Genomic DNA, 115,343 nt, shown 5'->3' with positions numbered 1-115,343 from the left:
CGCAACTGGCCAACCAGGAGACGCTGCGGCAGCTCTTCGCCCCGCTCAACGAACGGTCGGCCACGCCGCGTGCCTGGCGGATCGCCCGTGTCGCCGCCGGCCTGAGGCTGCTGCGCGACCTGCGGGACGCCGACGTCGCCGCCGGGCTGAGGCGGCTGCCCGACGCCTCCTCGCTCTCGCCGGCCGACCGCCACTGGTCCCTCCAGCCGCCGCTGCTGGAGGGCCCGGGGGCGGAGGAGGCGGGCGTCGCGCACTTCGCCCAGCGGTTCGCCCTGAGCGATGTGACCTCGGTGCAGCAGGTTCTGTGGGAGACGGCCGGACTGCTCGGCGCGCAGACGCCGCAGGACCGCGCATGGCTGTACCGGGCTCTGGCGGACCCCGCGTTCGTCGGGCCGGGGAATCTGTCCGAACGGGTGTGGACCGGCGAGTGGCTCGCCCCGTCACACGTCGCGGAGCTGATGCGGCGCTCCGCCGAGGTCCGCGACAGCGGCCTCGCCTCACCTGCCGGCTTCTCGACACTGTGGCGCGGGCAGAGTTTCGACGCCGTGGTGCAGTTCATCCACGGCACCGGAACCGACATGGAAGCATCGGGGCACTTCCCGTTGCAGCAGGACGACCTGGTCCCTCCGGGGGGTGAGGGCGCCCTGCAGGCGCTCGGACGGTGGGCTCAGGAAGAGCTGTCACGCCGCGCGGTGCTGCGCGAAGAAGCCGAGATCGCCGATCTGCGCCGCGACCTGGAAGAGGCGGGATCCTCCTACGAGGAGGTCTCGGTCTACGCCGAGGAGATCGGCATGGACGTCCTCACCGAGCCGCTCGTCGAGTTCGTCCTGCGGCACGGGCGGGTACCGCGGGCGGAGGTGAGCGCCCTCTCCGAGGTCATGGACCTGCTCGAAGGGGACTGCCTCGCCCTCCCCGCCATCGCGCACGCCCTCGGCCTGGGCCCCGACCGGCTCCACCTGCTTCGGGGATTGCGCCGGAGCCTCACCGCCCGCATGGACGCCGGTGGTTCCGACCACGACTGGTCGCAGCAAGTCTGCGACCTCTTCCGGAACGAACTCGGCGGTACCGGCTCCCGCCCCCTGCGGGACGAACACCCGGAGACACTGGAGTCGCTCCTCACCCTGATCGACGCCCACCACCTCGAAGTCCTCGCCCTGCCGGAGCTGGGCGACTTCGTCGGCAGACGGCTGGGACTCGACCGAGACCTGGACACCCACGGATACGAGACCGGCGGGCCGGCGCACCGGCGCAGGCGCTGGGAGCGCCTGCGCACCCGGTCCGGGGAAGACATCGCCGACGTGATCGCGGAGTGGCGTACCCACTTCCTGAACGACGCGGGCCGAGAGGCGATGCGTACCCTTGTCGACGGCCTGCGCGAAACCCTGCGCGAGACCCCGGGTTCCGTCGACCCCGGAGTGGAGGGTCTCAGCAAGGCGGTCCGCAGGGCACTGCTCGCGCTGACGGACACGCTGGGCGAGGTACCCAAGGGGCTCCCCGACATCGTGGAACAGTACGGATGGACCCCGCAGCAGCTGCTGGACAACATCGAGGGTTGGCTGCGGTCCCCCAGCGGGCTTCTGCCGCTGGCCGACCCCCTCCTGAGGTGGCCGGCGCCGATCGGCTTCTCCGACGAGGCGCAGATCCGGCGCGTGGCCCTGCAGAGCGCACGGGACCAGGTGTCGGACCGCCTGCTCAGGCGCGGCCGGGAAGCGGCGCGGATCCTCGCCGACGAACTGTCGCAGCGGGAACGCACCGCCGCGCTGGCGCGCCTCTCCCGCGAGGAGCGGGAGGAGCGCGCTGTTCGTCGGGGCGGTGAGACGGACGAGGAATGGCAGCGTCGGCAGGACGCGACCTGGATCGGTTCGGACGCGGAGCGTGCGAGCCGTGTGCTGGGCGGCGCCATGCCCCCGGGGCGACGCCGGCAGCCCGCTGTGCACGCCCCGTTCCAGGCATCCGGATCGGGAACCTCCGGAGAGAACCGGGAAATCCGTGCGGAACGCCGTCCGACGCGCGATGAGACGGCCGTGTACCGGCAGCCGGCGGAGTTCTCCGGGGAGGCGGGCCCGTCGGGGTCCTCGTCGGGGGGTGGCGCGGTGGGCCACGGCCCGGTCCCCGGCACTCCGCTGCCGTCCTCGCATGACGAGGCGCGGCTGATCGGTGATCTGCTGGAGAACCTGGCCGACGACGTGGAACGCGCCTGGGTGGGCGGTTTCCTGGAAAACGCCGGCTCCGCCGGCATGGCCGGCAATTACGCCGCCATCATCACCGCCTGGCACGAAGAGCTCACGACCTCATGGGGACAGAGCCTGCTCCATCCGTCCGAGGCGGCGGAGTACGCGGTCATGTTGCGGATGCTGTCGGGTCCGGAGCCGGCGGGCGGATTCTCCGCCTTCCCGGCCCTGTCCGTTCTCCGTGACCTCTACGCGGTCGCGCCGGGGGAATGGGAGCGTGCTCGCCCCTTCACGGAACCCGTGCTCGACGAGAGGACATCCGGCGGCGGACCGGTGCGGAGACCGCGGACCGGGGCACGTGGTGGCTTCGTCTTCGCGCATCCGGAGACCTTCCGCCTGGGCAGGGCACCGCGCCTTCTCCTCGCCGAACTGGAAGGCGCCCTCGGGAAGGGATGCGACGAAGCACATCTCGTCGCCCGGGTGTTGAGGGAGATCCCCGAAAACCGCGAACGGGCGCGTGCCGCGTCCACGCTGCGGGCGTGGTGCGAATTCCTCCACGGGGGCCGGCTGATGGGCCCGGCGATGGGGGCCGGCCGGGAATCCCTTCTGGCCTCGCTGATGAACCCGCGGTCCGAGGATGTCCAGAAATACCGCGAGCAGCTCCGCAGGCGGGTCACGCCCACGGGCGAGGGCAGCGGTGCGGAGCGCAGGAACAGGGCGACGAACCGGCTGGACAAAGCCCTGATGGGTCCTCGGAGGTTCTACGACCTCCTGGAGCGCAGTGGGCTCAGTGGTCCCAATCCCTTCCGGAGGAGGAGCGGCCCGGCCCACGGCGCCGGACGCGTGGTGGTGGCTCCGGAGAACCCCACGACCCACCTGCATCCCGGCGCGCAGCGGCCGGAGGCGGCACCCGACCTGGCCGAGGAGGTCCGCGACCAGCTGCTGGAGGAATTGTCCAGCTTCGAGGAGAGGGCCTGGGTGAGCGGGTTCCTGGCGACGGCCCGGTCCACCGCCGAGGGGCTCGGGTACGTGGCGGCCGTCGGGGCCTGGCTGGACTTCCTCGGCGCACGGGACGAGGACCTGGCCGGCCCGTCCCCGGACGCGGTGGATGACTTCACAGAAGGTCTGCTGTCGAGCCAGGACGCGGGTGCGGACGGCTTCCTCACCCCGCAGCTGACCCTCACCGTTCTCCAGCAGCTGTACGCGCACGCGCCGGAGGAAAGGGCATGGCCCCACGGGCGGCCCTTCAACGACCCCATGTCGGTGCCCGGCGGCTCCTCGTCGGCCCACCGGACGGCAGCGCCCCACGGGACCGGGGACGCGGAGCCGGCACAGGACACGGCACCGCACCCGGTCGGCGCCGCCTCGGCCATACCGGTCCTCACATCGGAACAGTTGATCGCCCACCTGGAGAAAAGCGGTGCGCAGGACGAGCGCGACCGGGTGCTCGCCCGTGCGCTGGCACACTGGCTCGACGCGGCGGAAGAGACGCTGACGGGCCGGATCGCGAGCGGCGAGAAGACGGTCAGGGCGAACGCGCTGTGGTCCTGGTACAGGTACCTGAAGTCGCGGAGCGGCGTTTCCGGCGCTCCGCATCCGCTCGCCACGGTCGACCGACCGACACTCGACCCGGAATTCTTCGAATTTCTCAGCGGTGCTTCCGGGGACGGGCTGACGCCTGCCCAGCGGAGCATCTACGAGGTCACGCGCTCCCAGGCCACCGATTTCTACGTTCACCTGCTCAAACACCCGGAGCTGCTGGACACTCTGCCCCCGGTGCCGCAGCCGGTCCCCTCCGCCGCAGCGCACGGGCCGTCCGTGTTCGACGATCCGGCGACGTTCCGGCTGTCCAGGTCGTTGCGTGTCCTCCTGCACGATCTGGAGTACGTCCTCGGGAAGGGGTGTGACGAGGCGAAGGCCGCTGCTGTCGCCTTGGCCGCGATCTCGAACAAGAACAGGCGGACACGGGCCGTGACCGCCCTGCGGAAGTGGTGGCAGCATCTCGACCGGGGCGCCCTGACGAACCCGGACCGGGGGCGGGCCCTGGCCTACCGCGAGGAGAGCCGGTACCTGACGGGCCTCGGGAAGTTCTACGACGCGTTGGTGGGCAGGAACGGGCTCCGGACCAACCCCTTCAAGGTCCAGCGCAATCGCGGCACCGGCGACGGGCAGGACCTCCCCGCCAGTCTGACCGAAGCCATGAGCGGCGGCGTACGGACCGACCTGACCAGCACGGATCCCGGCATGCAGAAGCCGCTGCCGGGCGGTTTCGACTCGGACCCGGACACTGCTGCGCGCGTCGGCGGTGATCAGCCCACGCCGATGGAGATCGACGCGGATTCCGCGGGGACGCTCCCGGCCGAGGAGGTGCCGCAGTGGCCGGAGGCATCGTCCCACCTGGCCGCGGAGGCCGGCGGCACGTTGCTGGAGAAGCTCTCCAGTGATGAGGAGAGGGCCTGGGTGAGCGGGTTCCTGGCGACGGCCCGGTCCACCGCCGAGGGGCTCGGGTACGTGGCGGTCATCGGGGCCTGGCTGGACTTCCTCGGCGCACGGGACGAGGACCTGGCCGACCCGTCCCCGGACGCGGTACGTGGCTACGTGGCGGAACAGCTGACGCACCAGCACGCGGACACGGAGGACCCCCTCGGCCGCCAGCTGACCCTTTCCATCCTCCGGGACCTGTATGCCGCCGTGCCGGGAGACCGGCCCGGGGGCCGCCCCTTCGCGGAGCCCGTCCCGGAGTGGGAGGACATCAACGGTTCCGGCCTGCTGACGGGCACCGATGTGCTGGCCGATCCTCTCTTCACCGGGGGCGGGCACAGCGAGGAGATGACGGACTTCTCATGGCTGGACGGACTCGGGACGCGGCAGCCGGGCGAGGACGCCTTCGGCTCCCTGCCGACGGGCGGCCCGGTCCAGGACCTCGGCACGCAGGTTTCCGTACCGTTCCCGTACGGCCCTGTCGCCGGCACCGACCGGACCACGGAGACCGACGCTCGGTACGACGCCGGCGAGTCCGGCACCGATGATCCCGCCGCCGATGTCCCCGGGGGCGACTGGGCCGATGTCATCACCGACGTGCTGAGCGGGCAGATGAGCATCCTTTCCCCGGAGCTGTCGGCGGTCTCCTCGGACCGGGCAGGGGAGGACAGTGGCGGCTCCTCGCCGCACGGGACGGGCTCCGAAGCCGGCGTGGACCACGGGAGCCCGGCTCCGAAGGTGACGGAGGCCTTCCTGCAACTCCTCCACCACGGCAAGGACTCCGTCCTTCCCGCGCGTCGTCTGCGGGACCTCGAAGTCCGCAGTGCCGGCGGCTTCGAGTACCGGCCGCGCGTGAAGGTGACGCCCACACCGGAAGGAGGGGTCGAGAACCGGCCCTGGGAGGAGAGCGGTCCGCTGATGGTGCGCGTACGCACGCTGTCGCCGTCCGGTACGGCCACGGGCAAGGGCACGTGGTACACGTTCTTCCCGCTGGAGTGGACGGACGAGGAGCTGGCCGCGGCCCTGACACAGGGGCACGCGAACGGGCTGGCCACCGGCGACATCATGCTGCACGACGGCGGCTACCTGGTGCGCGGCAAGGCCGAGGTCAAGGGCAGGGAGGTACAGATCGACATATTCGTCCGCGACGGGGAGTGCGTCTGGGCCCGGCCCTCGGGTCCCGCCGAGACCCCGCCGCCGCGCCGGAGCGCGCCCAACGCCCTGGTCGGCGAGTGGACCGAGGTGGCGTTCGGCGTGTACGACGAGACGCCCGGCAAGGCCCGGTACGTGCTGTCGCAGGACGGCACACTCGGCGTGGAGCTGACCGCAACGGTGCCTCGCCCCGCGCAGGGCAGCGGGATCGAAGAGAAGCGGTACATGGCAGCCGTGACGCGGTTGCAGAAGCATCTCGACGACGTCCACAACACGGTGACGGGCGCCGGGATCCCGGTGACGTTCACCGTGGAGGCGGCGCCGCCGGGCGGGGTGACCGACCCTCACCTCGATGCCTTCTTCCGGGAGGACGACGACCAGAGCCTCGCGGGCGTGGCATACCACCTGTTCCGCATGGAGCCGACAGCCGTGGAGATCGACGAGAACATCACGCGGCTGCGGCGGTACACCCCGGCTCCGACGCGTCAGGAGGAGTGGCGGGCGCTTCCGACGGGCCACCGGGACACGGCGCTCCAGGGCTGGGCGAAGACCCGCATCGGCGCGCTCGCCGACGATGGTGAGTTCCTCGCGTTCACCGGGCCCGCAGGCACGTCGGGCGGTCACGCCGGCGCCGCGGCGCTGGCGGCCCAGCTCCGTGACCGGTTCTCGGACACGGCGTGGGCGCGGTCGTACGACCCCGGGGCGCTGCCGGAAGGCTGGAACGCCGACCGGCTGCGGCTCGCGGCCTATCTGACCGCCCGGCACGCGCCCCGCCCGTGGGAAACGCGCCATGCCGGCACATATGTCGTCGAGGCCGGCCCACCGGACGTGCCGTCCCGGATGCTGGTGACCGTCGATGCCGTACGCGGCACCGTCCTGGACTACGAGCTGCCGGACCTGCCCTCGCCCGCCGGTTTGGAGGGCGGCCTCCAGAACCCCGGTGCGCCGGAGGGCGGCGGGGGTCACGGGCCCGGGAGGGGCGGTGACGACGGCGGATCGCCGCCCACCCGGACGCAGCACCCGATGGCGGCGTTCGACCCGGGCGGCGGGGGAGCGCCGCTCCTCGACGCGTCGGTGCTCGCGGAGCCCACCGGCGGGCCGGCGATGTTCCACGGGCCGGCGGAGCCCTTTCCGCTGCGGCCGGAGTTGGACCCGCGGCCGACTCAGGACGAGTTGGCGAGCGGTGACCTCACCCGTTCCCGGGAGGCGCTGCGCCGGCTCCGTACCCACATGACGACCTGGCGGCAGTCGCAGGAGCCGGAGTCCACCCGGACGCCGCTGCGGCTCCCCCACGGGAAGGCCGCGACCTACTGGCAGCGCAAGCAGGACCTGGACGCGTTCCTCCGGAGGCACTCGGCGCAGATCGAGGCCCAGGGCCGTGGTTCGTCCCACGACGAAGCCGTTGCCCGCTTCATGACGGAACAGGTCAAGCCGTGGACGGCCGAGGCACCCACGCCCGCGCCGCTCGCGGAGCTGTACGGCTCCGGTGCCACCGCCGAGGAGATGCTCGTCCACCTCGGGCACCTCGCCGAGCAGCATCTCGCCCGGACCGTCCCCGGCGCCGGGCCACACCCGCTGCTGCGGTTCGACGTACCGCGCGCCACGATGCGCGCCGGCCGGCTCCTGGGCCTCGTCGGACCGGCCCACGAGAACGCGGCACGCGACCTGCCTGTAGAGGCCCTGCTCACCGCGGCGCTGCTGGGGGGCACCGTGTTCTCCACCCGCGACGGCGGCCTTCCGCTGCTGTCGGCCGGCAGCCTCATCCCTCAGCTGAGCGACCTCTTCGGCAACGGGCAGATCGCTCGGGCGGCCATCCAGGCAACCGCGGGCATCGAGGTGTTCGCCGCGTTCTTCCGGGGGGACACCGGCCCCGAGCAGGTCTTCCGGCACGTCGTCGCGGTCGCCGCACCGCTCGCCGGGTGGGACGTCCACCTCCCCGCGGAGATCCCGGTCTCCCTGGCAGCCCGTCTGCAGGACCTCTTCCACGAACTCCACCAGTTCTTCCAGGCGGACGCCTCCCTTCCGCACGAGGACGGCCGGCAGTTCGCCTTCGAATGGCACACCGCCGCCGACGGTGTCTGGCAGCCGGTCCGCACGGACGGCTCGCCGCGGGGATACCGCTACGAGCCCTCCCACCAGGACCGGTACGAAATGCTGGCGAGTTGGTTCGCGACGGCCGAGGAGGTGTGTGAGAAGTACCGGGCCGTTATGGCGGAGCAGGTCGAAGAGCAACGGTGGTACGACCGCTGGGCGCTCGCCGACGACCCGCTGGCCCACATCACCGACATCGGGCATCACCCGCTCGAAACGTACGACTACAACCGGATCTACCGGCGGCTGTCCGAGTCCCAGCGTCAGCAGGCGGACCGGATCAGGGATGAGCTCATGAGGCGGGGGGACCACGACCTCCTGTCGGCCGCCACCGGCTCGGTCGCCCTGCTCGCCCTCGCCCAGTTCGCCGACGGCTCCGTCGTGTCCGATTTCTGGAAGCAGCTCGCCGCCCGTCAGCTGGACGCCGTGGCGCTCGCCGCCGTCGCCGCGGCCGGCTTGCGGACGCTGGAGCCCCACCCGCACACCGGGCCTTTCCGGAAGACGATGTCCGCGGTGGCGTTGCCGTTCCACGTCGGCGAGGACATCGACATGAGCTTCTGGACCGCCGAGCCGCTGACAGCGGCCGAGCCGGGCCCGGCCGGTCCGCCGCAGGGCCCGCCCGAGAACGTGGAAATCGTCTTCGAGGGCTTCGAGGCCGTGGACACGACCAAGGTGTTCCACGGCCGGGGCCCGGCACCGGCGATGTTCCGCCCCGGCCCCCGAGCGGTGATCGTCTCCGTCGAACGGGCGCCGGAGCTCGACCGTACCGTCACACCCCCAGGGGGCCTGCCGGTCTTCCACCGCGGCCTCCGGTACCGGGCGGTGCCGCTCCTGAAGGAACACCAGCGCTTCGACGTGTACCCCCCGTCGAGGGAGTTCTTCATGCGGCTGTTCCCGCTCGGCCCCGTGCTGGGCCAGCGCTTCGAGGTACGGCGTTACGAATTGGGTGACCACTCCTGGCTCATGCGCCTGATCGTCCGGATCCACCTCGTGCCCGCGGCGGGCGTCACACCGGAGCAGGTGGCCAGGAAGCAGGCCGAGACCGACGCGGCTCTGAAGCAGTACCACAACGTCGGGCACCGCTTCCCCAACGGCGACCTCGTCCAGATCGTCGTGGAGTTCGTCACCGACGAGGCGCTGGCCCACCACCGCGTGGATCTGCGTCCGGGAAGCGGCCGTGAGAACTCCAAGACGTGGTTCGTGGACACCCCGGTGGTGATCATCGGGCATGAACTCGGCCACAACGTCGGTGCCCCGGACCGGTACCGGGAAGGACCGCCCCGTCTCGTCGACGACGACGGCTCCCTCATGGCGGGCCACCTCGTCGACAGGCGCGGCCGGGTTCCGACCATGGGCATGATGGCCAGGAACGTCTCCCCGATGCCGAACCTGCGGTGGGCGCCCTACGACCTGGCGATCATCTTGGCGTCGATCGAGCGGGCATGGCCCGCGGACCAGCAGGAGCACACCGGACCGGCCGAGGACACCCCGATGGCCGGTGCGGGCCCGACGGCCTCCGGGAGGCCGAAGGGTGCCCTCTTCTCGCCGGAGGAGGTGCGGGCCGCGGCCGGAGAGGGGCCCAAGCCGCTGCCGGCCAGCCCCGACACGATCTCCATCCCTCCGGAGGTGCTGCACGAGGCGCTGTGGGGCGGCACCAACCGGCCGGCCCGGACTGCGCCGCGCGACCGCTCCCTGCTCCGTGAACGTCCGGTGCCCGTCCCCGGCTCGATGCGGCCCAACCAGACGTACCTGGCGAGGTTCCCCGGCCGGCCGACGCCCGGGAGGGACGGCATCCGCCACAGCGGCACGGCCGGTGATCTCGCCGGGCCTCCGGTCGGGCCCGACCAGCCGGTGACGATGTGGCCCGACACCATGACGGTGGACGAGATCATCCAGACGGTCCGTCAGGTCTGTCTCAGGTCGCTCGCCCGGTCGAGGCGGGACGGCACCCTGGACGAGGTCACCGGCCCGGTCGAGATCGACGGGGCCTATCAGGGCGTACGCGTGAGGGTCCTCATCGATCCCGCCACCAACACCGTCCTCGACTTCGTCCCGCACGAGGATCAGACCGACCCCTCGACGGGCAAGCCCCTCCAGGCACCGCTCTTCCGCGCCGAACTGCCCCGCCCCCACCACGAGGGCGGACCGCACGTCACCCGCACCGCGGAGCTGTTCGTCCTCACCGGCAACCGTGCCGCGCGCGTGGGCGGCCACCACCTCGTCGGTGACGGCCGCAGGCAGTGCCTCAACGGGACGTGGTACATGACCCCGCAGCCACGGAACGTCCACGAGAACGGCACCGTCTCCACCCGGGTGCGGTTCCTCGACGCGAAGATCCGCCTCAACGACAGGGAGGCGTTCAACGCGGCCGGAGCGGATTCGTGGAAGAACGCCGTCGACGGGGTCGACGGCGAGCACGTTCTCTTCCCGCCGGGCTGGAACGTGGACGATGTATGGGAGGTCGCCCAGGAGGTACACGCCCAGGGCATCCAGCACGGTCATTTCGCCTTGCTCTCCGACCTGAACAATTCGGATGAGGCGGGCTATGTGGTCGTGGATGTGAGCCGTGGCGTAGGTGTCCAGCTCTGCGTGGTCGGCGGCAATTACCTCTGGTTGCAGCCCAACCCGTTCCAGCCGCGGCTGTGCTGGGACGGCCCGGAGGAACCCGTCGCCCGGTCCCGGCCGCAGATCTGCCGGCTGCCGGTCGGTGAGTACGACGAGGAAAGGGAATTCAGCATTTCCTACGTCGTGCTGAAGGACGAGAATTTCGCCCTGCGCATGGGTGTCGAACTGGCGGTGCCGGAGGGGATGAGCCCTGATGAGCAGCGTGAAGTCGACGAGCGGCTGCGGAAGATCCAGAAGGAGATCGACGCGAACTACAACGCGCTGCGACGGCTCGACGGGGCGATGCCTGCCCGTTTCGAAATCCTGAAGTCCCCCCGCGCCGAGGGGCTGACGCCCGAGCAGATGGCGGTATTCCGGGTTTTCTCCACGCACCCGGACGCGGCCGAAGTGGCCGAGGAACTGCTGGGATTCGGACCGACGGACGACGCCATCGAAGCCGTCCTGGACGCCGCTCGCGAGGAGTTGGTGATGCCGGACCCCGATGAGCCGGATGAGTGGGAGCCCGGATCGGACCTGGAGCTGGCCTCCGACGCGGTGAGCCACCAACGTGCGGAGGGCATCGGCACCGCGGAGACGAATCCCGTGCTGGCCGCCTACCGGCCCCGTGACCTGGCGCCCCACCTCACCCGCGAGGACACCGTGCGGGATCTGCTCGCCCAGTGCCGGAAGGCGTTCACCGAGTCCGCCTGGGCGAAGGAGGCTCCCCACGAGGGCGGCCCGAGCCAGGGGCCCACCACTGTGAACCTGCCCGACGGCCTCTCCCTCGACGAAGCCCGTCTCCAGGCCTTCCGCACCATGGCTCTGGGCAAGGAACGGAGCCTGGCTTCGACGCTCTTCACGGGCTCGGTGTGGGGCTACGCCGACCACTGGATCCATGTTCACGTGGATGACTACGGAGACATCGACGACTTCTGGTTCACGGTGAAGGACACCCCCGTCTCCCCCGCACCGACGCCCGCGGACGCCGACGGTGACATCCCCATGTCCGGGGCCGGCCCCCATCGGCCGACCGGCGGCCACGGCGACCGCCCCCAGGGCAGCGCCGGGATCTACGGGGTGTTGAGCGGCGGATCGCAGGCATCCGCCGGCATGGACCTCGACGCCCCCGAGCGGCGTGAGCACGGAGAGGAGGCGTGACACTCATCGTGAGCCGTACGGGGCGGCCGGCCCGCTCCATGCGCCGCCCAGCCACCGGCCGCGAGCGGCGGGGACGTTCGCGGTGGGGGCGGTGTCCCCGTGCGGGCGGGATCCGTACCGTTCGCCGGGCGGGTCCGGATATGATCCTCCGCAAGTCGGACGTTGTCGGCGCCCCAGTGCGGCGCTCCCCTCGGTATGCGGCGCGGAGGGGCGGGCGTCCCGGCACCGCGGACCACGCGGCCGGACAGCGGCGCTTCGTGACCCGCCCGCCCGGTGAACGGTTCCCTTCCCGGGGAGCCGCACACCCCTTCCCGGGCCGCGCCCCGCAGCGGGCGGCCGCCCGGCCGTACCGTCCCACACCCACCCACAGCACCAGCAGAAGAGGAGATGATGGCGCCCATGGAGCCGGAAGAGTCCCGTAAGGGGGGCGGCGCACGGCGGAGTTCGGCCGATGTGCCGTCGGTGGACGGCGAAGCCACCGCCGTCGAAGCGGCTGCGGCACAGGCGTCCGCCGCGCCGTCGTCCGGGGTGGTCGGTGCGACCGAGCACCTCGACTCCGGGGACATCGCCTCCGCCCTGCGTGGCACCCCGGACACCACACCGCGCGGTGCCGCGGAGGGGAAGGCGGCCGCGGCGGCGGACACCGGGAAGGCGGCGGCCGCCAAGGGCGCGCCGGCGGCGGCCGCTTCGTCCTCCGCTTCAGCTTCCGCTGCGTCCTCCGGGGCCACCGCCGCCTCCGCGGACTCCGACACCTCGACGGGGCTGGTGGCCCCGGGCGGCCGGCTGTCGAAGCCGATGGTGGCCGCCGCGGGTATCGCGGGGGTGCTGCTGCTGTGCTCGCCGTTCCTCATCTCGCAGTTGACGTCCGGTGGGGGGCACGAGAAGGCGGCGCCGCCCGCCGCGTCCGACTACGACGGGCAGGGGCGCGGCGCCGGGGTGGTGCCCGGTGCCGAGCAGCCGCAGGGGCAGCAGGCGCCCGACGGCGGGGCGGCGTCGGGCGGTTCCGGTGACGGCGGGCAGGGCGGGGCCCCGGCGGGTGGCGCCACCTACACCGCGATGGCCGGGCCGGGCTGCACCGACAAGTCCACCGGGTACAAGGAGCACGGCACCTACGCCGACGGTGACGCGGGCTGGACGACGCACAAGAGCGGCGGCTGGACGAAGGACGGCTGCAACGGCTCCTTCGTCTCCGTCCCGATGGCGGGCGACAAGGGCGACGACGGCAACTACGTGCTGTGGACCTTCGCCACGGACGCGGTGAAGTCCGGTAGTTGCCAGGTCCGTGTCCAGGTGCCGAAGGACGACGACATCAAGCACGTCGGCGGCCACCCCACCCGGTACTCCGTGTTCGGGGCGGCGTCCGCGACGGGCAAGGCGCTCGGCGACTTCACGGTCGACCAGACCAAGAAGCGCGGGGACTGGGCCGACGGCGGCACCTACCCGATCAGCGGCGGTCACCTCACCGTCAAACTCCACACCCAGGGCATCGACTTCGGCACCGGGTTCGAGGGCGCGCACCACGCCGCGTCCGCCGTCGCCGTGAAGTGCACCGCCTGACCCGCGCCCGCAGGCCCAGACCACTGTCCCCGTCGCCCCGTGCAGGGCGGCGGGGACAGCTGTTCGAGGGGCCCGGCGCCATGCCCGTCCAGGCCCGGTGGCATGCGTCGTACCCGGAGCACACTTCGGGGGATACGCCCCCTGTGGACAGACGATTAATAGGGGGCGATAGGGGTTGGGGTGCGCTGCGCGGGGCGTACGCCGGTTGGAGAATGGAGGCATCGACCGGGGCCGCGCGGTGGCCGGCGGCCGGGGCGGACGGGGCGCAGGCCCGCGTCCCGTCCGGCACCGCGGGACCGGGAAGCGGAAATTCTGCCCGGAGACCGGGGGCGGGACGCTTTTGGTGTCACAGGGCGTACGGACGTGACGGAGGCGGTGAACCGTCTTCGTCCGGCGCCGCTTCCGCACCACGCGGAAGGTGACCGGAGCGGGCCGGCCGCGGTCATGACCACCGGGTCGGGCGGGCCGGGGCGTGAGACGTCCCGGTACACGGACACACATGGCGTGCCGGCACAAGCGGAGTGGCGGCGGTGCGGCTGCCGGGTATCCGGCCGGCCGCGGCGCGCGGCGTGCGAGAGGACATGAGATGGGTATCGCTTCCGAGGCGGACACGGGCGCGGGGCGGATCGCGCCGGCAGAGAACGACGCCATCGCGGTGGTCGGACTGTCCTGCCGGTTCCCAGGGGCGGACGGCCCCGACGCCTTCTGGCGGCTGGTCCAGGACGGCCCGGTGCCGTCGGACGCGCCGGGAGACGTGCGGGTGCGCGACGGGGCCGGCGGCGCGGCGCGCTGGTTCGGCCCGGAGGCGTTCGGGCTCTCCGTCGAGGACACCGCGCTTCCCGATCCGTGCCGGCGGCTCGCCGTCGACCTCGCCCGCGAGGCCCTGGAGAGCGCCGGGATCCTCCCCGAGGGGCTGGCGGGAAGCGGTACGGGCGTCTTCATCGGCGCGGGTGAGCAGGGTGCCGGACGCCCGGCGGACGGTGCGGGCAGCGGCACCCTCGCGGGCCGGCTCTCGGCCGCCCTCGGCCTGCGCGGCCCGAGCCTGGTGCTGGACACCGGCCGCTCCTCGGCGCTGACCGCCGTCCACCTCGCCTGCCTGGCGCTGCGCGGCGGTGAGTGCGACGAAGCTCTGGCCGGCGGGGTGTCCGTGCCCGGTGACGCCGCCGGGACGGTGCGCGCCGACGGCGCTCTCCTCGTCCTCAAGACGCTGCGCCGGGCACTCGCCGACGGTGACCGGGTGCACTGCCTGATCCGCGGCGGCGCGGTCAGCCACGACGGAGGCGCGACGGCCGGGCCGCGCGCCGCCGAGGAGGAAGCGGCGCGCCGGGCCTGCGTCCACGCCCGCGTCGACCCCGCCGCGGTCCGGTTCGTCGAACTGGCCACCACCGCGGGCCCGGTGCGGACCGCGGTGGCCGCCGGTACGGGGAGTCGCCCGGTGCGGGAGCCGCTGCCCGCGGGCACCGGTTCCGGTGCCGGCCGTCCGGAGGGCGCCGCCGCCGCGCTCGTGAAGACGGTGCTGTACCTGCGTGCCTCGGAGGGGGCGGGCCGCCTCCGGGCGTCGCAGCGGCGGGGGAGCGAGCCGGTGCTGACCGGTGTCGGCGCGTACGGTGACGGCGCCGCCTGCCATCTGGTGCTGTCCGACGGGGCGGTGCGCCGCCCGGCAGCCGCCGGGGGCCCGGCCTGCGAGTCCCGGTCGGGCAACCACGGCGTCCCGCGGCCCGGCAGCGGTCCGGCCGTGGACCCGGCGGACGCCGCCGCGGCGATGCGGGCCCGCGCCGCGCGGATGAGTGTGCGGCTCGCGACCCGTCCCGGCTTCCGGCCCGTGGACATCGCGGACGCCCTGACCGCCCCCGCGGCCCGGCCCGCCGCCCGGCAGCCCCTGCCGCCGGCCGCGCCCGCCGAGCCCGCGGGCCCGCTGCCGCAGGAGGCCCCGGTCGCGGCGTCGGACCCGGCACCGGTCGCGGCGGAACCCGCGGCCGTCTCCCGCCCGCAGGAGGAGCCCCCGGTCGACCTGGCCGCCGGGCTGGACGACGAGCAGGTGCTGGAGATACTCGGCGAACTGCCCCTCCAGCGGCTGCGCGAGGCCGGTCTCCTCTCCCGCCTGCTGGAGCTGGCCGGCCACCGCTGAGACGACGGTCATCACCGCGTCGGCTTTCCGCCGATGCGTGCGGCGCTCGTGCCGCCTCGCCTGTTCACCACGCCGCGTCGGGTTCGCCCGGCGCGGCGTGCTGTCGTTTCCGGAGGCGGAGCGCCCCGGCCCCGCGGCGGCTCCCGGATCTTCCGCGCCCCGGCGGCCGCCCCCTGTCACGGACATTCTGGGGTCCGCACGCGAGGGAATTCCCGCGCACATGTACGGGTGTGAAGTGTCGGCCCCTTCTTCTGCGCGGGCCGGACTGTAGGGGGGCATAGGGGCTTGAGGCTTCCGCTCGGCCCTGCTTAATGTGCCTGTTCGACAGGGCCCCTGTCGGGCCGTGTGCGCCCGGCGAGGAATGCAGGGCCCGCTGCCGCATCCGACGGTGAATTCGACAGCCGCATTTCTGGGATCTTCGGACCGTGCGGCCGGTACGTCGGAATGCGCATCACTTCACGGGAGAAAGGGAAATCCATGGATTCCTTGTCCGCCGCGCTGCTCGAGGGAGCCACGCCGGAAGAGATCGAACGTCATGAGCTGCCGGATACCTACCTCGCCGCCCACCTCCGGGCGGAGGATGTCGGGATGTTCGGCGGCGCGGCGGACAAGGACGTCCGGAAATCCCTGCGGGTGGGCCAGGTGCCGATGCCGGAGATCGCGCCGGACGAGGTCGTGGTCGCCGTCATGGCCAGCTCCATCAACTACAACACCGTGTGGTCGGCGATGTTCGAGCCGCTGCCGACCTTCAACTTCCTGAAGAAGTTCGCCCGGGAAGGGGGCTTCGCCGCCCGCCACGACCGGCCGTACCAGGTCATCGGCTCCGACGCCGCCGGAGTGGTCGTCAAAACCGGTGCGGGGGTGCGGCGTTGGCGCGCCGGCGACCATGTGGTCGTCAGCTGCGTGCAGGTGGACGACCAGGAGCCCGCCACCCACAACGACGGCATGCTCGGCGCCGGTCAGCGGGCCTGGGGCTTCGAGACCAACTTCGGCGGCCTCGCCCACTACGCCGTCGTCCGCGCCAGTCAACTCCTCGACAAACCCGCACATCTGACGTGGGAAGAGGCGGCGAGCATCAACCTGACCGCGGTGACCAGCTACCGCATGCTGGTCAGCGACAAGGGGGCCCGGATCAAGCAGGGCGACATCGTGCTCATCTGGGGCGCGACCGGCGGGCTCGGCTCCTTCGCCGTGCAGATGGTGAAGAACGCCGGCGGTATCCCCATCGGCGTGGTCGGCTCCGACCGCAAGGCCGGGATGTTGCGGAAACTGGGCTGCGACGTGGTCATCGACCGCCGGGAGATCGGCATCGGCGACGAGGCCCCGACACCGGAGGAGACCCTCGAACGCGGCAAACGCCTGGGCCGGGCCATCCGGGCGGCCGTCGGCGAGGACCCGCACGTCGTCTTCGACTACGTCGGCCGTGCCACCTTCGGCATCTCGGTGTTCGTGGTCCGCCGCGGCGGCACCGTGATCACCTGCGGCTCCAGCACGGGCTACCAGCACTCCTACGACAACCGCTATCTGTGGATGAACCTCAAGCGGATCCTCGGCAGCCACGCCGCCAACCTCCAGGAGCAGTGGGAGTGCAACCGGCTGTTCCGGCTGGGCCTCCTGACGCCCGTCCTGTCGGCGGTCCACCCCCTGACCGATGTTGGCGAGGCGGCGCGATCGGTGCAGCTCAACGCACATGTCGGCAAGGTCGGCGTGCTCTGCATGGCCCCGGAGGAAGGGCTGGGCGTCACCGATCCGGAGCTGCGCGCCCGTATCGGACCGCAGCGCCTCAACCCCCTGCGGGAGCTGTCCGGCGGGGCCGCCGCCTGACCGGGCCCATGCCACCTTCCCGCCCGTCCGGGCACTCCACACCCACCGAAGAAACGAGGAGCGACATGCCGGACAACCCCTGTACGCCGACCGCACCGGTTCACCGCGTCGGCATCGTCGGCAGCGGCACCATGGGCTCGGGCATCGCCGAACTCTGCGCCCGGACCGGACTGGACGTGACCGTCGCCGTCTCCGGACCGGCAGCCGTGGACCGCGGCCGCGACCGCCTCACCGCCCTCCTCGACCGGCAGGTGGCGAAGGCGCGGCTCACCGGGGCCGAACGGGACGACGCGCTGGCGCGCACCGTCTTCACCGCCGGGCTGGGCGACCTCGCCGACCGGCAGTTCGTCATCGAGGCGGTGCCCGAGGACGAGGCGTTGAAGACGGAGGTGTTCCGCACCCTGGACGCCGTGGTCACCGACCCGGACGCGGTGCTCGCCACCAACACCTCCTCGCTGTCGATCGCCCGCCTGGCCGCCGCGACCCGCCGCCCCGAACGCGTCATCGGCACCCACTTCTTCACCCCGGTCGCCGCGATGCCCCTCGTCGAACTGGTCGGCTCCCTCCGCACCGCCCCCGCCACCCGCGCGCGGGCCGAACACGTCGTCCGTGACCTTCTCGGCAAGCGGGTCATCGCCGTGCCCGACCGGGCCGGATTTCTGGTCAACTCCCTGCTCGTGCCGTACCTGCTGGCCGCCGTGCGGATGGTCGAGAGCCGGGTCGCCACCGCGGAGGCCATCGACCAGGGCATGACCGGGGGGTGTGCGCACCCCATGGGCCCGCTCCGGCTCGTGGACCTGATCGGCCTCGACGTGGTCGCTTCGACGGCGTCGGCGATGTACGACGAGTTCAAGGAGGCGTTGTACGCGCCGCCCGCCCTTCTGCTGCGGATGGTCGAGAGCGGACTGCTCGGCAAGAAGGCCGGCCGCGGCTTCTACACCTACGGCTGACCTCGCGGGGCGTCGCCCGCCTTCCGCGCCGCGCCCCGTGAACCCGGGCCCGGAGTAAGGTACTTGGATTTCTCCGGGCGGAACGTCGACGCGGCTCCGGTACACCGCGCCGGAATTTCCGCACAACAACCCCTGTTCATCGAGGGTCCCTTAAGGGGGGTGCGCGGAGAGAGTGGGGTTCACGCCGAGGACGACGCACCGATACATTGACAGCACGCTCCGGCGGCGCCGCGGTGCACGGAGCGAGAAGGGGGCACGGCCGGGACGTCCGATGCGACGGAAGACCCGAGGACCCCACCACATTTCCCGTGAAAAATCCCGGACCGGATTCCGGGACATCAACCTCCGTGTGCCGGAGCAGTGCAGACGGCGGCGACCGAGGGAATTCCGCGCCACGGTCGCCGGGATACGGGAATGGCGGACTGAATTTGCAGAGCGAGGAGCCATTCGTGCGGTACGAGATTCTGGGTTCGCTTCGGGTGACCGATGACCGGTCCGTCGTGGCGGTCAGCGCACCGAAGATGCAGATCCTGTTGGCGGCGCTGCTCATCAGGGCCAACCGCGTCGTCTCCCGGGACGAGCTGAGCAACGAGATCTGGGGGAGTGCCCCGCCCCGCCGCGCCACCGCCTCCCTCCACGTCCACGTCTCGCAGCTGCGCAAGCTCCTCACCCGCCCCGGACGGCCCGACAACCCGATCGTGACCACGGCACCCGGCTACGTACTGCGGCTCGCCCCCGGCGAGTTGGACCTGCACCGTTTCCAGTCCCTGCTGCGGGACGGCCGCCGCGCCGCCCGTGCGGGCACCCACGAACGGGCCGTGGAGCTGCTCGGCGCCGCGCTGACGCTGCACCGCGGCACGGTGCTGGACGGCGCCGCCGCGGGGCCGATCGCCGGCGGATGCGCGAGATGGGTGGCGGAGGCGCGCATCGAATGCGCCGAACTCTTCGTGGCGTCCGGCATCGCCCTGGGCCGGTACCAGGAGATGACGGGTGCCCTGCGCGCACTGCTCGCCGAGCACCCGCTGCACGAGGTGTTCTACCGGCAGCTGATCCTGTGCATGTCCCGCTCGGGCCGGCGCGCCGAGGCGCTGCGGACCTACCAGTGCGCCCGCGACACACTCCGCCGGGAGCTGGGGCTCGAACCCTCCCGGGAACTGCGGGAGTTGCAGCGCACGATCCTGCTCGCCGACGGCGCCGTGCGGGACATGCAGCTGGCGGGCTGAGACACCTGCCGCGACGCCGGAACGGAGCAGGGCGACAAGGAAGAGCCGGGCGGGGCGGCGGGCGGTCCGGCCGCCCCGCCGGTGTGCCCGCACCACCCCGCCCGGCGGCTCAATCGGTCCGCTCCCGGCCCGCAAGCACGAGACCGCACTCGTACGCGAAGATCACCGCTTGGACGCGGTCGCGCAGCTGGAGTTTGGCGAGCATCCGCCCGATGTGGGTCTTGACGGTCGCGGCCGACACCACCAGGTGTTCGGCGATCTCCGCGTTGGACAGGCCCTGCGTCACCAGGAGGAGGACCTCGCGCTCGCGGGAGGTGAGCTTTTCGAGGCCGCTCGCGTCCTGCGGCATCCATCCGTACCGATGCGGCCGCAGCCGGCTGATCACCGTTGTTCTCCTTGGTCGTCGGCCATCGCGGACGAGCATGCCGAAGGCCGGGGAACGGCAGGCACCCCCAGTTGGAGGGGCGCACGGTGAGCCCCCCCGACCGGGGGTCAGGCCCGTACCGCCGGTCCGGTCAGCGCCCCGGTGATCTCCGTGGCCACCGCGGCGGCGCGCGCGTCGAGGTAGAAGTGGCCGCCGGGATGGACCGAGACGTCGAACGGGCCGGTGGTGTGGGCGCGCCAGGCACCGGCCTCGGACACCGCGAGGGCCGGGTCGGCGTCGGCGCAGAGCACCGTCAGCGGACAGCCGACCGTCGCGCCGGGGCCGCTGAGGTACGTCTCGATCGCCCGGTAGTCGGCGCGGACCACCGGCAGGACCATGGCGCGCAGCTCCGGATCGTCCAGCACTCCGGGGGCGATGCCGCCCAGCCGTTCCATCTCCGCGACGAGCCCGTCGTCGTCCCGCAGCCGGATGTCACCTCGGGACGGCACCGACGGCGCCCGCCGCGCGGACGCGAACAGCCGTACCGGTCCGGTACCCGCCGCCTCGCACCGCCGGGCCACCTCGAAGGCGACCACGGCGCCCATGCTGTGCCCGAAGAAGGCGAACGGCGTCGTCAGATGGGTCCGCAGCGCCTCGAACGCGGCGTCGGCGAGCGCGGTGATCTCTGTGAACAGCGGTTCACGGCGCCGTTCCTGACGCCCGGGGTACTGCACCGCCCAGACCTCGACGCGGGGCGCCAGGTGCCGGGAGAGCGTCACGTACGAGCCGGCGGAGCCGCCGGCGTGCGGGAAGCACACCAGGGGGATGCCGCCCCGGACGGTGCCGAACCGGCGGATCCAGGGGGTGTCCCGGGCGGGGGCGGTCCGGGGGGATTCGGGGGGCTGCAACGGGATCCTTCCGGGAGGGGCGGCCGCCCGGCGGTGCGGTGACGCCGGGCGGCCGCGGAGGTTCAGGGCAGGCCGGTGAGGGCGAGGGTGGCGGCGCCGTCGCACCGGCCGCCCTGATCGTCGTGGTAGCGGTGGGTCGTCTCGCCGATGAGCAGCGGGGCGCCGCCGCGGGGCGTGCGCCGGGTCATGCGCTCCAGGACGAACTCCCCGTGGAAGGCGCGCGGGTCGACCGGGCGGGGGAAGCGGCTGTCGAACCGGACGATGAGGATGTCGGGAAGCTGCCGCTGCCAGTAGTCCGCCATCGTCCACTCCGCGAGCTGCGGCAGCAGCTTCTCGCGCACCGCGACCGCGAGCGCGTAATACATCATCTGGTTGTAGCAGATGTTGACCTCGACGGAGTTCAGGTGCCCGGTGTCGTCGATGTAGCAGGACTCCGGGATCGCGAACGTGCAGCGGGCCGTCAGGCGGTCGCCGTCCGCCGTGACATCCGCCGAGGTCAGGTACTTGCAGTGGGCCTTGTAGGGGCGCAGTACCCGGGCCAGCAGCTCCGGATCGCAGGGGTGGGACGTCCCGGGTGTGCTCATGCGCTCTTCTCGTACAGCGGGTGGGCGTCGTGCACGGTGACGCGGTGCGAGACGGTCGGCTCGGGCGTGGTGGTGTGGCGGGCGCGGTGGATGAGGCTGCGGTTGTCCCAGATGAGCAGGTCGCCCTTCTCGAACTCCTGGAGGTGGACGGCCTCGTGCGCCTTCGCGTCGTCGAGCTGCCCGGTCACATCGAAGAGCCGCTTGAGGAGTTCGTCGTCGAGCGGGTTGCCGTCGGCGTCCTCCAGGCCCATGGTGAAGCCTTCGCTGAGGTAGAGGACGGTCTCGCCGGTGATCGGGTGGGTGAAGGTGGTGGGATGCAGCACCGCCGGGGTCTTGCGCTCCACCTCCTCGATGATCTCGGAGATCGGGCGGTAGACGTCCGACGGGCGGATCTTGAAGTACTTGCGGACGCTGTGCCGCCCGTTGGTGCCCGCCACCGCCTCCTTCAGCTCCTCGGGCAGCCGGCGGTACGCCGCGCCCATGTCGAGGAAGTACGTGCCGCGGTTCTGCTCCGGGACGACCTGCGGGTGGATCAGGGTGATGCCGAACGGGTCCGGCATGAACTGGTAGTCGGCGTGCCAGAACTTGCCGGTCTTGGGCACGCCGATCTGCTTGCCGTTCTCCGGGACGTTCGACGAGACGAAGATGTCGGGGTTGTCGGGGTGGTGGTACATCGGCTCGTAGTACGCCTCGGGGCGGCCGAACCGGGAGCCGAGGTCGTGGAAGGACCGCGGGGACAGGTGCTGGCCCTTCAGTACGACGATCTTGTGCTCGTACACGGCGGACAGGACGCGCGCGACGTCCGCCTCGGAGGCGGTGGTGTGGTCGAAGCCCTCGACAGTGACGCCGAGCTGCTTTCCGGCCTGCGGGGTGATCTGCATGGGCGGTTCTCCTGAGAGGGGTGGACGGGGCGGTCAGGCGGCCCGGGAGGCGAGCTTGGTGTCGATCAGCCGCGCGGTCTGCGCCAGCGTCAGGTCCTCGGTCAGTTCGTCGTGGCCCAGCTCGACACCGAGCGAGCGCTCGATGCGCAGCGACAGTTCGACGAGGGTCAGCGAGTCGACGCCGAGGTCCAGGTAGGTGGCCTCCGGGGTCAGCCGCTCGGCCGGGGCGTCGTGGTTGTCCAGGACGACGGCGACGAGGCGCTGAAGTGTGGTGTCGTTCCGGGTGTCGGTCATCGGGGGTCCTTTCCGCCGGTGCTTCACCGGCCGGTTCCAGGGCTGAGGTCGGGCCAGCGCAGTGCGCACGAGCCCCAGGTGAGGCCACCGCCGAAGCCGGTGAGCAGCACCCGGTCGCCCGGTGCGAGGGCGCCGGTGGTGTGGGCGTGCCCGAGGGCGAGCGGGATGGAGGCGGCGCCGGTGTTGCCGACGTCGACGAGGTGCCGGACACAGCGGTCGCGGGCGATGCCGGTGGCGTCCGCCACGGAGTGCAGGATCCGCAGGTTCGCCTGGTGGGCGACGAGGTGGTCGACGTCCTCCGGCCGCCATCCGGCCGCCGCGAGGGTGGCCTGTGACGACGCCGTCATACGCAGGACGGCGTGCCGGTAGACCTCTCTGCCGCGCATCGCGAAGTGCCGGTCGGCGCGCGGGGTGTGCTCCGTGTCGGGGGTGCGGGAGCCGCCCGCCGCGATGATGATGGCGTCCTCCGCGCCGCCGTCGCTGCCGAGGTCGAAGTGGCCGATCGCGCCCGGCTCGGCGGAGGTCCCGGCGCGCAGGACGACGGCTCCGGCGCCGTCGCCGAAGATGATGGCGTTGGTGCGGTCCGCCGGGTCGACGATGGACGAGTAGACGTCCGCCCCGATGAGCAGGACCCGTTCGGAGACGCCCGAGGCGATCAGTCCGGCGGCGGTGGCGAGTCCGTAGACGAAGCCGGTGCAGACCGCCGAGACGTCGAAGGCGGCGGCGCCCGTCAGCCCGAGGCGGGCGGCCACCAGAGGGGCGGTGGCCGGGAGGCGGCGGTCGGGGGTGGCCGTCGCGACCAGGACGGTGTCCGCCGGGTCGCCGCCCGCCGCGCGCAGTGCCTGCCGTCCGGCCTCGACGGCCAGGTCGGAGGTGGCCTCGCCGGGGGCCGCGGCGCGGCGGTTGCGGATGCCGGTGCGGGTGGTGATCCACTCGTCGGTGGTCTCCAGCCGCGCGGAGAGTTCCGCGTTGCTGACGATCCGGTCGGGCAGCCGGCCGCCGACACCGCACAGCACCGCGGCGCGTCCGGCCGGTCCGGGAGGTATTCCGCTCATGTTCACGACCAGCCTCTGGTAAAGAGAGGAAACGGGCGGATAATTCATCGAGGAAATTTCCGTACCCTGTGTGGGAGAGGTGTTCTCAGGAAAAGGTGACGGGGGGTTTCCTGTCAATCTGCAGGCGTCTTTCTGAAGCGATTCTAAAGTCGCTCTAAAGGCGCCGGACGGGCCACCGGACGAGGGGGATGCTGCTGCCGATTCGTGAGCAAGAAGGCTCTGAGCTGGTGAAATGTGGGTGCGGATGGAGGTGAGGGGCGTTCGCGCGGTACCCCGCGGCGCCGATTCCCCTCCTGGTGCACCGCCGGGGCGGTTGCGGGTGTGACGGTCTGCGGCGTATGAAATGACCTGCTGCCCGGAGCGCCGCGGTGTGAAATCCCTCCGGGTGCCATCGACGCTTTTCAGCTGCCCGTGTGATACCGGCACGCGGTACCGCGCGGATTATTGGAGGCGCGTTTTCCATGGAATCGAATTCGGCACCCTTCCGGCCCGCCGCCGACCTCCCCGCGGGGGAGCGGCGCGGGCTGCTGCTCGGCATGGTCCGCGCGCACCTGGAGGAACTGCTGGGGTACGCCGTTCCGGAGGACGCGTCGGAAGTGCCCTTCCTCGACCTGGGGATCGACTCGCTCACCGCGGTCGACCTGCGGGACCGGCTCGGCGCCGGGAGCGGTCTGCGCCTGCCGTCGACCCTGGTCTTCGACCACCCCACCCCGGCGGCGCTCGCCGCCCACCTCGACACCCTGCTGACGGACACCGCCCCGGCCACGGAACCGGCGGCCGGTGACAGCGCACCGGCGGCCGCCGCCGGGCCCGCCGCTCCTGAGCACGCTCCCGAGCCCGCCCCCGACGGCCTTGACGGCGACGATCCCGTTGTCATCGTCGGCATGGCCTGCCGCTTCGCCGGCGGCGTCGGCTCGCCCGAAGACCTCTGGCGGCTGCTGATGGCCGAGGGCGACGCCATCGGCCCGTTCCCCGGTGACCGGGGCTGGGACCTGGACGCGCTGTACGACCCGGACCCCGACCACCCCGGCACCAGCTACGTCCGGGAGGGCGGTTTCCTCGACGCCGCCGGGTTCGACGCCGCGTTCTTCGGTATCTCGCCCCGCGAGGCGCTCGTCATGGACCCGCAGCAGCGGCTGCTGCTGGAAACGTCGTGGGAGGCGCTGGAGCGTGCCGGGATCGACCCCACCGGGCTGCGCGGCTCCCGTACCGCGGTCTACGCCGGGGTGGCCGACTTCGATCACGCGCTGACCGCCCGGCCCGTCCCGGACAGCGACATGTACTACACGACCGGCACGCACCACAGCGTCGCCTCCGGCCGTATCGCCTACACGCTCGGTCTGGAGGGCGCGGCCCTGACGGTCGACACGGCGTGCTCGTCGTCGCTGGTGACGCTGCATCTGGCGGCGCAGGCGCTGCGCCAGGGGGAGTGCACGCTGGCGCTGGCCGGCGGTGCGACGGTCCTGTCCGGGCCCAGCGTCCACCTGGGCTTCAGCCGCCAGCGCGCCCTGTCCCCGGACGGCCGCTGCCGCGCCTTCGCCGACGCCGCCGACGGCTTCGGCCCCGCCGAGGGTGTCGGGATGCTCGTTCTGGAGCGGTTGTCGGACGCGGTGCGGGCGGGGCGCCGGATTCTGGGGGTGGTGCGGGGTTCGGCGGTGAATCAGGACGGTGCGTCGAACGGTCTGACGGCGCCGAGTGGTCCGGCGCAGCAGCGGGTGATCCGTCAGGCGCTGGACCGTGCCGGTCTGTCCGTACGTGATGTGGACGTGGTGGAGGCGCACGGTACGGGGACCGCGCTGGGTGACCCGATCGAGGCGCAGGCGCTGCTCGCGACGTACGGGCAGCGCGCGCCGCAGGACCCGCCGCTGTTGCTGGGTTCGGTGAAGTCCAACATCGGGCACACCCAGGCCGCCGCCGGTGTCGCCGGGGTCATCAAGGCCGTCCTCGCCCTGGAACACGGCGTCGTCCCGGCGTCGTTGCACGTCGATGCGGTCTCCTCGCACGTGGACTGGGCGGCGGGCGCCGTCGAGGTCGCCCGGGAGACGGTGCCCTGGCCGGACACCGGCCGCCCTCGCCGCGCCGGCATCTCCTCCTTCGGCATGAGCGGCACCAACGCCCACGTGATCGTCGAGCAGGCACCGCCCGCGGCGGAGCGGGATCCGGCGCTGGTGCCGCGCGGCGCCGCCGGGCCGCTGCTGTGGCCGGTGTCCGGACGCGGGGACGCCGCGCTGCGCGCCCAGGCGGGACGGGCGGCGGAGTACCTGCGCACCACCGGAGCGCCGGACGCGGTGGTGGCCGCCGCTCTCGCCGGACGTACCGGGTTCGAGCGGCGGGCGGTGGCGCTCGCCGCCGACCGGACGGCCGCGGCCACCGCGCTGGACGCGCTCGCCACCGGCCCGGCGCCGGACTCCGTCGTCACCGGCACCGCCGCGGGCAACGCGCCCACCGGCGGCACCGTGCTGGTCTTCCCCGGCCAGGGCTCCCAGTGGGCCGGTATGGGGCGGGAACTCCTCGACGCCTCACCCGTGTTCGCCTCCTGGGTGGCCCGCTGCGAGGAGGCGTTCGCGCCCTACCTCGACTGGTCGCTGACCGCGCTGCTCCGCGACGAGGACGACGCCGTCTCCCTCGACCGGGGCGATGCGGTGGTGCAGCCCGCGCTCTTCACCGTCATGACCGGACTCGCCGCACTGTGGCGCCACCACGGGGTGACCCCCGCGGCGGTCGTCGGGCACTCACAGGGCGAGATCGCCGCCGCGTACGTCGCCGGGGCCCTCACCCTCGACGACGCCGCGAAGATCGTCGCGCTCCGCGCCGGGCTCCTCACCGAACTGGCCGGACGCGGCGCGATGGCCACGGTGATGCTCGGCCGCGCCGAGACCGAGGCGAAGCTCGCGGCCTGGGGAGGCGCCCTCACCATCGCCGCCGTCAACTCCCCCTCCTCCACCGCCGTGTCGGGCGACGCCGCCGCGGTGACGCAATTCCTCGACGGGATGGCCGCCGACGGCGTCTGGGCCCGCCGCATCCCCATCGACTACGCCTCCCACTCCGCCCACACGGAGATCCTGGCCGACCGGCTGCACACCCTCCTCGCGGACGTGACACCGCTGCCCGGCAACGGCGTGCTGTTCTGCTCGACGGTCACCGGGCACGTGGTGGACCCGGCGACGCTGGACGCCGCGTACTGGTACCGCAACCTCCGCGAGACCGTCGACTTCCAGGGCGCCGTCACCCACCTCCTGGGGCGCGGCTTCCGGGTCTTCGCCGAGGCGAGCGCCCACCCCGTCCTGACGACGGCGGTGGACCGGATCCTGGAGGAGGGTGGGTACGAGGGCGTGGTGCTGGAGACGCTGCGCCGCGCCGAGGGCGGCGCGGACCGTCTCGCCCGGTCGCTGGCGCAGGCGTACGTCCGCGGCGTCGACCTGGACTGGCCCGCCGTCCTCGGTGCCGATCCGGCCCGCGCCCGCACGCTCCGTACCGAACTGCCGACGTACGCCTTCCGGCACGAACGGTTCTGGCCCGCGCCGCCCGCCGGCCGCGGGGACCCGGAAGCCCTCGGCATCACCGCCGCGGACCACCCCTTCCTGGGCGCGGCCCTCACTCTTCCCGCCACCGGCGGCACCGTGCTGACCGGCAGGATCTCCCTGGCGGCGCAGCCCTGGCTCGCCGATCACGCCGTGGGCGGCGCCGTGCTGCTCCCGGGCACCGCCTTCGTCGAATTGCTGCTGCGCGCCGGTCAGGAGACCGGCTGCCCGCAGATCGCCGAACTCGTCCTGGAATCCCCGCTGTTCCTGCCCGCACACGGCGCCGTCCACCTCCAGGTCGCCGTCGACGCACCCGACGGCAACGGCGACCGCGCCGTCACCGTCCATGCCCGCCCCGGCGGCGCTGTGGACACACCCTGGACCCGGCACGCGACGGGGACACTCACGGCGGACGGGACCCCGCCGGACCAGGCCGGTCCCCACGGCAGCACCCTCCCCGCCCCCTGGCCCCCGCCCGGCGCCCGCCCCGTCCCCCTCGACGACTTCCACGACCGGACCGCCGCCCGCGGCTTCGGCTACGGGCCCGCCTTCCGCGGGCTGCGCGCCGCCTGGCGGGACGGCGACACCCTCCTCGCCGAGGCCGAACTGCCCGACGCCGTCCCCGACGCCGGACGGTTCGCCCTGCACCCCGCCCTCCTCGACGCGGCGGTCCACCCGATGCTGCTGAACGGCGGGCTCGACGATGTGGCCGGCGGACCCTGGTTGCCGTTCACCTGGAGCGGTGTCCGCGTCCACGCCACCGGCGCCGACCACCTGCGGGTCCGGCTGACCCCGCAGGGCACCGGCACCGTCACCGTCGAACTGGCCGACGCCACGGGCACACCCGTCGCCACCGCCCGCTCCCTGGTCACCCGGCCCGTCCCCGCCGACCGGCTCCGCCCCGCCGCCGACAGCCGCGCCCTGCACCGGCCCGTGTGGCAGCCCTGGGACCTGCCCGCCGCGGCCGGCCCCGACGCCACCTGGGCGGTGCTCGGCACGGCCACCGCCACCTGCCCGCCGGGCCTGCCCGTCCACCCCGGCCTCCCCGCGCTCCGCGCCCGCCTCGACGCCGGGGAACCGGCGCCCGCCGCCGTCCTGCTGCCGTGCACCGGCCCGTCCGGCCCCGACCTGCCCGACGCGGCACGGACCGCCACCACCACGCTCCTCGACACTCTCCAGCAGTGGCTCGCCGACGACCGGTGCGCCGCGACCCAGCTGGTGATCGTCACCTCCGGTGCCGTCGCCGCCGGTCCGGGGGAGGACGTCACCGACCTCGCGGCGGCACCGCTGTGGGGCCTGGTGCGCTCGGCGCAGACCGAGAACCCCGGCCGGTTCCTCCTCGTGGACAGCGACGGCAGCGACGCCTCCCGCCGCGCCCTGCCCGCCGCCCTGGCCGCCGCGCGCACCGCCGGTGAACCGCAGCTCACCCTGCGCGCCGGACGGGCCGCACGGCTCCGCCTGACGCCGTACCGCCCGGTGGAGGGCCCCGCACCGCACACCGCGCCCGCCGCCCCCGACCCGGACGGCACTCTGTTGATCACCGGCGGCACCGGCACTCTCGGCGGCGCCCTCGCCCGTCACCTGGTGCGCCGCCACGGCTTCGCCCACGTCGTCCTCGCCTCCCGCCGCGGCCCCGACGCGCCGGGCGCCGCGGACCTCGTGACGGAACTGACCGCCCTGGGCGCCGCGGTGACCGTCGCCGCCTGCGACACCACCGACCGCGCCGCACTCACCGACCTCCTCACCGCCGTGCCCGCCGCCCACCCGCTGACCGCCGTCGTACACGCCGCCGGAGTCCTGGACGACGGCGTCGTCCCCTCGCTCACCGCCGAGCGCACCGCCCGTGTCCTCGACCCCAAGGTGCGGGCCGCCTGGCACCTCCACGAACTGACCCGGGGCCACGACCTGGCGCTGTTCGCCCTGTTCTCGTCCGCCGCCGGGCTCCTGGGCACCCCCGGACAGGCCAACTACGCCGCCGCCAACACCTTCCTCGACGCCCTCGCCGCACACCGCGCCGCCCACGGCCTGCCCGCCACCTCTCTCGCCTGGAGCCTGTGGGAGGAGTCGACCGGCCTCACCCGCCACCTCGACCAGGACGGCCTCACCGCCCGTCTCGCCCGCCTCGGCGTCGGCACCCTCGGCACCGAGCAGGGCCTCGCGCTCTTCGACGCCGCGACGGCCACCGCCGAACCCCTGCTGGCCCCCGTCCCGCCGGCCCCGGCCGCCGCGCCCGCCCACGGCGCCGAACCGCCCGCCCTGCTGCGCCCCACGGCACCACCCGCCCCGCGCCGCGTCGCCTCCGCACGGACCGACGCGGAACCGGACGGCCTGGCCCAGCGGCTGCGGGCCGCCGCACCGGCCGAGCGCGACCGCATCCTGCGCCGGCTGGTCCAGACGGAGGTCCGCGCCGTCCTCGGCGCCCAGGACCGGGACGCGGCACCCGACCGGCGCCTGGGCGACCTCGGCTTCGACTCCCTCACCACCGTCGAACTGCGCAACCGCCTCTCCCGCGTCACCGGCCTGCGCCTGCCGTCCACCCTGGTCTTCGACCACCCCACCCCCGCCGACATCGCCGGCTACCTGCGCGAACGGCTGCTCCCGGACGACACCGCACCGCAACCCGCGCCCCCGGCCGGGCCCACCACCGTTCACCGCCCCGGCGCCCCCGAGGACACCGCCGACATCGCCGCGATGGACGTGGACGCCCTGGTCCGGCTCGCCCTCGACGACCACTCCTGACGGCACGGCAACAGCGAGGTCCGCAATGGAAACCCCCGACACCCCCGGTACGCCGCCGGCACCCGACGCCAAGATCGTCGAGGCGCTGCGCGCGTCCTTGACCGAGGCACGGCAGCTGCGCCAGGAGAACCGGCGGCTGCGCGACGCCGCCGACGAGCCGATCGCCGTCGTCGGCATGGCCTGCCATTACCCCGGCGGCATCGACTCGCCGGAGGACCTGTGGGACGTGGTCACCGCCGGGGGCCGCACCCAGGGCCCGTTCCCCGGCGACCGGGGCTGGGACCTGGACGCGCTGTACCACCCGGACCCCGACCACCCCGGCACCAGCTACGTCCGGGAGGGCGGCTTCCTCGACGCCACCACCGGCTTCGACGCCGCGTTCTTCGGCATCTCGCCCCGCGAGGCGCTGGCGATGGACCCGATCCAGCGGCTGCTGCTGGAGACCTCGTGGGAGGCGCTGGAGCGGGCCGGGTTCGACCCGGCCACGGTCAAGGGCAGCCGCACCGGCGTGTTCACCGGCGCCTTCCCGTCCAACTACTCCCTCCTTCTCCAGCCGGTGTTCGACCAGGTCGAGGGGTACTTCGACCTCGGCACCACCTCCAGCGTCGCGGCCGGCCGCATCGCCTACGTCCTCGGTCTGGAGGGCCCGACCCTCGCCCTCGACACGGCGTGCTCGTCGTCGCTGGTGACGCTGCATCTGGCGGCGCAGGCGCTGCGCCGCGGGGAGTGCACGCTGGCGCTGGCCGGCGGCGTCACCGTGATGCCCACCCCCACCGTCTTCATCGAGTTCAGCCGCCAGCGCGCCCTCTCGCCCCAGGGCCACTGCAAGCCCTTCGCCGACGCCGCCGACGGCACCTCCCTCAGCGAGGGCGTCGGCGTCCTCGTCCTGGAGCGGTTGTCGGACGCGGTGCGGGCGGGGCGCCGGATTCTGGGGGTGGTGCGGGGTTCGGCGGTGAATCAGGACGGTGCGTCGAACGGTCTGACGGCGCCGAGCGGCCCCTCCCAGCAGCGGGTGATCCGTCAGGCGCTGGACTCGGCGGGCCTGTCGGCGGCCGATGTGGACATGGTCGAGGCGCACGGCACCGGCACCGCGCTGGGTGATCCGATCGAGGCGCAGGCGCTGCTCGCGACGTACGGGCAGCGCGCGCCGCAGGACCCGCCGCTGTTGCTGGGTTCGGTGAAGTCCAACATCGGGCACACCCAGGCCGCCGCCGGTGTCGCCGGGGTCATCAAGGCGCTGCTGGCGATGGAGCACGGCGTCGTCCCGGCGTCGTTGCACGTCGATGCGGTGTCCTCGCACGTGGACTGGGCGGCGGGCGCCGTCGAGGTCGCCCAGGAGGCGGTGCCCTGGCCGGTCACCGGCCGTCCCCGCCGCGCCGGCATCTCCTCCTTCGGCGTCAGCGGCACCAACGCCCACGTGATCGTCGAGCAGGCACCGCCCGCGGAGCCCGTCCCGGACACCGGCGCGACGGCCCCCGCCGTGGCTCCGCTGCTGTGGCCGGTGTCCGGACGCGGGGACGCCGCGCTGCGTGCCCAGGCGGGACGGATCGCGGAATTCCTGCGCACCGGCCGGGCGGCGGAGCTGCCCGACACAGCGGTGGCGGGCGCACTCGCCGGCCGCACCGCCTTCGAGCACCGCGCCGTCGTACGGGCCGCCGACCGGACCGCGGCCGCCGCGGCGTTCGACGCGCTCGCCGCCGGGGTCGAGGACCCCGCCACCGTCACCGGCACCGCCGCGGAACACCCCGGTGAGGGCATCGCCTTCGTCTTCCCCGGCCAGGGCTCCCAGTGGATCGGTATGGGCCGCGAACTCCTCGACACCTCACCGGAGTTCGCCGCCTGGGTGGCCCGCTGCGAAGCCGCCTTCGCCCCCTACCTGGACGTATCGCTGACGGCATTCCTGCGCGGCGCGGCCGACGGCCCGGACCGCTACGAGGACCTGTCCGCCGTACAGCCCGCGCTCTTCACCGTCATGACGGGGCTCGCCGCACTGTGGCGGCGCTGCGGAGTGGTACCGGCGGCGGTCGTCGGGCACTCGCAGGGCGAGATCGCCGCCGCGTACGTCGCCGGGGCCCTCACCCTCGACGACGCCGCGAAGATCGTCGCACTGCGCGCCGACTGCCTCAACGCCCTCACCACACCCGGCGCGATGGCCTCCGTGCTGCTCGGCCGCGCCGCCGTCGAGGAACGGATCGCAGCCCAGGGCGGCCGGCTCACCGTCGCCGCCGTCAACTCACCGTCCGCCACCACGGTCTCCGGTGAGCCCGCCGCCGTCGAGGCGCTTCTCGCCGCCCTCGCCGCGGACGGCGTCCGCGCCCGCCGCATCCCCGCGGAACGCGCCGGACACTCCGCCGACGTGGCGGAGGTCGAAGGCCGGCTGCGCGCGGCCCTCGCGGACCTGACGCCGCTGCCCGGCAACGGCATCGCGTTCTGCTCGACGGTCACCGGCCGGGAGGAGGACCCGGCGACGCTGGACGCCGCGTACTGGTACCGCAACCTCCGCGAGACCGTCGACTTCCAGGGCGCCGTCACCCACCTCCTGGACAGCGGGATCCGTACCTTCATCGAGGTCGGCCCGCGGCCCGTCCTGACGGTGGCGGCCGAGCAGATCGCCGAGGACGCCGGGCGCCGCTGTGTGGCGCTGGAGTCGCTGCACCGCGACGACGGCGGCGCGGACCGCTTCGCCCGGTCGCTGGCGCAGGCGTACGTCCGCGGCGTCGACCTGGACTGGCCCGCCGTCCTCGGCGCCGACCCCCGGCAGGCGGACGCGGCCCGCACCGCACTGCCGACCTACGCCTTCCGGCACGAACGGTTCTGGCCGGTGCCGCCCGCCGCCACCGCCGGGGACCCCGCCCACCTCGGCGTCGGCGCGGTGGACCACCCGCTGCTGGGCGCGGCCGTCCCCCTTCCCGGCACCGGCGGCACGGTCCTGACCGGCCGGATCTCCCTGGCGGCGCAGCCCTGGCTCGCCGATCACGCCGTGGGCGGCGCCGTGCTGCTCCCGGGCACCGCCTTCGTCGAATTGCTGCTGCGCGCCGGTCAGGAGACCGGCTGCCCGCAGATCGCCGAACTCGTCCTGGAAGCTCCGCTGTTCCTCCCCGACGAGGAGCCCGTCCGCCTCCAGGCCGCCGTCGACGCACCCGACGGCAACGGCGACCGCGCCGTCACCGTCCACGCCGCCACCGGTGACGACCCGGACGCCCCCTGGACCCTGCACGCCAAGGGCACCCTGACCGCCGGACACCCCGCCCCGGAACCGGCCCCCGCCGCCTGGCCGCCGCCCGGCGCCACCCCCGTCCCGCCCGAGGAGCTGTACACCCGCCTCGACGCCATCGGCGCCGACTACGGCCCCGCCTTCCGCGGACTGCGCGCCGCCTGGCGGGACGGCGACACCCTCCACGCCGAACTCGCCCTGCCCGAGGGCACCGGCCACGCGGGGTTCGCCCTGCACCCCGCCCTCCTCGACGCGGCGCTCCACCCGCTCGGGCTGACCGGCCCCGGGCTGCGCCTGCCGTTCGTCTGGCGCGGCGCCCGCCTCCACACCCCCGGGGCCACCGCGCTACGCGTCACCCTCACCCCCGAGGGCACCGGCACCGTCGCGGTGGCCGCCACCGACCCCGCCGGCCGTCCGGTGTTCACCGCCGACGCCCTCACCCTGCGCCCCGTCGACCCGGCGGCCGTCGCCGCGTCCGGCGGCGCACACCGCGACACGTTGTTCCGCACCGTCTGGCAGCCCCGGCCCGCAACCGGCCCGGCCACCGGCACCTGGGCCGTCCTCGGCCCCGGCCTGCCCGTTCCCGGCGCCCGCCGCTACGACCGGATGGCCGACCTGCGGGCCGCGACGGCGGCGGGCGAGGCGCCGCCCGACGTTCTCGTGGTGCCGCTGCCCGGACCGGAGAGCGCCGCACCCGACGGGAACCTCGCCGACCGGACCCGCACCGCCACCACCGAAGCGCTGACCCTGCTCCAGACCTGGCTGGCCGACCCCCGCCCGCCCGGCCGGCTGGTACTCGTCACCCGCGGTGCCGTGGCGGCCACCCCCGGCGACGGCGTCCCCGACCTCGCCCATGCCGCCCTGTGGGGCCTGGTCCGCTCCGCGCAGCAGGAACACCCCGGCCGCCTCGTCCTCCTCGACACCGACACCGACCCCGCCTCACCGCGCGCCCTGCCCACCGCCGTCGCCACCGGCGAACCCGAACTCGCGCTGCGCCACGGCACCGTCCTCGTCCCCCGTCTGGAACGCGCCGGGACACCGTCCCCGGCGGACGACGCGCCCCTCGACCCGGACGGCACCGTCCTGATCACCGGCGGCACCGGCGTCCTGGGCGCCCTCGTCGCCCGCCACCTCGTCACCGCGCACGGCGCCCGCCACCTCCTCCTCACCGGCCGCCGGGGGCCCGACGCGCCCGGCGCCGACGCCCTCGCCCGCGATCTGCGCGCCCTCGGCGCCACCACCGTCACCCTCGCCGCCTGCGACGCCGGGGACCGGGAAGCCCTGGCCGCCCTCCTCGGCGCGGTACCCCCGGACCGGCCGCTGACCGCCGTCGTGCACGCCGCCGTCACCCTCGACGACGGCGTCCTCACCGCCCTCGACACCGACCGGCTCGCCCGCGTCCTGCGGCCGAAGGCCGACGCCGCACTCCACCTCCACGACCTCACCGCACACCTGCCGCTCCGCCGCTTCCTGCTCTTCTCCTCCACCGCCGGGCTGCTCGGCGCCCCCGGACAGGCCAACTACGCCGCCGCCAACACCCTCCTGGAGGCCCTCGCCCGCCACCGGCACGCCGCCGGGCTCCCCGCCACCACCCTCGCCTGGGGTTACTGGGAACGCACCGCCACCCGTGAGGAACAGCTGGACCGCGACGCCCTCGCCGCCCAACTGCGCCGCACCGGCATCCGCCCGCTCCCCACCGACCAGGGACTGGCCCTCCTCGACACCGCGCTGGCCGCCGCCGAACCCGTCCTGGCGGCCGTCCGGTTCGATCTCACCGCCCTGCGGGAGCGGCCCGGCGGCCCGCCGCCGCTCCTGACCGGCCTGCTGCCCGCCGCACACCGCCCCGCCCCGCCCGGCACCGGCCCCGACGCGCTCCGCGCCCGGCTCGCCGCCCTCGACGCCGACGGACGCGCCGCCGCCCTGCTCACCCTCGTCCAGGAACGCGTCGCCGCCGTCCTGGGGCACCCCGCCGGACAGGCCGCGCGGACCGTCCCCGCCGAACACCACCTGACCGACCTCGGGTTCGACTCGCTCACCGCGATGGCGCTGCGCAACGCCCTCGACGAGGCGACCGGCCTGCGCCTGCCCGCCACCCTCGTCTTCGACCACCCCACCCCCGCCGCGCTCGCCGCGGACCTCGACGCCCGGCTGACCCCCGACGGACCCGCCGCACCGCCGCCCGCGACCGGGGACACCCCCGGCGCGCTGACCGGCGCACTCGACCGGCTCGCCGCCGCACTGGAGAGCGCCGCACCGGACGAACGGGCGGACGCCGCCGCCCGGTTGGCGGCGCTGCTCGCCGGGGTGCGCGCCACCGGCACCGACCCGGACGCCGGGCTGGACGCCGCCACCGACGAACAGCTCTTCGGCCTCATCGACGAGGAACTCGGCACCCGCTGACGGCCCCCGCCCCGCCCGTACCCGCTCCGACCCGCCCGAGGAGGCATCCATGGCAGACGAACGCCAGCTGCGGGAGTACCTCAAACGCGTCACGCTGGAACTGCGCCGCACCCGGCGGGAGCTGGCCGAGGCCGAGGAACGGTGGCACGAACCGGTCGCCGTCGTCGGGATGGCCTGCCGCTACCCCGGCGGCGTCGAGACCCCCGACGACCTGTGGCGCCTGCTGGACGAGGGCCGCGACGCCACCTCCGGCCTCCCCGACGACCGGGACTGGGACGAGGTGCCGGGCGCCACCCGCGGCGGATTCCTGCGCGGCGCGGCCGACTTCGACCCCGCTCCGTTCCGGATGACCGACGAGGAGGCCGACCTGTGCGACCCCCAGCAGCGCCTGCTGCTGGAGACCGCCTGGGAGGCGCTCCAACGCGCCGGCGTCGACCCCACCGCCCTGCGCGGCAGCCGCACCGGCGTCTACGCCGGGGTGATCTACAACGACTACGGCGGACGGGTCCGCGACGCGCCGGACGACACCCTCGGCGCCCTCCTGGTCGGCAGCGCCCCGAGCGTCGCCTCCGGCCGCATCGCCTACACCTTCGGCCTCCAGGGCCCCGCCGTCACCGTCGACACCGCCTGCTCCTCCGCGCTGGTCGCCCTGCACACCGCGCTGAACGCACTGCGCGCCGGGGAGACCGACCTCGCACTGGCCGGCGGCGCGTCGGTGATGGCGACACCCACCGCACTCACCGCGTTCGGCGCCCAGGGGCTGCTGGCGCCCGACGGCCGCTGCAAGTCCTTCGCCGCGCAGGCGGACGGCTGGGGCGTCGCCGAGGGCGCCGGTCTGGTGGCGCTGGAACGCCTCTCGGACGCCCGGCGCCACGGCCGCACCGTCCTCGCCGTGATCCGCGGCTCCGCCGTCGTCCAGGACGGCGCCTCGCACGGACTGACGGCGCCCAACGGCCGGGCCCACCGGCGGATGATCCGGCAGGCGCTGGCCGCCGCCCGCGTCCCCTCGCACTCCGTCGACGCGGTGGAGGCGCACGGCACCGGCACCCCGCTGGGCGACCCCATCGAGGCCCAGGCCCTGTTCGACACCTACGGCGCCGAGCGCGAGGCGGAACGCCCCCTGTGGCTGGGCTCGATGAAGTCCAACATCGGCCACACCCAGGCCGCCGGCGGCATCGGCGGTCTGATCAAGATGGTCCTCGCCCTGCGGAACGGGTACCTGCCCCGCACCCTGCACGCCGACTCCCCGTCACCGCACCTCGACTGGTCCGCCGGCACCGTCCGCCTGCTGACCCGCGCCGTCCCCTGGCCGGCCGCCCCCGGCCGCCCCCGCCGCGCCGCCGTCTCCTCGTTCGGCATCAGCGGCACCAACGTCCACGTGATCCTGGAGGAGGCACCGGCCGACGCGCCCGGGGAGACCGCGACCGGCGAGGACGCGGGCGGTCGGACCGCGGCCGAAGCCCCTGCCGGGGGCACGGCCCCGGGCGGGGCCGTGCCCGGAGCGCCCGCGCCCGGCCACGCCCCGGCCGCCGGAGCCCCCGCCGGGAAGTGCCCGGCCCCCGCAGCCCCGGACCCCGCCCCGCCCTGGCCGCTCTCCGCCGCCGACGAAGCGGGGCTGCGGACCCAGGCCGCCCGCCTCGCCGCGCACCTCACCGCGCACCCCGGAGCCACCGTGCTCGACGTGGCCCGTACCCTCGCCGCCGCCCACGCCGGACTGCCGTGCCGCGCCGCGGTCCTGGGCGGTGACCGGGCGGCCAGGCTGCGCGCCCTGACCGCCCTCGCCGACGGCACCGACGCCCCCGGTCTGCTCCGCCCCGGCCACCGCACCACCCCCGGCACGGCCCCGGCCCCCGGCCCGGACACCGCCCTCGCCGAGGCCCACTGCCGGGGCGAACGACCCGACTGGGACGCCGTGTTCGCCGGCACCGGGGCCCGCCTGACCGAGCTGCCCACCTACGCCTTCCGGCGCCGCCGCCACTGGCTGCGCGCCGCACGTATCTGAAGGGCTGGTCCGCCATGACCGCACCCACCGCGCCTCCGCCGTCGCACCGCACCCTCGACGCCCGGCTCGCCCACCACGCCGTCCACCGGCCCGAACACCCCGCGCTCCGCTGCGCCGGCGTCGAGGTCACGTACGGACGGCTGTACGCCGAGAGCGCCCGCGGCGCCCTCGCCCTCTCCGCCTCCGGTCTCACCAAGGGCTCCCGCGTCGGCTACCTCGGCAAGGAGTCGGCGCGCTTCTACGAGCTGCTGTACGCCTGTGCCGCGGCCGGCGCGGTCCTCGTCCCCGTCAACTGGCGCCTCGCGCCCACCGAGGTCGAGTACATCCTGCGCGACTCCCGCGCCGAACTCCTCTTCACCGAGGCCGAGTTCCTGCCCACCGCCCACAAGATCCGCCCCGACCTGCCCGACCTGCGGGACCTGGTACTCCTCGACGGCACCGACGCGTCGGCCCGTACCTTCAAGGACTGGAAGGACGCCGGGCGCGGTGCCCCGGCCCCCGCCCCGTCCGCCGCCGACGACGCCGTCGCCCAGATGTACACCAGCGGCACCACCGGTCTGCCCAAGGGCGTCGTCCTCGCCCACCGCAGCTTCTTCGCCGTCCGCGGACTGCTCGACGGCGCCGGGCTCGACTGGATCGACTTCCGCCCCGACGACATCAGCCTCATCGGCATCTCCGGCTCCCACATCGGCGGCCTGTGGTACGCCACGCAGGGCTTCAACGCGGGCGTCACCAACGTCGCCCTGCGCTCCTTCGGCGGCGGCGAGGTGCTGCACCTCATCCGGGAATCCGGCGTCACCACCGCCTTCCTGGTCCCCGCCATGCTGCTGATGCTGCTCTCCGAACCGGATGCCGCGGAAGCCGACTTCGCGACCCTGCGCAAGGTCGTCTACGGCGGCTCGCCGATCTCCGAATCCCTCCTCCAGCGGTGCATCACCGTCCTGCGGTGCGACCTCGCGCAGATCTACGGCCTCACCGAGACCGGCAACACCGCCGTCTGCCTGCCGCCCGCCGACCACGTCCCCGGCAGCCCCCGTCTGCGTGCCGCCGGACGCGCCTATCCCGGCATCGAGCTGCGGATCACCGACCCCGACGGCCGCGTGCTGCCGCCCGGCGAGACCGGCGAGGTCTGCATCAGAACGCCCGCCCGCATGCTGGAGTACTGGCAGTTGCCCGACGCGACCGCCGCCACCCTGCGCGACGGCTGGATCCACACCGGCGACGCCGGGTACCTCGACGCGGACGGCTACCTCTTCATCCAGGACCGCATCAAGGAGATGATCGTCCGCGCCGGGGAGAACATCTTCCCCGCCGAGGTCGAGAACGCCCTCGGCGCCCACCCCGCGGTCCTGGACGCCGCCGTCATCGGCGTCCCCGACGACCGCTGGGGCGAAGCCGTCCACGCCTTCCTCGCCCTGCGCCCCGGCGCGTCCGCCACCCCGTACGAACTCCGTACCTTCCTGCGTGACCGGCTCGCCGACTTCAAGATCCCCGGCCGCTACACCGTCATCGACGCGATTCCCCGCAACCCCAGCGGCAAGATCCTCCGCCGCACCCTGCGCGAGCGGTTCTGGGCCGGCCGCGACCGCGCGGTCAACTGACCTTCTCCGCCCGCTCCCTCCCACCGGAAGAAATGAGCCGACATGCCCGAGCAGCCCGTCCCCGCCTTCAAGCCGTACGACGGTAAGGCCGCCCACCCCTGGGAGCAGCTGGCCGCCGACCGCGCCCGCTGCCCCGTCGTCCACTCCCCGGAACTCGACTCCGTGCAGGTCACCTCGTACGAGGCGGTGAAGGAGGTGGGCCGGAACCACGAGGCGTTCTCCTGCACCTACAGCGCCGCCTGGCCGCTGGAGGAGCCGGTGCCGGAGGAGATGCAGGTCTTCACCCTCACCGACCCGCCCCGCCACACCCGCCAGCGCCGCCTCGTCGTCCGGGCCCTGTCCGCCTCCCGTATCAACCGCATGCGGCCGTTCACCGAGAAGACCGTGAACGACCTCATCGACACCATCGCCGAACGGGGCGGCGCCTTCGACCTGCTCGCCGACTTCGCCACCCCGGTGAGCGAGGCCCACATCGTCGAACTCCTCGGTATCCCCGAGCAGGACCGGGAGTACGTCCTGCGGACCTCGCTGCTCCCCGAATCCACCGGCGTCGTCAACAACGAGGGCCTGGCCTCCGCCGAGATGGACGCCTGGCGCGTCTACCTCCAGGAGACGGTCCGCTCCCGCCGTGAGGCGGGCCCCGCCAACGACGACCTCACCACGGCTCTGTGCTTCGCGGAGGAGAACGGCGACCGCTTCGACGAGCAGGAGATCGGCCTGCTCATCATGGGACTGATAGCCGGCAACTCCTCCACCGCCGCCGCCATCGGCAACATCGCCTGCGCCCTGGAACAGCACCCCGACCAGAAGACCAAGTACCTCGGCGACATCGACGGGCTGACCGACGCCCTCGTCGAGGAGGGCCTGCGCTACGACGGGCCGATCCTCGGCCTGTACCGCCGCACCCTCAAGGAGGCGGAGCTGCCCGGCGGACACGTCTCCCGGCCCGGCGAGCGGATCTACTTCTCGCTGGGCGCCGCCAGCCACGACCCGGCGGTCTTCGACCGGCCCGACGAACTCGTCCTCGACCGGGACTGGAAGGACCTGCCCGCCTCCATGGCGTTCGGCTACGGCGTCCACCACTGCATCGGCATGAACCTCGGCCGCCTCCAGGCCGAGGTCGCCCTCTCGACGCTCTACCGCCGCCTGCCCGGCCTGCGGCTGCGTCCCGGCTTCACCCCGGAGCAGGTGCCCGGACCGATGTTCCGCTCCTGGACCTCCCTGGAGATGGTCCACGACGGCCCGGTCCTGCCCCGCACGGACCGCGCGTGAGCGGCCCCGTCGAACGGGCCACCGCGACCCGCCGGGTGAGCGTGGACCACGCGCTGTGCAGCGGCACCGGCCACTGCGCGGAGACCGTCCCCGGCGTCTTCCGCGTCGCGGACCGCCGGGCCTGGCTGCGGCCGGACGCCGACCTGGACGCGACCGACCCCGGAGACCTGGCCCGCGCCGAGGCGATCTGCCCCTGGCTGGCCGTCACCTTCGAACGACAGGACCCCGCATGACCTATGTGCTCGACCCGGCGTGGCACGCGGAACGCGCCCGGCTGGAGAACATCTCCGCGCTCTACGACCCCGGCACCGCCGAACTCTGCGACCGCCTCGGCCTCGCCCCGGGGTGGCGCTGCCTGGACGCCGGCGCCGGTACCGGCGGTGTGGCCCGGATGTTCGCCGAACGCGTCGGCCCGGACGGTGAGGTGCTGGCCGTCGACGCCGACACCCGCTTCCTGGAACCGCTCGCCGGGGGACCGCTGAGCGTCCGCCGTATGGACATCACGGCCGAACCGCTGCCCGAGGGCCGCTTCGACCTCGTCCACTCCCGGCTGGTGCTGGAACACCTCGCGTCCCCGGAGCCGGTGGTGCGGTCGATGGCGAGGGCGGCCCGGCCCGGCGGCTGGGTGCTCCTGGAGGACCTCGACTGGTCCACGGTGCGCGCCGTCGACCCGCCCTCGCCCGCCCATGAACGCGTCGTCACCGCCCTGCTCACCGCCCTCGCGGCCGGCCCCTACGACCAGTGCTTCGGCCGCAAGGTGCCGCGGCTGCTGCGCGCCGCCGGGCTGCGGGACGTCTCGGTACGCGCCGTGTCACTGCCGCTGCCCGCCGACCCGGTGTCCGGACAGCCGGCCTGGGAACTGCTGGTCGACCAGCTCGCCCCCCGGCTGCTGGCCGCCGGCCTCGTCGACGAGGACGACCTCGACGCCTTCCACCGCCTCTGGCACGACGGCGACACCCTCGGCTTCGGCCCGCTGATGGTCAGCGCCTGGGGACGCCGGCCGGACACCGCCGACGCCTGACCCGCACGACGCGGCCGGCCCCCGGATCTCCTCCGGGGGCCGGCCGCGTCCGCCGTCGGCGTGCCCTCAGAACGTCCCCCCGCCCGCCCCCGCACCCGACCGGTCCCGCGCCACGTGCAGCAGTTGCACCGTGGCGCAGCTCACCAGCCGGTTGCGGTCGTCGAAGACCTCCGCCGACCACAGTTGCTGGGAGAAACCGCGGTGGACGGGGACCGCGCAGAGGCGCAGGGTGCCGCTGACCGCGGGGCGTACGTGGTGCATCTGGGTGTCCGCGCAGACCGCCGTCTCGCCCTCACCGGTGTTGAGGCAGCCGCCCGCCGTCGCCGCGCTCTCCGCGAGCGCCGCCAGCACACCGCCGTGCACCGTCCCGGTCGCACCGTGTATGCGCGGGGACAGCGTCAGCGAGGCGAGCACCCGCCCCGCGGACACCTCCTCGTAGCGGATGCCGAGCAGGTCGTCGAGTGGATGCCTTGGGATGGGCAGCAAGGGACTGCTCCCTTCGGGGGGACCGGCACCGCGGGCGGGCGCCGCTGCACGGGGGTCGGCGGATCACACACGTCCGCCCGGCCGCCGCCCCGTGCGCGGGATCCGGCGGCCGGGCGGTGCGGGCCGGTCGCGGGCCCGCACCGGCGCGTCAGATCCAGTCCGGCTGCTCCGGGGGGATCCGGCGGCCATTGGCGATGAAGAACGACCGGATGACGTTGCCGCGGAACAGCTGGCGGTTGCGCGGACCGTCGAGCGCCGCGGAGAACTCCTTGACCCGGTCGCTGTAGAAGCCGCGCTTGCGGTACTTGCGGGTCTTCTCGTTGAAGATCTCCGCGATCATCTCGTCCGGCGTCCGGCCGACGAACTCGGCGAACGCAGCGACGGTGCCGAGCCGCTCCTCGCGCTCCTTCGCGTCGAGGTCCGACAGCTGCGCCGCGTACCGCCGGACGGTGATCAGATCGTGAAAGTCGGTGTCGGTCATGGTCTTTCCTCAGCAGGCGCCGCCGGCGCCGTCGTCAGTGGTTCGTGGCTGGTCAAAGGTGTCGGGCCCGGCGGGGGGTTCGAGCCCGTCGAGGAGGTGCCCCATCCGGGAGCGCTTCGTCCGCAGGTAGCGCAGGCTCTCGCCCTGCGCCGGGGCGAGCAGCGGCACCCGGCCGGCGACCCGTACCCCGTGCCGGGTGAGCGCCGCGACCTTGTCGGGGTTGTTGGTCAGCAGCCGGACACCGGTGATGCCCAGGTCGTGCAGGATCGCCGCGCCCGCGCCGTAGTCGCGGCCGTCGACCGGCAGTCCCAGGGCGACATTGGCGTCCACCGTGTCCAGACCGGTGTCCTGGAGCTGATAGGCGCGCAGTTTGGCGGCGATGCCGATACCGCGGCCCTCGTGGCCGCGGAGGTAGACCACGGCGCCGGTGCCCTCCGTCGCGACCCGCCGGAGCGCCTCGTCGAGCTGCGCACCGCAGTCGCACCGCAGCGACCCCATGAGGTCCCCGGTGGCGCACTCGCTGTGCAGCCGTACCAGCGCGTCGGCCGCCCCGGACACCTCACCCGCCACGAACGCCAGATGCTCCGTGCCGTCCGCCGCCGCGTACGCCACGCAGCGCAGCTCGCCGTGGGCGGTCGGGATACGGGCCTGGGCCAGGCGGCGGACCTCCGCGCGCTCGTCGGGGTGGGCCGAAGGCCGCGACGGCACCCGGGATCCGGGCGCCACCGCAGCCTTCGCCATCAGCTCGGATCTCACTCGGGGAGACCGAACATCCCCGCCAGGGCACGCAGCTCCGCCTTGCGGTGCGGCAGCGGCGCGGGCGCCTGGATCATCCCGGCGTCGGACAGCTCGGCGACGACCGACTCGTCGTTGCCGTAGCTGGCGCCCCAGGTGCCGTCGAAGTACAGGTCGTCGAAGTCGGGACGCGGCCGCTGGCCACCCGCCTCGGTGCCCTCGGCGGAGTAGCCGACCAGCTGGATCTGCGTCGGGATGACGCTCTCGGGCATCTTCAGCAGCTCACGGATCTGCTCCCGGCGGCCGGTGACCAGGCCGGTGCCCAGGCCCTCGTCCGTCGCGGCGAGCAGGGCCGAGCCGACACCGAGACCGCACTCGAAGGCGCTGAGCCACTTCGCGAACTCGACGTCACCGGCGAGGACGTTGAAGTCCGGCGTCTTCATCACGACGCTGTCGACGAACTCCTCGGACCAGCCGTAGCTGGAGGTGAGGGAGCCCGACTCCATCAGCTTGAGCAGTGCGGGACGCAGCGGCTCCCAGCCGGCCATGTCGATGCACCACACGATGGCGACCGGCGCCTGGTGGGCCTGCGGCTGGTTGTAGACCGCGTCGATCAGACCGTCGCGGACCGCGTCCGGCGTCTGGCCCTTGGTGATGACGACGGCCTTACGGACCTCCTGCGCGTTGCCGTGGTGCGACTGGAGCCGCGCGGCGTGCAGGATCTTCTGGATCTTCGCCTTCTCCACCGGGCGCCATGCCTGGTAGTAGCGGGTGGTGCGGCGCGTGCCGACGGCGCGCTTGAATTCCATGGATACTCCTGATGTTGAGGGATGGATATCCACCGGTGCGGGCGTCGTCACCGCCCGCACCGGGCTCAGCTACCGCGAAGCAGAGCTTTGCGGATCTTGCCTACCGAGGTGCGCGGCAGTCCTTCGACGACCTCCACACACCCCGGAACCTTGAACGGCGCCAGCCGGGCCGTACACCACTCGATCAACTCGCTTTCCGTCAGAGCGTGTTGACCGTTCGGAACGACGAAGACCTTCACCGTCTCGTCCCGGATCGGGTCCGGGATCCCGACGACCGCCGAGTCGAAGACCGCCGGGTGCGCGTTGACGACCCGCTCGACCTCGCTCGACGACACGTTCTCGCCCGCCCGCTTGATGACGTCCTTGCCGCGGTCCACGAAGTGGACGAACCCGTCGGCGTCCACCCGGACGTGATCCCCGGTACGCAGCCAGCCGCCGCCCAGCGCCGCGGCGGTCGCGTCCGGATCCCGCAGATAACCGGCCATCAGCGTGCGCCCCGGCACACCGCCCACCAGCAGCTCACCGGTCCCGCCGCGCGGGACGTCGCGCAGCCGCTCGTCGACGACCCGCAGCCGTGCCCCGGCCACCGGGCGGCCCATGCTCTGGTTACGGCGCCGCCCGTGCAGCGGGTTCATCAGCGGCGGCGCGACGGTCTCGGTCATCCCGTACAGCTGCAGCAGCGGCACCCGGAACCGGGCCTCGAACTCCACCAGTTGGGCGTCGGTGAGGTTCTGCGCGAAGAGCACCGCCCGCAGCCGGTGCGCGGCGTCGTGCGGTGCCGGGCGCTGCGCCAGGATCATCCGGACCGGCGCGGCGAACAGGCTCGCCACCGTCGCGCCCAGCCGCGCCGCCTGCTCCGACCAGCGCGAGGCGCTGAACCGCGGGGCCAGGGCGATCGACGCCCCGGAGACCAGCGCGGACATCGCGGAGTAGAACTGCGCGTTGCCGTGGAACATCGGCAGCACGATCAGCTGCCGGTCCTCCCGCCGCAGCCGCAGCTGCCGGGCCACGACCTCGCCGGAGTGCAGATACGCCGCGTGCGGTACGACGACGCCCTTGGGCCGGCCGGTGGTGCCGGAGGTGTACAGCACCCCCAGCGGTGTGGCCGGTCCGGCTCCGGGGCGCGCCGGTCGCGCCGGGACGGTGGCGAGCGCGCGGTCCAGCGCCGGGGTGCCCACCACCAGCAACTGCTCGCAGCGGGGCGAGTCGATCGCGGCGACCTGCGCGGTGGTGAGCAGTTCCGGCTGGGTCAGGCTCAGCCGGCACTCGGCGTGCGCCAGGACGTGGGCCAGCTCGTCGGCGGTCGAGAGGGGATTGGTGGGGACCATCACGGCGCCCGCCTTCGCCGCGCCGAACCACGCGTCGAAGAACTCGGGGCGGTTGGTCAGATGGACGTGGAAACGGTCGCCGGGCCCGATGCCCCGGTCGGCCAGGAGATCGGCCATCCGCTCGGCGCGGCGGTCCATCTCCCCGTAAGTGATCGTCGTGACCGCACCGGACTCGTCCAGGAAGGAGAGGAAGGGACGGTCCGGACGGCTCCGGGCGCGTCGCCGCAGGACACCGTGGACGGTGTCCGCTCCTGGGCTGCTCTGCCGTAGTGGTTGCACGCGGACCAGAGTCCGGGGCGTAGATCAGTTCCGGCGTAACGAACCATCAACTCGCTGTTAACGGGAGGGTGATGGGGGAATGCCGCGCACCGGCCGGAACAGCAGGACGCACCGGACGGCGGGGCCGTCCGGTGCGTCCGGGGTCGGGGGAGGGCGGAGGGGGCTGGCCCGCAGGGCGGAGTCGGGGCAACTCCCGGGCCCGCCCCCTCCTGGCCGGCCGCCTTCCGGGGCGGCCGACGGGAAGGCCCCGCGGCAGCGGCGCGGCCCGGACGGGGGAGGAACGTCCCGGGACGCGGCCGTGAGGGTTGCCGCGGGGCTGTCATGGGGGTCAGCGGCGGGGCGCGCCGCGGAGCGAGGTCGCCGGCCGGGGCTCCCGGGGACAGCGCGCGCACCGGCACGGCGGGAACGCGGCGCTGACCGCGGGATGCGGCGGGTTTGCCCCCAACGGCACGTCCACGTAACGGACTTCGGTCCTGGCGGACGTCTCGGGGTCGATCCGGTACACGTTCAGCGTCATGCCGGGCACGCGGCACCCCCGCTGCGGTGTGCGGCGCGGGCCGGCAGAAGGACACGATCGACGGGCGCGGGCCGGGCGGGGCGTACGAAGGCAGGGGACAACACGGGCAGGTCCTCTCCGTCAGGCGGGGGAAGCGGGGAGGGCCGGACAGGACTCACGAAGGGACGCCGGCCGGCGCCGGACGGCAGATCTGCCGCGGCGACTGCCCGTCATGAAACCCGCCCCGCAACGGCGCGGGCACCCCCTACTGGGTACCCCCGGACGGGGGGATCTCCGGGGGCGGCGACGCCTCGCACTCCACCGCGGCGCCCGGCTCTCCGCCCCGGGGGGAGCGGCGGCTCAACTCCCCGTTAAGGAGAGGAGCGGTGGCGCGAGAGGACCGTACCCACCGGCGGCGGCAGAGATCAATCCCCTACGAGACACCGGTATTTCTGCCTTCCGTGCCCCCACCCACTGGCCTCGGGTGATCGGGTCGTGACAGGATGTGCCCGGGAGCTCCGGCGGCGGACTTAACTCGCCGTTGGGCCCGTGGAGAAGGGCCGCGCACGGGCCGGGCGACGGCGCGCGCCGCCCCCGCCACGGAACGGACACGGGGGAAAGGCGGCGGCATGGCTGCGGACCACACCAAGAGCACGGAATGCGGGAACACGGAGAACGTGGAGCGGAAGGACACGCCGGGCGGCGCGGGCCACGACGCGGCACGGCAGGACACCGGCACCCTCGCCGACCGGCTGGGCCGCCTCTTCACGCACATGCACCCGCCCGGCGCGCCGTACACCAACGCCCATGTCGCCGAGGAGATCAGCGGCGACGCGGCACAGTACGGCGGGGTGCGCCTGACCGAGCAGTACCTCTCCATGCTGCGCAACGGCCGGCGGACCAACCCCTCGCCCGAAGTGCTGCGCGCGCTCGCGAAGTTCTTCGGCGTCCCCGCCGGCTACCTCCTGGGCGACCTCTCGCAGCCGCAGGCGGAACGGGTGGAGGAGGAGGTCCGCTTCCTCGCCGCCATGCGCGACCAGCGGGTCCGCGCCATCGCGCTGCGCTCGGTGGGCCTGCCACCGGACGTCCAGGAGAGCCTGACCACCATCATCGACCAGTTCCGCCGCCAGATGGACCTGCCGGGCAGAGGCGGCGGCGATGACAGTTGATCTGCCGCGGACCGACCGACCGGAACGGCTCTTCGCCACCTGGCGGCGGGCGCACGACGACGGGATGACCATGCGAGTGGGGCGGATACGCAGGCGGTGCAAGCGGCTCGTCAAGGAGCTGGCGCTGCCCGCGACGGTCGATCTGCGGGGCCTGTGCGACCTCGTCGGCGCACGCGTGGGAGCCCCCGTCCACCTGGTGCCGATGAGCCTCGACGGCGCCGCCTCCGGCATGACCGCCGTCACCGACGACGCCTACTGGGTCTTCTACGAGAGCCGCACCTCCCCCTGGCACCAGGCCCACATCGTGCTGCACGAACTCGGCCACCTCCTCCTCGGCCACGACCGGGACCCCTCCCTCACCGAGGACGCCCTGCGGGTCTGGACCCCCTCCGTCGACGCGGCGACCGCCCTGCGCCGCATGGGCCTGACCCCCGGACTCGCCCGCCACCACGGCTACGACAACCCCGCCGAACGCGAGACGGAGGTGCTGGGCACCCTCCTGATGGAACGCCTCGCCCCGCCCGCGCAGGAGCCCGCGCCCCCGCCCCACGGCCGCGCCGCCGAACTCGCCGCCGCCCTCGGCCCCGCCCTCCAGCACCTCCGCCGCGCGAACGCACCGCACGGCCCGGACGGCGCCGGGGACGGCCCCGGACGGCCCTCCGACGGCGCGGGATCCGGCCCGGCCACCGGCGCGGCGGAGCCCGGCTCCGGACCGGCCGGCCCCGCCCGCGACGACGGCGGTGACCTGCGTGCCTGACCTCTTCGACATCGTCTACCTCAGCTTCGCCGCCGTCGCCTGGACGATCGTCGGCTACAAGACCACCGCCTGGCTCCGCGACCGCGCCAACGCCGACCTGGGCCTGGCCTGCGTGATGACCGGCGGCGTCGCCACCGTCTTCCTCTTCTCCGCACCCAGCCTCTACCGCGGCTTCGACCGCCTGCTGGGCGTCGCCAACCTCGCGATGGTCTTCCTCTACTCCGCCGTCATGGTCTTCGCCGTCGGCGCGCAGGTGATGCTCGCCCGCTGGGCGGCGGGCGAGGGTGAGGCCGCCCGCCGCCGCGCCCGCACCCGGGCCCGCGCCACCGTCGCCGTCGTCGCGGTGCTGTGGGCGGTGGCCGTCACCGGCTTCGCCGTCGGCCGCCCCGACGCCGTCGAGCACCCCCGCGACTTCAGCACCGCCTACACCGACGCCCCCGGCGTGATGGTCTTCCTCGGCCTCTACCTGGCCGTCTTCGGCGCCAGCCTGGCCGCCCTGGGCATCCTCTGCCTGCGCTACGCCGCCACCCTCGGCACGTCCTGGCTCACCCGGGGCCTGCGGGTGCTGTCCGCCGGGTGCCGCCTCGGCCTGGTCTACTGCGCCGCGAAACTCCTCGGCTTCGCCCTCTCCTGGGCCGGCCGCCCCGCGCCCTGGCTCTCCAACGGCGTCGCCCCGCTCAGCGCCTCGGTCGCGGCGCTCCTCGTCCTCGCCGGTTTCGCCCTCCCCGCCGCCGGGCCCCGGGTGACGGCCTGGCGCCGCCTGCGCCGCCTCACGCCGCTGTGGCGGCAGGTCACCGAGCAGAGCCCGGAGGTCACGATGGAACAGGAATCCTGGCCCGGACGGTGGCCCTTCGCCGACCTGGAGTGGCGGGCCAACCGCCGGATGGCCGAGATCCGCGACGTCCAGCGCTCGCTGCGCCGCCACGTCGAGTCCGACACCCTCGACATCGCCGGGGAACGCGCCCGCGCCGTGGTGCCGGACGAGCGCCAGCGCGCCGCCGTCGCCGAGGCCGCCGCGCTCCGCCGCGGCCTGGAGAACCGCGCGGTGGGCCATGTGCCGCCGCACAGCGCCGAGACCGTCGTGGTGAGCAACGCCGGTACGGACGACCTGCTCGCCGCCGAGTACGAACACCTCGCCCTCGTCGCCGACGTCTACCACTCACCGCTGATCGACACCGTCCTCACCGAGCTGCGCCAACGCGGCACGGAGGCCCGCCGCTGACCGGCGGCACACCGACGGGGTGGCCCGGTACGGGGGTCCGGGCCGCCCGCACCACCGCCGCCACGGGCGGCGCCTGTCTCCGTCCCGCGAGGACGGAAGGCGCCGCCCGCGGCGGCGGGAAGCACCGCGGCCCCGCCGCGATTCGCCATTGCGGTGTCCGCACCCGTGCGGCCACGGAAAGCGAGCCGCTGCCGCCTCCCGGCAGCCCTCCAACTCCTCTTCCGCGACGCCCCCTTGGGTGCGTACACCCTTTCTGATGTCAGCCCCGGAAAAACCTTGCCGCCCGCGCGGGGCCGGGCTGTACTGATCCCGGCGGTGCCCCGGCGCACCGCTCCGCCCGCCGGCCCCGCGCACAGGCGCACCGCCGCGGCGGCCGTCGAGCTTGCGACCACGGGGGTCCAGATGCCGTCCTGCCCGGAAAGCCCCTTCCCGCCAAGGGGAGCCACCGCCGCACCGCGCACCGGGAGGCCGTGATGCCCCGGCCCCCGGAGCCGCCCGCCGTTCCGCCCCGGCCGTCCCGTCCGCCCGGACACCACCCGCCCCGCCCGTAAGGGAATTACCGTCCCGGGATACGCACGGCGCCCGCGCCCCGCCACCGGGTGCCCGCGCGGCCGGTCCCGTTCCTCGCTCACCTGTCGCACGCCACCGGCCCCGGCCCGTACGGCGGTTCGCCACCACCTAGAGTCGGACACCATGCAGAACACCGCCGAGACCGGCCCCGCAGCCCCCCTCGATGTGACGCCTCTCCTCGACGATCCGCACACCGCGTACGCCGCGCTGCGCACGAGCGGCCCCGTCCACCACATCACCGGACCGGACGGACAGCCCGCCTGGCTCGTCACCCGCTACGACGACGTCCGCGCCGGGCTCGCCGACCCGCGGCTCTCGCTCGACAAACGCCATGCCACGCCCGGCGGTTACCGCGGCTTCGCCCTGCCCCCTGCGCTCGACGCCAACCTCCTCAACATGGATCCGCCGGACCACACCCGGGTGCGTCGCCTGGTCGTCCGCGCCTTCACCCCGGGGCGCGTCGAAGCGCTGCGCCCCGCCGTACGCCGCGTCGCGGAGAGCCTCCTCGACGCCGTCGAACCGGCCGGACGGGCCGACCTCATCGCCGACTACGCGGGCCACCTCCCGATCGTCGTCATCTGCGACCTGCTCGGTGTGCCCGACGCCGACCGGCACGACTTCCGCGCCTGGACCGACCGGTTGATCACCCCCGACCCGTCCCGCCCGGAGCTGATGAAGCAGACCGTCGGCCAGATGCTGGCCTACTTCACCGGCCTCATCGCCACCAAGCGCGCCCACCCCGGCGACGACCTGCTCTCCGAACTCATCGCCGTACGCGACGCACCGGACGGCACCACGGCGGACGGCACCGCCCCGCACGGCGGCGCGGCGGACGGTGCCGCCCCGAACGGTTCCGCACCCGGTGGCGACCGGCTTTCCGAGGACGAACTGACCTCTCTCGCCTTCCTCATCCTCTTCGCCGGATACGAGAACACCGTCCATCTCGTCGGCAATGCCGTACTCGCCCTGCTCGACCACCCCGAACAGCTGCGCGCACTGCGCCGGAATCCGGCCGAACTGCCGAACGCCGTGGAGGAGTTCATGCGGTTCGATCCACCGGCCCCGCTCGCCATCCGGCGCTTCGCCCGCGAGGACCTGGACATCGGCGGTGTCCGCGTCCCGGCGGGTGACTGCGTCCTGCTCTCCGTCGCCTCCGCCAACCGCGACGAGGCCCGTTTCCCCGCCCCGGACCGCCTGGACCTCGCCCGCGACCTCTCCGGCCACCTCGCCCTCGGCCACGGCATCCACTACTGCCTGGGAGCGCCGCTGGCCCGGATGGAGACGTCGGTGGCGCTGGGCGCGCTCCTCGAACGGTTCCCCGGGCTCCGGCTGGACGTCCCGCGCGAGCGGCTCACCCACCGCCGGACGCTGCGCGCGCGTGGCCTGATCTCATTGCCTGTGACGTGGTGAGCCGCCGAGGAACACGCTTTCCGAGGCATAAGTGTTCAGCGATGCGGTAGAAAGGTGTTGAGACCCGCCCGGTGTGCATCCCCCGTCGCACCGGGCGGGTCGTTCTGTGTGGAGGCGCGCGGGTGCGGACCGCCCTTGTCGTCCGACTGGCCCAGCCGCCCTGCGAGGTGCGCGGCATCTCCCTAGCGTGATCGTCATGTCACTCGATGCGTTCCTGTCCCGGAAGGCCGGTGCACTGGCGGTGCTCGTCGTCATCGGCGTCTCGTCGGCCTGCATACCGGCCCCGGCCCTCGCGGCCGACGCGCACCGCCGCCCCGCCCCGGTCGCCGCCGGGGTGCAGGTGGCCGACGCACCCGGAGTGCCCGAACTGCCGAAGAACCTCTCCGCCCTGTCGTGGGCGGTCACCGACGCCGACTCCGGCAGCGTCCTGGCCGCGAAGGACCTGCACCGCAAGCTGCCGCCGGCCAGCACGCTCAAGACGCTCTTCGCGGTCACCGCGCTGCCGAAGTTCGCGGCGGACACGGTGCACCGGGTCGAGCCCGCCGAACTCGACGGTGTCGGCTCCGGCAGCAGCGTCGTCGGTGTCGAGGAGGGGGGCAGTTACTCGGTGGCCGACCTGTGGCGCGGGGTGTTCCTGCGGTCGGGCAACGACGCCGTACACGTTCTGGCCTCGATGAACGGCGGCTGGGAGAAGACCGCCCGCGAGATGCAGGCGAAGGCGCGGGCGCTCGGCGCCGAGGACACGACCGTGAAGTCCCCGGACGGTTACGACGCGCCGGGCCAGGTGTCGTCCGCGTACGACCTGACGGTCTTCGCCCGCGCGGGGCTCGCCGACGCGGACTTCGCGCGCTACTGCTCCACCGCGCGGGCCGACTTCCCGACGCCCCAGGGCGTCACGCGGATCGAGAACACCAACCGGCTGCTGTCCGGCGCGAACGGGATGCCCCGCTACCCGGGGATCATCGGGGTCAAGAACGGCTACACCACCCACGCCGGGAACACCTTGATCGCCGCGGCCCGGCGGGGCGGCCACACCCTGCTGGTGACGGTCATGAATCCGCGGTCCGGCGAGGCCAACGGCGTCTACAAGGAGGCCGCCGCGCTGCTGGACTGGGGTTTTGAGAGCGTCGGCACCGCGGAGCCGATCAGTTCGATGACCCGCGCCGTGGCGCAGGGCCCCGCGGTGGAGCCCGCCGGACACACCACCCGCACCGACGCGGAGGGCAACTCGCCGTGGCGGGACGCGCTCGCGCTGTGGGGCGGCGGGGTCGGCGCCGCGATCCTGGCGATGGGCGCGGCACTCGCCCGCCGGCAGCACACCCGCCGCCGGACGGACGGAACGGGCGGCCCTCGGGGGCGGTGACGGGGCCGACGCGGCGGGGCGCCGGGCGCGGGGGCGTTGCCGAGCTTGGCCGCGGTCCCGGCCGTTGCCCCGCCCGCCTGTGACCCGGCCGTCCGGGCGTGGTTCAGGCGCGTAGCCGAGGTGCAAAGCCGGCTGCCGGGACCGGTGCCGCCGGGTGGTCGAGCAGCCGGGTGGTCAGGGCGCGGGCCCAGGTGGTCAGCGCCGGGACGTCGATGCCGTAGGGGGCGGCCTCCGCGTACGGGGTGAGGGCCGCCGCGCCGCGGTCGAGGAGGGCGACGGCGCCGGTCGTGTTGGCGCGGGCCGCGTGGGTGAGGCCGACGGCGAGCTGTGCCAGGCCGCGCCAGAGCGCCCGTTCCGGCTCCGGGGCGGTCTTCCACGCGTCCTCCAGCACCTCGTGCGCGTGGAACGGCATACCGGCGTCGAGCAGCCGCTGCGCCTCGGTCAGGGTCGCGTCCGGTGTGCGGACGACGCCTTCGGGCTGACGGGCCACGCCCGGGGCGCCGTACGGCAGCGGCCGCCCGAGCCCGTCCCGCGGCCGCGCGTTACGGGCCCGGCCCTCGGCGTCCCGGTCCCGCCGCCGGGGGGAGCGGGACGCCGGGGGCGGGCCGGCGGATACGGAACCGCCGGGCCCGGGACCGGTTTCCGGCGTGACGGCTTCCGGGCCGGCGGCATCGGTTCCGGGCGTTCCCGGTCCGCCGCTCGCGCCGGCCCCGGCGCCTGGGCCGTCCGGGTGGTCAGGGTCCGGCGTCGCTGTCGACGCCTCCTCGGCGCAGAAGCGGCAGCCGCCGTCGGCGGTGCGCGGGCGGTCGTCGATGCGGCCGCAGATCTCGCAGACCTGGTCGAGCCAGCAGGCCGGGTCGCCGCCCTCGGCGGGGGCGGGGGGCGGCGTGCCGGGGGTGTCCCTCTCGGTGTCACTCACCCTTCGATTGTGCGTCGGGGAGGCGGGCGGTACGTGTCCGGGTCAGGGGAGCCGGGCCGGGGAGGAGGCGTCGGGGACGCGGAGGGCGGGGGTGCCGTGGCCGTCGGCGGGGGCGGTCCAGATGTCGCTGGAGCCGGTCTCCTCGCCGGGCAGCGCGTAGGCGAGGGTGGAGTTGTCCAGCCAGGCGGCCTGGTCGTCGACGCTGCGGGTCTCGGCGACCGGGTGTTCCTTGAACGTGCGCAGGTCCAGGACGTACAGCCGCCACGGGTCGCGGGCGCCCTCGCGGACCCGTTTCTTGAACGCGAGACGGGTGTTGTCGGGGGAGAGCGAGGGGCACTCGACGTTCTCGCGGAGGGTGCGGGCCCGCCATTTGCGCAGGTCACCCTTTACCAGGTAGGTCTTGCCCGCGGTGGAGACCGTCGCGTAGAAGGTGTTGTCGTCGCGGGCGAAGGTGACGCCCCAGTAGTTGACGTCGGGGGCGTGGTAGCGGCGGCCGCCGAGGGTGAGGGGGACGCCCTCCATGTTCTTGATCAGGTAGCCGGTGCGGGTGTCGAGGATCGACGTGCGGGTGGAGAAGGACGTCGTGGCGTAGGAGTCGCCGGTGGCGAACATCGTCCAGGACAGCATCCGGCCGGACGCCGAGACCCGCGCCCGGTTGGGGATGCCGGTCAGCCCGATGCGGCGCTTCTCGCGCAGGTTCTTGTCGAGGACGACGGCGTACGAGCGTGGCGGGATGCCGGGACGCTGCTGGAGGCAGAGCCCGGTGCCGGCCGCGGCGTAGAAGCGGTCGCAGCGCGGGCCGCCGGTGGTGCGGTGCGGCTCGCGGTCGGCGGCGGGGGCCACGCCGGTGCGGCCGGTGGCGGGCAGCCGGGCGACGCGGCCCTCGCCGGCGCCGGTGGAACGGAAGTACAGCTGCCCGTGGTCGAGGCCGAACGCCGAGACGGGGTCGGCCGGTTCGGCCCGGCGGGCCGCGCCCACGGTGTACGCCACGGCGATCCCGGCCAGCAGCGCGCCGGTGACGGTCAGCGCGAGGACGCGCGTCCGCAACGGCAGCGCGGAGAACCGGGCCGCCGCCCCTGCGGGGGCGGGCCGGACGCCGGGGGAGGTGGCGTCCGGCTGCCGGTCCCCGGCCGGCCGGTCCTCCGGGGCGGGGGCCTCGGCCTCCGGGCCGCCGGGCGCAGGGAGTTCCGGCGCCCGCCCTTGCGGAGCCGGCTCTTCCCGCGTACGGCCTTCCCCTGCCTGACCTGCGGGTTCCGGGCGTTCAGGGTCCCGGTCCGCGGGCGTTGGGCCCTGCGGCGTATGGCCTGTGGGCACCTGAGCTTCCGGCGCGCGGTCCTTTGTTCCCCGGCCTTCCGGCGCCGCCCCGTCCGGTACGGCACTCGGTCCGGCATCCGGTGTGCGGGACGCCGGGCTCCCGTTCTTCTCCCGCGGGCCCCCGTCGGAGCCGGCACAGGCGTCGGGCCCGGTGGCCCGGGGCGGACGTGGCGGTGGATTCATGCGGGGGTGAGGTGCCTTTCCGTGCGGGGGAGGAGGAGGGCGGCGGCGAGCAGGGCCACGGCCAGCGCGGTGACCGCGGCGACCAGGGCCGGGCGGGTGCCCCACAGCGTCCAGGCGGCGCCGAAGCCGGCGGCCGCCAGCAGCCGGCACAGCGCCTGGCCGGTCTGGAGCAACGCCATACCGCTCGCCCGGCGTTCGGCCGCCAGGACCGGTCCGGCGAGCGCCATCAGGACGCCGTCGGTCGCCGCGTAGAAGACGCCCAGGAGCAGCAGGACGGCGGCGAGCAGCGGGAGTCCGGCGCCGGTCGTCAGCATCAGGACGTAACCGCCGAGAAGGGCGGCGTGGCCGATGAGGAACGGCACCCGGCGGCCGATGCGGTCGCCGAGCCGTCCGGCGGGCACCGCCAGCAGCAGATAGACCGCCGCGGCGCCCAGCGGCAGCAGCGGGAACCAGCTGACCGCGAACTCCAGCCGCCGTTGCAGCAGCAGGTAGAGGAACGAGTCGCCGATGGTGGCGGCGCCCAGCAGCGCGGCGGCGGCGAAGATCCGCCGGAACGCCGCGTCGCGCAGCGGGGCCAGCAGCGCGGCCCGCTGCCGGGGCGCGGCGGGCCGCTGCGGCACGGGCGCCGCCGCGCGGTCCGGGACGAGGACGACGAGCATCAGCACGCCCAGCAGCCCCACGCAGAAGCTGACGACGAAGACCGCGTCGTAGGCGTCGGCGGTGGCCCACAGCAGCGCGAACGCGGCGAGCGGGCCGAGCAGCGCGCCGGTGGTGTCCATCGCGCGGTGCACGCCGAAGGCGCGGCCGAGCGCGTCCGGCGGGGCGCTGAGCGAGATCAGCGCGTCGCGGGGGGCGGTACGCACACCCTTGCCGAGGCGGTCGGCGGCGAGGGAGGCGCCGATGCCGAGGGTGGCGCCGCCGGAGAGCAGCAGTCCCAGGCGGGAGAGCGCGGAGAGGGCGTAGCCCCAGCCGGCGACGAGTTTGTGGCGCCCGCCGCGGTCGGCGGCGTGCCCGCCGAGCAGCCGGACGAGGGCGGTGGCGCCGTTGTAGAGGCCGTCGAGGAAGCCGAACTGGAGGGGGGAGAGACCCAGTTGGATGACGAAGTACAGCGGCAGCACGGCGGTGACCATCTCCGAGGAGATGTCGGTGACGAGGCTGACCGCGCCGAGGGCCAGAACCGGCCCGCCGACGCGGCCCCGCGTCACCTTGGTCGCCGTGGTGGCCGCGTCCGTGGTCGCGAGATACATGGTGCCCGGTGCCCGCCTTCGCCGCTCAGTGGCAGGTGTAGGACGGGCTGCTGTCCTTGGTCTTGCCGTCGGTGCCGATCAGGTCCCAGGAGTACCCGTCGTCGGTGAAGTTGAGTTTCACCACCCCGAAGGTGTCGGTCAGCCGCTTCTCGCTGTTGGGCTGCACCTCCTCGATCTTGTACGGGTGGGCGCCGCCCATGCCGCCGAGGAGTTCGACGATGCCGTTCTTGTCGTCCCGCTTCCCGTCCGGGTTCTGCGGGGCGAACCGTTCGTAGTGGTGGTCGTGGCCGTTGAGGACCAGCTCCGCCTTGGCGTCGTAGAGCGCCTTCCACACGGGGCGGCTGACCGGGTCGTTGCCGTGCTCGCCGGAGGAGAAGAGCGGGTGGTGGAAGTAGGTGGCGACGCACTTCTTGGTGGTGGCCTTGAGGTCGGCCTTGAACCACTTCAGCTGGGCGGAGGTGAGGTTGTTGGTGTCGAGGGCGATGAAGTGCCAGTTGCCCTCGTCGTAGCTGTAGTACGGCTTGCCCTCGGGGTAGGCGATCTTGCCGAAGTAGGACTTGTAGCCCTTGAACTCGCCGTCCGGGTCGTAGGTCTCGTGGTTGCCCGGGATGGGGTGGGTCTTGTTCTTGAAGGCGCCCCAGGTCTTGTCGTAGTAGCGGGTGAAGTCCTTGAGGCGGGCGTCGTCGTACTGGTTGTCGCCCATCGTCATGATGAACTTCGGGTTGATCTTCTTCACCAGTGCGGCGGTCTTGGGGTGTTCGCAGTCGCTGCTGTCCGCGGTGCACTGTTCGGCGATGTCACCTGCGGCGACGACGGTGAAGCCGCCCGCCGCGCGGTGCGGCGAGGCGTCGGCGCGTCCGGCGGGGGACCACATCAGCACGCCGCCGGCGAGCGCGAGGGCGGCGGCGCCGGCCGCCGGGATGCCGATGCGGGGGTTCTTGTGGAGGGGCTTCTTGGCGCGGGGGGTGGGCGTCATGTGCGTCTCCTGGTTCGGCGCGGGGAGCCGTTCCCGAGGAATCCTGGCGCCGGGTCATGTACGGGTCAAGATGCCGTCCCGTCATTGTTAGGAAAGTTTCCTACTTGCCTCCCGTGGAGAGCGTCGCCACCTCAAACCCCCTAGTGGCGGCGGGACTTCGGGCGGAGAGGCGTACGCGGGGGTGCCTGCGCCGGGCGCGTACGTATGCGCCGGGGCCCCGGGAGGGTGTCCTCCGAGGGCCCCGGCGGCGGAGCGTCAGACCGCGCGGATCCCGCGTCCCGCCCAGTCGGGGGCGGGCGCCACGAGCCCGCCGAGGGTCCGCTGCGCCGTCTGTGGCAGCGGTGCGGAGCGGCCCGTGCCCTGGTCGACGTGGAGGGCGAACAGCTCCTCCGTTGCCACCGGCGCGTCGCCCGGCTCACCCGTGAACATCTCGTGCGTGAACCGGACCTTCTTCGCGTCCGCCCCCAACACCGTGGTGCGGACGGCCAGTTCGCTGCCGCGCGCCACCTCGTCGAGATAGCGGACGTGCGCCTCGACCGTGTACAGCGAGCAGCCCGACCGCTTCCGGTAGGCGTCGTCCAGCCCGGCCTGCGCCATCAGCGCGTCCGTCGCGAAGCCGAAGACGAGGACGTAGTACGCCTCGCTGAGGTGGCCGTTGTAGTCGATCCACTCGTCCCGGACGGTCTGCCGGAAGAGGGGGAGCGCGGCCGTCATCGGGCGGTGCCCCCCAGGCGGCCGGTGGCGCGCAGGACGTTGATGACGCCCTGGTCGCGCTCGGCGACGAGATCCGCGTACGTCCGCGCGCCGGCGGCCTCCTCGCAGCCCTCGACCATCGCGTCGCGCAGCTTCCGGTCCAGCTCGGGGGCCTCCAGACGGGTCCACGGCGACTTCAGCGACGGGCCGAAGTGGTCGAGCATGTGGCCCATGCCGCCCTCACCGCCGGCCAGCGCGAAGGTCAGGCAGGGCCCCATGAACGCCCAGCGCAGGCCCGGCCCCTCGGTGATCGAGTCGTCGATGTCCGCCACCGTCGCCTCACCGTTGGCGACCATGTGCAGCGCCTCGCGCCACAGCGCCTCCTGGAGGCGGTTGGCGATGAAACCGGGCAGCTCGCGGTCCATGGTGATGACGGACTTGCCCGCCACGTCGTAGAAGCGCGACGACCAGGCGACGGCGTCGTCGGCGGTGCTCTCCCCGCCGACGACCTCGACCAGCGGGATCAGGTACGGCGGGTTGAACGGGTGGCCGACGACGAGCCGGCCCGGGTCGGCCGCCTCGGTCTGCATGTCGGTCATCGGGTAGCCGGAGGTCGACGAGGCGATGACCACGCCGGGCGGGGTCGCGGCGTCCAGCTCGGCGAGGAGGGAGCGCTTCAGCTCCAGCTTCTCCGGGGCGCTCTCCTGGACGAACTGCGCGTCGGCGACGGCCTCGGCGAGCGTCGCGGTGACCGTCAGCCGGTCCGGCGAGGCGCCCTCGGCCAGACCGATCTGCTCCAGGGCGGGCCAGGCGGCGGCGACCAGGCGCCGCAGCTTCTCCTCGGCGTCGGGCGCCGGGTCCCAGGCGGTCACGTCGTAGCCGCGGGCGAGGAAGTGGGCGACCCAGCCGCCGCCGATGACGCCCGCGCCGATGCAGGCGACGCGGCGGACGTCCTCGGGGGCGCAGGGGGCGGGAGGAGTGGTGGTCATGAGGGGCTCCAGGTGTTCCGGTGGGGCGGTCGGCTGCGGGCGACGGGGCGGATCAGCCGCGGGGCTTCAGGCCGAGGCGGGCGCGGGCCTGGTCGGGCGTGGCGGCGGAGGCGCCCAGCAACTCGGTGATCTGCACGGCCCGTTCGACGAGCTGGGCGTTGGTGGCCTTCACGCCCTTGGCGAGGTAGAGGTTGTCCTCCAGGCCGACCCGGACGTTGCCGCCGAGCAGGATCGACTGCGCCACCCACGGCATCTGCATCCGGCCCAGCGCGAAGCTGGCCCACTGCGCGCCCTCGGGCAGCATGTTCACCATCGACTGGAGCACACCGGGGTCGGCGGGCGCGCCCCACGGGATGCCCATGCACAGCTGGAAGACGGTCGGGTCGTCGAGCAGCCCCTCGGCCAGCAGCTGCTTGGCGAACCACAGCTGACCGGTGTCGAAGATCTCCAGCTCCGGCCGCACGCCCAGCTCCTGGATGCGCCGGGCGCCCTTGCGCAGCATCTCGGGGGTGGAGATGTAGAGGTCGTCGCCGAAGTTGAGGGAACCGCAGTCCAGGGTGCAGATGTCGGGGAGCAGATCCTCGACGTGCGGCAGCCGCGCCAGGCCGCCGACCAGGTCGGTGCCGGGCAGCGGGCCCTTCTCCAGCGGCCGGTCGGCGTCGAGCACGAGGTCACCGCCCATCCCGGCGGTGAGGTTGATGATGACGTCGGTGCCGGTGTCCTTGATCCGTGCGACGGTCTCCGCGTACAGCTTCGGATCGCGCGAGGGCGCGCCGGTCCCGGGGTCGCGGACGTGGATGTGGACGACGGCGGCGCCCGCCGCGGCCGCCTCGACGGCGGAGGCGGCGATCTGCTCCGGCGTCACCGGCACGTGCGGGGAGCGGCTGACGGTGTCGCCCGCGCCGGTCAGCGCGCAGGTGATGATGACCTCGTTGTTCACGGGATTCCCTTCGGGCAGGGGCGAGCCGCCGCCGGGCGGTGGCGGCCGGGGGAGGGGCTTCGCGGACTCAGTCCGCGGTGACCTCGCTCGCGACGAAGGCGAGCAGGGCGTCGTGCATGGTGTCGGGGCCGGTGCTGTCCGGCGCGGTGGCCAGGACCTGGGTGGCCAGGCCGTCGATGAGGGCGGTCAGTCGCAGCGCGGTGAACTCCGGGTCCAGGTCGCGGAAGACGCCCTGGGCCGTGCCGCGGCGCAGCACGTCGGCGACGGTGGTGCGCCACTGCCGGTAGTAGTGCTCGTGGAGGCGGCCGATCGCGGTGGAACGGGCGGCCTGCGCCCACAGGTCCAGCCAGACCAGCCACTGGCGGCGCTGCTGGTCGGTGCGGGGCGTCTGGAGGGCGATCAGATGCAGCAGTTCGGCGCGGGCGTCGGGCGCCGCGGCCAGCCCCGCGGCGCGGCGGGCGGTGTCCTCGTCCATGCACCAGCGCACCGCGGCCTCCAGCAGCTCGTCGCGGCCGGGGAAGTGGTAGTGCACGGCCGCGGTGCTGGTGCCGCAGGCCGCCGCGATGTCGGCGACCCGTACGCCGTGGAAGCCGTGCTCGGCGATGAGCCGGACGGTCTCGCGGACGATCTGGAGCGGCCGTCCGCCGTCGGGCACCGCCGCCGGACCGGCCGCGGACGGCGGCGCGGGGCGCTGCGCCGGGCCGAGCAGACGGCCCGCGTCGACGCCGGTGATGTCGGCGATGCGGACGATCTCGGCGACGGTGAAGCGGCGGGCGCCGCTCAGCGACCGGGAGAGTTTCGAGGGGTCCATCACGATCCGGCGGGCGACCTCGCGGCGGCTGCATCCCAGCCCGTCGATCGCCTGCCGGACACGTTCCGTGAGCGCCCCGGCCTCATCGGCCACCCGGGCTGCGGGGTCGTCCGTCATGGTCCGGGACCGTAGCAGCCGTGTTGAGGCCATCGCAACGACGATTGCCGAATGCTTCCATTAAACCTGCTCTGAACAGGTAATTTCTCCGTGTTGCGCTTACTGACTGATGCGAAAGTCAGGGCGTGGGGCCGGTGGGGTGACAGAGGTGCGTGAGGTGGTCGAAAAGCCCTGATACGTGGGGTTGTGGGAGAGTGGCGGCATGGCTGACCGGGGAGCGAAACGGCCCACCGTGTCGGTGCCGGACGACTGGCCCGCCCACCCGGACCTCACCCTTGCCCTCAACCGCATGGGCGGCTTCGACTGGGACCTCGACCGGGGACTGCTGCACATGGACCCGCCCGCGCTGCGCCTCTTCGACATGCCCCCCGAGGCGTACGACGGCCGGCCCGACACTCTCTCCGACCGGGTCCCGCCCGGCGAGGCGGCCCGCCTCGACGCCCTCGTCGCCCGCGCCCTGAAGGACGGCAGCGACGCCTACGGCGCCTACTACCGCGTCCGCCACCGCGACGGCACGCTCCGCTGGGTCCACAGCCAGGGCAGCATCCGACGCGACGCGACCGGCCGCCCCCGCCGCATCATCGGCGTGGTCCGCGACGCCGAGGACGAATACCGCCACGCCGCCGAACGGATCGCCGCCGACGAGGAGCGCCGCCGCCACACCGACGTCGTCCAGCGCACCACCGCCGCCCTCGCCCACGCCCGCACCGTCCAGGACGTCATCGCCGTCCTCGCCGACGACCAGGGGCTGGACCGCCTGCGCGCCGAGAACGTCATCCTCGGGCTCGTCGAATCCGGACACATCCGCCTGGTCTCCGAGGGCAAAGCCGGCAGTTTCGTCCCGGAGCTGGGGCTCACCCGCGTCGGCGACGAATTCCCCATGAGCGAGGTGGTGCGCACCCTCACCCCGCGCTTCATCGGCAGCCGCGCCGAGTTCGCCGCCTGCTACCCCCGCATCTGGCCGGCCGTCGAACCGCTCGACGTGGGCTCCGCCGCCTACCTCCCGCTCATCGCGCAGGGCCGCCCGATCGGCGTCATCGGCATCTTCTTCCAGCGAGAATCGGCCTTCGACGAGCAGGAACGCGCCCTCATGGTCGCCCTCGGCGCCGGCATCGCCCAGAGCCTGGCCCGCGCCATGCTCCACGACCAGGAACACGAACTGGCCGCCGGACTCCAGCGGGCGATGCTGCCGCGCCGCATCCCCGGCGTCCCCGGCGCCCAGATCGCCGTCCGCTACCGCTCCGCCCGCCTCGGCCGCGACATCGGCGGCGACTGGTACGACGTTATCGCGCTGCCGCACGGCCGCGTCGCCGCCGTCGTCGGCGACGTCCAGGGCCACGACACCCAGGCCGCCGCCCTCATGGGCCAGCTCCGCATCGTGCTGCGCGCCTACGCCGCCGAGGGCCACGCCCCCGCCACCGTCATGGCCCGCGCCTCCGCCTTCCTCAAGGAACTGGACACCGACCGCTTCGCCACCTGCGTCTACGTCGACGCCGACCTCAGCACCGGCTCCGCCCGCTTCGTCCGCGCCGGGCACATCGACCCGCTGCTGCGGCACGCCGAGGGGCTCTGCCGGCCGCTGCCCGTCGCCGGCGGACTGCCTCTCGGGATCTCCGCCGAGTTCACCCGTCTGGATTACCCCGTCACCACGGTGCACCTCGCTCCGGGTGACACGCTCCTGCTCTGCACGGACGGACTCGTGGAGCGGCCCGGCGCCGATCTCGGCGACGGCATCCGTGAGCTGGCCGCCGAGGTCCGCCGCGGCCCGCAGGACGTACAGCGGCTCGCCGACCGGCTCTGGGCGCTGACCGACCGCAGCCCCGGCGAGGACGACATGGCCTTCCTGCTGCTGCGCCGCCTCGGCGATCCGCGGCAGGACATCGCGGGCCGCGTCCGGCGGCAGATCGCCCCCGCCGACCCGGAAGGGCTGCGCGCCGCCCGCCACATGGTCCGCTCCGCCGTCCGCGCCTGGGGCGCCGGCGACCGCGCCGAGGAGATCGAACTCGTCGCCGACGAGCTGATCACCAACGCCCTGCTGCACACCGAGGGGTCCACCGTCATCACCGTCGAGATGCCGCACAGCGCCGAACGGCGGCTCCGGCTGGAGGTCGAGGACGAATCGAGCAACCTGCCCCGGCGCCGCGAGCCGGGCGAATCCGGCGTCTCCGGACGCGGTCTGCTCCTCGTCGACCGGCTGGCCGACGTCTGGGGAGTGGAACCGCGCGGTGGCGGCAAGTGCGTATGGTGCGAGTTCAACTGCCCCTGACCGGAGGGCCGTACGGCCCCGCGGCACCGGCGCGGCGTGCGCGCCGGGACCGCCCGCGGGCCGCGCACGGCGCCACCGCCGCGCCCCGGGGCACCGGACGCCGAGACATCGGCACACGCGACGTAAGGACGCACCATGGAATCGCGGTCGGCACAACAGTTGGCACAGGCCGGCGCACTGTCGGCGCGGCTGGACGCCGAAGGGGTCCGCAGCACCGCCCTGACCTGGGTCGACAACGCGGGCATCACCCGCGTCAAGGCCGTCCCCACGCACCGGCTGGAGCAGGCCGCCCACCGCGGCGTCGGCATGTCCCCGGTCTTCGACGTCTTCACCTCCGACGACGCCATCACCGAATCCGCCCACCTCGGCGGCCCCGACGGCGACCTGCGGCTCTTCCCCGACCTCGACCGCGTCACCCCGCTCGCCGCCCAGCCCGGCTGGGCCTGGGCGCCCGCCGACCGCTACGACCAGCTCGGCACCCCGCACCCCGCCTGCCAGCGGCAGTTCGCCCGCCGGATGGCCGACCGCGCGGCGCAAGAGGGCCTGGAGGTGCGGATGGGCTTCGAGACCGAATGGGTCGTCACCCGCGTCCCCGCGCCCGGTGCCGCCGCCGACGGCCCGGACGCCCCGCTCGACTTCCCCTGCGCCGGGCCCGCCTACGGCATGACCCGCGTCGTCGAACTCTCCGACTACCTCCGCGACCTCACCGAGGCGCTCACCGTCCAGGGCCTCGACGTCCTCCAGCTCCACCCGGAGTACGCGCCCGGCCAGTTCGAGGTCTCCACCGCCGCCGCGGACCCGGTGCGCGCCGCCGACGACGTCGTCCTCGTCCGCGAGACGATCCGCGCGGTCTCCGCCCGCCACCGGCTGCGCGCCTCCTTCGCCCCCACCGTCGTCGCCGGACTGGTCGGCAACGGCTGCCACCTCCACCTCAGCCTCCACCGCGACGGCCGCTCCCTGCACCGCGACCCGGCCGGCGCCCACGGACTGGCGCCCGACGCGGCGGCGTTCCTCGGCGGCACCCTGGAGGCGCTGCCCGCCCTCCTCGCCCTCGGCTGCCCCTCACCCGCCAGCTATCTGCGCCTCCAGCCGTCCCACTGGGCGGGCGTCTACCAGTGCTGGGGCGTGGAGAACCGCGAGGCCGCACTCCGGCTGATCACCGGCGCGCCCGACGACCCGGACGGCGGCCACGCCGAGCTGAAGCCCTTCGACGCCGCCGCCAACCCCTACCTCGTCGTCGGCGCCGTCCTCGCCGCCGGGCTGCACGGAACGGCCTCCGGCGCCCGCCTCCCCGACCCGGTCAGCGGCGACCCCGGCGTCCTTGGCGTCCGCGAGCGCGGGCGCCGCGGCATCGTCCGGCTCCCCGCCACCCTCACCGACGCCGCCGACCGGCTGGAGAAGTCGGCGCCGCTGCGGGAGGCGATGGGGGAGGTGCTGCACGGCGCGGTGCTCGCCGTGCGCCGCGCGGAGGCCGCCCGGTTCGCGGGCGAGGGCGACGAGGAGATCGCCGCCGAGACCCGGTGGCGCTGGTGACGCCCGCCGCCGGGCCGGACGGCCTGCCGCCGCTCGTCGACCACCACTGCCACGGTGTGGTCCGCCACCACCCGGACGCCGAGGAGTTCGCCGGGCTCCTCACCGAATCCGACCGCCCGGCCGCCCCGGGCACCAGCTACTTCGACACCCAGGCCGGATTCGCGGTCCGCCGCTGGTGCCCGCCGGTCCTCGGCCTGCCGCCGCACTGTCCGCCCGCCGACTACCTCGCCCGCCGCGCCGAACTCGGCCCCGACGAGGTCCGCCGCCGGCTGCTCACCGCCGCGGGCATCGGCAGCTTCCTCGTCGACACCGGGCTGCCCGGCGATCTCACCGGCCCCGCCGAGACCGCCGCGTCCGGCGGCGGCACCGGCCACGAGGTCGTCCGCCTGGAACACCTCGCCGAGCGCACCGCCCGACGGGCCCGGGAGGCCGAGGAGTTCACCGGCGCCCTCGCCCGCGCGGTACGCGACGCCGCCACGCACGCCGTCGCCTTCAAGACCGTCGCCGCCTACCGCCACGGCCTCGCCCTGGCCGCCCGTCCGCCGGACCGGGACGCGGTGCGCACCGCCGCCCGTGCCTGGCTCGCCTCCGGCCAGGACCGGCTCACCGACCCGGTCCTGCTGCGCCATCTGACCGAACTCGCCGTCGCCACCGGGCTGCCGCTCCAGATCCACACCGGCTTCGGCGACCGGGACCTGCGTCTGCACCACGCCGATCCGGCCCTGCTCACCGACTTCGTCCGCGCCACCGCCGACACCGGCACCCCGCTCGTCCTGCTGCACTGCTACCCGTACCACCGCCAGGCCGCCTACCTCGCGGCCGTGTACCCGCACGTCTACGCCGACGTCGGACTCGCCCTCGGCCACACCGGCGCCGGTGCCGCCGCCGTGCTCGCCGAGTTCCTGGAACTGACCCCGTTCGGCAAGCTCCTCTTCTCCACCGACGCGTACGGACTGCCCGAGCTGTACACCGTCGGCAGCGCCGTCTTCCGCACCGCGCTGCGCACCGTCCTCGACGGCTGGACACACCACGGCGCCTGGTCGTACGAGGACGCCGCCCGTGTCGCCGCCCTGATCGCGGCGGGCAACGCGCGGCGGGTGTACGGGCTGGGGGACGGCGTGTAGGGCCCCGTCCGGAGGGCCGGTCGCGCGCCGCTCGGCGGGGAAGGGCGCCCGGCGACCGGGCCCCGGCGCCAGGGCCCGGCCCCGGCTCAACCGTCCAGCCGCAGCGCGTTCTTGGCGTGTGACAGGGCCTCCTCCGGGGCCGGGCCGTCCATGTTCTCCGTGGCCAGGGCCTGGTTGAGGGTGACGAAGGGGCGCATCCGCCGCTCGTACCCGGCGAACGCGGCGCGGTGGTCGCCGCCGGCCCGGCCCACCTCGTCGGCGAGGACGTACGCACCGGCCAGCGCCAGGCTGCTGCCCTGGCCGGAGAGCGGGGACGGACAGTGTGCCGCGTCGCCGATCAGTACCACCCGCCCCGCCGACCAGCGGTCCATGTGGATCTGCGCCATCGCGTCGAAGAAGAAGTCCGGCGCCTGCCGCATCGCCGCCAGCAGTCGCGGGACGGGCCCGCCCAGGTGGCCCAACCGCTCGGCGAGCAGCGCCTGCTGGGCGGCGGTGTCGTGCCGGTCGTAGGTGAGCGGGCCGGAGCGGAAGCCGAGGAGGGCGCGGAGTTCGGTGTTGCCGCGCGCCGGGTAGACGCACAGGCTCGCGTCGCCCTCCCGCAGCCACACCTGCCAGTCCTCCAGGCCGAGGAAGTTGCCGGTGCGGAAGACGCCGAGGTACGCGCCCAGATGACGGACGTACGCCTCCTCCGGGCCGAAGGCCAGCCGCCGGACCGTCGAGTGGAGTCCGTCCGCGCCCACCACCAGGTCGAACGTGCGCCGGCGCCCGCTGAGGAAGTCGACCCGTACGCCGTCCGGGTCCTGCTCCAGGGCGGTCGCGGAGTCGTCGAAGAGGTACTCCACGCCGTCCTGGGCGCGGAGGTGCAGCAGCTCCGTGAGGTCGTCGCGGAAGATTTCGATGTCCGGGCCGTCCAGCCGCCCGGCGCTCCAGGTCTCCTCGGTCGAACGCCACTGCTCGGTGCCGGCGCCGTCCAGCATCGACATCCCGCGCATCGTGGTCCGCAGCTCCCGCGCCCCGGCCAACTGCCCGCCGCGCTCCAGCACATCGAGCGCGACGCCGCGGACGTCCACCGCCTGCCCGCCCGGCCGCGGCGCCGGGGCGCGCTCGACGACGGTCACCGCGCAGCCGGTCCGGCGCAGCCAGTGGGCGGCGGCGAGCCCGGCGACACTCGCTCCGGAGATCAGGACGGACGGCATGGGATTCCCCCTTCATCGGGTGCACGCGGCGGGACCGCCGTGTACGCAGGAAGAATGTACGGCGTACGCGGCGCTGTCCGCCACCTCCGTGAACTGCGCCTTCGTCCCTCAACTCTCCTTTCTGTACTAGGACATCGGTGCCGGCGCGGTCGTCGTCGCAGGTCGTCTCTGTGCTAGTACAGGAGCGGCGGCCGGGTGGATTTTCCGGAAAGATTGCGGCGGGCGCGGCCGTACCGGGCGGCGCGCCGCACACGGAAGGAGCAGGACGTGGCCGAGCGCCCCGACCCGCCGTACCTGAGGATCGCCGCCACACTGCGCCGCCGGATCGGGAGCGGCGAACTGGCCCCCGGCGACCGGGTACCGGCCACCCGCCGTCTCGCCCAGGAGCACGGCGTCGCCCTCGCCACCGCCACCAAGGCGCTCGCCGTCCTGCGGCAGGAGGGCCTGATCCGCGCCGAGGGGCGCACCGGGACCGTCGTCGCGCCCCGGCCCGCGCCCCGTCGCCCCGCGCCCGTGCCGCCCCGGGAGACCGCGCCCGCCGGGGACCTCGGGCGGGAGCGGCTCGTCCGCGCCGCCATCGAACTCGCCGACGCCGAAGGGCTCCCCGCCCTCTCGATGCGGGCGCTCGCCGCCCGCGTCGGGGTTTCCGCGATGTCCCCGTACCGCCATGTCCGGGGCAAGGACGAACTCGTCGCGCTGATGACCGACACCGTCCTCGGCGAACTGGACCCTCCGCGCACCCCGGCGCCGTGGCGGACCCGGCTGGAGGAGGGCGCCCGCGCCCTGTGGCGGGTGCACCGGGCGCATCCGTGGCTCGCCCAGACCGGCCCGCTGACCCGCCCCCAACTGCTGCCCAGGCTGCTCGACTACTCGGAGTGGATGCTCGCCGCCCTCGACGGCCACGGGCTGGACGCCGCGACCGTCCTCGACCTCAACGCCCTGATCTACAGCCACATCCAGGGGCTGGCCGGCCACGCCGAACGCGAGGCGCACGCCGCCGGGCAGACCGGGCTGACGGACGAGGAGTGGCTGGACGCCCAGGAGCCCGCGATGGCCGCGCTGCTGGGCTCCGGCGCGTACCCGACGCTCGCCCGGCTCCTCGACGAGGTCGGGGAGGACGGCTACGACCTGCGGCTCGACGGTCTCTTCGAGACGGGTCTGCGGGCCCTGCTCGACGGCGTCGCCCGGCTCGTGGCGGAGGGCGCGCCGCCCGGCTGAGCCGGTCCCGGCGGACGGCCGCCACCGGCGGGCACCCGGGGGGAGCCGGGCCCGGTCCGGGCGGGCGCGGCCCCGGCCCGCCCGTGCGGAAGGGGCCGGTGCGGCACCGAGGACGGGCCGAGGCGGTCACCCGGTCTGCGGGGAAGGCCGCCGTACGCACCCGCGCCACCGAGGGACCGCCCCGCCCGCGGGGGAAGCCGCCACGGAGCGCCCCGCCCGGAGAACGGCCCCGCCGCCCGCCGCCGGGGAGCCCGAAGGGCCCGTGTTTTACTTCCGCGTGCCCGATGCAACGAAATCCCCCACGGACCCCGTGCCGCTGCGCTCGCGAATATTCGCCGACCTCACCCCGCTGCGTACCTCGCCGGACTACCGGCGGCTGTGGTGCGGCAACACGATCTCCTGGATGGGCCAGCAGATGACCGCCCTCGCGGTCTCCCTCCAGGTCTACGACCTCACCCGCTCCACCTTCGCGGTCGGCCTGGTGGGCCTGTGCTCCCTCGTCCCGCTCGTCGTCTTCGGCCTCTACGGCGGCGCCATCGCCGACACCGTCGACCGCCGCAAACTCGGCCTCTACAGCGCGTCCGGCGCCACCGTCCTCTCCGTCGTCCTGGCCGCCGCCGCGCTCACCGGCCGCCACCATGTGGCGCTGCTCTACGGCGTCGTCGCGCTCCAGGCCGTGTGTTTCGCGATGAACTCCCCGGCCCGTTCGTCGATGATCCCGCGGCTGCTGCCCGTCGAGCAGCTGCCGGCCGCCAACGCCCTCAACTCCCTGACCAGCAACCTCGGCCTCATGGGCGGCCCGATGCTGGGCGGCGTCATCGTCGGACTGTGGGGCTACCAGGCCGCGTACCTCATCGACGTGGCCGCCTTCGGCGCCTCCCTGTACGCGATGTGGCGGCTGCCCGCGATGCGGCCCGAGCCGGACGACGCCCCGGACGGTGCGCGGCGGCGCGCCTCCGTCCTGGACGGGCTGCGGTTCCTCGCCACCCGCCCCAACCTGCGGATGACGTTCTTCGCCGACCTCGCCGCGATGGTGCTGGCGCAGCCGCGGGCGCTCTTCCCCGCCGTCGCGGTGCTCTGGTTCGCGGGCGACGCGAAGACGGTGGGGCTGCTGGTCGCCGCGCCCGCCGTCGGCGCCGTCCTCGGCGGACTGTTCTCCGGCTGGCTCGGCGGCATCCGCCGCCACGGGCTGGCGATCCTGCTGGCCGTCGCCGCGTGGGGCGCGGCCGTCGCCGCCTTCGGGCTGGCCCGCAACCTCTGGCTCGGCCTGTTCTTCCTGGCCGTCGCGGGCTGCGCCGACACCGTCTCGATGGTCTTCCGCTCCACCATGCTCCAGGCCGCGACCCCGGACCGGATGCGCGGCCGTCTCCAGGGCGTCTTCATCGTGGTCGTCGCGGGCGGCCCCCGCCTGGGCGACTTCCTCGCCGGTTCGGCCGCCGACCTCTCCTCCCCGGCGACCGCCGTCATCGGCGGCGGCCTCGCCTGCGTCCTGGTCGTCACCGCCCTCGGCCTGGGCCGCCGCGCCTTCGCCCGCTACGACGCCCGGGACCCGCAGCCGTAGACGGACGGGCGGGACGCACGGAGCGGGCCGCCGGGCACCGGTCCGGGAGAGCCCCGCCCCCACCGGCCCCCGCCCCGACCCGGGTCTGCGGGCCGCGGTGAGGAGCCCGCTCCGGCCGGACGTACGCCCACCGCGCCGCCCCCGCTCGGCCGGACGAACGGCCCCGGCAGCTCCGGCTCCGCCCGCCGGCCCGCCCTCACCTCCGCCGGGCGTGCGGGGCGGCCGGGAACGGGCCAGACTCGGATACGGGGCCGCAGGCATGTCCGCGAAGCCCGCCCGGCGGGTGGCGGCACGCCTCGGTGCGCGTCCCCGTCCCCCTGCGAAAGGCACACCGTGCAGCCGCAACCGATCCCGTACCGGGGCCGCGGCCGGAGGACGTCCGGTGTTCCGGGCCACGGGCGGTGCGGGCCCGCCACGACCGGCGTGATCACCCCGCCCGACCCCGGTGGCCCCGCGCCGGTGCCGGAGCCGCCCGTGCCGCTGCCGCCCGACCCCGGTGGCCCGCCGCCCGATCCGGACGGCCCGGCCCCGGAGCCCGGCGGCCCGCCGCCCGGTCCCGTCCCCGAACCGCCGCCGGGGCCCGTGCCGGGGCCGCCCGGTCCCGAACCGTCGCCGATCCCGCGCCCGCCGGGGCCCGACCCCGTACCGGACCCCTCACCGGCCCCGTCGCCGCTGAGCTGAGCCACCGCGCGGACGGCGGCCCGGCGGCCGGTCCCCGCCGCGGGTCCGGCCGCCCCGCCCCGTTCCGTCCCACCGAGGAGGCGCTCCATGGCCATCGCCACGGTCAACCCGGCCACCGGTGAAACACTGAAAACCTTCGAACCGCTCAACCCGGGCGAACTCGAAGACCGGCTGGTCCTCGCCGAGCAGGCGTACGACACGCACCGCCGCACCTCGTTCGCCACCCGCGCCGGGTGGTTGCACGAGGCCGCCGCCCTGCTGGACGCGGACCGCGACGCCGTCGCCCGCACCATGACCACCGAGATGGGCAAACCGCTCGCCCAGGCCCGCGCCGAGGCCGCCAAGTGCGCCAAGACCATGCGCTGGTACGCCGACCACGCCGCCGCCCTCCTCGCCGACGAGCACCCCGATCCGGCCGACGTCCGCGACTCACGAGCAGCCCGCGCCGTGGTCCGCTACCGCCCGCTGGGCGTCGTCCTCGCCGTGATGCCGTGGAACTTCCCGCTCTGGCAGGTCGTACGGTTCGCCGCGCCGACCCTGATGGCCGGCAACACCGGACTGCTCAAACACGCCTCCAACGTCCCGCAGACCGCCCTCTACCTGGAGGAACTGTTCCGCCGGGCCGGCTTCCCGGCCGGCTGCTTCCAGACCCTGCTGATCGGCTCCGGCGCGGTGGAGGGCGTGCTGCGTGATCCGCGGATCGCGGCGGCCACCCTCACCGGCAGCGAACCGGCGGGCCGTGCGGTCGCCTCCGTCGCCGGCGACGAGATCAAGAAGACCGTGCTGGAACTCGGCGGCAGCGACCCGTACGTGGTGCTGCCCTCCGCCGACCTCGACGCCGCGGTCCGCACCGCGGTGACCGCCCGGGTCCAGAACAACGGCCAGTCCTGCATCGCCGCGAAACGCTTCATCCTGCACACCGCCGTCCACGACGCGTTCGCCGAACGGTTCACCGCCGCGATGGCCGCGCTGACCGTCGGCGACCCGATGGACGAGAACACCGACGTCGGCCCGCTCGCCAGCGAACAGGGCCGCTCCGACCTGGAGGAACTGGTCGACGACGCGGTGCACCGCGGCGCCACCGCCCTGTGCGGCGCCCGCCGCCCGCCGAACCGCCCCGCGGGCTGGTTCTACGAGCCGACGGTGCTCACCGGCATCACCCCCGAGATGCGTATCCACCACGAGGAGGCGTTCGGCCCGGTCGCCTCCCTCTACCGCGTCGCCGACCTCGACGAGGCGATCGCCGTCGCCAACGACACACCGTTCGGCCTCAGCTCCAACGCCTGGACCCGCGACGAGGCCGAACAGGACCGCCTCGCCCGCGACCTGCGCGCCGGCGGCGTCTTCTTCAACGGCATGACCGCCTCCCACCCCGGCCTGCCCTTCGGCGGCACCAAACGCTCCGGCTACGGCCGCGAACTGTCCGGCCACGGCATCCGCGAGTTCTGCAACCTCACCACCCTCTGGTACGGGCCGTAGCCCGGCCGCGACCGGGTACGGCCCGCGGAGGGCGCCGCCCCGGGGAGCGGCAGGCGGGTCAGGCCGAGTCCCGGGGCCCGTCCGGCGGGACGAGCCGGTCGAGGTGGTAGTCGAGGACGCGCAGCACCGCCTCGGCTGAGCGGCGGCCGTGCAGCAGATCACCGCCGAGCCCCGTCACGCCGGAGACCAGCAGATCGGCCTCGTGCCGCGGGTCCACGCCGGGGGCGCACCGCCCCTGGGCGCACGCGTGCTCCAGCAGTCCGGCGATCAGGTCCTCCAGCGGATGCTCCGGCCCGAGGAAGACCGCGGCCAGAGCCGGGTCGGTCAGACTGCGGGAGTAGTACGCGGCGAGCACCCGCAGCGCCGTGCGCCGCTCCTCGTCCACCGGCAAGAACTCCTCCAGTACGGCCCGCAGCAGCCCGCGCGGATCGTCGGGACCGTGGTGGATACGGGCACGGGCCCGCCGCTCGTTGTCGTCGTGCAGCAACGTGAGCGCGTCGACGAGGAGTTGGTGCTTGCCGCTGAAGTGGTACTGCACGGTCCGCAGGGACACCCCGGCCTCGGCGGCGATCTCGCGCATGCTCGCCGCGTGCAGCCCGCGCGTGGCGGCGATCCGCCACACCGCCCCGGCGATCTGCCGCCGCCGCGGGGAGTCCGCCGCGGGCGCCGTCACCGGACGGGGCAGCGGCGGGTTCCGGCGCCGCCGGTAGGCCCGCGCCTGGCAGCTCCGGGAGCAGTACCGCGCCGGCCGCCCCCGCCCGCCGCCCGGCAACGTCGCCCCGCACTCCCGGCAGCCCCGCCCCGCGATCTCCGTCTCCATCTTTTCGTCACGCACAAGCGCCACGCTACCGGGTAAGAATCTGTGACGTAATGGCTTTCCACAGCCATTTTCCGGGATCTGCGACTGATACGTTCGTAACGTCGCCGACGGGCGCGCAACGGCGTCCGGACAGGTCGGCGCGGCGGTGTGGTGTGCGCGCCGCCGATGTCACACGAGGGGGAGAGCGACGTGAAGTACGACGTGTTGCAGATCATCGGGGCGGTGGCCGTGGTGATCTTCGGGCAGGGCGCCGTCCGGCTGCTCATCGACCACGGCCACTTCGGGATCCTCGGCGCCCTGGACGCCGGATTCGGGGTGACCCTCGGCCTGTACCTCGCCGGGACCGTGCTCGCCGTCCTGCTGGCGGGCTGGGCCCACGACCGGGCCAAGGCCCTCGGCCGCCGCAACTGACCCGCGGTCCGGGCGGCGCTCACCCCCCGTCCGCGGGGGCCCTCCCGTCCGGGGGGTGCTCCCCGTCCGGCACCACGAACTCGCACCACAGCGCCTTGCCGGAGCCGCGCGGTTCGGCGCCCCAGGAGTCCGCCAGCGCTTCCACCAGCATCAGGCCCCGCCCGGACGTCGCCGTCTCACCGGGGCTGCGCCGGCGGGGCCACTGGCTGGAGCGGTCCTCGACCTCCAGCCGGATCCGCCGCGGCTCCTGCGACAGCAGCTCCATCGTCACCAGCGCCCCGCTCTCCGTGTGCGTCAGCGCGTTGGCGATCAGCTCGCTCGCCGCCACCTCGATGTCGTGCATCACCGGCCCGGCCCGCCACTGGTCCACGGTGCGCCGCAGCGCCGAGCGGACGTCGGCGGCGCCCGCCGGATCGGCCTGGTGGACATGGAGCCGCAGCCGGGGCACCGCGCTGGTGCCCGGCTCCGGCAGCCGCCGCAGCAACAGCAGCGCCAGATCGTCCTCCGAACCGGGCGCCGACCACAGCAGCTCCGCGAGCTGGTCGGCGAGCGGCCCCAGCGCCTCGGGACCGGCCCGCACCGCCGCCGTCAGGGCGTCGATGCCGACCGAGATGTCCTGGCCGGGCTGCTCCACGAGCCCGTCGCTGCACAGCAGCAGCGTCGAGCCGGGCTCCAGGAACAGCTGCGTCTCGGGGAAGTGGTCGTGGCCGAACGCGGTCGCCACGCCCAGCGGCAGCCCGCCGCGGATCTCCGGCCAGTCCACATGCCCCGAGCCGTCCCGGATCAACGGCCCCAGATGCCCGGCCCGCGCCACGTGCAGCGCCCCCGAGTCCAGATCCGCCTGCACGTACGTGCACGTCGCGAACCGGTCGGTCTCCAGCTCCGCCAGGAACCGCGACGCCCGCACCAGCACCGTCTCCGGCGGATGCCCCTCGCTCGCGTACGCCCGCAGCGCGATCCGCAACTGCCCCATCACCGCCGCCGCGTGCGTGTCGTGGCCCTCGACGTCCCCGACCACCAGCCCGGTACGGCCCTGCGGCAGCGCGATCACGTCGTACCAGTCGCCGCCGATGTCACGGCCCACGCTCGCCGGGTGGTAGCGCACCGTCACCTCGCCGCCGGGGATCTCCGGCACCCGGCGCGGCAGCATCGTCGCCTGGAGGCCCGTCGCGAACTCCCTCTCCTGGTCGAAGAGGGTCGCCCGCTGCAACGACTGCGCCACCACACCGGCCAGCGCCAGCGCCAGGTTCCGCGCCTCGGCGGACTGCCCCGACGGCTCGTTGCCGAACAGCCCCAGCGCCCCGATGACGGTGTCCTGCGCCACCAGCGGCAGGAACGACGCGCTGCCCGGCGGCAGCATCTCCCCGTACGGCCGCAGCCGCGGGAAGCGCGCGAGCAGTTCGCCGCGGGTGCGCAGGAAGCTGGGGCGCCGCGACGAGACGGTGTCCGACAGCGGCAGGGTGTCGTCCAGCCGGGAGCGCAGCATGTCCTCGGGCACGTCGCCCTCCAGCCCGGTGGCCGCGATCACCTCGAACCGGCCGCCCGCCACCAGCCCCAGGATCAGCGCGTCCGCCCCGAACCGCCGCGCCCCGCCCGGACCGGTCAGCACCCGCGTCACATCGGCCACCGACATCGCCCGCGCCAGCGCCGCCGTGGTCTGCTGCACCATCACCGTCTGCCGCTGCCGCTCCTGCTGGAGCGAGCGCAGCAGCGCCGAGTCCGCCAGCTCGTTCGACGCCTCGCGCACCACCCCGATCACCCGGTACGGCATCCCTTCCGCGTCGTGCAGGATCCGGCCCTGGGAGTGCGCCCAGTGCATCGTCCCGTCGCGGAACCGCACCCGGAAGTACGCGCCGTACGAGGAGGCACCGTCCTGGAGCGCCAGCGACACCGCCCGGTCCAGCCGCGCGCCCTCCTCCGGCGGGACCCGCGCGGCCAGCGACAGCGGCTCGCCGTCCCACTCGTCGGCCCGCAGGTCGTACAGGCGCAGCGCACCCTCGTCGAGATCCATCCGGCCGGCGGACAGGTCCCAGTCGAAGGTGCCCATGAGGTTGAGGTCGAGGCGGCGGCGCAGCCCGATCGGCTCGTGCTCCGAGACGCCCGGCACCTCCTCGGGCACCGTGCGCACCCCCGGGGCGGCCAGCGGGTCGTAGCGGCGACCGTGCCCGCCGCCGCTCCCGGCGGTCACCGAGAGACCCGCGGCCCGGCTGCCGCGGGCGTACGGGACGGGGGCAGGGGCGGCGCCGCGGCCCGGTCCGCGCGGTGCGGCGCCGCGCGGGCGAGCGCGCCCCGGGCCCCTGGCCGTCCGCCGTTGACCAGGGCCGATATCCAGCAGGACATGCGCTCAACCCTAGGCCGGGCCCGGCCGGGCCGCATGTCCCGCTGCCCCGTCCGGGGCTTGGGAGGCGTACCTCCGGCGGTACCTGCCGCGCGGGGGCCATGAACCGACGTCCGCGTCCGGGGCTCCCGCCGCGCGGTGGGGGCCCGGCGGTCCCCGGTGGCGCCAGGGGCCACGGTCCGCGGACGTTTCCGCGCCGCACGCGGCTTCCCGCGCATGGGGCGTGCGCGGGCCCTGGCGGCCGGGGGAGCGCGGGGGAGGCGCAGAGTTGATCTTCCGTTAACTTTCGGTGATCGTCTGTTGACGGTCCGTTGATTCTTCGTGCCCATGCTGAGGCACGCCACCGGGTGGCCTTCCCGCGCGGCCCTGCCTGCCTCCCCGGGCGGACGTGCGTATGTGCTTCCGGGCGCCTTCGGCGGTACTCGGCGTCCGCCGGGCCGGCGAGGCCATCATTCGATGGCGATCATTCGGACAAGGAGTCTGCTGTGCGCGAAACGGTTGTTCCGCCCGATACCCGTCACGGCGATGTGCTGGCCGGGAAGACCGCCGTCATCACCGGTGGGACGAAAGGTCTGGGACGGTGCATCGCCGAGGGGTTCCTGCGCGCCGGTGCCAATGTGGTGTGCACCTCCCGCCGGGATCATGACATCAAAGAACTTCTCGACGAATTCGAGGGAAGGTCCGCGTTTTTCGCCTCCGACCTGCGCGACGAGGAATCCATCGAGCGCGTCTTTCTCCAGGCCGAGGAGAAGTTCGGCGGCCTCGACATCGTCGTGGCCAACGCCGGTATCACGCGCAACGGAACCGTCGACAATCTCGGTGCGGCGGACTGGCGCGCCGTCATGGACACCAATGTGAACGGTGTCTTCCACACCGTCCGGCACGCCATCCGTCATCTCCCGCCCGGCACCGGAAACATCCTCACGGTGTCCGCGGCGATGGTGAACCACATGGTGCGTGGCGCCACCGCCTACATCACGTCGAAGAGCGCCGTCGAAGCCTTCACGCGCGCCAGCGCCATCGACATCTCCCGGCACGGGCTCAGGATCAACTGCCTCGCGCCGGGGATCATATCCGCCGGTATGGGCGAGGTCGTCATGGCGGATGACCGGCTCTGGCAGAGGTACGAGCCTCACCTGCTCGCCGGAAGGGCCGGAGCGGGACACGAGGTGGCCGCCGCCGCGACCTTCCTGGTGTCTGGCGCGGCCTCCTACATCAACGGCCACGTCCTGGAAGTCAGCGGAGGCGTGCTGTGAGCGTGTACACGGAGAAATCCGGGCGGGTCGCCCGGCTCATCATGGACCGGCCCCCTCTCAACATTCTCGACAGGAAGCTCGCGCACGGCCTCCTGCAGTCCCTGAGCGACCTGCGTGAGGATCCGGACATCCACGCACTGGTGATCACTTCGGCGCACGCACACTTCTCCGCCGGTGCCGACATCAAAGAGCTCGGCAATTCCTCTCCGGCCGAGATGCACGAATTCGCGGAATGTGCCCAGGAGCTCATGGACGCGGTCGAGCATTTCCCGGCGCCCGTGATCGCCGCCATTCCGGGCAACGCCCTCGGGGGCGGCACCGAACTCGCTCTCGCGGCCGACGTACGCATCTGCACCGACTCGGCGCGTTTCGCCCTGCCCGAGGTACTGCTGGGCCTCATTCCGGCCGGGGGCGGCACACAACGGCTGCCCCGGCTCGTCGGCCTGGCCCACGCCAGAGACATGCTCCTCACCGGGCGGACCCTCGACGCCGGCGAAGCCCGTCGCATCGGGCTGGTGGATCTCGTGGTTCCCGAAGAGGACCTGCGCGCCGCCGCCGGCACATGGGCGGAACGCTACTGCTCGAACCCCCGCCGGGCACTGGCCGCGGTGAAGAGGACGATTTCCGCGAGCACGACCCCCACCGGCAACCGCGTGGAGCAGGCCGAGTTCCTCAAACTTCTCACCACCGCCGACCGGACCGAGTACTTCCAGCGCTTCTGGCACGGACACGACCGGAGCGCCACCGCGCGGCGACAGGACGCCCCCCTCCCGCTTGTCTCCGAGTGAAGGACAACGCCATGACGAACGCAGCGCGCACCGGAGTCGGGGTCATCGGGCTGGGGAGCTACCTCCCCGAGGCGATACGCACCAACGACGAACTGGGAGCCCAGTTCGGCCTCACCGCCGAGTGGATCACCCAGCGCACCGGCATCCGGGAGCGCCATGTCCGCGCCCCGGGGGAGAACGCCGCGGAAATGGCGGCGAAGGCCGTCGAAGAGGCGCTCGCCAGTGCCGGTCTGACCGTCGACGACCTCGACGTGCTCCTGCTCGCCGCTCCCTCGCACGACGATTCGGGTCCCGCCACCGCCTGCCGCGCCCAGGCCCTGCTCGGGGCGGCGGGCGCCGTGGCCCTCGATGTCGGCGCGTCCTGCTCGGGCTGGATGTTCGCCGCCCGCATCGCCGTGGACTGGATCAGGTCCGGCGGCGCCCGCCATGTGGCCGTGGTGGGCTCATCGGTCTACACCCCGTGGATGGACCCCGCCGACCGGTCCACCACTCTCCTGTTCGGCGACGGAGCCGGTGCCACCATCCTCGGCCCCGTCGCGGACGGCGAGGGATTCTCCGACATCTACCTCGGCTCGGACGGTACCAAGGCCGACTACATCCACAGCCCGGCGGGCGGCAACAGGATGCCCCCCACCCCGGACAACATCGCCGCCGGCTTCCACTACGCCAGGATGAACGGACGCGCCATCGCCGACTTCACCCTGGAGATGGTCCCGCGCATCGTCGACGAGACCCTTGAACGAGCCGGCCTCGACCGCGACGCCCTCGCCCTCGTCGCCTCCCACCAGCCCAACCCCCTTCTGCTCCAAAGAGCCTGTGAGCTGGCCGAACTGCCCAGCGACCGGGTCGTCGTAGTCGGAGACCGGGTCGGGAACATCGGCCCTGCCTGCATCCCCTACGTCCTCCACCAGAGCCATCTCCAAGGCCGCCTCGCCAAGGGTGACCGGGTCCTCGCCCTGACCTTCGGCGCCGGTATGACCTGGGGCGGCACCGTGCTCACCTGGAGCGGTCCGTAAGCGGTCCGGGGCACCTGTGTCCGGCCGCCCTCGCCGCCGTGAGGGCGGCCGGACCCGGCGTCTCCGTCTCCCGGCCCGTACCGCCCGGGAACGCCCTTGACGTGGACCCGTCATATCTCGAACCATGGAACGGACGGCCCGCGTCCCCGGCGCTCCCCAGGGCGACGGCGTACCCGGCGACCCGGGCGCGCCCCGGGCCGCCGCCCGCCCCAGGAAGGCACGCCCATGCCCCCCGGACGCCTCCGCCGCCTCCTCGCCGCCACCACGGTCGCCGCGCTCGCCGGGGGGACCGCCCTGATCGCAGCCGGTCAGGGCCCGGGACCGCACCGGCCCGCCGCCCCGCCACGGGTCCAGGTCTACCTGACCACCACCACCGACCCCGGCGGCCGCAGCGTCGGCAAGGGCCTGGAGCGGCAACGCCCGCTGACCTTCCGGCCCGGCCCCGGCGGCGGGATCACCGTTGATCCGTCGCGGACGTACCAGACGTTCCGGGGCGGCGGCGCGTCCTTCACCGACACCGCCGCGTGGCTCCTGGGCAGCAGCCGCACCCTCGACGACGCGACCCGCGAGGCGACGCTGCGCGCCCTCTTCGACCGCCGCCACGGCATCGGCCTCAGCTTCCTCCGCAACCCCATGGGCGCCTCCGACCTCGCCCGCTACGGCTACACCTACGACGATCTGCCCACCGGCCGCACCGACCCCGACCTGCGCCACTTCTCCGTCGGCCACGACCTCGCCGACGTCCTCCCGCTCACCGCCCGTGCCCGCGCCCTCAACCCGGCGCTCACGGTCATGGCCTCCCCCTGGACCGCGCCCGCCTGGATGAAGGACAACGGCCGCCTCGACCAGGGACGGCTGCGGGCGCGGTACCAGGGCACCTACGCCCGTTACTTCGTCAAGTACCTCCAGGCGTACCGGGCCCACGGCGTCCCGGTGGCGTACGTCTCAGCGCAGAACGAACCCACCTGCTGCGCCGGTCTGCCGTCGATGCGCTGGACCGGCGCCGGGCTCGCACGCTTCACCCGGGACGCGCTGCTGCCCGCGCTGCGCGGCGCCGGACTGCGTACCAAGGTCCTCGCGCTGGACTGGAACTGGGACCGCTACGCACGCTTCGGCGCGCCCGCCGTCGACGACCCGGCGATCCGCGGACACCCCAACTTCGGCGGCGTGGCCTGGCACGGCTACGCGGGCGACGTCGCCGAGCAGGGCCGGGTCCACGACCGCCATCCGCACCTCGCCGCGTTCGGCACCGAGAACTCCGGCGGGGCGTGGGTCGCCGACCAGCACCGTGAGGACCTGCGCGACCTCATCGCCGCCACCCGCAACTGGAGCAGCAGCTGGGTCAAGTGGTCCCTCGCGGTGGACCAGAACGGCGGCCCGCACCACGGCGGTTGCGCCACCTGCACCGGCCTGGTCACCGTCCACCGCGGCGACGCCGCCCACCGCAGCGTCGACCGCACCGTCGAGTACTACACGATGGGCCACCTGACGAAGTTCGTCCGGCCGGGCGCCCGCCGCATCGCCTCCACCACCAGCGCCGAGGTCCCCGACGTGGCCTGGCGCAACCCCGACGGCTCCACCGCCGTGATCGCCTACAACGCCACCGACGGGCCCCGCCGCACCGTCCTCACCTGGCACGGCCACCACGCGGTCTACCGCCTCCCGCCCCGCGCGTCCGTCACCTTCGTCTGGCCGGCCCGGAGCGCCGCCGCGCGGACCGGGCGCTGAACTGCCGTGACGGACAGGCCCGCTGCGCCGCTATACCCTTTCGGTAGGCGCACCGTCGAGGCTGCCGCGCCGCTCCGGGGCCGTCCGCCGGAAGACCGGAGAACCGGTGGACGGGGGAGTGAAGCCTGGCCGCGCTCGGTTTTCCCGGTGCGGGCGTCCGCGCCGGACCGTCCGCCCGCACCCGGTGGTGCGGGCAGCCGCGCTCACACCGGTGCCCCCGCCCGCACCCCGCCGACCGGCGCCGTGGTGCGGATCCGGTGCGCGCGGGTGGCCTTCCGGGTGGCGACGTCGACGGTGTACGCGTCGAGCGTCAGCGCCGCGCCTGACACCTTCAGCAGCATGAAGCCGTGGTCGGAGAAGTTCTGCCAGGCGGCCGGGTGGCCGAAGTGGGCCTTGCCGTCACCGGTCTTGCCGGACGCGCCGCAGACCACCTGCCGGGTGCCGCCGGTCCGCGCCGTCGGCTCCAGCAGCTGCGAGGTGTGGTCGTGGCCGGAGAGGATCAGATCGGCGCGCCCGAGGACGACCTCCTCGTACATCTCCTTGAGGTGCACCCCGCTGGTGTAGTGCCCGATGGTGAAGCCGTCGTAGGCGCCGGCGCTGCCGTGCTTGCCGTTGTTGAGGTACGGGTGGTGACCCAGCACGATCTTCCAGCGGGCCCGCGAGGCACGCAGCGCGCCGTCCAGCCACTCCCGCTGCCGGCGCATGTACGGGCCGTCCCAGCGGTACTCCGGGTCGGTCTGGGCGACGTAGGACGACCACGGGATGGTGTCGATCGCGAAAAACTCCACCAGCGGCTGCTCGGCGGGCACCGGCACGCTGTAGTAGCGCTCCGGCATGTACCAGCGGCGCGACGTCGCCGCGTACGCCACCTCGCGGTCGCCGCGGGACGGATCGCCGCCGCTGCCCGGGATCAGGCCGGAGCAGTCGTGGTTGCCGAGGACCATCAGCCACGGCACGTCGATACCGGCGTTCGGCTTCTCGAACTTGTCCTGGAACTCCGTGTCGTGGTCGGACTCCGGCCCGTTCTCGTAGATGTTGTCCCCGAGCCCGACGGCCAGGCTCACGCCTTCGGCCCGGCACACATCGCGCGCCGCGGCGGCGACCGCGTACTGCGCCTCGTCCCCGGTGCCCGCGTCGCCTGTGACCAGGACGGCGAACTCGCCCTTGCGGTCCGGCCGTTCGGGGAACTCGAACGCGCCGTCCTCACCCGTACGGGGCGCGGCGGCGGCCGTCCGGCCCCCCGCCCCGAGCGGCAGCACCCCGAGCGCGGCGCCCGCCACGGCGCCGCCCAGCAGCGTCCGCCGGTTCACCCACGGCACGGTGCGCCCGGTCGTCCGCGGCGCCGCCGCTCCCTCTGCGGGCCGCACGGTCTCGTCCCGCAGCCACTGGTCCTCGGTCATGTCCGCCAGCGGCGGGATCAGTTCGTCGTCGCACATGCCTGGCTTTCTCTCACGGGCGCCAGGGCTGATGGTGAAGGTCCGATGAAGACGAAGTGGACGTATGTGCGACACGCGGTGCCGGAGGGTGCGGGGTAGCAGTGCACTCCGTGCCACGGTGGAGTGTGGTCCCGGGGCCGTCCGCTTCCTCCGGGCCCTCCCGTCCCGGCCGGACCCCGGCTCAGGACGGCTCCCACCCGGTGGCCGCCGCCCACCGTTCGGCCGCGAGCATCAGCACCTCGGTGGCGGGTTGTTTGATCTGTCCGTAGGCGGCGAGGTCCGGGACGGCGGCGGCCAGCCGCTGTTTGAACGTGCCCCAGGCGTGCCGGGCGGCCGCGTCCGCGCGCAGATGGTCGCGGAAGAGCAGCGCGTACCGGGCGTTGGGCCCGCCGTGTTCGCGCAGATGGACGTTGATCCGGCGGGCACCGGGCGGCGGGGCGAAGACCAGCTTGCGGCAGCGGTGGCCGAAGGAGACCTCGGTACGGTTCCACGGCTCGGGGCGCAGGCGGAATCCGGCCGCGCCGAGCAGCGCCGTGGCCCGCTCCGCGGCCCCCTCGCCGAGCGGCACCGTCCGCACCTGGATGTCGAGGCAGTCCTTCGCCGCCAGTCCCGGTACGGAGGTGGAGCCGATGTGGTCGACCGCGACCGCGAGGTCCCCCAGCAGCGCCCGCAGCCGCGCCGCGTGCCCGGCGAACTCCTCGGACCAGCAGGGACGGTGGTCGACCACGGCCACCGGGGCGATCTCGTCATCGAAGGGCATGGACGGACGCTACCCGCGTCCCGGCGGCCCGATGGCTTCCCCGGGACGCGCCCCGACGGCTTCCGCGGCCGGGCCCGGCGGTTCTCGTCCTCCGGGCCCCGGCGGCTTCCCCGCCCGCGCCCCGCGGCGCCGTGCCGCCGGGCGCGCTCCCCTCGCGGCCGTCCCCTGGGTGCGCCGTCCCGGGGTCAGCCGGCGTCACCGGTACGGGTGCGTTCCAGGATCGCGGTGAGGTCGGTTCCGGGGGGCAGGGTGCCGAAGGCGTTGCCCCAGGCGCCGTCGAGGCGGGAGGCGCAGAACGCGTCGGCGACCGCGGGGGAGCTGTGGCGCACCAGCAGCGCGCCCTGGAGCACCAGCGCCATCCGCTCGGCGAGGGTACGGGCCAGCAGCTGCGCCCGCTCCGGGTCGTCCAGCTCGCCCAGGAGCGCGCGCAGCCCGGCGGCGGCGGCGTCCAGCCGCCGGTCGGCGCCCGCGGCGGCGTCGACCTCCGCGAAGTACGCCTGGAGCGCCTCCGGTTCGCGGTGCAGGGCCCGCAGCACGTCGAGCGCCGCGACATTGCCCGAGCCCTCCCAGATCGACAGCAGCGGCGCCTCCCGGTAGAGCCGCGGCATGCCGGACTCCTCGACGTAGCCGTTGCCGCCCAGACACTCCAGCGCCTCACCCACATGGGTGCTGCCGCGCTTGCAGACCCAGTACTTGGCGGCGGCCAGCGCCAGCCGCCGCAGCGCCGCCTCGTGCGCGTCACCGGCCTGCGAGCGGTCCACGGCCGCCGCCAGCCGCATCCCCAGCAGCGTCGCCGCCTCCGACTCGACGGCGAGGTCCGCGAGGACGGAGCGCATCAGCGGCTGGTGGTCGAGGGCCCGGCCGAACGCCTGCCGGTGCGCGGTGTGGTGCAGCGCCTGCCGCAGCCCGGCCCGCATCGCGGCGGCCGAGCCCAGTACGCAGTCCAGGCGGGTCATGTTGACCATCTCCACGATGGTGCGCACACCGCGGCCCGGCTCGCCCACCGGCCAGGCCACCGCCGCCTCGTACTCGATCTCCGCCGAGGCGTTGGAGCGGTTGCCGAGCTTGTCCTTCAGCCGCATCAGCCGCAGCCCGTTGCGGCTGCCGTCCGGCAGGACGCGCGGTAGGAGAAAACAGCTGAGACCCTCCGCGGTCTGTGCCAGGGTCAGGAAGACATCACTCATCGGCGCGGAGGTGAACCACTTGTGTCCGGTGATCCGGTAGCTCCCGTCGGCCGCCGCCACCGCGCGCGTGGTGTTGGCGCGGACGTCGGAGCCGCCCTGCTTCTCCGTCATCGACATGCCCGCGATCAGGCCGGACTTGGCCAGCGGCGGCCGCAGCCCGAAGTCGTAGACCCGCGAGGTCAGCAGCGGTTCGTACACCGCCGCCAGTTCGGGCGCGGTCCGCAGCGCGGGGACGGCGGCGTACGTCATCGAGACGGGGCAGCCGTGGCCCGGCTCCGCCTGGGACCAGAGGTAGAACTTCGCGGCGCGCACCAGGTGGGCGCCGGGCCGCTCGTCGGCCCACGGCGCGGCGTGCAGTCCCGCTTCCACGGCGACCGTCATCAGCTGATGCCAGGCGGGGTGGAAGGCGACCTCGTCGACGCGGTGGCCGAAGCGGTCGTGGGTGTGCAGCCGGGGCGGCACCTCCTCCGCCCAGCGGGCCTGTTCCTGGACGGCCGCGCTGCCCGCCAGCGCGCCCAGTGCGGTCACCTCCCGCTCGCCCCATCCGGCGCCCTCCCGGCGCAAGGTCTCCAGCAGGGCCGGCTCGTCCGCGGCGGTGAAACCGGTCAGCGGCGGCGGCTGATTCACGACTTCGTGAGTGACGGTCATACCTCGACGTTACAGTTGTACGACAAGCGCGGAAAGGATGTAATGAATGAACGGCGCGGACGGATCTGACGGCCCCCGCGAGGCGGCCCCCGCGAACACCCCGCGGAGCGCGGCGGACGACGCGGAGGACCTGGGCGTACGGCCGCTGACCGCGCGCTCCGTCGTCCTCAGCACCCTCCTGGGGAACCACCCGCCGCAGCTGCCGGTCCGCGCCCTCGTCCGTATCGGAGAACTGTTCGGCATCGCCGAAGGCACGGTCCGTGTCGCACTCTCCCGCATGGTGGCCGCCGGAGACCTCACCCACGCCGAGGGGGACTACGCCCTCACCTCCCGGCTGCTGGCCCGCCAGCGCCGCCAGGACGACAGCCACACCCCGCGCACCCTGCCGTGGTCAGGCGCCTGGGAGATCGCGCTCGTCACCGGCGAGCGCCGGACCGCCGCCGAGCGCACCGCGCTGCGCCGCGCCATGGACGGACTGCGCCTGGCCGAACTGCGCGAGGGCAGCTGGCTGCGCCCCGCCAACCTCGACCGGCCCCGCCCGCCCGCCGCCGACCAGTGCACCTGGCTCACCGGCACCCCCGACGGCGACCCGGTCGCGCTGGCCGGCAAGCTCTGGGACCTCGACGGCTGGGCCGCCCGCGCCCGCGACCTCGGCGCCCGGCTCGCCGCCGCCGACGATCCCGCGCACCGCTTCACCGTCGCCGCCGCGGCCCAGCGCCATCTGATGACCGACCCGCTGCTGCCCGCCGCGCTGCTGCCCGCCGACTGGCCCGGCAGTGAGCTGCGCAAGAGCTACGACGCCTTCGTCGACGAGCTGCGCGAGCTGCTGCGGCACTACCTCTCGCCGGTTGCCGCCCCCACCACCTCCGGGCCGGGCACCGCTGTCTCCGGCGCCGCCGCGGTCCGCCGCCGCACCTCGTAGCCGGCCAGCACCACCGCCACCGTCACCAGACTCAGCCAGAACTGCGAACGGCTGTCGGGCAGTACCGCCATCGCGGCGATCACCGCCGTCATCGCCGCGATGGTCACCCAGCTCAGCCAGGGGAACAGCCACATCCGCAACGTCAGCCGCGCCGGGTCCTCGCGCTCCAGCCGCCGCCGCATCCGCACCTGCGCGAAGGCGATGGCCAGATAGACGAAGAGCGCGATGGCGCCGTAGGAGTTGATCAGGAACGAGAAGATCACGTCGGGGGAGATCCACGCGGCGATCACCGACAGATAGCCGACCGACGTCCCGGCCAGCAGCGCCCGGCGCGGCACCCCGCCCCGGCCGACCTTCGTGAACGCCCGTGGCGCGTCCCCGTTCCCGGTCAGTGCGAAGAGCATTCGCGACGAGGTGTAGAGCGCGGAGTTCAGGCAGGACAGCACCGCGATCAGCACCAGCGCGTTCATCACCGTCCCCGCCGCCGGCACCGCCAGCCGCTCCAGCACCGCCGCGTACGGGCTGACCTCGATCGCCCGGGAGGTCCACGGCACGACGGCCACCACCAGGAAGATCGACAGGACGTAGAACGCCACCACCCGCAGCACGATCGAGCGGATCGCGTCGGCCACCGCCCGCTCCGGCTCGACCGACTCCGCCGCCGCGATCGTCACGATCTCCGCGCCGGTGAAGAACCCGACACACGGCACCACCGCCGCCAGCACCGCGCCCACGCCCTCCGGCGCGAAACCGCCGTGCGACGTCAGCAGCGCCAGCCCGCCCTCGGCGTGCGGCCACAGCCCCAGCACGTACAGCGCACCCAGGAAGAGGAAGACGACGATCGCCACGACCTTGATCGACGAGAACCAGTACTCGAACTCGCCGTAGGACCGCGCCGAGACCATGTTCGTCGCCGTCAGCAGCCCCATCAGGACCAGGCTGACCGCCCACAACGGCACGCCGGGCAGCCACAGCTGCACGATCCGGCCACCGGCCACCGCCTCCACGGCCACCACGATCACGAAGAAGTACCAGTACAGCCAGCCGACGGTGAAGCCCGCCCGCAGCCCCAGCGTCTCGCGCACGTGGGCGTAGAACGAACCCTGTGCGGGCCGGGCGACGGTCATCTCCGCCAGCATCCGCATGATCAGCACCGTCAGCACCCCGGCGGCCAGGAACGACAGCACCGCCGCCGGGCCCGTCGCGTGCACCACCACACCGCTGCCGACGAAGAGCCCCGCGCCGATCACCCCGCCGAGCGCGATCAGCCGCATGTGGCGGCGCTTGAGGCCCTGTCGCAGCGCACCGTCCGCCGGTGCCGGGCCGCTTGCGGGGGTGTGCGTCCCCGGTATCTCCGTACTCATGGAGGGCGACGCTAACTTCCGGACACTGCCGCACTGTTGCGGCAGTGTTTCACTCCCCGCGAAGCGCCCGGCCGGGCCAGGCGCGCCCGCTCACCGCGGCAGCACGCACACCGCTGCCGCCGCCGCGAACGGCTCCCCGCGCCGCTTGAGCGCACCGGATTCCGCGTCGACCGCGAAGACCGTCACCGTCCCCGACCTCTGGTTCGCCGCGAACAGCAGCCGCCCGTCCGGCGAGAAGGCGATCTGCCGCGGGAAGTCACCGCCCACCGGCACCGTGTCCAGCAGCCGCAGCCGCGCCCCGCCGTCCTCGACCGCGTACCGGGTCAGGCTGTTGTGCCCGCGGTTGGCCAGGAACGCGAACGCCCCGTCCGCCGTGACCAGCAACTGCGCCGGATAGCTCGTGCCCTCGCCGGTGCCGGTCGGCTGCGGATCGCCCGGCGTCAGCCGCCCGCTGCCGGCGTCGTAGCCGCAGGCCACCACCGTGTTGTCGACCTCGTTCGCCAGATACGCGTACCGGCCCGACGGGTGGAACGTCAGATGCCGCGGCCCCGCACCCGGCCGCAGCGCCGCCCGCGAGACCTCGGTGAGCTTCCCGGCGGAGGTGTCCAGCCGGTACGTGTAGACGGTGTCGGTGCCCAGATCCACCGCGAGGACATGGCCGCCGTCCGGCGAGGTGACGATCTGGTGCGCGTGCGGCCCGTCCTGACCGGGGCCGGGCGGCGGCGCGGAGTGGGTGAGAAGGTCCGTACGCTCGCCCAGCGCACCGTCCGCCCCGATCGGGTGCACCGCGACGCTCCCCGACGTGTAGTTGGCGCTCAGCAGCCAGTGCCCGCCCGGGTGGACCGACAGATGGCACGGCCCGGCACCGCCGGTGGGGCGACTGCCCAGCACCTTCGGCGGGCCCTGCGCCGGCAGCGCCAGCGCGGTCACCGCGCCCTCCTGCTGCTCGTCGACCGCGTAGAGCGTCCCGCCGTCGGGGGCGAGCGCCAGATACGAGGGGTCGGGGACGCCGCCGACCGTGCCGGTGGCGGTCAGCGTGCCGTCCGCGGCGTACTCCGCGAGGACGATGCCCGCACCCCCCGACGAGGTGTACGTGCCGAGGTACACCGACCGCGCGGCGCGCGGCCGCCCGGCGTGCCCGTGGCCCGGCGTCCGGCCCCGGGCCTGCGCCGGGGCGGCGTCCCGGGCGGTCAGCGCCGCGCCGGTGGCCGTCACGGCGATCCCGGCGGCCACACCCCCGAGAAAACGCCGCCGGCCCAGGCCCGGCCCCGTCCCTGCTGCGCTCATGCTCCACCTCGGCATCGGTCCGTACGGCCCGCGGGCCACCGGTGCCCGCGGCTGGACGGCAGACAGCCTGACCCGGACGGCGCGCCAGGGCAAGGGGAGGGCGCGCGGGCGCCGCGCGGGACGGCGGACGCGCGAGCGGACGGTCCGTCGGCCCACGGTCACGGAGGGACACGTCGCAATCGAGGAAATCCCAGGTCACCGCGTACATCTCAGTGCTGACGGAGCCCTGTTCGCGTAGCACTCCAGACGTACACGAGGACGGGCACGTGGAGGGATTCGGGCTACAGGCCCGGATTCATAGCGTCGTGATCAAGACGGTCACGGACGAGAGGCACCCCCACATGAACGGCAAGGCATTCGCCCCCGAGTACCAGGGCGCGCTGGGCGCGAAGCTCGATGTCAACTCCTCCTACGAGGAGGTGCTGGCCGTCGCCGTCCGTGCCCGCCGGGAGGCCGCCACGCCGCTGGACCGGGCCCGCGCCGCCCTCGCCGAGGGGGAGGCCAACCGCCGCCTGGGCCACGTCGAGGCCGCCGGCGCCGCCTGGCGCGCCAGCTACCGCAGCGCCCGCGAGGCGGGTGACCGCGGCGCCATGGGCTGGGCGCTGTGGAGCGGCGGCACCCTCGCCCGGCAGTGCGGCGCGCTGCCGCTCGCCCGCCGGCTTCTCACCCACGCCGTCGCCCTCGCCGACGGCGCCGACCGGCTCGCCCACGGCTACGCCCTCGCCGGACTCGCCGAGACCGGCCGCATCCAGGGCGACTACGCCGCCGTCGCCGACCTGCACGAACAACTCCTGGCGCAGGCGCGGGCGCACGGCGAGCCCCGGCACGCGGTCTGGGCGATGTCCGGCATCGCCCAGATGCGCCGCAACACCGGCGACCTCGACGGGGCGCTCGCCCTCTTCGAGGAGTGCGTCACCATCGCCGCCGCGGCGGACGACAGCCGCGGCCACGCCTGGTCCCTGCGCGGCGTGGCGGACGTCCGCTCGGCGCGGGGCGAGGCCGACCGCGCGCTGGAGCTGCTGTCCGAGGCGGAGGCGATATGCCGCGCCATGGACCTCGCCTCGGCCCTCGCCTACAACCACAAGATGCGCGGCAACGTCCTCCTCCGCGCCGGGCGCCCCGCGCAGGCGCGGGAGATGTACGCCCTCGCGCTGCGGGAGTTCACGGAGATGGAGGAGTCCCGCGGCTGCGCCCTGGCCGCGCTGGGGCTGGCCAGGTCCCGCTCCGCGCTGGGCCGCGACCACATGGAGACGCTGGCCGAACTCGACCGTCTTGAGCGGGAGTTCACCCGTATCGGGCTGCGGGAGGCACTGCGGACGCTCACCGTTTTCCGGGACGAGGTGACAGCGTGGTGGGCGGCAGAAACGGACGGAGTTCTCGGCGGTGCCACCATGCGCCTGACGCCCGTAGCTCGCGCCACGTCGTGAAGCGGTACTCGAAGAGCCGGGCCCGCACCCGCGCCGGCGGGGCGTCCGGGAAGGGATTGACGCGCAGCAGCCGCAGCGTGTCGCGGTCGCCTTCGAGGAGCCGCTCCACCAAACCGCCGAACCAGCCGGCGGCGTAGCCCGGCGACAGCGCCGCGAACCACATCAGCCAGTCCAGCCGCAGGTGGTAAGGGGCGAACTGCCGCGGCAGCCGCCCCACCTCACCCGGCTTCCCGTGGAAGCCGTACTCCTTCCACACCGTCCCCGGCCCGTCCACCGCCGACGCCGTCCCCTCCACCACCACCTCCCGCCGCACCCGCGTGACACTGCCGAACGCGCCGTAGGAGTTGACCAGGTGCAGCGGCTCGTACGAGGTGTTCATCCGCTGGTCGTGGAGGAGGAGGTTACGGGCCGGGCGGTAGCTCAGGGCGAGGACCCCGGCGGTCGCGGCGCAGACCACGGCGGTGAACCACACCGGGGCGCCCGCCGGGAGCGGCGGCGGGGTGACCCAGGTGCGGGCCCCGGCGGCGACGGAGAGGGCGAGTGCGAGGGTCAGCCAGTTCAGCCACGCGAAGTTGCCGGAGAACACCAGCCACAGCTGGGTGACGGCCATCGCCGCCGCGGCCCACCCCGCCACCGGCTGCGGGGTGAACAGCAGCACCGGCAGCGCCAGCTGCGCCACATGGCTGGCCGCCGTCTCGACCTTGTGCAGCGGCCGCGGCAGATGGTGGAAGAACCAGCTCAGCGGGCCCGGCATCGGCTGTGTCTCGTGGTGGTAGTACAGGCAGGTCAGATCGCGCCAGCAGCGGTCCCCGCGCATCTTGATCAGTCCGGCGCCGAACTCCACCCGGAACAGCAGCCAGCGCAGCAGCCACATCGCCAGGACCGGCGGCGCGATGTCGCCGTTGCCCAGGAAGACCGCCAGCGCGCCCGTCTCCAGCAGCAGCGACTCCCAGCCGAAGCCGTACCAGGTCTGGCCGACGTTCACGATCGACAGATACATCAGCCACAGCGCCGCCCACAGCGCCATCGACGCGCCCAGCGGAACCGCGTCGGCGGCGCCCGCGGCCACCGCGGCGGCCAGCAGCGCCCCGCACCAGGACCAGCCGGCGAAGAACCGGTCCGAGTAGTGCAGCTGGAAGACGGACGGGGCGGCACGGAACGGCACCCGCGCCGTGAAGCGCGGCACCGGCAGCATCCCCCGTGCGCCGATCAGCGCCCGGAACTGCCGCGCCGCGGCCACGAACGCCGTGAGGTAGACGAGGGCCAGCAGCCGCTGGAAGACCAGCCGGCCGAGCCAGTAACCGGAGTCGGTGAACCAATCCACCCGCCCAGGGGTAGCACCGCCCGCCGCCGCCCCGCGCGCAGGCTCACCGCCCGCCACCCGACGCGCCGGTACGTCCGGGCGGCGCCCGCACCGGCGCCGGTCATCCGAATGGCGGGCCGGGCGGAGCGGCCCCGGCGCCCGCCGTCCGCCTCGCCCGGTCCGATGACCGGGGCCGACGCGCCAGGGGCGGATTCCGGACGGGGGAGATAGGGGGTGAAGCCGCCGGAAAAAGTCGCGCGTGCGGGGTTAGGTGTCGTTAGGGTGGGGGACGACGGACGACCCTCCTGGGAGACGCCAACACCATTTGGCCCGTCGCGGGAACGCCACAAACCCTGGCCGACCTCCCGGTTTGTGAACGAGGCGCCACCGCGTCGGTACCAATACCTCTGATGAAGGAGTGCGTGGTGGCATTCGACAAGACGCAGTACAAGGAGCCCCGCTCGAAGCAGAGCGAGCGCCCCGGCCGTATCAAGGAAGTCCGCAACCTCGAAGTGTGGGGGCGTGGCGCTCCGGTCCGGCTCGCAGGCTGTGACGAGGAACCCGTCGAGCCGCACATCTTCCGCGGTATCGACTGACCGGCGCCCTCCGCCCCGGCCGGCGGAGGGCGGCCCGGCACCGCACCACCCGCTCCGGTGAGGAGCGGCACCCGACGGGGAGCGGCAGCGATCGGCTGCCGCTCCCCGTCGGCGTACGGCCCGGACCTCAGCGCGGGTGGAGCTGACGGCTCGGCACGATCTGCTGCGACTGGCTCGGGCTCGACCACAGCAGCTTCATGTGCGCCTCGCCGGAGCGCTGGGTGTGCTCGATCCGGATGCGGTGCCGGTGCCCGGCGGTCAGCCGCACCGTCGCCCGGTCGACGGCGACGGCGTGCGGGGTGGCGTGGTCGATCACCAGCCGGCCGTCGATCCACAGCCGCACGGTGTCGTCGGAGACGGTGGTCAATGTGTACGTCTCGGTGTAGCGCGGCTCGATACGGCCGCTCCAGCGGGTGCTGAAGCGGCCCGCCGGGATCCGCGGGTCGGGGGAGCCGTCGAAGCCGTACGACTTGTTGACCGTCGGGTCGGTGCCGGAGACCACCGGGCGTCCCGTGAAGGTGGCGTTGTCCCAGCTTCGGGCGTGCAGCCCGGTGCCGTGGCCGGCGGGGGCCGCCTCAGGGGGCGTGAGCGTCAGCCGGATCACGGCGGGGAGGGGGCCGGGCGCCGGGCCCGTCGGGGTCAGGTCCCAGCCGTCTCCCTTCGGTGTGACGGTGACCGGCCGGTCGCTGCCGAGGACCCGCGCGCCGGTGACGGTGAACGCCGCGCGGGCCGTCAGATGCAGCGGGGCGCCGGGCTCCGGCCAGGCGGTGACCGAGGCGTACAGCGTGTCGCCGCGCCGGGAGACCGCGCCCCATGACGGCTCCGCGACCAGCCCGGTGTATCCGGCGCCGTACACCGCCGCGCCCTGGCCGTACGCGGCCAGCCACCGGCCGGTCTCCCGCAGCCGGTCCACGGACGCCCGCGGGATACGCCCGCGGCGGTCGGGGCCGACGTTGAGGAGGTAGTTGCCGCCGCGGCTCGCCACGGTGAGGAGGTTGGTGACGAGGGTGGCCGGGGACTTCCAGTGCGTGTCGTAGCGGGCGAAGCCCCAGTGGTCGTTGAGCGTCATACAGCTCTCCCACAGCTGACCGGCCACCGGCTCGTCGGGGATCTTCTGCTCCGGGGTGCCGAAGTCGCCGTCGGTCACGCCGCGTTTGCCGACGCGGTTGTTGACCAGCAGGTCCGGATCGAGCCGGTGCAGATACGCCTGGAGGTCGGCGCCGTCGCGGCGGGACCAGCGGTTGACGGGGTCGTCGGCGTCCCAGTCGCCGTCGAACCACAACAGCGCCGGGTCGTAGCCGTCGATCAACTCCTTGAGCTGCGCGTACATCCGTTTCTTGTAGCGCGGGAAGGTCGCCGGGGCGGCGAAGTCCGGATCGTGCCAGTCCCAGATCGAGTAGTAGAGACCGAGCTTGATCCCGGCGGCGTCGGCGGCGCGTTTCAGCTCGGCGAGGAGGTCGCGGCGCGGGTCGAACGCGGAGTGGTCGCGCAGGTTCCAGGTGTTCTGCCCGGTCGGCCACATCGCGTAGCCGTCGTGGTGTTTGGCGGTGATGACGATATAGCGCTGACCTGCGTCCTCGGCCGCCCGGACGATGGCTCGTGCGTCGAAGTCCGCCGGGTCGAAGGTGGCGGCCTGCCGTTCGTACGCGGCGGTGGGGATCTTGCACTGGCGCTTGATCCACTCGGCGTCGCGGCAGACGGTGCCGTCGGGCCGGGTGTACTCGCCCTCCAGATTGGAGTACGGGCCGAAGTGGATGAACATCCCGAAGCGGTCCTGCCGCCACCAGGAGGTGCGGTCGGCCGTGAAGGGGTCGTCGACCGCGTGGTTGGTGCCGGGGCCCGAGCCGCCGGGGGCGGGCCGCGCCGCCGCCCCGGCGGGCACCCCGGCGGCCAGCAGCGCCCCCAACAGCCCCAGTACCCCCAGCAGCCGGAACGGTCTGATGCGGCGTCCCATCGCGGGCTCCTTCGCTCGGTGGATGGCCTCCGGCGCGCGGGCGCCCCGTGGACGCGCCGCCCGCCGTGCCACCCGCATGGTGCAGCGACCCCCGCGTCACGGGAAGCCCCGCGACCGGACAAACATCGGAGCAACGGGCCGATGAGAGGCGGGAGTTGTGCCTCGCTGGGCGTGAAGAGCGGCGAGACCTCGGACCTCAGGGGGAGCGAGTGCCGCCGTTCGGCCGCTCCTGGGCGGCCCTCTTCCCCGGGGTGGGGTTCGCTGTCACCATGGCAGCGCTTCCCATGAACGAACAGCGTTCCCGTACGTGAACGGGAGGGTGGTGCCGGGCCGCGCGCTCCGCCCGGCCCGGCACCGGCCCGTCCGGGCGGCCCCGGACCCGGCCCGCCCCGTCCCGTGGTGCTCGTGCCCGATCGTCGTACCCGGAAGGGGCGTGTCATGGAACGTCGGCACTTTCTCGCCACCGGAGCCGTGCTGGCCGTCGGAGGCGGTCTGCCCCCGTCCGCGGCCGGAGCCGCCGCCGCGGCGGACCGGTCCGGGGCGGGCGGCGGACTGCCCCCGCGGGCGGAGATCATCGCCGTACTGCGCCGCGTCGCCGACCACTGGATCGGCGCGCACACCGACCCCGGCGACAACAAGTGGGCCCGCGCCGTCTTCTTCGGCGGACTGCTCGCCCTGCACCGGCTGACCGGCGAGCCCCGCTACGCCGCCTACGCCCGCGGCTGGGCCGAGAAGCACTCCTACGGGCTCAACGGCGGCCCCGCCACCCGCCACGCCGACAACCAGTGCGCCGGCCAGGCCTATCTCGACCTGTACGCGCTGGACCGCACACCGGACGAGACGAAGATCGCGGAGCTGGACGCTTCGGTGCGCGCGATGGTCGACTCCGCGGCGGACCGGCACGCCGACTGGACGTGGGACGACGCGCTGCACATGGCGATGCCGCCGTTCGCCCGCCTCGGCGCGGTCCGCCGCGACCCCGCCTACGCCGAGGCCATGCACACCCTCTACTTGCACACCCGCGACGCCGAGGGCGGCCCCGGGCTGCTCGACCCCGGCAGCGGGCTCTGGTACCGCGACAAGCGATTCCTCCCCGGGCAGATCGTTTCCCCGGACGGGAAACCGGTGCTGTGGTCGCGCGGCAACGGCTGGGTCGCTGGCGCCCACACCAAGGTCCTCGCCGCCCTCCCCGCCGATCACCCGCACGTCCCCCTCTACCGCACCGCCCTCACCACCGAACTGCGCACCCTGCGCCGCATCCAGCGCCCCGACGGCTTCTGGAACGTCAACCTCGCCGACCCCGCCCACCTGCCGGGCCCCGAGACCAGCGGCACCGTCTTCTTCCTCTACGCCACGGCGTACGCGCTGCGTACCGGCCTGGTCCCGGCCCGGCTCTTCCGCCCCGTCGCCGCCCGCGCCTGGCACGCCCTCGTCACCCGTGCCGTGCACCCGGACGGCTTCCTCGGCTACGTCCAGCCCGCCGGGGACCGGCCGGAGTCGGGCCAACCGGTCGGCCCGGACACCACCGCGGACTTCGGCGTCGGCGGCTTCCTGCTCGCCGGAACGGAACTCGCGGCGCTGGTGGGGTAGTTTGCGCCCGGCCCCGCCCGGCGTGCCGTGGAAGACCGGGCGGGAGGGGTGGCGGAGAGGCCGGCTCCGTAAAACCTCCGGGGACCGGTGGAACCGGGGTGCGGGGCCGGTCGTTCGGGATGCCCCTGTCAGTGGGCCCGGTCGTTCTTCGGGCCGCTGCCTCGGGTCCTGGCCGGGTTTCCGTCCGGGGTGAACGGGTGGTGGAAGGTGAAGGCGTGCGGCGTGGCGTCGTGGGTGTGGAGGTGTTCCAGCCGGGAGACGCCGTCCTGCCAGGTGGGTATCGCGTCGTCGGTGACCCACCAGAACACGTAACTGGGGTGCGCCGTTCTCTCGAACCAGTCGTAACGCCTGTTCAGGGCCGTCCGGTGCAGGCCGTTGTAGATGGCGCCGAAGGCGGGGCGCAGGTCGGTCCAGAGGGAGAGGGTGGTGGCCAGGGCGGTGGTCTCCACCGTGCGGCCCCTGTCGTACCAGGCGGGTACGGCGAATGCTCCCCACGCGCCCCAGTCCAGGTCGAAGTGGGAGCCCCGGGCGCCGGGCGCCGGTTCGGCGCGGGCGAGGTATCCGGGATGCCGGCTGATCTCCCGGTAGATGGGGTCGGCGCTGTCGTGGAATTCGCGGGTGAGGGGGGCGGGGTCGGCGAGCGGCGTCTTCAGGACGCCGAAGGTGTACAGCGCGAGGTGGGGCATGCATGTCTCCCTGGTCCGTGGGTGGCGGGCGTGGCCCCGTGCGGCGGTGCGCGTGCGGGGCGGGGGTTCGTGGGGCGGGGTCGGCTCATCGCGTCGCGGGCGGCCCGGCCCGGACGAACTCCGGTGCGGCCGTGGGCGTTCGCCCGGGGACCAGGTGAAGGTAGCGGCCTCGGCGGCCCCTGTCGATGTTGCGTTTTTCCTGCCCGGATGGCTTCTCGCACCGGTCCTCGCGGGGTCGGCGCCGTGCCGTGGGCGGGCCGCGGGGCACCGGCCGCCGGGCCCGGAACGCGGACGGCCGCCCGCGGGGTGCGCGGGCGGCCGTGGGTGGTGCGGGGCGGAAGGGTCAGGCGAGCGGACCGTTCGGGACGATCTGGAGCTTGCGGCCGGTGCCCTTCTTGAAGGTCTCCAGGGCCTCGGCGTACTGGTCCAGGCCGAACCGGTGCGTGATCATCGTCTCGGAGTCGATGACGCCCTTGCCGAGCAGTTCCACCGCGCGGCCGTAGCTGTGCAGGATCGCCATGCTGCCGACGATGCGGATCTCGTCGTTGTAGATGCGGAACGGTGAGAACTGCGCCTTCTCCTGGTCGGGGGCGCAGCCGAACTGCTGGAAGGTGCCGCCGCGGATCGGGCGGGTCAGCCCGTCCTCGATGGCGCGGATGTTGCCGGTGCAGTCGGTGACGACCTGCCAGCCGCGCGGGTGGTCGGCGGTCAGCTCGTCGGCGGAGGTGGCCACGGCGTCGGCGCCGAGCCGGCGGGCGACGGCGAGCCGGTCCTCGTTGATGTCGACGACGGAGACGGAGGCGGCGCCGGCCCGCTGGGCGACCTGGAGGTAGAGCAGGCCCATGGTGCCCGCGCCGTAGATGAGGAAGTTGTCGCCGAGCTGAGGGTCGACGATGTCGAAGCCGCGCACGATCGTCGACAGCGGCTCGATGAGCGGGGCGTGCTCCAGGCGGACGGTCTCCGGCAGCCGGTAGAGGTTGCGGACCGGGACCTTGACGTACTCCGCGCAGGCGCCGTCGATGGTGATGCCGATGGTGCCCCACTGCTCGCAGAGGTTGCCGCGGCCGATGGCACAGAAGTGACAGGCGCCGCAGTAGATGGCCGGGTCGGCGGCGACGGCGTCGCCCTCCGCGTAGCCGGTGACGCCCGCGCCCACCGCGACGATCTCGCCGGAGAACTCGTGGCCGGGTATCACCGGGTAGCGGGTAGGCCCGAACTCGCCCGCGAGCATGTGCACATCGGTGCCGCACAGTCCGGCGGCCGTGACCTTGACGACGACCTCGCCGGGGCCCGGGGTGGGGTCCGCGACGGTGGTCACGTTCAGCTTGTTCGGTTCCTCGATGACAACTGCGCGCATGGTCGTTACCGCCTTTCGGAAGTGGATGCGGGAGAGGGTACGGGGGCTCCCGGGAGGGCTCCGGGGCGGGGACGGGGCGGCGGGCGGCCGACGGGCCGGGCGGAGCCGGTGCTCCGTAGGTGCCGTCCGGCCGCCGCCCGGGGTGTGCGGTCAGGCGGTGAGCAGGTTGCGGGACTCGACCTGCTTGATCTTCTCGACCTTGGGCGCCGAGCCGCCGCCCGCGAACTCCGAGGCCAGCCAGTGCTCCAGGCAGACCAGCGCCGCCTCGACACCCATCGTGCGGTTGCCGAAGCAGGCGATCTGCGCGTCGTTGGACTTACGGGCCCGCTCGGCGCTGTAGCTGTCGGGGATCTGCGCGGCGCGGATGCCGGGGATCTTGTTGGCGGCGATGGCCATGCCGATGCCGGTGCCGCAGATGAGGACGGCGCGCTCGTGGTCGCCGCGGGCCACACTCCGCGCGACGCGTTCGGCGACGTCGGGGTAGTCCTCGGACGGGGCGGCACTCATGTCGGTGACGGGGTAGCCGCGTTCGGTGAGGTGGGCGATCATCGCGTCCCGCATGACGAGACCGGCGTCGTCGGCGCCGATGGCGATGCGGACGGTGCCCTGGTCGGTGGTCACGGTATCTCTCCTGGAGGGCCGGGGCCGTGGGGCCTGGTGGGTTCGGATGGGGGATGCCGGGCGCGGGCCGGTCAGCTGCCGGCGATCTCTTCGACGACCTTGCGCAGGCCCTCGGTGTCATGGGCGAGACGCCCCAGGAACAGCCCGTCGACGGCGCCGCCCAGCTCGGTGTACGTGCCGGGGCCCGCGGTCCCGCCGTAGATCAGCCGGCCGCGGACGTCGTGGTCGCGCAGGGCGCCGCGGATCGCCCCGGCGACCGCCCGGACGTGCTCGGCGGGCGCGGGCTCGCGGGCGCCGATCGCCCAGACCGGCTCGTACGCGATGACGACCTCGCTGCCGGGTACGGCGCCGGACAGGGCGGCGCGGACCTGGGTGAGGGTCTCCTCGATCGCGTCGGAGAGGGTGTCGGCGCGGCGTTCACCGGCGCAGATGACGGGGGTCAGGCCGGCGTGGGTGGCGGCGCGGGTCTTGGCGGCCACGGTCTCGTCGGTCTCGCCGAAGTGGCGGCGGCGTTCGGCGTGGCCGACCTCGACGTAGCGGGCGCCGGTCTCGGCGAGCATGCCCGCGGAGACCTCACCGGTCCAGGCGCCGCTCTCGGCCCAGTGGACGTCCTGGGCGCCGTAGGCGACACCGGTGCCGGCCAGCAGTTCGCGGGCGTCGGCGAGGGCCGGAAAGGCGGGGAGGACGAAGAGGTCGACGGGGCGGGGGAGCGCGGCCAGCGCGTCGCGGAGCGCGGCCACCTCCGCGAGCCAGGCCCGGGTCCGCGCCAGGCCGAAGTAGAGCTTCAGCGAGACGCCGACCACCGGGCGCGGGCCCACGGCGGACGTCGAGTTCTCAGGGATCACGTCGTTCATGATGCTTCAAACAGAATCACATGTGAAGTTCTCAAATCAAGACGTGAATTTCACATATTGGCTGTGATGAGGGGTGGGGCGGCCGGGGTGTACCCGGAGGCCGTGGCCGGGGTGCGGCGTGGGGTGTGACCGGCCGCCTTCGCTCGGGGTTCGGTGCTGTCGACGGGTGCGTCGGCCGGGGTGCCGGGGCGCCGGGGTGCCGGGGTGTTCGGCGCCCGGGAGGAAGCCGGGTGGATTCCGGCGGATTTCGCTCCGTGGGTGAGTTCTGTGAGTTCTGTGGGTTCCGAGTTCCGAGAGGCCGTCGGCCGGGCGTCGTGATGGTGCGGCGCCCTTCTCCTCGGGTGCTCCGGGAAGGGTTCTCCGGTGTGGCCGACGGGGTGGTGGCGCCGCTTGCCGGGCGTCGGGACGGGGGTGAGGGGCCCGGTCGGGCGGGTGTCGTGCCGCCTCTCGCGCATTCCTGTGAGGCCGGCCGAACTCGCCCTCGTCATCGAACGGTTCGAGGTTGCCTCGGTCGTCGGGTGGTCGCGTTGACGCTGGTGAAGGCGGGGGCGTAGCTTGAATCCAAGCAAAAGCTTGCCTCCTCTGGGGTGGGGTGCGCCTTCGGCGTCCCCGCCGTCACGGCCCCCGGAATCGCCCCGTGCGGGGCCGGGCCGCCTCTTCGCACGGCCGCCGTACGGCCGGTACACCTCCTGGATCGGGAGTCGGGATGACGATCGTCAGCACCAGTCACACAGCCGCACCGCTGTTCGGGCGGGACGGCGAGCTGAGACTCCTCGGCGAGGCGATGGACCGGGCGCGGAGCGGACACGGCACATCGGTGCTGCTCACGGGGGAGCCCGGTATCGGCAAGAGCGCCCTGCTCGACGCCCTCGCGCGGCGGTGCGCCGAGGCCGGATTCCGCGTACTGCGGGGTGCGGGCGAAGAGTTGGAGCGGTCGGTGCCGTTCCACGCGGTGCGCGGCTGCCTGCGGCCCCGCGCGGCCCGGCCCGGCGTGGAGAGGGCCGGGGCGCCGGGGCGGGCGTTCGACGCCGCCGAAGGGGTGGAGCGGCTGCTCACCGGCCACTGCGACGACGGGCCGGTCGCCCTGCTCGTGGACGATCTGCAGTGGGCCGACCCGTCGAGCCTCGCCGTCCTCCACCGCCTGCGGCGCGCCGCGGCCGGGCGGTTGCCGCTGCTGCTGTGCCTGGCGGTCCGCTCCACCGGTGTCGCCCCGGACCCGGACGGCGCGCTGCGCGCGGTCGGGACGGCCGTCGAGCGGCGGCTCGCCCTGGCGCCGCTGACCGCGCCGGACGTCGCCGCGCTCGCCGCCGACCGGACCGGGGCGCCCGCCGGGCCCGGACTGCTGCGGCGGCTGGCCGCGGCCGCCGGCAACCCGCTCTTCGTCACCGAACTCCTCGGACATCTCACAGCCGGCGGAGAGTTGAGCGTCGTCGAGGGTGTCGCCGACCTCGTGCCGCCCGCCGCCGAGGACACCGCGCTGCCTGCGCGCGTCCACGAGACGCTGCAACGGCAGCTGGACCCGCTGCCCCACCGCACACGGGACGTACTGGAGGTGGTGGCGGTCATGGGCCCCCGGGTGCACCTGGCCGATCTCGCCACCGCGATGGCCGCCCCCGTGATGAAGGTGTGGCAAGGGGTGCGGGAAGCGGTCGACGCCGGGCTGCTGACCGCGTCCGAGCACGAACTGGCCTTCCGCCAGCCCCTGTTGCGCCAGGCCCAGCTGGAGGCGGTGCCGCACTCCGTACGGATCGCGCTCAAGCAGCAGGTGGGCACCGCGCTGGCCGCGGCGGGCGCGCCGCCGGAGCAGGTCGCCCCGTACTTCCTGACGCCGGGCGTCACCCTGGGCGCCGAAGCCCTGGAGTGGCTGGCCCGCGTCGCACGGACCCTCGCCGAACGCGCCCCGGCGGACGCCGCCGCACTGCTGGAGCGCGCCCTCGGCGGACTGCGGCCGGGCGATCCGCGGCGGGCGGAGTTCGCCCGCGAGAGGGCGCGGGCCCTGCTCCGCACCGGCGACGCCCCGGCCGCGGAACGGGCGGCACACACGGCGCTGGCCGACGACCCGCCACCGGCCGTACGGCGGGAGCTGACCCGGCTGATCGCCTGGAGCGCCTTCCGGCAAGGTGAGCACGAACGGGCGCTGGAGACCGCCGGCGCCTCCTCCGGTGATCCCCGGGCCCACGCGTTCGCCGCGCAGTGCCACTTCGCCCTCGGGCGGCTTCCCGAGGCGGAGCGGGAGGCGCGTCGTGCGGTGGCCGCGGGGGAGGGCGGCGGGCTCGACGCCACCGTGCACGGGCCGGTGGTCCTCGCGCTGCTGCGGCTGTCCGAGATGCGGGCCCGCGAGGCCCTGGAACTCACCGACCGGGCGTTGCGGCTCCTCGGCCGGCAGGCGGTCGCCCCCGACCTGACCATGGCGCCGCACGCGCTGCGCGGCCTGGCCCTGACCGACCTCGACCGCTTCGCGGAGGCCCGGCGGGCGTTCACCCCGGCGCCGGCCGGTCCGGGCGACGGCGCCGGCATCTTCCTGACGGCCTGTCACAGCGGCCGGGCGGCGGCCTCCTTCCACGCCGGGCACTGGGACGACGCCCTCGCCGACATCGGCGCCGGACTGGAGACCGCCGACCACCTCCGGCTGCACCCCGCCCTCCGCTGCCAGGCCGCCGTGATCGCCGTTCACCGGGGACAGACCCCGCACCGTCCGCCGCTCGACGACGCCAAAAACGCGCCGGGCGCCGTCCTCCACGCCCCTCTGCGGCCCTGGGCGCAGGCGCTGACGCTGGAGGCGGCGGGGGACCGCGCGGGCGCCCTCGACGCCCTGTGGACCGTCGGCGGGACGGAGCTGCCCGAGGCCGGACCTCGCATGCTGCACCACCTCTGCCCGGACGCCGCCCGGCTCGCCGGAGAGCTGTCCGACACCGCCCGGCTGCGCGCCCTGAGCCGCGCCCTGGCCGCCACCCCCGACGACCGCCGCACATCCCGGCTGCACGCCCTGGAGCTGTTCGTACGGGGTCAACTCGACGGCAACGCAGAGGTGTTGGCAGAAGCGGCGGAGCTGTTCCGGGCCGCCGGGCGGGTCCTCGACGAGGGGTACGCGCGCGAGCGGCTGGCCGTACTGCTCGCCCGCGGTGACCGGGCCGACGAGGCGCGTGCCTGCCTCGGCGCCGCCCTGTCCCTGTACGACGGGCTCGGCGCGGAGCGGGACGCGGCTCGCGCCGTGCGGCAGCTGACCGCGGCCGGGCTGCGGACCCGGCGCGGCCCCCGCAGGCGTGCCCGGAGCGGCTGGGACGCGCTCACCGAGACCGAACGCGTCGTCGTCGAGCACGTCGCCACCGGCCGCTCCAACCCCGAGATCGCCGCCCGGCTCTTCGTCTCCCCCCGTACCGTCCAGTTCCACCTGGGCGGCATCTTCAGCAAGCTCGGCGTCGCCTCCCGCGTCGAACTGGCGGTACGGGCCAGCAGCAGCGGGTGGTGCGCGGGCGGACCGGCCGCGGTGTGAACGGTGCCCGGCCCGGGGCGGCGCCCCGGACCGCTCGCGTCGGGGCGGGGCGCCGACGCGCCCCGCCGTCACCCCGCCGGGGCCGGGCCCTCCGGGTGCCGCAGCGCCTCGGTCGCGATGCCGACGCGGGAGGTGACGCCCAACTTGCCCAGGATGTGTGAGACATGGGTCTGGACGGTGCGCCGGGACAGGAAGAGGTCCGCGGCCACCTCCGGGTTGGACTTCCCCTCCGCGACCAGCCGCGCGACCCTCAGCTCCGTCGGCGTCAGCGCCTCCCAGCCGAAGGACGCCCGCGGCCGTGGCCCGCGCGCGCCGCGCCGTACGCCGTGGCGCCGGGCCCGGGTGTCCGCCCGGCGCACGTCCCACACCGCGCCCAGCTCCGTGTAGCGGGCCACAGCCTCCACCAGCGCCGACCGCGCCTGCGCCGGGCGGCGCAGGCGCGCCAGCAGCACCGCGGCGTCCTCCAGGGCCTGCGCCTGTTCGAACACCCTGCCCACCGCCGCGTGGTGCGCCGCGACCGCCAGCACCGGCTCCGGGTCCGCCGCCAGCAGGCCCCGGCAGCGCAGGGCCGCGGCCGCCGCCCGCGCGGGCTCCGTCTCCTTCGCCGCCTCCGCCGCACACGCCTCGGCGGCGGCCTTCGCCGTCGCCGTGTCGCCGGTCTCCGTGGCGAGCCGCACCAGATCGGGCAGCCACTGATGGACGAGGGTCAGCCGCCCGGGGCCGGTCTCCAGCAGCTCCGCCAGCAGCGCCACGGCCCGCTCCGGCGCCCCGCCGCGCTCCGCCTCCAGGGCCCGCGCCGCCAGCAGGAAGTCGTGGTGTTCCCGGTCGGCGGCGCGGCCCGCGGCCCCGGCCGCCAGATGGCGGCGCGCCCGTTCCCGCTCGTCGCGGTGGCCGGCGATCAGCGCCGATATCCCGTGGAGGAGCAGCACCGGACCGCGCTCCCGCGGACCGTACGGGGCGTCCTCGGGGGCGGTCGCGCCGAGAGCGGTGACCGCCTCGTCCCAGCGCCCGCGCCAGAAGTCGTGGACGGCCGAGCCGATGAGCGGGCCCACACGGTCCCCGCCGCCGCGCCGCGCCGCCTCGACGGCCTCCCGGCGGGCGGCGTCCGCCTCGTCCGGCCGGTCGAGGTTCTGGAGGGTGAAGAGCCGGCTCTCCAGCGCCCAGGACCGCACCTCGCCGTGCTCGGGGCGGTCGTCGAGCACCGACAGGGCCTCCTCCACCGCCGCCAGCGCGGCCCGGTGATCACGGCGTACGGAGGCGACCTGCCACCGGACGCACAGCGCGTAGCCCCGCCCGAAAGCGTCCCCGCAGGATTCGGCGAGGGCCAGGGCCTGCCGGGCGCGGGCGTCGGCGCCGTCCGGATCGCCGTCGGCGCGCAGTGTCCGCGCCGACAGTGCCTGGAAACGGGCCCGCCAGTGCGGCGGCAGCGCCGCCTGACGCAGCGTCTCCCCGATCACCGCGCGCGCCCGCTCGCCCCGCCCCGCGTCGAGGAGCACCCGGGTCAGCGTCCAGCGGGTCGCGGCCGCCGCCTCCGGCTCGGCCGGTCCCTCCAGCGCCTGCCAGGCGCGCCGCTCCGCCTCGTCGAGCCGGCCGAGCCGGAGCTGCGCCTGCGCCAGCCCCGCGACGACCGCCTGCCGCCCGCCGCCGGCGCCCTCGTCGGCCACCCGGGTCAGCAACTCGACGGCCGTCGCGGGGACCTGATGGGCGAGGTGGGCGGCGTGGTCCGCGATCCAGTCCAGGGTGGTGCGGTCGGTGGGGGCCGGTCCGGCGAGCAGCTGCTCGGCGACGCGTTCGGCGGGCGCGCCGGACGCGGCGAGGACCCGGGCGACCTGACGGTGCAGCACCGGCCGCAGTGCGGACGGCAGGCTGTCGCGCAGCGCCTGCCGCAGCAGCGGGTGCCGGAAGGTGAACGCGGAGCCCGACCCCGTGATCACGGTGGCGGCCAGGGCCTGGCGCAGCCCCGTGAGCAGTTCCGAGACGGGGGTCTCCAGGACGGTGGCCAGCTGCGCCGCGGTGAACTCCGGGCCGATCAGGGCCGCGGTGCCGAGCATCTCCAGCACCGGCGGGGTGAGGAACGCCAGCCGGTGGCGGAGCAGGGACGTCAGCGAGGCGAGCGGTGGCAGGGTGCCCCCGTCGCCGTCCTCCCGCAGCTCCGCCCGGCCCGCCTCGACCGTGATCCGGCCCCCGGCGGTCAGCGCGCCGACCAGCTCCCGGACGTGCAGCGGGTTGCCGCCCGCGTGCCCCGCGAGCCGCAGCAGCCGGGGGCCCGGAACGGCGTCCGTCAACTCGCCGACGAGGGCGGCGAGTTCGTCCCCGTCGAGCGGGCCGGGGCGCAGCAGCCGGCCGCGGGCGAGCACACTGCGGCGCAGCTGTGCCACCGCCGGGCGGGGCGGTGCGGGCAGGCTCACCGCGATCAGCAGCAGCGGCAGCCGTTCGACGGCGCGGGTCAGCCGGTGCCAGACGATGAGGCTGGGCTCGTCCGCCCAGTGCACGTCGTCGGCCACGAGGACCAGCGGCTGCCGGGCGGCCACCTCCTCGACCAGCGCCAGCAGGCCCTCCGTCGCGGACAGGACGGGGTCGGCGCCGGACAGTCCGCCGGGAGCGGGCGGGCCGTGCAGCCGCCGCAGGATCTCGTCGTGGTGCGCGTCCGGCCCGCCGTCGCCCACCCCCAGGCAGCCGAGGGCCACCCGCAGCGGGGAGCGCGCCCCGAACTCGTCCGCGGCGGCCAGCCCCGTACGGCAGCCCAGCGCCGCGGCGTCCGTCAGAGCGGCGGAGACCAGGGAGGATTTGCCGATGCCCGGCTCGCCCTCCACCCAGAGCGCGGCGCCCTGCCCGCCGGCGGCCCGTTCGACCAGTTCCCGCAGTGACGCCGCGTCCGTCCGCCGGCCGGTAGGGGGAGCTGTCGGGGCCTGGAATCCCATGGCCGCAAGGGTATACGGGCCCATTGACGCAGGGTCATGCCGGTTGACGCACCGTTCACCCGGTCCGCCGCGCGGGGGCCGGGGGCGGCCCGGCGGATCTCCCCGGGGCGGCGCGGGCGGCCGGAGTATCCGCAGGCCGGAGGCGGTTCGCGCACGCCGGGCCGGCCGGGCGGGACGGCCGCGCACCGGACCGTGCGGCGCGCGCGAGCGCCGGAGGAACGGGGCCGCGGTGCCCGGCCGCCGGGTGACGGAAGGCTGGCACCATAGGGGTATGTCCTCACCCAAGACCGGCGCCGGTGCGCCGCGACCGGCCGCGGCGCTCCGGCGGAAGCCCGTACAGGCCAGGTCGCAGCGGACGGTCGAGAAGATCCTCACCGCGGCCACCGCGATCCTCGTGGAGTCGGGCCTGCCGGCGCTGAACACCAACGCCGTCGCCGCCCGCGCGCAGGTCAACGTCTCCACCCTGTACGCCTACTTCCCGGACAAGATGGCCATTCTCCGGGAGCTGTCGGGCCGGTTCGACGCGATGCGGGAGGAGTTCCTCGCCGCGCACGTCACGGGCCTGGCCACCGCGCCGGACTGGCGGCCGCACGTCGACGGCATCATCGCAGGGCTGGTGCGGCTGCGGGTCGAGGCGCCGGGCAGCGCGGCGCTGCGCAACGCGCTGCGGGCCATGCCGGAGACGGAGAGCGACATCGTCGCCGCGGTGCGCCGCAGCGCCGACCTGGTCGCAAACGCCCTGCGCCGCCGCAACCCCGACCTCGGCCGGGAACACGCCGACCTCGTCAGCCTGATGGTCTCGGAGCTGGTCTCCCGCCTGCTGGACCTCGCCTTCGAGAAGGACCCGTACGACCGCGCCGTCGTCCAGGAGGTCGGCAGCCTCACCCGGCGCTACCTCGCGCCGTACCTCGACGCCCACCCGCCGGTGCCGGCCGCCGCCTGAGCGGGCGGCGGCCCGGTCAGGAGACGATCTGCCGGACCGCCTCCCCGTTGATCTCCTTCGACAGGCTGCTCAGCCCCAGCGCGAACACCGCGTCCTCGACGCTCTTGTCGGGCACCGCCCGGTTGTGGACGGCGCCCCGCAGCGCGCCCCGCGCCGCGCCGCCGGCGCCCGCGAGCGGCACGCCCAGCCAGACCCGCGGATCGGTCCTGCCCGGTTCGAAGGCGAGCCCCGTGGCGATGGCGTTGCCCACGGAGCCCTTCAGGAAGCTCAGGCCGCCCTCGTAGAGCACCACCTGGCGCCAGGGCTTGGGGGAGCCGAGGGCCTTGAGGGCGAGGTCGCCGAAGCCGTTGACGTTCTCCTTCGCCCAGGACGCGGGGACGGCGGCGCCCGCCGGGGTGGTGCGGTACCCGGTCGCGAGGCCCTCCTTCCAGACGTTGTGCCGCCAGGCGTCGACGAGGCGGGCGCGGACCGGGACCTGTGCGCGGATCTCGGTGCCGGCGTCCGCGAACTCCTGCCAGACGCGGTGCCGTTCCCGCACACCGTCCAGCTCCCGCCGGGCGGCGTGGGCGGCCTGCTCCGTCTCCCGTACCGCGCCGGACGCGGCCGTGACGTCCCGGGCGGCGGTGGAGCGGGCCTGCCGGGCGGCCGCCAGCGCCGCCCGGTGGTGTGCCGCGTCCGCGGCGGCGCCCTCCGCGCGGGGCCGTTCGGCGAGCGCCCGGGTGTGCGCGGCGATGTCCGCGTCCGCGGCGGCCAGCCGGGCGCGGGCCCGGCCCAGACCGTCCCGGGCCGTCCGCAGCGCGGTGTCCGCCGCATCGGAGACGGACCGCGCCCCGGCCACCTCGCCCACCAGGACGTCCCGCTCGCCGGGCAGCCCCCGCAGCCCGTGCCCGCGGACCTGCGCGCGGGCGGTACGCCACCGCACCAGCGGCCCCGCCCCGCCCAGCGCCTCCGCGATCTCCGCACGGCCCGGGACCCGCTCCACGGCTCCTGGCGCTGTGGGCGGGACGGGCGCGGCCGTCCCGTCGGCGGCGCTCCGGGACCGGCCGGGTCCGCCGACCCACGCCTTGGCCTGATCACCGAACGGGACGTACCGCGGCAGGCCGTCCGCGGTCCGTTCGACCTCGCCGGCGGAGGTGAGCGCCTTGCGGGCGCCGCTCGCCTCCACCGCGCCGAACACCCCGCCCGCCAGCCCGCTGCCCAGCGCCGACCACAGCAGGGTGAGATCGAGCGGCTTGCGGGTGATGCCGCGGTGGGTGAGACCGGCCAGGACGTCGACGACGGCGTCCCGCACCCCGTCGTGGAGCAGCTTGCCGTAGCCGACGCCGAACGTATCGGTGCGCCAGGTCAGACGGGACACCTCACCGATCCACGTCCGCGCCCGCAGCAGGAACCGCACGAGGGCGGAGAGCAGGTCCGCCAGCCACTGGAGGATGCGGCCCGCGGTCGCGGCGAGGGCGGCGAGCTGGGCCTCGACCACGGCGAGCAGCGGCGGGAACCAGGCCGCCGCCGCCATGATCACCAAGGTGGCGGCGATCTGGATCGCCAGCTCCTCGACGATCTCCAGGGCCCGGCGGGTCTTCTCGGCGTGCTCGGCGTGCGCCTGCCCCAGCCGGGCCGCGGTCCGCGCCAGGAGGGCGGCGCGGGCCGCCTGTCCGGCCGCGTCGCCGGCGAACGCGTCCGCCGCCCCGCCCCGCCAGAGGCCCTCGGAGCGCCGCAGCAGCTCCGCGATCCGCTCGGCGTGCGCGGCGAGTTCGTCCGCCAGCGCGTCGTGCGCCCCGGCCCGTTCGCGCAGCCGCCCGGGATCGCCGCCCGGGTGCGGCAGCCCCACCGCGGCGAGGGCCTGTGCGGTGTCGGCGGGCGCCGTGTACCCGCTCACCGGCGCCGCCCCGGATTCTTCACGGGCCCGGCGGTGGCGGGCCTTGTTTCCGGTGCCTTCGTTCCGTTTCCCACCTGTGGATCATGACCGCCGCGACGGCCGTGGAAGTCCCAACTCGCCTGTATACGGGGAGAGTTGGGCGATCGTTCATCTGCCGGTCACGGTGGGTCGGTGCCGTCTCGCGCACCGCGCCCACGCCAGGGGCCGGTCCGGCGCGCCCGCCGGACCGGCCCCTGGCCGAGGTCCGGCGGCTACCCCGGCCGGACCTCGCCCGGCGTCTCCACCAGGCCGGTCTGCACCAGCGTCGGCGCGTGCCGGCGGGTGACGAACTGGGCGCGGCCCGGCGGCAGCAGCCGCGGCTTCGCGTCCCCGAGGAAGACGCCCTCCTCCTTGCCGCACGACATCAGCAGCCCCGGTGTGCCCAGCTCCCACAGGCGGCGCAGCAGCGGATCGGTCATCATCGCGCGCGACGCGCCCGAACTCGCCCGCGCCACCACGAGGTGCAGCCCGATCTCGGCGCCCTGCGGCAGCAACGGCAGCAGCGGGGCGAGCGGGCCGCCCGTACCGCCGCCCGCGACGAGTTCGTAGTCGTCGACCAGGACGAACAGCTCCGGCCCCGTCCACCAGTCGCGCAGCCGCAGCCGGTCCGGAGTGATCTCCGGGCCGGGGAGGCGGCCGTGCAGCGTCTCCGCGGTGGAGGCCACCATCTCGGCGAGCGCCGACTCCGAGACCGCGTAGCCCAGTTGGGAGTCCTCCGGGATCCACTCGTACAGATCGCGGCGGTAGTCGGCGGTCATGATGCGGGCCTGCCGGGGCGCGTAGCGGTGCGTCACACCGCGGGCGAGGAGCCGCAGCAGGTTGGTCTTGCCGGACTCGGTGTCGCCGAAGAGCATCAGATGCGGCTGCTGGGCGAAGTCGTGCCACAGCGGCTCCAGCCGGTGCTCGTCCAGCCCCAGCGGCACCTGGAGATCGCCCCGCGGGGCGGGCAGTTCACCGGCGCCGACGGACCGCGGCAGCATCCGCACCCGCGGCGCCCGGGGGCCCGGCCAGCTCTGCGCCACGTCCTCGGTGAGCGCGGCGGTCGCCTCCTGGAGGTCGTCCACCGTGCCGGCGCCGTCGATCCGCGGCAGCGCCGTCAGGAAGTGCAGCCCGTCGGCGGTCAGCCCGCGTCCGGGCAGGGCGGGCACCCCGGCCGCGGCCCGGCTGCCGACCTCCGATTCGATGGCGTCGCCCAGATGCAGCTCCAGCCGGGTGCCCAGCAGATCACGGGCGGCCGAGCGGATCTCCGACCAGCGGTTCGCGGCGATCACCACATGGATGCCGTAGTTCAGCCCGCGGTTGGCCAGGTCCGTGAGGACCGCCTCCCACGCCTCGAACTCCTGGCGCAGCGTGAACCAGCCGTCCACGACGACGAAGACGTCACCCCACGGATCGTCGGGGAACTTCCCCTCCCGGCGCATCCGGCGGTACGCGGCCATCGACTGGATGCGGTGCTCGGGGAACTGCCGCTCCCGGTCCGCCAGCAACTGCCCGACCTCCGCGAGGATGCGCCCGCCGCGCTCCGGCTCCAGCCGGGTCGCGACGCCCGAGACGTGCGGCAGGTCCGCGAGGGCGGTGAGCGTGCCGCCGCCGAAGTCCAGACAGGCGAACTGCACCTCCCGCGGCGTGTGGGTCAGCGCCAGCGCGCTGATCAGCGTCCGTACGAGGGTGCTCTTGCCGCACTGCGGGGCGCCGACGATCCCGACGTGGCCCGCGCCGCCCGACAGGTCGACGGTCAGCAGATCGCGGACCCCGTCGAAGGGCCGGTCGACGATGCCCAGCGCGGCGGTCAGCGTCCCGCGCCGCTCGGTGTCCGCCGGGCCCAGTCCGTACCCCGGGTCCGGGGCGAGCGGCGGCAGCACCTGGTCCAGGGCCGGCGGTTCGGCCAGCGGCGGCAGCCACACCTGACGGGCCGGCGGCCCGACGTCCCGCAACCGGTCCACCAGCACCTCGAACAGGCTCGCCGCCTCCTCGCCCTCCTCCGGCGGCGCCTCCGCCTCCTCCGGCGCGGCGGGCGGCTCCGCGGGCAGGTCCACGGGCACGTACGCCGTACCGAAGTCGGCGATCTGCCGCTCGACCACCACGGCGGGGCGGCGGCGCTCGGGCGCGCGGTAGGGGCCCGACACGTACGCCGCCTTGAAGCGGGTGAGGTTCATGTCCGAGTTGAGATAGCCGTTGCCCGGGGCGGAGGGCAGCTGGTAGGCGTCCGGGACGCCCAGGACGCTGCGGCTCTCGGACGCCGAGAACGTCCGCAGCCCGATCCGGTACGACAGATGCGACTCCAGCAGATGCACCCGGCCCTCGTCGAGGCGCTGCGAGGCCAGCAGCAGATGGACGCCCAGACTCCGGCCGAGCCGCCCCACCATCACGAACAGGTCCATGAACTCCCGCTTGGTGCTGAGGAGTTCGCTGAACTCGTCGACGACGAGGAACAGCGTCGGCAGCGCCTCCAGCGGCGCGCCCTGCTGCCGGGCCCTCTCGTGTTCGTACAGCGAGCCGTACCCGGCCTGCCGCAGATACTCCTGGCGCCGGACCAGCTCGCCCTGGAGCGCGTCCTGCATCCGGTCGACCAGCGGCAGCTCCTCGGCGAGGTTGGTGATCACCGCGGAGGTGTGCGGCAGCTCCTCCAGACCCGCGAAGGTCGCCCCGCCCTTGAAGTCGACGAGGACGAAGTTGAGGATCTCCGACGAATGGCCGGCGGCGAGCGACAGCACCAGGGTGCGCAGCAGTTCGCTCTTGCCCGAACCGGTCGCCCCGATCAGCATGCCGTGCGGGCCCATCCCGCCCTGCGCGGACTCCTTGATGTCCAGCTCGACCGGCGTACCGTCCTCGCTCACCCCGATCGGCACCCGCAGCCGGTCCCGCGCCGCGCGCGAGGCCCAGAACTCCTCCGGGTCGAAGGAGCGGGCGTCCCCCACTCCGAGCATCGTCGTCAGCTCGAAGTCGGCGGAGAGCGGATCCGCCGACTCCACCGACGCGCCCATCCGGTACGGCGCGATCAGCCGCGCCAGCGCCCGGCAGCGCGCGGTGCCGAGCCGGTCGGGACGGCCCGCGCGGGAGGTGACGTCCTTACCGGTCCGGTCGGTGTCGACGGTCTCCACCGCGTCCTGCGACACGTTCAGCCGCAGCGTGACCCGGTCGCCCTTCCAGGCCAGCGACTCGGCGAGATCGATGACGGTGGTGCCCGCCACCCCGCCCTCCGCCAGCCGCGTCCCGGCCGGCAGCGGCACCCCGTCCAGCACGATCACCGTGTACGGCTCGCCCTTGCGGGGCGCGGCCGACGGATCGAAACGGGCCCGCTCGGCGAAGTCCTCACCCAGCAGCCGCTCCAACTCCTCGTAACTGTCGGCCACCAGCCTGACCTGGCCGGTCGCGTCGTGCTCCCGCCGGTGCAGCGCGTGCGGCAGCCACTTCACCCAGTCCCACTCCGCACGCCGGGAGTCGTCGGCGCAGACCGCCAGACACAGATTCTCCGGCGAATGGAGCGTCGCCAGCTGCGCGACGACCGCCCGCACCATGTCCCGCCGCACCGTGTCGTCCCCGCGGACCAGCACCCGCGCGAAGGCCCGCAGATAGATGGCGAGCGGCAGCTCCGGCACCTTCGCGTAGGCGTGGATGAACCGCCGCAGCGCCGACGCGCAGAGCGGCTCCAGATCCTCCACCGGCTTGGTCTGCGGCGACTGGATACGCGTCGCCAGCCGCTGCTCGCCCGTGCCGATCCGGACCTCACCGAAGTCGTCGTGGGTCACCCGCCGCTCCCACAGCCGCGAACTCATCGCCACCGACCACAGCCCCGCCGGATCCGGGTGCAGCCAGGCGAGCGCCGCCCGCTGCTGCCGCGCCGTGCGCCGCGCCTGCCGCCGGGACTGCGTCAGATACCGCAGATAGTCGCGGCGCGCGCCCTGGAGCCGCCGCTTGCGCTCCCCGGCGGAGTTGCCCAACTGGCCGACGAGCATCATCACCATGGACAGCGCCATCGCCCCGGGTGCCAGATAGCCGAGCGCCCCGTGCCCGCCGCTGCCCGGCTGCGCGAACATCAGCATCATCGCGGCGGACGAGACGCTCATCGGCAGGTACGTCATCATCTTGGACATACCGCCGCCCTGCTTCTCCGGCAGCACGGGCGGCTCCTGGAGGGCGATTTCCCCCTCCGGCACCGCGGGCCCCGTTCTGCGCAGCGGACGGCGGAAGATGACCGTGGTCACGAAGCGTGCCTCCTTGGCAGCCAGTCACTGAACCTCCGGGACGGACCCGGCCGTAGACCGGTGGGGGAGGACAACTCCTCCGGCCGGCCCTCACTCACAGGTACGGGCCGGAATCCTGAAAGGTTCGGAAATGAGTGCACGCACACTGAGCGGCCACCCCGCAGGAGAGATGTGCCGGCTGGTGGTCGTCGCCCCCGGCGGAGCGCAGGCGGAGGTCGCCGTACCCGCCGGAGTGCCCCTGTGCGACCTGTTGCCGCCGCTGCTGCGGCGCGCCGGCGGCGACCTCGCCGACGCCGGTCTGGAACACGGCGGCTGGGTCCTGCAACGGCTGGGTGAGCCGCCCCTCGACGAGGAACGCACCCCGCTCTCCCTGGGACTGCGCGACGGCGACGTGGTCACCCTGCGCCCCCGGGACGACGCCCTGCCCGAGATGGACTTCGACGACCTCGTCGACGGGATCTCCACCGGCATCCGCGCCCGCCCCGACCGCTGGCACCCGGGCATGACCCGCCGGCTGATGCTCGGCTTCATGCTCGCCGCCCTCACCGCGGGCTGGCCGGTGCTGCTGCTCCCCGGCGCCGCCGCCCCGCGCGCGGTGGCCGCCGGCGCGCTCGCCGCGCTGCTGGTCCTCGCCTCCGGCGTCGTCGCCCGCCCCTTCGCCGACCCCACGGCCGGCCTCCTGCTGGGACTCGCCGCCCTCCCGTACGCCGGACTGCTGGGCGCCCTCGCCGCCGGCGGGCCGCACCCCGAAACGCCGGCGGCCCCTCATCTGCTGGGCGCCGGGGCGGCGGTGTTCATCGCGGCGGTCCCCGGCATCGCGCTGCACCCCACCGCCCGGCCGCTGTTCGCCGCGGCGAGCGGACTGGGGCTCGCCGCCGCCGTCGGCGCGCTGCCCGCACTGGCCGGACTCGACGGCAGCGGCGCCGCCGCCGTCCTGCTGACGGTGGCGCTCGCCCTCGGCCCGGCCGTCCCGCTGCTCGCCTTCCGCATGGCCCGGCTGCGCACCACGGCCCTGCCGACCGGCGCCGAGGACCTGAGCGAGGAGATCGACCCCGTCCGGGCCGTCCCGCTGCTGCGCCGGGTCACCGTCACCGACCGCTTCATGACGGCGCTCTTCTGCACCCTGGGCACCGTGTGCGCCCTGTGCTTCGGGCCGCTCGTCCACGCCCCGGGCTGGGCGCCCGCCACCCTCGTCGCCCTCGCCTGCGCGGCGCTGCTGCTGCGCAGCCGGGTCCTGCGGGGTGCCTGGCAGCGGATGGCCGCGATCGTCCCGGCCACGGTCGGACTGGTCCTGCTCACCACCGAGCTGGCCCGGCACCTCTCCCCGGCGCTCCGGCTCTTCCTGGAACTGGGCGGCCTCTCCGTGGTGGCCGCGCTGTTCCTCGCCGGCGCGCGGTTCATGCCGCGGATGCGGCCGCTGCCGTACTGGGGCCGGGCCGCCGACATCGGCGAGACCGCGACCGCGCTGGCCGTGCTCCCGGTGCTGCTCCAGGTGCTCGGCGTCTACGGCGCCGTCCACCGCGCGGTCGGCGGCTGACGCCCGCGCCGCAGCAGTCACCGGCCCGTCCGCACGCGAAGAGGAACGATGCAGAACAAGCAGGATCAGCTCCAGGCGCACATGTTCGTCCTGGGACGGGTGGTGTCCGCACTCACCAGCGGGGAACCGGACGCCGCCGAGACACCGATGCGGCGCTTCAGCCGGGCGGCGATGGGCGGAACCGTCGTCGCCGCCCTCGTCGTGGCGGGCTTCGCCGTCGCGGGACTCCTCATGCCCGCCACCGCCGTACCCCCGTGGCGCGCCCCCGGCACCCTCATCACGGAGACGGAGACCGGCAGCCGCTACGTCTACCTCGACGGCACCCTCCACCCGGTCGCCAACTACGCCTCCGCCCGGCTGCTCGGCGCCAGGGCCGAGCCCACCGCCGTACCGCGCACCGCCCTGGCCGGCGTCCCGCACGGCGCACCCGTGGGCATCCCCGGCGCCCCCGAGGCGCTCCCCGCACCGGACCGGCTCGGCGGCCGCGACTGGCTGGTGTGCTCCGCGCCCGCCCCGGCGAAGGGCGCCGCCGTACGCGACACGGTCGCCGTCGACGGGGCGCTCCCCGCGGCCGCCCCGGGCCGCGACCGGGCCGCACTGGTGCAGACCCCCGACGGCGCCCTCCACCTCGTCTGGCGGGACACCCTGCTGGACCTGCCCGGACGCGCCGCCCGGATCGCGCTGGGCTACGGCACCGCGGAGCCGTGGCGGGTCTCCGCGCTCTGGGCGGGCGCCCTGCCGAAGGGCCCCGAGCTGCGCGCGCCCCGGGTACCGCACCGCGGGGACGCCGGACCGCGGCTCGGCGACCGCGCCACCCGCGTCGGCCAGATCCTCCGGCTCGGTACCGGCACGGGGCGCGGCGTCCAGTACTTCCTGGTCCTGCCGCGCGGTCTCGCGCCGCTCTCCGAGACGCAGAAGGACCTGACCATGGCCGAGTCGGCGGGCGCCGGACCGGTCGCCGCCGACGCCGCCGAGGTGGCCGCGGCGCCGGCGGCCGCACTGCCCGGCGCCACCGGCCTGCCGCCCGCCCCGCCGGACCTCTACGAACCGGCCGAACACCACGACCGGATGCCGTGCGCCGCCCTGGCCCCGGGCACCGGCGGACGGCCCGGACCGGGCCGGCTGCGCTTCGCCCGGACCCCGGACGGCGCCGCGCCGGCGAAGGGCACCGGCCCGGTCCGGGCGCTGGTCGCACCGGGCGCCGGGGTCCTGGCCGCCACGCCCCCGCGGCCCGGCGCCACCCGCGGCACCGCCTACCTGATCACCGACCTCGGGGTGAAGTACCCGCTCCCGGAGAGCGGCGGCACCGACGCCTCGGCCGCACTCGGCTACCCGGGCGCGCCCCGCGCCCCCGTCCCGGCGGAGCTGCTGGCCCTGATGCCCACCGGTCCGGCGCTGACCCCGGCGGCCGCCCGGCGGGAACAGCCGGTGGCCGGGGACCGGTGAGAAGCCGGTCGCCCCGACGCCCGCCGGAAGAACGGGAATTGAGTCTGCGGGCCCTGTTTCCCGTAAACGGCGGCTCCTAGCGTGGGACGGGAAAACAAGGGGGTTTCCCGCCGCGCGCCGGAACCCGCAACTTCAGACACGAGGCGATGTCCGTGCCCACTAATTACAACTTCGTCGACACCGGCTCCATGCGGACGGCGATCTCCGACTTCGAGGACACGCAGAATCAGCTGAACTCCGTACTCCGCACCGTCCAGGGCACCCTCCAGGGACTGACCAGCGGCTGGACCGGCGACACGGCACAGCAGTACCAGCGCGTCATGTCCGAATGGACCGCGCATTTCGAGAAGGTCTACGGCGACCTCGGCCGCATGGTGACCGTCCTCAACGACAGCGTCGCGAACTACGAGCGGACCAACAGCTCCAACCACGAGGCGGTCGGCTCCATCCGGTCCGTGCTCGGCGCCGGCTGATTCCGTATTCCCTTCCGTACGCTCACCCAAGGATCACCATGACCGCTCAGTACAGCATGCAGTTCGGCAATGTGGCCGTGGTCGTCGAAGACCTCCGCAAGGCCACCGCGGACATCAAGAACCAGCTCGACCTGCTCGATCAGAAAGTCACCCGGCTCAAGTCCCACTGGACCGGCGACGCCGTGGAAGCCTACGGAATCGCCCAGCGCCACTGGAACGAGGAATGCGCCCGGATGAGTGCCTCACTCAACTCGTCGGGCACCACGCTGGAATCGATCGCGCACAACACCAAGCGCACCGACCAGCAGAACGCCGGACTCTTCGGCCGCTGAGCCGAATTCCCCGCCGGCGCCCGGACTCGTCTCCGGGCGCCGGCCCCGGGGGGGGGGGGGGGCGGGGTTGGACTGCGTTTCAAGGAAAAAGTGGCGCGCCGCGCTCTCTGTTTAAGGGGAAAAAGGGACTGTACCGACCGCCCCCGCCCGGCTGTGCCGGGCCGGTCGCCGCGCGGGGCCGCCGG

72 protein-coding genes and 3 pseudogenes (1 of these 75 running past the window's edge) are annotated in these 115,343 nt (G+C 74.3%); 39 read left to right on the top strand and 36 right to left on the bottom strand.

The features are described 5' to 3' along the window. The 6 genes from ACZ4M8_RS23035 to ACZ4M8_RS23010 all read left to right on the top strand — a co-directional run. Positions 1-11,657, top strand: the final stretch of a protein-coding gene (locus tag ACZ4M8_RS23035) for a WXG100-like domain-containing protein (protein ID WP_467610606.1). Its footprint begins 14,266 nt before the window's first position; only the last 11,657 of its 25,923 coding nucleotides appear in the window; the start codon falls outside the window, past its left edge; its stop codon occupies positions 11,655-11,657. A gap of 399 nt (positions 11,658-12,056) precedes the next feature. Beyond that, positions 12,057-13,214, top strand: coding sequence for a hypothetical protein (locus tag ACZ4M8_RS23030; protein ID WP_467610176.1), 1,158 nt, complete (start codon positions 12,057-12,059; stop codon positions 13,212-13,214). A gap of 586 nt (positions 13,215-13,800) precedes the next feature. After that, positions 13,801-15,342: a beta-ketoacyl [acyl carrier protein] synthase domain-containing protein gene (locus ACZ4M8_RS23025; protein ID WP_467610174.1), complete on the top strand. Its 1,542-nt coding sequence runs from the start codon at positions 13,801-13,803 to the stop codon at positions 15,340-15,342. Between the two features lie 477 nt (positions 15,343-15,819). Further along, on the top strand, positions 15,820-17,166 hold the full coding sequence (gene ccrA, locus ACZ4M8_RS23020) for a crotonyl-CoA carboxylase/reductase (RefSeq protein ID WP_467610173.1): 1,347 nt from the start codon (positions 15,820-15,822) through the stop codon (positions 17,164-17,166). A 65-nt stretch (positions 17,167-17,231) separates the two neighbouring features. Then, positions 17,232-18,116, top strand: a complete 885-nt coding sequence (locus tag ACZ4M8_RS23015; RefSeq protein ID WP_467610171.1) for a 3-hydroxybutyryl-CoA dehydrogenase — start codon at positions 17,232-17,234, stop codon at positions 18,114-18,116. Between the two features lie 449 nt (positions 18,117-18,565). Then, a complete protein-coding gene (locus ACZ4M8_RS23010) occupies positions 18,566-19,339 on the top strand; it encodes an AfsR/SARP family transcriptional regulator (protein WP_467610170.1) in 774 nt (257 codons plus the stop codon). Positions 19,340-19,448: 109 nt separating this feature from the next. On the opposite strand, the pseudogene ACZ4M8_RS23005 reads toward ACZ4M8_RS23010, so the two are convergent. From ACZ4M8_RS23005 to ACZ4M8_RS22980, 6 genes and pseudogenes are all read right to left on the bottom strand, one after another. Then, positions 19,449-19,667 (bottom strand): annotated as a pseudogene (locus ACZ4M8_RS23005) (response regulator transcription factor); the annotation flags it as partial. Between the two features lie 164 nt (positions 19,668-19,831). After that, the gene (locus ACZ4M8_RS23000; protein WP_467610168.1) at positions 19,832-20,611 is read right to left on the bottom strand and encodes a thioesterase II family protein; all 780 of its coding nucleotides are present in this window, start codon (positions 20,609-20,611) and stop codon (positions 19,832-19,834) included. Between the two features lie 62 nt (positions 20,612-20,673). Further along, entirely contained in the window at positions 20,674-21,195 is a 522-nt protein-coding gene (scoD, locus tag ACZ4M8_RS22995) for a (2E)-enoyl-ACP glycyltransferase (protein ID WP_467610167.1), read from the bottom strand. After that, positions 21,192-22,076, bottom strand: coding sequence for a (3R)-3-[(carboxymethyl)amino]fatty acid oxygenase/decarboxylase (scoE, locus tag ACZ4M8_RS22990; RefSeq protein WP_467610164.1), 885 nt, complete (start codon positions 22,074-22,076; stop codon positions 21,192-21,194). Before scoE ends, scoD begins: the two co-directional genes overlap by 4 nt. Before the next feature lie 33 nt (positions 22,077-22,109). Next, positions 22,110-22,370, bottom strand: coding sequence for an acyl carrier protein (locus ACZ4M8_RS22985; protein ID WP_467610162.1), 261 nt, complete (start codon positions 22,368-22,370; stop codon positions 22,110-22,112). A gap of 23 nt (positions 22,371-22,393) precedes the next feature. Beyond that, the gene (locus ACZ4M8_RS22980) at positions 22,394-23,425 is read right to left on the bottom strand and encodes a beta-ketoacyl-ACP synthase III (RefSeq protein WP_467610159.1); all 1,032 of its coding nucleotides are present in this window, start codon (positions 23,423-23,425) and stop codon (positions 22,394-22,396) included. Between the two features lie 542 nt (positions 23,426-23,967). On the opposite strand from ACZ4M8_RS22980, the pseudogene ACZ4M8_RS22975 reads away from it, so the two are divergent. From ACZ4M8_RS22975 to ACZ4M8_RS22945, 7 genes and pseudogenes are all read left to right on the top strand, one after another. Then, positions 23,968-29,685 (top strand): annotated as a pseudogene (locus tag ACZ4M8_RS22975) (type I polyketide synthase); the annotation flags it as partial. Between the two features lie 97 nt (positions 29,686-29,782). Then, positions 29,783-35,299, top strand: a complete 5,517-nt coding sequence (locus ACZ4M8_RS22970; RefSeq protein WP_467610604.1) for a type I polyketide synthase — start codon at positions 29,783-29,785, stop codon at positions 35,297-35,299. 49 nt (positions 35,300-35,348) lie between these two features. Next, the gene (locus tag ACZ4M8_RS22965) at positions 35,349-37,301 is read left to right on the top strand and encodes a beta-ketoacyl synthase N-terminal-like domain-containing protein (RefSeq protein WP_467610157.1); all 1,953 of its coding nucleotides are present in this window, start codon (positions 35,349-35,351) and stop codon (positions 37,299-37,301) included. A gap of 14 nt (positions 37,302-37,315) precedes the next feature. Continuing rightward, positions 37,316-38,902, top strand: a complete 1,587-nt coding sequence (locus ACZ4M8_RS22960) for a long-chain-fatty-acid--CoA ligase (protein WP_467610155.1) — start codon at positions 37,316-37,318, stop codon at positions 38,900-38,902. 42 nt (positions 38,903-38,944) lie between these two features. Continuing rightward, the gene (locus ACZ4M8_RS22955; RefSeq protein ID WP_467610153.1) at positions 38,945-40,174 is read left to right on the top strand and encodes a cytochrome P450; all 1,230 of its coding nucleotides are present in this window, start codon (positions 38,945-38,947) and stop codon (positions 40,172-40,174) included. Next, positions 40,171-40,407, top strand: a complete 237-nt coding sequence (locus ACZ4M8_RS22950) for a ferredoxin (RefSeq protein ID WP_467610150.1) — start codon at positions 40,171-40,173, stop codon at positions 40,405-40,407. The genes ACZ4M8_RS22955 and ACZ4M8_RS22950 overlap by 4 nt, the downstream gene beginning before the upstream one ends. Beyond that, positions 40,404-41,195 (top strand): methyltransferase domain-containing protein, encoded by a 792-nt coding sequence (locus tag ACZ4M8_RS22945; protein ID WP_467610147.1) that lies wholly within the window; start codon positions 40,404-40,406, stop codon positions 41,193-41,195. Before ACZ4M8_RS22950 ends, ACZ4M8_RS22945 begins: the two co-directional genes overlap by 4 nt. Before the next feature lie 66 nt (positions 41,196-41,261). Here the strand turns inward: ACZ4M8_RS22945 and ACZ4M8_RS22940 are convergent, their stop codons facing one another. The 5 genes and pseudogenes from ACZ4M8_RS22940 to ACZ4M8_RS22920 form a co-directional block, all read right to left on the bottom strand. Beyond that, positions 41,262-41,681: a PaaI family thioesterase gene (locus tag ACZ4M8_RS22940; RefSeq protein WP_467610145.1), complete on the bottom strand. Its 420-nt coding sequence runs from the start codon at positions 41,679-41,681 to the stop codon at positions 41,262-41,264. A 148-nt stretch (positions 41,682-41,829) separates the two neighbouring features. Next, positions 41,830-42,162, bottom strand: coding sequence for a hypothetical protein (locus tag ACZ4M8_RS22935; RefSeq protein WP_467610143.1), 333 nt, complete (start codon positions 42,160-42,162; stop codon positions 41,830-41,832). 9 nt (positions 42,163-42,171) lie between these two features. Next, positions 42,172-42,828, bottom strand: a pseudogene (gene ribA / locus ACZ4M8_RS22930) (GTP cyclohydrolase II); the annotation flags it as partial. An 86-nt stretch (positions 42,829-42,914) separates the two neighbouring features. Then, complete coding sequence (locus tag ACZ4M8_RS22925; protein ID WP_467610140.1) at positions 42,915-43,706, bottom strand: nitroreductase family protein; 792 nt, start codon at positions 43,704-43,706, stop codon at positions 42,915-42,917. Between the two features lie 65 nt (positions 43,707-43,771). Then, entirely contained in the window at positions 43,772-45,313 is a 1,542-nt protein-coding gene (locus ACZ4M8_RS22920) for an AMP-binding protein (protein ID WP_467610138.1), read from the bottom strand. A gap of 1,125 nt (positions 45,314-46,438) precedes the next feature. Here ACZ4M8_RS22920 and ACZ4M8_RS22915 point away from each other — a divergent pair. From ACZ4M8_RS22915 to ACZ4M8_RS22895, 5 genes are all read left to right on the top strand, one after another. Further along, complete coding sequence (locus ACZ4M8_RS22915) at positions 46,439-46,978, top strand: helix-turn-helix domain-containing protein (protein WP_467610136.1); 540 nt, start codon at positions 46,439-46,441, stop codon at positions 46,976-46,978. Then, positions 46,968-47,735 (top strand): hypothetical protein, encoded by a 768-nt coding sequence (locus tag ACZ4M8_RS22910; protein ID WP_467610134.1) that lies wholly within the window; start codon positions 46,968-46,970, stop codon positions 47,733-47,735. Before ACZ4M8_RS22915 ends, ACZ4M8_RS22910 begins: the two co-directional genes overlap by 11 nt. Then, positions 47,728-48,957: an MAB_1171c family putative transporter gene (locus tag ACZ4M8_RS22905; protein ID WP_467610131.1), complete on the top strand. Its 1,230-nt coding sequence runs from the start codon at positions 47,728-47,730 to the stop codon at positions 48,955-48,957. Before ACZ4M8_RS22910 ends, ACZ4M8_RS22905 begins: the two co-directional genes overlap by 8 nt. A gap of 693 nt (positions 48,958-49,650) precedes the next feature. Beyond that, positions 49,651-50,937 (top strand): cytochrome P450 family protein, encoded by a 1,287-nt coding sequence (locus ACZ4M8_RS22900; protein WP_467610129.1) that lies wholly within the window; start codon positions 49,651-49,653, stop codon positions 50,935-50,937. A 196-nt stretch (positions 50,938-51,133) separates the two neighbouring features. Next, positions 51,134-52,300 (top strand): D-alanyl-D-alanine carboxypeptidase family protein, encoded by a 1,167-nt coding sequence (locus tag ACZ4M8_RS22895; RefSeq protein ID WP_467610126.1) that lies wholly within the window; start codon positions 51,134-51,136, stop codon positions 52,298-52,300. A 103-nt stretch (positions 52,301-52,403) separates the two neighbouring features. Here the strand turns inward: ACZ4M8_RS22895 and ACZ4M8_RS22890 are convergent, their stop codons facing one another. The 8 genes from ACZ4M8_RS22890 to ACZ4M8_RS22855 all read right to left on the bottom strand — a co-directional run bounded on the left by ACZ4M8_RS22890 (position 52,404) and on the right by ACZ4M8_RS22855 (position 60,489). Continuing rightward, on the bottom strand, positions 52,404-53,219 hold the full coding sequence (locus tag ACZ4M8_RS22890) for a DUF309 domain-containing protein (RefSeq protein ID WP_467610124.1): 816 nt from the start codon (positions 53,217-53,219) through the stop codon (positions 52,404-52,406). A gap of 42 nt (positions 53,220-53,261) precedes the next feature. Then, entirely contained in the window at positions 53,262-54,266 is a 1,005-nt protein-coding gene (locus ACZ4M8_RS22885; protein WP_467610122.1) for a TolB-like translocation protein, read from the bottom strand. A gap of 446 nt (positions 54,267-54,712) precedes the next feature. After that, positions 54,713-55,963, bottom strand: coding sequence for an MFS transporter (locus tag ACZ4M8_RS22880; protein ID WP_467610121.1), 1,251 nt, complete (start codon positions 55,961-55,963; stop codon positions 54,713-54,715). A gap of 25 nt (positions 55,964-55,988) precedes the next feature. Beyond that, the gene (locus ACZ4M8_RS22875) at positions 55,989-56,939 is read right to left on the bottom strand and encodes a metallophosphoesterase family protein (protein ID WP_467610119.1); all 951 of its coding nucleotides are present in this window, start codon (positions 56,937-56,939) and stop codon (positions 55,989-55,991) included. Between the two features lie 255 nt (positions 56,940-57,194). Continuing rightward, entirely contained in the window at positions 57,195-57,653 is a 459-nt protein-coding gene (locus ACZ4M8_RS22870; protein ID WP_467610118.1) for a thioesterase family protein, read from the bottom strand. Further along, positions 57,650-58,621 (bottom strand): 3-hydroxyacyl-CoA dehydrogenase NAD-binding domain-containing protein, encoded by a 972-nt coding sequence (locus ACZ4M8_RS22865; RefSeq protein WP_467610115.1) that lies wholly within the window; start codon positions 58,619-58,621, stop codon positions 57,650-57,652. Before ACZ4M8_RS22865 ends, ACZ4M8_RS22870 begins: the two co-directional genes overlap by 4 nt. A 52-nt stretch (positions 58,622-58,673) precedes the next feature. Beyond that, positions 58,674-59,561 carry a beta-keto acid cleavage family enzyme gene (locus ACZ4M8_RS22860; RefSeq protein ID WP_467610114.1) on the bottom strand — a complete coding sequence of 296 codons (888 nt, stop codon included), beginning with the start codon at positions 59,559-59,561 and terminating at the stop codon, positions 58,674-58,676. A gap of 67 nt (positions 59,562-59,628) precedes the next feature. Next, complete coding sequence (locus tag ACZ4M8_RS22855) at positions 59,629-60,489, bottom strand: TetR/AcrR family transcriptional regulator (protein ID WP_467610112.1); 861 nt, start codon at positions 60,487-60,489, stop codon at positions 59,629-59,631. A 202-nt stretch (positions 60,490-60,691) separates the two neighbouring features. Between ACZ4M8_RS22855 and ACZ4M8_RS22850 the strand changes: the two genes are divergently transcribed. The 3 genes from ACZ4M8_RS22850 to ACZ4M8_RS22840 all read left to right on the top strand — a co-directional run bounded on the left by ACZ4M8_RS22850 (position 60,692) and on the right by ACZ4M8_RS22840 (position 65,412). Then, positions 60,692-62,755 (top strand): SpoIIE family protein phosphatase, encoded by a 2,064-nt coding sequence (locus ACZ4M8_RS22850; RefSeq protein WP_467610110.1) that lies wholly within the window; start codon positions 60,692-60,694, stop codon positions 62,753-62,755. Positions 62,756-62,890: 135 nt separating this feature from the next. Beyond that, positions 62,891-64,288, top strand: a complete 1,398-nt coding sequence (locus ACZ4M8_RS22845) for a type I glutamate--ammonia ligase (RefSeq protein ID WP_467610108.1) — start codon at positions 62,891-62,893, stop codon at positions 64,286-64,288. Next, on the top strand, positions 64,285-65,412 hold the full coding sequence (locus ACZ4M8_RS22840; protein WP_467610106.1) for an amidohydrolase family protein: 1,128 nt from the start codon (positions 64,285-64,287) through the stop codon (positions 65,410-65,412). Before ACZ4M8_RS22845 ends, ACZ4M8_RS22840 begins: the two co-directional genes overlap by 4 nt. A gap of 86 nt (positions 65,413-65,498) precedes the next feature. Here the strand turns inward: ACZ4M8_RS22840 and ACZ4M8_RS22835 are convergent, their stop codons facing one another. Beyond that, a complete protein-coding gene (locus ACZ4M8_RS22835; protein WP_467610104.1) occupies positions 65,499-66,608 on the bottom strand; it encodes an FAD-dependent monooxygenase in 1,110 nt (369 codons plus the stop codon). A 267-nt stretch (positions 66,609-66,875) separates the two neighbouring features. Here ACZ4M8_RS22835 and ACZ4M8_RS22830 point away from each other — a divergent pair, with 267 nt between their 5' ends. The 3 genes from ACZ4M8_RS22830 to ACZ4M8_RS22820 all read left to right on the top strand — a co-directional run bounded on the left by ACZ4M8_RS22830 (position 66,876) and on the right by ACZ4M8_RS22820 (position 71,547). Beyond that, positions 66,876-67,826 (top strand): TetR/AcrR family transcriptional regulator C-terminal domain-containing protein, encoded by a 951-nt coding sequence (locus tag ACZ4M8_RS22830; RefSeq protein ID WP_467610101.1) that lies wholly within the window; start codon positions 66,876-66,878, stop codon positions 67,824-67,826. 277 nt (positions 67,827-68,103) lie between these two features. Beyond that, the gene (locus ACZ4M8_RS22825; protein WP_467610098.1) at positions 68,104-69,387 is read left to right on the top strand and encodes an MFS transporter; all 1,284 of its coding nucleotides are present in this window, start codon (positions 68,104-68,106) and stop codon (positions 69,385-69,387) included. Between the two features lie 768 nt (positions 69,388-70,155). Continuing rightward, positions 70,156-71,547 carry an NADP-dependent succinic semialdehyde dehydrogenase gene (locus tag ACZ4M8_RS22820; RefSeq protein WP_467610096.1) on the top strand — a complete coding sequence of 464 codons (1,392 nt, stop codon included), beginning with the start codon at positions 70,156-70,158 and terminating at the stop codon, positions 71,545-71,547. 58 nt (positions 71,548-71,605) lie between these two features. Here the strand turns inward: ACZ4M8_RS22820 and ACZ4M8_RS22815 are convergent, their stop codons facing one another. Then, on the bottom strand, positions 71,606-72,382 hold the full coding sequence (locus ACZ4M8_RS22815; protein WP_467610094.1) for a TetR/AcrR family transcriptional regulator: 777 nt from the start codon (positions 72,380-72,382) through the stop codon (positions 71,606-71,608). Positions 72,383-72,556: 174 nt separating this feature from the next. Here ACZ4M8_RS22815 and ACZ4M8_RS22810 point away from each other — a divergent pair, with 174 nt between their 5' ends. Further along, complete coding sequence (locus ACZ4M8_RS22810; protein ID WP_467610092.1) at positions 72,557-72,778, top strand: hypothetical protein; 222 nt, start codon at positions 72,557-72,559, stop codon at positions 72,776-72,778. A 19-nt stretch (positions 72,779-72,797) separates the two neighbouring features. On the opposite strand, the gene ACZ4M8_RS22805 is transcribed toward ACZ4M8_RS22810, so the two are convergent. Then, a complete protein-coding gene (locus ACZ4M8_RS22805) occupies positions 72,798-74,966 on the bottom strand; it encodes a SpoIIE family protein phosphatase (RefSeq protein WP_467610089.1) in 2,169 nt (722 codons plus the stop codon). 635 nt (positions 74,967-75,601) lie between these two features. On the opposite strand from ACZ4M8_RS22805, the gene ACZ4M8_RS22800 reads away from it, so the two are divergent. From ACZ4M8_RS22800 to ACZ4M8_RS22785, 4 genes are all read left to right on the top strand, one after another. Next, a complete protein-coding gene (locus ACZ4M8_RS22800) occupies positions 75,602-76,372 on the top strand; it encodes an SDR family NAD(P)-dependent oxidoreductase (protein ID WP_467610087.1) in 771 nt (256 codons plus the stop codon). Next, positions 76,369-77,160 (top strand): enoyl-CoA hydratase/isomerase family protein, encoded by a 792-nt coding sequence (locus tag ACZ4M8_RS22795; RefSeq protein ID WP_467610085.1) that lies wholly within the window; start codon positions 76,369-76,371, stop codon positions 77,158-77,160. The genes ACZ4M8_RS22800 and ACZ4M8_RS22795 overlap by 4 nt, the downstream gene beginning before the upstream one ends. Before the next feature lie 11 nt (positions 77,161-77,171). Next, positions 77,172-78,176, top strand: a complete 1,005-nt coding sequence (locus tag ACZ4M8_RS22790; protein ID WP_467610083.1) for a 3-oxoacyl-ACP synthase III family protein — start codon at positions 77,172-77,174, stop codon at positions 78,174-78,176. Between the two features lie 225 nt (positions 78,177-78,401). Further along, on the top strand, positions 78,402-79,904 hold the full coding sequence (locus tag ACZ4M8_RS22785) for a glycoside hydrolase family 30 protein (RefSeq protein ID WP_467610080.1): 1,503 nt from the start codon (positions 78,402-78,404) through the stop codon (positions 79,902-79,904). Between the two features lie 203 nt (positions 79,905-80,107). Here ACZ4M8_RS22785 and ACZ4M8_RS22780 read toward each other — a convergent pair whose 3' ends face one another. The 3 genes from ACZ4M8_RS22780 to ACZ4M8_RS22770 form a co-directional block, all read right to left on the bottom strand. After that, a complete protein-coding gene (locus tag ACZ4M8_RS22780) occupies positions 80,108-81,340 on the bottom strand; it encodes a metallophosphoesterase (RefSeq protein WP_467610078.1) in 1,233 nt (410 codons plus the stop codon). Positions 81,341-81,521: 181 nt separating this feature from the next. Next, positions 81,522-82,100, bottom strand: a complete 579-nt coding sequence (locus ACZ4M8_RS22775) for a GrpB family protein (RefSeq protein ID WP_467610076.1) — start codon at positions 82,098-82,100, stop codon at positions 81,522-81,524. 185 nt (positions 82,101-82,285) lie between these two features. Beyond that, a complete protein-coding gene (locus ACZ4M8_RS22770) occupies positions 82,286-83,932 on the bottom strand; it encodes an acyl-CoA dehydrogenase family protein (RefSeq protein WP_467610074.1) in 1,647 nt (548 codons plus the stop codon). 46 nt (positions 83,933-83,978) lie between these two features. Between ACZ4M8_RS22770 and ACZ4M8_RS22765 the strand changes: the two genes are divergently transcribed. Next, complete coding sequence (locus ACZ4M8_RS22765; protein ID WP_467610072.1) at positions 83,979-84,854, top strand: PaaX family transcriptional regulator C-terminal domain-containing protein; 876 nt, start codon at positions 83,979-83,981, stop codon at positions 84,852-84,854. Here ACZ4M8_RS22765 and ACZ4M8_RS22760 read toward each other — a convergent pair. Beyond that, positions 84,767-86,218, bottom strand: coding sequence for an amino acid permease (locus ACZ4M8_RS22760; RefSeq protein ID WP_467610069.1), 1,452 nt, complete (start codon positions 86,216-86,218; stop codon positions 84,767-84,769). The genes ACZ4M8_RS22765 and ACZ4M8_RS22760 overlap by 88 nt on opposite strands. A gap of 90 nt (positions 86,219-86,308) precedes the next feature. Then, complete coding sequence (locus ACZ4M8_RS22755) at positions 86,309-87,505, bottom strand: lactonase family protein (protein ID WP_467610066.1); 1,197 nt, start codon at positions 87,503-87,505, stop codon at positions 86,309-86,311. A gap of 341 nt (positions 87,506-87,846) precedes the next feature. Between ACZ4M8_RS22755 and ACZ4M8_RS22750 the strand changes: the two genes are divergently transcribed. After that, positions 87,847-88,932, top strand: a complete 1,086-nt coding sequence (locus tag ACZ4M8_RS22750; RefSeq protein ID WP_467610064.1) for a tetratricopeptide repeat protein — start codon at positions 87,847-87,849, stop codon at positions 88,930-88,932. Here ACZ4M8_RS22750 and ACZ4M8_RS22745 read toward each other — a convergent pair. Further along, complete coding sequence (locus tag ACZ4M8_RS22745; protein WP_467610062.1) at positions 88,826-90,256, bottom strand: lipase maturation factor family protein; 1,431 nt, start codon at positions 90,254-90,256, stop codon at positions 88,826-88,828. The genes ACZ4M8_RS22750 and ACZ4M8_RS22745 overlap by 107 nt on opposite strands. A gap of 404 nt (positions 90,257-90,660) precedes the next feature. Here ACZ4M8_RS22745 and ACZ4M8_RS22740 point away from each other — a divergent pair, with 404 nt between their 5' ends. Then, positions 90,661-90,831, top strand: coding sequence for a hypothetical protein (locus ACZ4M8_RS22740; protein WP_399083086.1), 171 nt, complete (start codon positions 90,661-90,663; stop codon positions 90,829-90,831). Positions 90,832-90,958: 127 nt separating this feature from the next. Here ACZ4M8_RS22740 and ACZ4M8_RS22735 read toward each other — a convergent pair whose 3' ends face one another. Beyond that, positions 90,959-92,785 (bottom strand): alpha-L-fucosidase, encoded by a 1,827-nt coding sequence (locus tag ACZ4M8_RS22735; protein WP_467610060.1) that lies wholly within the window; start codon positions 92,783-92,785, stop codon positions 90,959-90,961. Positions 92,786-93,223: 438 nt separating this feature from the next. Here ACZ4M8_RS22735 and ACZ4M8_RS22730 point away from each other — a divergent pair, with 438 nt between their 5' ends. Continuing rightward, positions 93,224-94,375: a glycoside hydrolase family 88 protein gene (locus ACZ4M8_RS22730; protein ID WP_467610058.1), complete on the top strand. Its 1,152-nt coding sequence runs from the start codon at positions 93,224-93,226 to the stop codon at positions 94,373-94,375. A 128-nt stretch (positions 94,376-94,503) separates the two neighbouring features. Here the strand turns inward: ACZ4M8_RS22730 and ACZ4M8_RS22725 are convergent, their stop codons facing one another. From ACZ4M8_RS22725 to ACZ4M8_RS22710, 4 genes are all read right to left on the bottom strand, one after another. Beyond that, positions 94,504-95,061, bottom strand: coding sequence for a DUF3291 domain-containing protein (locus ACZ4M8_RS22725; protein WP_467610056.1), 558 nt, complete (start codon positions 95,059-95,061; stop codon positions 94,504-94,506). A gap of 343 nt (positions 95,062-95,404) precedes the next feature. After that, positions 95,405-96,418 carry a zinc-dependent alcohol dehydrogenase family protein gene (locus tag ACZ4M8_RS22720; RefSeq protein WP_467610055.1) on the bottom strand — a complete coding sequence of 338 codons (1,014 nt, stop codon included), beginning with the start codon at positions 96,416-96,418 and terminating at the stop codon, positions 95,405-95,407. 150 nt (positions 96,419-96,568) lie between these two features. Next, on the bottom strand, positions 96,569-97,039 hold the full coding sequence (locus ACZ4M8_RS22715) for an RpiB/LacA/LacB family sugar-phosphate isomerase (protein WP_399083066.1): 471 nt from the start codon (positions 97,037-97,039) through the stop codon (positions 96,569-96,571). Positions 97,040-97,110: 71 nt separating this feature from the next. Next, complete coding sequence (locus ACZ4M8_RS22710; RefSeq protein ID WP_467610052.1) at positions 97,111-97,884, bottom strand: triose-phosphate isomerase family protein; 774 nt, start codon at positions 97,882-97,884, stop codon at positions 97,111-97,113. Between the two features lie 715 nt (positions 97,885-98,599). Between ACZ4M8_RS22710 and ACZ4M8_RS22705 the strand changes: the two genes are divergently transcribed. After that, positions 98,600-101,386: a helix-turn-helix transcriptional regulator gene (locus ACZ4M8_RS22705; RefSeq protein ID WP_467610050.1), complete on the top strand. Its 2,787-nt coding sequence runs from the start codon at positions 98,600-98,602 to the stop codon at positions 101,384-101,386. Positions 101,387-101,454: 68 nt separating this feature from the next. On the opposite strand, the gene ACZ4M8_RS22700 is transcribed toward ACZ4M8_RS22705, so the two are convergent. Beyond that, complete coding sequence (locus tag ACZ4M8_RS22700) at positions 101,455-104,307, bottom strand: helix-turn-helix transcriptional regulator (RefSeq protein ID WP_467610048.1); 2,853 nt, start codon at positions 104,305-104,307, stop codon at positions 101,455-101,457. A gap of 271 nt (positions 104,308-104,578) precedes the next feature. Between ACZ4M8_RS22700 and ACZ4M8_RS22695 the strand changes: the two genes are divergently transcribed. After that, positions 104,579-105,250: a TetR/AcrR family transcriptional regulator gene (locus ACZ4M8_RS22695; RefSeq protein WP_467610046.1), complete on the top strand. Its 672-nt coding sequence runs from the start codon at positions 104,579-104,581 to the stop codon at positions 105,248-105,250. Between the two features lie 16 nt (positions 105,251-105,266). Here the strand turns inward: ACZ4M8_RS22695 and ACZ4M8_RS22690 are convergent, their stop codons facing one another. Both ACZ4M8_RS22690 and eccCa read right to left on the bottom strand, forming a co-directional pair. Beyond that, entirely contained in the window at positions 105,267-107,126 is a 1,860-nt protein-coding gene (locus ACZ4M8_RS22690) for a hypothetical protein (protein WP_467610045.1), read from the bottom strand. Positions 107,127-107,377: 251 nt separating this feature from the next. Next, the gene (gene eccCa / locus ACZ4M8_RS22685; protein ID WP_467610043.1) at positions 107,378-111,370 is read right to left on the bottom strand and encodes a type VII secretion protein EccCa; all 3,993 of its coding nucleotides are present in this window, start codon (positions 111,368-111,370) and stop codon (positions 107,378-107,380) included. 130 nt (positions 111,371-111,500) lie between these two features. On the opposite strand from eccCa, the gene eccD reads away from it, so the two are divergent. The 4 genes from eccD (at position 111,501) to ACZ4M8_RS22665 (ending at position 115,158) form a co-directional block, all read left to right on the top strand. Continuing rightward, positions 111,501-112,907: a type VII secretion integral membrane protein EccD gene (gene eccD, locus ACZ4M8_RS22680; protein ID WP_467610040.1), complete on the top strand. Its 1,407-nt coding sequence runs from the start codon at positions 111,501-111,503 to the stop codon at positions 112,905-112,907. Between the two features lie 48 nt (positions 112,908-112,955). Continuing rightward, positions 112,956-114,353: a type VII secretion protein EccB gene (gene eccB / locus ACZ4M8_RS22675; RefSeq protein WP_467610037.1), complete on the top strand. Its 1,398-nt coding sequence runs from the start codon at positions 112,956-112,958 to the stop codon at positions 114,351-114,353. 146 nt (positions 114,354-114,499) lie between these two features. After that, complete coding sequence (locus tag ACZ4M8_RS22670; RefSeq protein WP_467610035.1) at positions 114,500-114,826, top strand: WXG100 family type VII secretion target; 327 nt, start codon at positions 114,500-114,502, stop codon at positions 114,824-114,826. A 38-nt stretch (positions 114,827-114,864) separates the two neighbouring features. Beyond that, positions 114,865-115,158 carry a WXG100 family type VII secretion target gene (locus tag ACZ4M8_RS22665; protein WP_467610033.1) on the top strand — a complete coding sequence of 98 codons (294 nt, stop codon included), beginning with the start codon at positions 114,865-114,867 and terminating at the stop codon, positions 115,156-115,158. Positions 115,159-115,343 lie beyond the last annotated feature (185 nt).

Source organism: Streptomyces sp. NPDC027185, from assembly GCF_055567035.1.
This window is presented reverse-complemented; position numbering and strand designations above follow the sequence as displayed.

What these genes read in the sequence shown, in the direction of transcription:
- ACZ4M8_RS23030 (WP_467610176.1), top strand. Translation starts at nt 12,057, where the DNA reads ATGGAGCCGGAAGAGTCCCGTAAGGGGGGCGGCGCACGGCGGAGTTCG.
- ACZ4M8_RS23025 (WP_467610174.1), top strand. Translation starts at nt 13,801, where the DNA reads ATGGGTATCGCTTCCGAGGCGGACACGGGCGCGGGGCGGATCGCGCCG.
- ccrA (WP_467610173.1), top strand. Translation starts at nt 15,820, where the DNA reads ATGGATTCCTTGTCCGCCGCGCTGCTCGAGGGAGCCACGCCGGAAGAG.
- ACZ4M8_RS23015 (WP_467610171.1), top strand. Translation starts at nt 17,232, where the DNA reads ATGCCGGACAACCCCTGTACGCCGACCGCACCGGTTCACCGCGTCGGC.
- scoD (WP_467610167.1), bottom strand. Translation starts at nt 21,195, where the DNA reads ATGAGCACACCCGGGACGTCCCACCCCTGCGATCCGGAGCTGCTGGCC.
- scoE (WP_467610164.1), bottom strand. Translation starts at nt 22,076, where the DNA reads ATGCAGATCACCCCGCAGGCCGGAAAGCAGCTCGGCGTCACTGTCGAG.
- ACZ4M8_RS22985 (WP_467610162.1), bottom strand. Translation starts at nt 22,370, where the DNA reads ATGACCGACACCCGGAACGACACCACACTTCAGCGCCTCGTCGCCGTC.
- ACZ4M8_RS22980 (WP_467610159.1), bottom strand. Translation starts at nt 23,425, where the DNA reads ATGAGCGGAATACCTCCCGGACCGGCCGGACGCGCCGCGGTGCTGTGC.
- ACZ4M8_RS22965 (WP_467610157.1), top strand. Translation starts at nt 35,349, where the DNA reads ATGGCAGACGAACGCCAGCTGCGGGAGTACCTCAAACGCGTCACGCTG.
- ACZ4M8_RS22960 (WP_467610155.1), top strand. Translation starts at nt 37,316, where the DNA reads ATGACCGCACCCACCGCGCCTCCGCCGTCGCACCGCACCCTCGACGCC.
- ACZ4M8_RS22955 (WP_467610153.1), top strand. Translation starts at nt 38,945, where the DNA reads ATGCCCGAGCAGCCCGTCCCCGCCTTCAAGCCGTACGACGGTAAGGCC.
- ACZ4M8_RS22945 (WP_467610147.1), top strand. Translation starts at nt 40,404, where the DNA reads ATGACCTATGTGCTCGACCCGGCGTGGCACGCGGAACGCGCCCGGCTG.
- ACZ4M8_RS22935 (WP_467610143.1), bottom strand. Translation starts at nt 42,162, where the DNA reads ATGACCGACACCGACTTTCACGATCTGATCACCGTCCGGCGGTACGCG.
- ACZ4M8_RS22925 (WP_467610140.1), bottom strand. Translation starts at nt 43,706, where the DNA reads ATGGAATTCAAGCGCGCCGTCGGCACGCGCCGCACCACCCGCTACTAC.
- ACZ4M8_RS22915 (WP_467610136.1), top strand. Translation starts at nt 46,439, where the DNA reads ATGGCTGCGGACCACACCAAGAGCACGGAATGCGGGAACACGGAGAAC.
- ACZ4M8_RS22910 (WP_467610134.1), top strand. Translation starts at nt 46,968, where the DNA reads ATGACAGTTGATCTGCCGCGGACCGACCGACCGGAACGGCTCTTCGCC.
- ACZ4M8_RS22900 (WP_467610129.1), top strand. Translation starts at nt 49,651, where the DNA reads ATGCAGAACACCGCCGAGACCGGCCCCGCAGCCCCCCTCGATGTGACG.
- ACZ4M8_RS22895 (WP_467610126.1), top strand. Translation starts at nt 51,134, where the DNA reads ATGTCACTCGATGCGTTCCTGTCCCGGAAGGCCGGTGCACTGGCGGTG.
- ACZ4M8_RS22880 (WP_467610121.1), bottom strand. Translation starts at nt 55,963, where the DNA reads ATGTATCTCGCGACCACGGACGCGGCCACCACGGCGACCAAGGTGACG.
- ACZ4M8_RS22875 (WP_467610119.1), bottom strand. Translation starts at nt 56,939, where the DNA reads ATGACGCCCACCCCCCGCGCCAAGAAGCCCCTCCACAAGAACCCCCGC.
- ACZ4M8_RS22870 (WP_467610118.1), bottom strand. Translation starts at nt 57,653, where the DNA reads ATGACGGCCGCGCTCCCCCTCTTCCGGCAGACCGTCCGGGACGAGTGG.
- ACZ4M8_RS22865 (WP_467610115.1), bottom strand. Translation starts at nt 58,621, where the DNA reads ATGACCACCACTCCTCCCGCCCCCTGCGCCCCCGAGGACGTCCGCCGC.
- ACZ4M8_RS22855 (WP_467610112.1), bottom strand. Translation starts at nt 60,489, where the DNA reads ATGACGGACGACCCCGCAGCCCGGGTGGCCGATGAGGCCGGGGCGCTC.
- ACZ4M8_RS22850 (WP_467610110.1), top strand. Translation starts at nt 60,692, where the DNA reads ATGGCTGACCGGGGAGCGAAACGGCCCACCGTGTCGGTGCCGGACGAC.
- ACZ4M8_RS22845 (WP_467610108.1), top strand. Translation starts at nt 62,891, where the DNA reads ATGGAATCGCGGTCGGCACAACAGTTGGCACAGGCCGGCGCACTGTCG.
- ACZ4M8_RS22835 (WP_467610104.1), bottom strand. Translation starts at nt 66,608, where the DNA reads ATGCCGTCCGTCCTGATCTCCGGAGCGAGTGTCGCCGGGCTCGCCGCC.
- ACZ4M8_RS22820 (WP_467610096.1), top strand. Translation starts at nt 70,156, where the DNA reads ATGGCCATCGCCACGGTCAACCCGGCCACCGGTGAAACACTGAAAACC.
- ACZ4M8_RS22790 (WP_467610083.1), top strand. Translation starts at nt 77,172, where the DNA reads ATGACGAACGCAGCGCGCACCGGAGTCGGGGTCATCGGGCTGGGGAGC.
- ACZ4M8_RS22785 (WP_467610080.1), top strand. Translation starts at nt 78,402, where the DNA reads ATGCCCCCCGGACGCCTCCGCCGCCTCCTCGCCGCCACCACGGTCGCC.
- ACZ4M8_RS22780 (WP_467610078.1), bottom strand. Translation starts at nt 81,340, where the DNA reads ATGTGCGACGACGAACTGATCCCGCCGCTGGCGGACATGACCGAGGAC.
- ACZ4M8_RS22775 (WP_467610076.1), bottom strand. Translation starts at nt 82,100, where the DNA reads ATGCCCTTCGATGACGAGATCGCCCCGGTGGCCGTGGTCGACCACCGT.
- ACZ4M8_RS22770 (WP_467610074.1), bottom strand. Translation starts at nt 83,932, where the DNA reads ATGACCGTCACTCACGAAGTCGTGAATCAGCCGCCGCCGCTGACCGGT.
- ACZ4M8_RS22765 (WP_467610072.1), top strand. Translation starts at nt 83,979, where the DNA reads ATGAACGGCGCGGACGGATCTGACGGCCCCCGCGAGGCGGCCCCCGCG.
- ACZ4M8_RS22760 (WP_467610069.1), bottom strand. Translation starts at nt 86,218, where the DNA reads ATGAGTACGGAGATACCGGGGACGCACACCCCCGCAAGCGGCCCGGCA.
- ACZ4M8_RS22755 (WP_467610066.1), bottom strand. Translation starts at nt 87,505, where the DNA reads ATGAGCGCAGCAGGGACGGGGCCGGGCCTGGGCCGGCGGCGTTTTCTC.
- ACZ4M8_RS22750 (WP_467610064.1), top strand. Translation starts at nt 87,847, where the DNA reads ATGAACGGCAAGGCATTCGCCCCCGAGTACCAGGGCGCGCTGGGCGCG.
- ACZ4M8_RS22735 (WP_467610060.1), bottom strand. Translation starts at nt 92,785, where the DNA reads ATGGGACGCCGCATCAGACCGTTCCGGCTGCTGGGGGTACTGGGGCTG.
- ACZ4M8_RS22730 (WP_467610058.1), top strand. Translation starts at nt 93,224, where the DNA reads ATGGAACGTCGGCACTTTCTCGCCACCGGAGCCGTGCTGGCCGTCGGA.
- ACZ4M8_RS22725 (WP_467610056.1), bottom strand. Translation starts at nt 95,061, where the DNA reads ATGCCCCACCTCGCGCTGTACACCTTCGGCGTCCTGAAGACGCCGCTC.
- ACZ4M8_RS22720 (WP_467610055.1), bottom strand. Translation starts at nt 96,418, where the DNA reads ATGCGCGCAGTTGTCATCGAGGAACCGAACAAGCTGAACGTGACCACC.
- ACZ4M8_RS22705 (WP_467610050.1), top strand. Translation starts at nt 98,600, where the DNA reads ATGACGATCGTCAGCACCAGTCACACAGCCGCACCGCTGTTCGGGCGG.
- ACZ4M8_RS22700 (WP_467610048.1), bottom strand. Translation starts at nt 104,307, where the DNA reads ATGGGATTCCAGGCCCCGACAGCTCCCCCTACCGGCCGGCGGACGGAC.
- ACZ4M8_RS22695 (WP_467610046.1), top strand. Translation starts at nt 104,579, where the DNA reads ATGTCCTCACCCAAGACCGGCGCCGGTGCGCCGCGACCGGCCGCGGCG.
- eccD (WP_467610040.1), top strand. Translation starts at nt 111,501, where the DNA reads ATGAGTGCACGCACACTGAGCGGCCACCCCGCAGGAGAGATGTGCCGG.
- eccB (WP_467610037.1), top strand. Translation starts at nt 112,956, where the DNA reads ATGCAGAACAAGCAGGATCAGCTCCAGGCGCACATGTTCGTCCTGGGA.
- ACZ4M8_RS22670 (WP_467610035.1), top strand. Translation starts at nt 114,500, where the DNA reads ATGTCCGTGCCCACTAATTACAACTTCGTCGACACCGGCTCCATGCGG.
- ACZ4M8_RS22665 (WP_467610033.1), top strand. Translation starts at nt 114,865, where the DNA reads ATGACCGCTCAGTACAGCATGCAGTTCGGCAATGTGGCCGTGGTCGTC.